Origin of the sequence: Mannheimia sp. USDA-ARS-USMARC-1261 (genome assembly GCF_000521605.1) — a bacterium.
Taxonomy (GTDB): domain Bacteria; phylum Pseudomonadota; class Gammaproteobacteria; order Enterobacterales; family Pasteurellaceae; genus Mannheimia; species Mannheimia indoligenes.
On sequence record NZ_CP006942.1, the window covers coordinates 1,614,105 to 1,729,447 of the forward strand.

The following is a 115,343-nucleotide window of genomic DNA, read 5'->3' on the forward strand; positions in this document are numbered from 1 at the left end:
AAGCCTTCTTAGTGCGTGAGCTTACCTCTCGCCGCCCATTAATTCCACATAACTGGACACCAAGCCCTGAAACCAAAGAGGTACTAGATACTTGTAAAATCGTCGCAGAGCAACCTAAAGGCGTAATTTCTGCTTATGTAATTTCAATGGCTCGTGAAGCCTCAGACGTTCTAGCGGTGCATTTATTGCTCAAAGAAGCCGGTTGCAAATTCACTATTCCTGTTGCACCACTATTTGAAACTCTCGGCGATTTAGATCACAGTGAAAAAGTGATGACCGATTTATTTAATATCGGCTGGTATCGTGGCATTATCAATAATTACCAGATGATTATGATTGGTTATTCCGATTCTGCCAAAGACGCAGGAATGTTAGCCGCCGGCTGGGCACAATATCGAGCTCAAGAAGCGTTAGTCAATTTATGTGAAAAATACAATATTGAACTTACCCTGTTTCACGGGCGTGGAGGGACTATCGGACGTGGCGGAGCTCCGGCTCACGCTGCTTTACTCTCACAACCTCCTCGTTCACTGAAAAATGGTTTACGAGTAACCGAGCAAGGCGAAATGATCCGCTTTAAATTAGGATTACCGGCTGTGGCAGTAGAAAGTTTAGAGCTTTACGCTAGTGCGATTTTAGAAGCGAATATTTTCCCTCCACCAGAGCCGAAACAAGAGTGGCGAGATGTATTAGCAAAAGGCTCGGAAATTTCCTGCCAAATTTACCGTGATATGGTACGTGGTGAAGCTGATTTCGTACCATATTTCAGAGCAGCAACGCCAGAGCAAGAGCTTTCTCGCTTACCTCTTGGCTCACGCCCGGCAAAACGCAATCCGAAAGGTGGCGTTGAGAGCTTAAGAGCTATCCCGTGGATTTTCGCTTGGATGCAAAACCGCCTAATGCTCCCTGCTTGGTTAGGTGCGGGGCAAGCATTGCAGCAACTCATTGACGAAGGCGATGAAAAACTATTAAAAGAGATGTGTAATGAATGGCCTTTCTTCTCAACACGTATTGGAATGCTTGAGATGGTATTTAGTAAAGCCGACGTTTGGTTGGCGGAATATTACGATCAACGTTTAGTTGATCCAAACTTGCACCGTTTAGGCAAAGCACTACGCACGCAATTACAAGCCGATCTCAAAACCGTACTCGCCCTTGCTCACGACGGTCAATTAATGGCAGATTTACCTTGGGTTGCAGAATCTATCGCTCTGCGTAACGTGTACACAGATCCGCTTAACTTACTACAGGTGGAATTATTGCACCGCATTCGTAGTCAAAGCGAAAATGTTGATCCTGAACTTGAGCAAGCCCTGATGATTACCATCACAGGTATCGCAGCCGGTATGCGAAATACAGGCTAATTATGCGATAAGCGGTCCGATTTAGTCAAAAATTAGCAAAATTTGGTATAGTGGACAAAATTGAGTCTGTAAATTAGGTTAAAACCTTGTAATATAAGGCTTTAACCTACTTTTTATAAAAATGCCTAAAAAATTGCATTTTCTGCTCATCTTTTAATCTCAAAAAATACGGTAAAATTAACGGTATCCAACGCTATAAATGCCTTGATTGTAACCGTAACTTTGTCGCATCTAAGCGACTTAATTCCGAAGAAATTTGGTTTAAGTACAGTTCTCAAAAACAAACGATTCAACAACTTGCTTTTGAATACCAATGTTCTGAACGGACGATTAGAAGGCATCTCGAAAAAGCGACAAAAGCCGAGCAAAAATCTCTTCCTCAAACAGTAAATATCGTGATGGATACCACTCACTTTAAACAACGTTTTGCTGTACTTATCCTAATGGATTCCTTATCTTTAAAGCCGATTTATTTTCACTTTATTTCTGCGGAGAAAAATCAATATTATTTTGACGCTATCTCAGCGTTAATTGAAAAAGGAATTAACATTCAATCAATTACCTGTGATGGAAGAAGAGGATTATTAAATGCTTACCCCAATATTCCTACCCAAATGTGCCACTTCCATCAAATCGGGCGAGGTATTTTTTATTTAACAAAATCACCAAAATCAGAGGCAGGAAAAGAGCTACTATCGCTTTATTACTCACTTAAATTTCAAACACAAGAGACACTTACTCTAGCCCTATCTGTATGGTTAAATAAACATAAAGGTTATTTCAATGAACATTCTGCAACCAACCCAAAACGATTTAAACATAAGCGATTACGGAGTGCTTATTGGGGTTTAAAACGTAGCATAAACTATCTATTTACCTATCAAGCGTATCCCGAGTTAAACATTGCACATACAACCAACTTGGTGGAGTCATTTTTTAGACAAATGAAAGTCAAATTAGTGCCACATCAAGGACTAACTGATGAACATAAGATGATGTTTATAAAGGATTTTGTTTGCCAAAAGAGTTGAAAATAAAGCCATAGCAGACTCAAAAATGTCCACTATGGCTAGTTCATTGGGAAATCAGACTCAATTTTGTCCACTATCCCCAAAATTCTAAATAAATTAGACCGCTTGTAATTGAGTATAAAAAAGCGAGAACAATGTTCTCGCTTTTTTTTAATTGATACCGTAAGGTTCAGTATAAGGAATAATGCCTCGTTTTAACATTCTCGATACGCCATTGCTATAACTTGTGCCAAAACGTAACTCAAAGTTAATCCCGAATTTATTATCGTAGTAAAAATCGTTAATCGTATCAGGCGAACCGACAGGCGTTGAAACTAAGCGGCGAGCCACATAGACATTCGCTGCCCAACAACAAGTGTTGTAGTTCAGAGAAAGCTGCCCTTCAACCGGTTTCTTCAAAGCAATATCATGATAATAACTCGTCATTATCGATACTTTATCCGTCAATTCCCAACCTAATACTCCACCAATTTGCTTGATAGATTGACCATATCTATTCGTATTTAAGTTTTGATTGATATAATCTTTACTTGCATAACGATAGTTAAGCTGAATCAATTTGTCTGATTGCGGTTTATATTGCAATGACATATTCGCTAAAGAAGTTTGATTTAAGCGAGTGTCATATTGATAACTACCGTGCCAGTTCCACTTTTTATGGAATTTCCAGTTAGATTCTGCCGCCCACGAAGAAGAACGTTTAGCAGTGCTATTATCCGATGTATCATCAATTTTTGATGGGCTTAAATAATAGGTTTGACCTAAACTAAAGTTGAATACCTCTTCGCCCGTTTCATTGTTAAAGAAGCGAGTTGTTCCACCGGCTGTAATTAAATTTGCTGAAGCAATTCTATCTAAACCACTATAACGGCGGTCGTTAAATAGTGAGAAGTAATCATTTTGCAATAGTGCCGAATCATAACCTAAACTCACACTTTTCTGGCGTTTAGAACCAATATCGCTTTGATTTTTGTATGGACGATAAATATATTGCAATCTCGGCTCAATCGTTTGATTAAAACCGGAGAATAGCTGTTTATCTGATGCTAAAACCGTTTTGAAATCTAACTTAATTTGAGGCAATACTCGGCTTACGCTTTTCTTGATCTCTTCCGTACTTTCACTTCCTTTACTTTGCAAATAATGAGTTGCATATAACTTAGTTTCTAAATTCAAACTACCGTAGCGGTTTGCAAATGGGAAGTTCAACGTTGGCTCAGCGTGGAAACGCCACGCTTTTGGCATTAGTTTACTATCATTTTCAAAACGAGCAGCTTGAGCGAAGAATTTGAAATCGCCACCTTTAATTAAATCGTTTTTGTAGTAATTAAAGTCAATTTGTGGGAGTACACGGTAAGGTCCGATATCCAATTCATCGAAGGTTTGGAATTTTTTACCTGAAATCGAAATATTGTAATTCGGTTGATAGTAACCTAATCTAAAATTTTGTGTTGCGTAGCCGTCTGTACTGTTACCATAGTTTGAATCAAAATCAGAGAAATAGCGTCTATCGCTAACTTTGGTGTAATCCACCGAGAAACGCCAATCGGTTAAGAAACTCATTGCGTGTCGCCAGTGGAGCAAATAACGTTTACGATCATCATTTTCCGGTTGATATTCACTGAGACGATCTTTCGCCATATACTCTGTTGCCACCAAGCCTTGACCGATTTTAGTTAGATAACGAAACTCCGGACTAACTTGCCAGCCACGACGGGAATAGTAAGTTGGTGTGATTGTCGCATCCATATTCGGTGCAATATTCCAGTAAAATGGTTGAGAGTAAGTCCAACCATTTTTGCTTGAACGCTCAAAACTTGGAATAAGTAACCCAGTGCGACGACGATCGCCTATAGGAAATTGTAAATAAGGTGAGTAGAAAACAGGTACACCTAAGACTTTGAAACGAGCGTGCCACATTTCAGCATACTCGTCATCAACGTGTTGGATCATCTCATTCGCGTCAATTTGCCAAGAATTGTCATCGGGTAAACAAAAAGTGAAGCTGGCATTTTTAAGCGTACGTTTGCTATCCCCAAATTCACCATACTCTGCTGTACCTCGCCCTTGTCTGCCGACTAATTGATAGTTAGCATTACTTAAGTTGGCATCTTTGGAAAGCAGATTAATAGTAGCATCAGCTCCAGTGGCTTGAATCAAATTGTCTTGATAGTTAAAGTTGCCTTGCAAATATGCCATTCGGGCATTTTCGCCGTCTTGTTCCACTCGAACCTGATCAGCCACAATTGAACGATTGCCTTGTTTAATAGTCACATCACCCGTGTAAGTTGCATCACGAGGCTGATTAATCACCGCACTGTCAGACTCAATGGTAACAGGCATTCTGAGCTGTTCGCCTTCTACTACCTCACCTTGAAATTGAGGTACACCAAGCAAGCATTGTTGCTTTAGATCAGCTACTGCATAATTACTATAACAAGCTGCCATCACAGCAAGAGAAAGTAAGCTATAACGCTGTTTCATTATTTTTCCTTTCTGAATTGGGAACAAGCAGTTGAATTTGAACGTTTTTTTGCAAATCCGATTATTTTATATTTTGCAAAAAATCTTAAAAAAATAACCGCTTGTTCTACTAGATAATACGGGAAAACTGCTGTCTTCTCGCTAATTGTCTTGAATATACATCAAAACATAAGCAAATATTACGGATTAACAAACGTCCACGCGGTAACACCACAATGCCATCATCGTTAATCGTTAATAATTCATCTTCCGCTAACGGCTCTAATAAAGTCAGATCTTCAGCAAAATAGGCTTTAAAATCAATACCGTATTGCTTTTCAATAGTTGCAAAATCTAATTTGAAATTACAAATCAAGGCTTTAATCACATCACGGCGAATACAGTCATCTTGGGTAAGTGCAATACCTTTATGTAAAGCAATGCCACTTTCTTCCACATCAGCATAATATTGCTGTAACTCTTTGCGATTTTGAGCGTAAGTATCGCCCAGTAAGCTGATTGCTGAAACGCCCATACCTAACAAATCGCACTCTTCTTGTGTTGTATAGCCTTGAAAGTTACGGTGTAAAATCCCTTTTTCTTGGGCAACCGCAAGTTCATCATCAGGTTTGGCAAAGTGATCCATACCGATAAATTTATAACCGTTTTCGCCTAAGAATTCGATCGATTTTTGTAAGATCGTAAGCTTTGTTTCCGGTGCCGGCAGTAGCTCTTCTTTGATTTTAACCTGTGCTGCAAAACGACTTGGCAAGTGTGCGTAATTAAACACACTCATACGATCCGGATTTAATTCTACCACACGTTGTAACGTGTACATAAAGCTCTCAACATTTTGTTTCGGTAAGCCGTAAATTAAGTCTACATTGGTTGAAACAAAACCAAGTTCTTTTGCACGCTTCATTAACGCAAAAATAAACTCTTCATCTTGCTCACGGTTTACTAAGCGTTGCACTTCTTTGTCGAAATCTTGAATCCCCATACTAATTCGGTTAAAACCGATAGCTTTTAGGTGATCTAACATATCTAGTTCAATTTCACGCGGATCCATCTCGATACTGATTTCAGCATCTTCGCTAATTTCAAAATGAGTACGCAACATTTGCATCAAACGTGCAGATTGATCTTCATCTAAATAAGTTGGAGTACCACCGCCCCAGTGAATTTGCGTAACCAAGCGATTTGTAAATAGCGGTGCTCGGGTTTTAATTTCACGCTCTAAATAATCTAAATATATTTCAACTTTATGGCGATGGCGGGTAATCACTTTATTACAGCCACAGAAATAGCACAGTTTATGACAAAACGGAATATGTACATAAAGCGAAAGCGGACGCTCAGGATAACGAGCAGCCGCTGCAATAAAATCATCATTAGTATAATTTTCGTTAAACTCTAATGCCGTTGGGTAAGAGGTGTAACGAGGACCTGAATGGTTATATTTTTGAATAAGGGCTAAATCCCAAATAATTTCCGACATTAGACTGCCTTTCTCATTTCTTCAATATCTTTTAATAATTGCTCGCACTCGATTTTAATCTCGGCTTCAAGCTCAGCTTCTTTTGCCTCACGTTCTAAATCAAGTTTCATTCGTTCATTGCGTTTTAAATTTTTACGTTCATCTAAAATCGGCATATTTTCCACCACTTCATATAACGCCCACATCGCATTATAGTGGCTTAATTTTTTACCCAATACATCTAACAGAGGCTTTAAACGTAAAACGCCTTCGGAAAGATCGCATTGTTCAGAAATCATTGCTCTGGTAATCACGTCAATGCTTTCTAAAATACGTAGATAGCGGGCTTTTTGTGATTGTTTAGCTTCTTCAATCAACTCTTGCTCACGTCTTTTTTGTAAACGGACTTTAAGCATTAAATGGATTGCATAACCAGCCATTGAAATCAGAATAAGTATAGCTAGTACAATCAGGAATATTTTTAGCATCATAATTTGCTATCCGTTAGCGGAATTTATTAATATCCATTGTTTCAAATTGGCGTAATAACGCATCACCGTTATCACCGTCTTCATCTTCAAATTCAATGCCAAGTTCCGTCATTAATTCATCAATGCGGTCTAAACATTCATTCATAAATTTCTGATCTTCAAGCGATAACGTTTTGCCTGCTTCTAAATCATCTAATAGCTGATTTAAGCATTCATTATTTTCTAATTGCTCTAACTCTTGCTCAGGTGAAAGCGTTGGTTTTACAGGTTCAACCGGAACAGGCTTAATCGTACGCCCTTTTTCCGGTTGATTAACAAATTCCACCATTAACGGCACTTTTTTACGGCTACCGATACGTGGATCTTTTACTTCTTTCTCAACCGCTTTTTTCTGCTCTGCCGGATCAGCATTACGAGAACCAGTCGGTAAACCTTTATGCTTGCGTTTACGCTTTTCCTCACGAGCTTGAGCATCTAACTCATAACGGGTTAATTTACGATTTTTACCACCACCTAATTTAGGGGTTGGTTGCTTTGGTTTATCTGTTTTTCTTGCCGGCATAATATCAGTAATGCGGCGTGTTTTTTTCGTACGACTCATAATTGTTTCATCATCTAGTTTTAATAAAACGCTATTCTACAAGGAATTACCTTGCCTTAATAGCGTTGATTTCAATTAATGGTAAGTTTGCATAAAGTGCCGATAGGCTTTCAGAAATTTTTCAAAATCATCTAAGCCACAAAACGCAATACTCTCTTCATTGTAAAATTGAAAACCTTCTTCCATTTCTTCTTCGTCAAAAGCCGCATCTAAGTTATTCGCTTTTGCCATCACCTCATCATAATCAAAATAAATACTGTATTCACGTCCTTCAAATACGCATTCATAATGATTTGGGAAAGCCGCTCTGCACTTTTCAATTTCAGCAAAAATGGTTTCCAACTCTTTCGGATTACCTGTAATTTCAGTATTCAACCAACGGGCAAATGCCTCGTGATCCATCGAACATTTTGCCACAATCCCGTGAATACTATGCGTAAATTGATATTCCATACCTATTCTCCTTTGAATTGGTCTGTTTGGTTGGCTATTATAGCCTAACAAGCGGTTGTTTTTTGGAAAAATTTTACCATTTAGTTCAATAATGATTGCCACATTTTTCTCACAAACTCCCTCTCTTCCACAAATTCTGCTGCCTCAACTACACTTTCTTTGCGGAGTAAGTTTAAATGGTGAATTTTGTTGCGAAGTGATGTGTAGCAATGTTTGAGCTGCTCGCTCTCTTGTAGACTTAAAATGCCGCATTCCACCGCACTGTCGAAAATCCGCACGTTATCAGACCATACCGCCATTTGTGGATTTTCATTACTGTGAGCCAGCACCAAATATTGAGCAATAAATTCAATATCAGTAATGCCGCCCTGATCGGTTTTGATATGGAATTTGTCTTGCGAATGGGAACTTAGGTGCTGATACATTTTCTCCCGCATTTCGCAAATTTCTTGGCGTAATTGACCGCTTGTGCGAGGTAATGCCAAGGTAGATTGACGGATGCGTTCAAACTCTTGCTTTAAATACTCTGCCCCAAACACACATCTTGCCCGCACAAGGGCTTGACTTTCCCACGTCCAAGCTTCATTTTGTTGGTAGTGTTCATAGGCATTAAAGGTGCTGACTAAAAGCCCTGCTTCACCGGACGGGCGAAGTCGCATATCCACTTCATATAACACGCCGGCACTGGTGTTAAGGTTAAAAATCGAGTTAATTTTTTGAGCAAGTTTTAAGTAAAACTGATGGCTTGAAATTTCCTTTTTACCGCCAATCGTTTGGCTATCTTCTGGAGCATTATGCAAAAAAACCAGATCAAGGTCTGAATTATAGCCTAGTTCAATCCCACCTAATTTTCCATAGCCAATAACCGCAAAGCCTTTTTCATCAGACTCTAAATGTTCAGGTGTACCGAAACGCCGGCTAACCTGCTTCCACGCCATATTCACTACCGCATTGATAATGGCTTGTGCTAAGTAAGTAAGGTGATCGCTGATCTTCATAACGGGCAGCCCCCCCAAAATATCAGCAGCCGATATACGTAAAATTTGGGTTTGTTTAAACTGACGTAAACCATCAATCAAGGCTTCTTCATCTTCTTCTGGAATGCGGATTAAATAATCCTGTAAGGTAGATTGATACTGCTCAAGCTCTAGCACTTCGGTTAAGCCGTTGTATCTTATCAGTTCATCAAGCAACATTGGGTAGCGAGCAATTTGCTCGGCAATCATTACCGATTTGCTACAGAGTGTTAATAGCTGTGGCAAGATCTGTTCACGCTCCACCATCAATTCCAGATAGGTTGTACGGGTTGTGATTTTATCTACGATGTTGAGCAAACGAGGTAAAAGTAATAAATAATCTTCACGCTCAAAAATGCTGTCTGCGATTTTCGGCATTAAATTGCGAAGCACTTCTCGCCCTCTTACTCCAATCGGGCGTTTTACCCAATCTTGGAAAGTCGTAGAAAAATGGTGGAAAATCGTCTCATAATCGCTTTCTGCGACTCGGGGATAATTTTTTAATATGGCAGACAAATCTTCTAATGAGATGTTGTAATTCAGAATATCTTTCCATTCAGCTAATTTTTCATTTAGTGGAGAGGCTTCATCTTCATTTTCTTCCTCACCAATCAATTCATTAAAAATGTGGCGAACCTCATTTTGGTGGCAACTTAACACCGCTAAAAATCCTGCCCAATCGCTAAATGAGTGTTCTATAAAAATGCTATCTTCGCTATTTAAGGCTTGCTGCCAATAGCTCCGACAAGCAAAAATAAGACGAGCTTGATCATCAAGATCTGTCGGTAAAGTTTGCGTTTGTTTATCATCAATCGCTTGTAGTACATTCTCCACTTGACGATAAAAAATATAGGCATTATGCAGTTTTTCTACCTGTGATTGCGTTAATAAATTCAGCTCACTCAAGCTAGGGAGTACTTTTAACAGGCTGCGTTCCTGTAAAATTTTATCTCGCCCGCCACGAATCATCTGGAAAGTTTGTACAATAAATTCTACTTCCCGAATACCACCGGCACCAAGTTTGATGTTATCCGTTAAACTACGACGAACCACCTCACGGCTGATTTTTTGCTTCATTTCACGTAGAGATTGGATTGCAGAAAAATCCAAATAACGACGATAAACAAAAGGTCGTAACATCTGTTTTAAGTAGCGATGATTGATGTTTTGACTCTCTTCGCCCAAAATTTTGGCTTTAATCATCGCATAACGTTCCCAATCACGCCCTTGCTCTTGGTAGTAATCCTCCATTGCGGCAAAACTGAATACTAACGCTCCGCTGTCGCCAAAAGGACGAAGCCGCATATCAGTACGGTATACAAAGCCATCAGCGGTAATATCATCAAGAGCTTTAATTAAACGCTGACCGAGTCGGGTAAAAAATTTGCTGTTTTCAATCGGCTTACGTCCCCCCACTGTTTCGCCGGCATCAGGGTAAGTAAAGATGAGATCAATATCAGATGAAAAATTTAGCTCTCCTCCACCAAGTTTCCCCATTCCTAAAATCAGCATTTCTTGCCTTTCCCCCAAGCTATTCATTGGCGTACCATATTCTTCACAACACTTTTTAAATAGCCAATCTCTTGCGGTTAAAATCAGACTTTCAGCTAAGTCTGATAAGCGTTGAAATACAAATTCAACTGTAGCAAGTTTGTTTGATTGCAAAAAGCTCAATCGAGCTAATTCACGATGGCGAAATTGTCGCAATGCTCTGCTAAGTTGTTCCTCATTTTCAATCGTTGCTAAAAGCTCATTTAAACGAGTGGCATAATTACCACACTCCTCTACTGTTGGAGGAAAATGAACCCATTGCTCCAGTAAATCAGGATGTTTCTGCAAGGTTTGTTTGACTAAATTAGACATTGCCATCGCCACAACAAGCGGTTGAATTTGCTCAGAATTTTGCAAATCGGCTGGTAAATTAAGTTGGGATTGGGAAATTAGAGTGGTAAGCATAAATTTAGGCTCAAAATTGGGAATGGATTGGTATTGCACACTTTATCCATTCCCCTCTTTGCTAAAGAGGGGAGAAAAAATTAAAACACTTTCTTAAACGGCTTAACAATCACATCGCCATATACACCTGCATCAACATAAGGGTCTTGGCTTGCCCATTGTTGAGCCTCTTCAAGAGAGTTAAATTCAGCAATAACCGTCGAACCTGTTACGCCTGTGCCATCTTCCGTTGGGTTAGGACCGGCAATTAATAAACGCTCTTCAGCCTGCAATTTCTCTAAACGAGCTAAATGTGCAGGACGTACTTCTAAACGTTTTTCCAACGTGTTCGGATTATCTTGTGCAAAAATGACGTAATACATACTATTCTCCTTGTTCAGTAGTAGTTGGGGTAATTAATGATAAAGCTTCATCTAATTCCGGATTATTCTCTCTTGGCACAGCTCGAGGTTTACCTTCTTTATCAGTAGCAACATAAGTAAATAACGCTTCTGTTACCAGAAAACGTTCACGCGTGCCTTCATAAACCTGCTTGATAAACACTTCAACTTTTACTTGCATTGAAGAACGACCAACGTGCATCAATTTGCCGTAGCAACACACCACATCGCCGACAGAGATTGGTCTGTGGAAAATCATTTTATCTACTGTTACCGTAACAACTCTGCCTTTCGCAAGTTCTTTCGCTAAAATTGCACCGCCTAAGTCCATCTGCGACATAATCCAACCACCAAAAATATCACCATTAGCATTGGTGTCTGATGGCATTGCAAGCGTTCTTAAAATCAGTTTCCCTTCAGGATCTTTTTCATAAGGTTCATTTTTCATCTTGTTTTTCCTGTTTTTCAGCCTCTTTTAGGTAAGGGTAAAGTACAAAACCCGTTATAACTGTTGCAACCAATGTTAATCCGATAATGCCAAAGGATTTAAAATCAACCCAAACATCTTCGGATAAATATTGGCTAATATAAATATTGAGTAACATACAAATAATAAAGAAAATAGCCCAACCGAAGTTGATTTTATTCCACACTTGCTCCGGCAAATTAATTTCCTTACCGAGTAATTTTTTAATTAACGGTGCTTTAAACACAAATTGGCTTACTAATAGCACGAGAGCGAAAAGTGAATAAACGATGGTAACTTTCCATTGTAAATATTTCACTTCATTAAAATAAGCACTGAGCAAACCAAAAAAGACCACTGCTCCGCTCATAATAAGTTGTTGCTTTTCAATTTTACCGTAAAGCACTTTTAAGACTATCATTTGTGCGATCGTTGCCACAACTAACACAATTGATGCCATTTGAATGCCGTCCATTTTGTAAAAGACAAAAAACAGAATCAGCGGAATAAATTCAAGTAATTGTTTCATTTAATCTCCTATTAATTTGCCGGCATTTGGCGATAAACTTGATAAAAGCGGAAACTAAAAATTGCCATAAATACATTAATTACCGCACTGAAAACAACGGTAATTAGTGCCCCGACAAAATCATTACCAAAAACCACCAATAATCGAGATAGCATTCCCGGTAATAAATAAGAGATCACACAAAATAAAATTAATGGCAACATTTTTCCACGCGACAATTGGAAGGTAAATTTAATACTTTCTGATAAGGTTTTCTGTGGTTTTTCTAATAAATAAGCATAAATAACGATCGACAATTTAATGAAAAAATAAAAACCAACCACTAGCATAGGCAAAGCAATAATCACAGTTTCAGGCGATGCCATCGCAAAAGAAGCCCCCAACGAAAGAGGAAGTACCATAATAAATTGCAACATTAAAACAGGTAAAAAGTGTTTTAATGCTCCACCCGCATTTTGGAAAAAGTGCTGATAGTTGCCATTATTGATAGATTGAATGTTTAAAATCATCAATACTGTCATAAATAAATTGGCAATTCCTAATAAAACAGTTGGCATTAAAATAGCTAATAATTTTGAGCTATCAATTTGAATTTGTTGTGGCTGCTGATTTGCAACCATTTCCGGCGAAGTTGGCAATAATAAAATAAATACCAGCTGCACCACCACAATAGTCATTATCGCAAACAGTGTGAAAGATTGCTGATTACGCATAAAATTCCAACTTTGTTGTAATAAATCCACAAATTTAATTGGCATAAAATATCCTTCAAATAAGTTGTAAACACTTTGTTGTAAAGTATAGCAAGTGTTAACCCAAACTGCATTAACCTATTGTAGATTTTAGTAAGTTAGCTACAATAAAAGAAAAGATTGAAAGAGAAAAACTATGTTAAGCCTGTTTGAAGCGGGGCAACGCTATCTAAACACGTTGCCTAATCAGAAAAAATTGGCAAATTTTATGCCTGATTATCACATTATTCGCCTTGTTAAATTTTCTTCTAAAGTAATGCCTGCTTTTGCGTGCTTTGCTTTAGTATGGCAATACTTTTTTACCGATCCCACACAGTCTGTTGTAGCTAATTCTGTTATTACGGCTATTTTTGCGATCTCTATCCCTTTTCAAGGGCTTTATTGGCTGGGTAAGCGGGCAAAATCGCCACTTTCCTTATCATTGTTGGAATGGTATGAATCGCTCAGGCAAAAGCTAATTACCGCTCAAATCAAACTTGAAGAAGAACAAGCGGTGCCTTCTTTCCAAGATTTTGCAAATTTACTGAAATTAGCGGAAGAAACGTGGGGAAATGAATACTTCAATGAGCTTTAAAAGTCTAAAAGAAAAAAGCTCCACTCAAATAAGTGAGCGGAGCAAAACTTTTGTTCTAATTCTGGAGGTTTGAATTACTGTTTTATAAAAGGAGACAAATAAAACAAGAACAAAAGAAAATAAAAAATCTTTGGCTCCTCCTGCGGGACTCGAACCTGCGACATATGGATTAACAGTCCACCGTTCTACCGACTGAACTAAGGAGGAATTAACGATGTGCATAATAGGCTAAAACGTTTTAGCCGTCAAATAAAATAATGAACATTCGTTCATTATTTACATTTATTTACGCTCTTAGCATTGAAAATACTTAATTAGAGGTACAAACAGAGCAGTTTTTTTGCTTAGGCAGTGCCATTTCTCGTATTGAAAAATGTAAACCATCAATCATCAACAATTTTCCCGATAATATTTTGCCAATATTCAGCAACACTTTTATCGCTTCTAACGCTTGAAAACTACCAATGACACCAACAATTGGAGCAATTACGCCAGCTTCAACACAACTCAATGTGCCATCGCCAAATAAGCTACTCAAACACTGATAGCAAGGCTCATTATCTTGATAAGTAAATACACTAATTTGCCCCTCAAAACGGATTGCCGAGCCTGATACAAGCGGTCGCTTTTGGTTAAAACATTGCAAGTTCAGTTGATTACGAACAGTAACATTATCGGTACAATCTAGCACTAAATCTGTTTTAGCAATGAGTTCTGCCCACTGTTCATCGCTACATTTTTGGTTGATAACTTCAATTTGAATATTTGGATTAATCGCTGACAAACGAGCTTTTGCCGATTCAACTTTAGGCAACCCAATGGTTTCATCGGTATGCAAAATTTGACGTTGCAAATTAGAAAGTGAAACTGTATCAAAATCAACCAAAGTGAGATGCCCTACCCCGGCTGAAGCAAGATATTGCGAAGCCGCACAGCCTAAACCGCCCAAGCCAACAATTAAAATACGGCTCGATTTTAATTTTTCCTGCCCGTCAAAATCGACACTTTTGAGAATAATTTGGCGGTTATAACGAAGAGTTTCGTGATCAGTCAGTTCCATATTCTCCCTCAACTAACCGAGTAACGAATTAAACGGCTGAATCGTTACCTTTTCCCCAGCCTCTACATTGCCACGCTCTGCTTCAAGCACGATAAAACAGTTACTTTCATTAAAAGCACTAAAAATATGCGAACCTTGTGTACCAATAGGTCGAACTTCCAGCCCTCCTTGCTGATTAGCGTAGTAATAGCCACGTTGGAAATCTTGACGACCAACTGCTTTTTTCAATTTTTCGGCACTACAAGCGGTTAAATTTTGCGTAAGATTTGCAATTTTATCTGCTGATAAACCTGATAATTTCGCTAAAGCAGGCTGTACTAATTGGTAGAAGGTTACTAATGCGGAAACCGGATTTCCCGGTAAACCAAAGAACCACGCCTTTTCCAATTTACCAAATGCGAAAGGTTTGCCCGGTTTCATTGCAATTTTCCAGAAGCCGATTTCGCCTAATTTCTCCAATACTGTTTTAGTAAAATCTGCCTCGCCGACCGATACTCCACCGCTAGTAATCACCACATCAGCTTTTTCTTGTGCATCAATGAAAGTTTGTTCAAATAAGGTTTCATCATCTGGCAAAATACCGTAATCTAAAATCTCACAGTTGAGTTTTTCCAGCATTAAACGTACTGCAAAACGGTTGGTATCGTAAATTTTCCCTTCACTCAAAGGCTCTCCAACCGATGTTAATTCATCGCCAGTAGATAAAATCGCTACTTTTAATTTTGCAAAAACAGGCACAGAGGCAATGCCGAGTGAAGCTAACAATGGCAAACTTGCAACATTCAATAGCGAACCTTTTTTCAATACTAATGCACCTTGCTTGACATCATCCCCAATACGACGAATGTTACTACCTAATTTTGGAATATTGTTAAAAGTTACAGAACCATCTGCATTTAAAGTGGTTTCCTCTTGCATTACAACGGCATCAACACCTTTTGGCATTAAGGCTCCCGTCATAATACGCACACATTCGCCTGCTTGGAGTTCGCCACTAAACGGATTACCTGCAAAGGCTTTTCCTGCTACCTTTAAGGTTAAATTTTGCTCTAAATCTGCAATGCGTACTGCATAACCGTCCATTGCTGAATTATCAAAATTAGGCACATTAATAGGCGAGGAAATATCTTCCGCCAACACTCGGTTTGCACATTCATTTAATGGTAAATATTCAATCATTGTTGGAGCAGGCAAACGAGAAAGCATATTCTCTAATGCATCTGCAAGAGGTAAAAGAGCCATAAATTTATTCTATTCCTATTCAAAAATCAGCTAACTTGCACGAAGAAATCACGCACACCAATAAGCAAATTATTCACTGCAATTGCCGCTAAAATTAATCCCATCACACGGCTAATAATTGCCGCCCCTGCATTACCAATTAAATGCTGAATTCTATTTGCAGCTAACAATAATAAATAAGTAATTGCTAAAACAAGCACCATAATGCTAGCGGTAATAAATTGATCGCTAATACTAAAACGGTGATTATCGGTTAATAGTACGATTGCCATCATCGCCCCCGGAGAAGCAATAGAAGGAACAGCTAACGGATAAACCGCTAATTCATTTAAATTACTGCTCATTCTGATTTCTTGATCCGGCTTACTTTCGCCAAAAATCATCGTTAAAGCAAATAATAAAAGCACTAAGCCACCTGCAGCTTGGAAAGCCGGTAGAGGAATTTGCATTGACTCCAATAAAATCTGCCCACCGATTAAGAAGAAAATTAAGATTCCCCCTGCAATGAGTACCGCATTTAACGCAATTTTGCGACGTGCTTCGATCGGCAAACCAATCGTTTTCGCCAAATAAACAGGAACAGATCCAACCGGGTCAATAACCGCCCAAAGAACCACAAATTGCACCGCTAATGAATCAAACATATTTTCTCTCCCTGTTATTTTGAATTTGGAAAAATTCTAACATAAAACGACCGCTTGTAGAGCGATGAGCTATAAATAACTCAGTGGTAATGCTACTAAATTTTCACTTAAATAAAGTTTAGTCGGATATTGGTTAATTATCACTCCCTGCCCGAGCGTCCATTCAGGCGAAAGCGGACTTAATAAATCAAAACTTTTCGCCATTTTTTTATTTGGGCTTGCAGTAACTTTAATTTCCACCGGATAAAGTGTGCGGTTATATTCGATAATTAAATCAATCTCTTTTTGATTAGTATCCCGATAAAAATAAAGAGGTGGTTCAATGCCTTGATTATTAAAGGATTTAATTACTTGGCTTACGACAAAAGTTTCAAAAAACTGACCGCTTTTCGCCCCACTCGAAATAGTTTCAGGGGTAAGCCATTTAGTTAAGTACGCCATTAACCCCGTATCTAAAAAATAGACTTTTGGGGTTTTTATAGCCCGTTTCAAATGGTTGTTATGATAAGGCTGCAACAAATAAATAATGCCCGAAGTTTGTAAAATTGCTACCCAACGTTTAATCGTTTCATTCGATACACCAACCTCTTGGGCGATATTGCTGTAATTCAGCAGCTCGCCACTACGAGAGGCAATCGACACCATAAAACGGGTAAAATCTGTCGTGCTGGCAATATTGGTTAATTGGCGAACATCTCGCTCAATATAAGTGGCGACATAAGAACGGTAATAAATTTCCCAGTCGGTTTCTTGGGCATACAACCGTGGCATATCGCCTTTGTGAATAAGCTGCCAAATATTTTCCGGCTGTTTTAATTCTTGCTCACGGGCGAGCAAATAATCACTGTTTGGCACAAAAGGCTGATTAAAACTCACCCCTAGAATTTCACGTAAGGAAAGCCCTTGCAATTTTAAAATCGCTATCCGCCCGGCAAGGGTCTCGCTCACATTTTGCATTAACTCAAATGCCTGTGAACCTGACAGCAAAAATAAACCGTTTTGCTGTTTTCGGTCAATTTCTAGTTTTAACAAAGAGAAAATTTCAGGCACATACTGCACCTCGTCTAAAATCAACTTCCCCTGATGATTTAAGAAAAACAGCCGAGACTCATCTTTTGCTTGTTGCAATAGCATAGGATCATCAAAAGTAATATATTGATAATCTTGCCCGATATGTTGTAGCAGTGTTGATTTGCCTACCTGCCTTGCCCCTGTTACCAAAATCGCCGGAAATTGTTTAACTAAACGTGTTACTAATGATTGCATTTGGCGAGAGATCATTTACCCTCCTGAAATAAAATTAAGTTTGATTTAACATAGCATATTGAATTGAACTTAATTAATAATGAATTTTTAGTTTAATTCAATATAACATAGTTAATTAAACTTAACAACAAACCAAAATTAAGTTTAATTCAACATTATATATTGAATTAAACTTAATTTTCATCTCAAACAATTTTGATTGTATTAAAATTTACTATGCTAAAATATGCAAAATTTTTAACAAAACAGACCGCTTGTAATGATATTTTTTACAGATTTAATTTTAAAACGAGGACATTCCGTCCTGATTGAAAACAGCTCCGCCACCATTCATACGGGGCAGAAGGTAGGTTTGGTGGGTAAAAACGGGTGTGGAAAATCCTCTCTTTTTGCCTTACTTAAAAATGAGCTACAGCCTGAAGGCGGCGATGTTTCACTCCCAAAAAATTGGGCAATTTCGTGGGTAAATCAAGAAACACCTGCGTTAGATATTTCCTCTCTTGATTATGTGATTCAAGGTGATAGAGAATACACAAAATTAATAGCAGAGCTTGATGAAGCGAATGCAAAAAATGACGGCAATCGCATTGCCACTATCCACTCCCATCTCGACACCATTGATGCGTGGACAATTCAAGCCAGAGCTTCTACCTTGCTCAACGGCTTAGGCTTTAGCACCGAGCAATTACAACTGCCTGTGAAATCTTTCTCGGGCGGTTGGCGTATGCGTTTAAATCTCGCTCAAGCGTTGATTTGCCGTTCCGATTTATTGCTACTCGATGAACCAACCAACCACTTAGATTTAGATGCCGTGATTTGGCTCGAACGCTGGCTCACTAACTATCGTGGTACGTTATTACTGATTTCCCACGACCGTGATTTTCTTGATCCGATTATCGACCGAGTGATTCACATCGAACACCAAAAACTCAATGAATACACAGGCAATTACACCTCGTTTGAAATTCAGCGAGCAACTAAAATCGCACAACAAAATGCCGCTTATCAGCAACAACAACGAAAAGTTGCTCATTTACAGAGCTTTATTGACCGTTTCAAAGCCAAAGCGACCAAAGCCAAACAGGCTCAAAGCCGTATTAAAGCATTGGAAAAAATGGAACTTATCGCCCCTGCGTACGCAGATTCACCGTTTGAATTTGAATTCCGCCCACCACTTGCCTTACCAAGCCCATTGCTGATGATGGAAAAAGTGAGTGCAGGTTACGCAGATAAAACCGTGCTGGAATCGGTGAAATTGAATTTAGTGCCCGGCTCTCGAATTGGTTTGCTTGGCAGAAATGGGGCGGGTAAATCCACGCTGATTAAATTACTGGCGGGCGAAATTCTTCCCCAAAATGGTGATGTACAACTGGCAAAAGGCGTTCAACTTGGCTATTTCGCCCAACACCAAGTGGATACCTTGCGTTTTGATGAAAGCCCACTTTGGCATTTGCAGAAAATCGCACCGGAAAAAACTGAACAAGAATTGCGTAACTACTTGGGCGGCTTTGATTTTAAAGGCGATAAAGTCGTGCAAGCGGTACAATCCTTTTCGGGCGGTGAAAAAGCCCGTTTAGTTCTTGCCTTAATTGTGTGGCAACGCCCTAATCTTCTGCTATTGGACGAACCGACTAACCATTTAGATTTAGAAATGCGACAAGCTCTTGTTGATGCTCTGACGTATTATGAAGGATCGCTGGTAGTGGTTTCGCACGACCGCCACTTGCTCCGCAGCACTGTGAACGAATTTTACTTGGTACACAATCACAAAGTGGAAGAATTTAAAGGCGATTTAGACGATTATCAAAAATGGTTGAACGAGCAAAATGCCTTAGCGAATGAGCCGAAATCGGTACTTGCAAAAAATTCGGAAAATGCAACCGCTTGTGAGCCGACAGCCAATGAAAACAGTGCGGCAAACCGCAAAGAGCAAAAGCGTTTAGAAGCCGAACTCCGCCAACAAACCGCCCCGCTGCGTAAAAAAATCACGCAGTTGGAAAAAGAATTGGAAAAAGCCTCTGAAAAACTGAATAAGCTAGAAGAAATGCTTGGCGATAGCCAGCTCTACGAGGCAGAAAATAAAGCCAAACTCACCGAAACTCTTGCTCAACAAGTTGATACTAAAAAACAGGTGGAGGAAATTGAAATGCAGTGGTTGGAGGCACAGGAAGAGTTGGAAGGGATGTTGGCAGACTAATGTTTTCCCTTTTACATTATAACTGGGTTAGGTAGACTAACCCAGCACACGGACAAATAGAATTATCTTGAATTAGCTTCCTTTAATAATTTTTCAATTTCATCAGCTTTCTCAATGGTCATATCCATATATTTATAGCTTGATGAAATTCCAGCCAAAGATCCGCCTTCATATTCCATAGCTGCCGCTTTCACACTTAAGTCTTTATATTTAATCCAAGCTCTTTGAGCTTCTTTAAATGCTTTGGAATGATTAGGGGAAAGGGTTTTCAGATACTGATTATAAACTTTATTTAAACGCTTCTCCTGACGGTTAGTTTCCTCAGAAATGCAATTTGCCAGATCTACGTTATTAGATTCATTACTTCTACATTTAATAAATGTCGAAGAATAATTAACTTCTGCCGTAGCCATAGCTGGCAACATAATAAGTAGGGCATATTTTTTCATAAAATCTCCTTAAAGTCGTGATTAAAACTTTTTGGATTTTACAATTGTTTTTTTTTTGCACAATATGCTATTTTTATACCCACCTAAATTTAGGTAAATTAGCTAAACAAAAAGGCATTGAACCACAAACTCAATGCCTTTATTTTCAATGCAAGCTCTCTATACTCTCGGCTTGGTTTCAGCCAAAATACTGTATTTATTATTCATTTCTGCCGCCCAAGCGGTTAAATTTGGGTGATTTTTTGCAAGATCATAGCCGATTTTTTCTAAGCGGAACGCCCACCAGTCAATTAATGCAACTGCGGTTAATGTGCCTAAATTAAGCTCCATACCAAATTCTTGTATGGCTTCTTCTAAGTGTTGGAAAGTGCGGATATTTCTTTCCATTAATTGTTCGTGGCGACTTACCCACCATTCATTTTCGGGGCGAACCATTTTTTCTTGGATAATGGTGTGCATTGTGTTTTCCATTATACCGTCTGCCAAATTATGCAAGGCTAATACCGCCCAGCGTGGTTTGCCCTCTTTTGGCAGTAAAGGCGTATTATTGCCTTTTTGGTCGAGATACTCGCTGATGAGCAAACTACCGAATAACCAGCGTCCGCAATTACGTTGTAAAGCCGGAATACGCCCTAGCGGATTGTCTTGGTTGTGTGGTGAGTTTGGATCCATTGCGGCAGTTACCCGCAACATTTCCACTTTGTCATCAAGATGGTGATGTTTAATAACCGCAAGGGCTTTTCGAGCAAAAGGGCTTGTTGTTGAGTACCAAAGTTTCATACTGTTCTCCGTTTCTTTTTAGTAACATAAATTAGCAAATTTTTTGCCAAAAATGACCGCTTGTAGGCTCTGCTTGAACACAGATATGCTCATTTTCATATTCAAATTCAAGCTGGTAGGCGTGTAAATAAACCCTATCCGCCTCTGTGCCTGAATAAAGTTTATCGCCTAAAATCGGGCTACCTAAACTTTTCATTGCCACTCTTAGTTGGTGGGTTTTACCTGTTTTCGGTTGCAAAATAAAATGGCGAAGTGATGGCTCAAGCGAATTAGAGTTAAATTGTGTTACCGCTGGGTTCTCTTTACTGTGGCATAATTTCCAAGCTCCATTACGGCTTTTTTCCATATCACCCACAATTTTCCCCTGCTTTTTCTTCGGTTTTTTATCGCTCAACGCCCAATAGGTTTTCTGAATTTTATGTTGTTCAAACAGATGATAAAACTTCGCTGCTGCTTCTTTATTTAACGCTAAAATTAACAAGCCGGAGGTGATTTTATCCAACCGATGAACCAACCACACCTGCTCAACATTCAACTGGCGAGCTACCATTTCTGTTAAGCCGATTTCCGCTTCGTCTTTATGCACACTTAAACCATCAGGCTTATTGATAATAATAAAATCGGGGTGCTGATAACAAATAGGCAATGTTAAGGTCATTTTGCTATAATCTCATTTATTTTTAACTATTTTAGCAAGGAATTACGATGGCTGTTACCATTTATTTAGTTCGACACGGCAGAACCGTTTGGAATATTGAAGGTAGATTGCAAGGCTCTGGCGACTCAGCCCTTGTGGAAGAAGGCATTATTGGGGCAAAGAAAACTGGCATTGCGTTAAAAGATGTGCCTTTTACCGCTGCTTATTCCAGTATGCAAAAACGGGCTCAAGATACCGCAAACTACATTTTAGCGGAAAATAAATTGAGTAATATCCCTCACTTTCATCATAAAGGGCTGAACGAATTTGATTTCGGTAGTTGGGAGGGAATGAAATCCCTTGATTTACAAGAGAATGAAGAATATTGGGTAATGAAACGCACGCCGGCTGAATATCTCGCTAAAACAAACGGTGGCGAGCGGTTCGAACAACTTTATCAACGTGCTACCCAAGCGTTTAATCAAATTGCTCAACTTCATCAAAATGATGGCAAAGTGTTGATTGTTTCACACGGAATGACCTTAACTCTGCTTACCGCTGTGTTAAAAGGCATTGCGTGGCAAGATTTTCGTAATGAAGAAAAACATAGTTTTATCATTAACACAGCGATTACCAAAGTGGAAGTGGATAATGGCAAAGTAACGGTCTTAGAGTTTAATAATATCGACCATTTGGATAATATTCCAACAAGCCAATATAAACGATAATGTTAAGGGCGGAACATTGTCCGCCCTACAATTTCTAATCAGAAAATACTTTTTCTTTTGTTTCCGTTTTAGCAAACACTGTATTTTTCACTGACGTTAATAACTCTTGGCGAATAGCGGAAATTCTTGGTCGCTCATTAGCTTGAAAAGCAACTGGGCGACAAAATTCCATTGCTTTGATGCCAAGCCTTGCAGTGAGTAAACCCACGCCAATACCTTGTGCAGCACGGAGCGACAGTTTTGCCGTGAGGTTTTGCGAGAAGAAATCCATTCCTACATCGGTAGCGATTTCCGTTGCTCCGGCAAATACCATATTTTTTAACACCATTTTGAATAGTTTTAAGCGGCTGATGTAACCCAATTCCATTCCGTAGGCTTTGGTAATTTTATTCACTAAGGCAATATTTCTTGCTGCCATTAGTAATACATCAACGACGGCAAGTGGACTGACAGCCACAATAACCGCATTTTCTGCCGCATTACGGGAAATCATCTGCTTAACTTGTTTATCAATCGGCTTGAGTACATTTTCGCTGAAAAGATATAGCACCTCTTTGGCATTATAAGCCTCATTAAGCTGGCTTTTCCAACGTTGTTCGGCTTGAGCAATGGTCGGTAAATGATTGAGGTTATTTGCAATATCTTCACAAAATTTGACCGCTTGTTCGCCATCATTTGAGGGAAGTTGTTCCAATAAAAGCTGCTGACTGACTTGTTGATTTTTCTGATGATTACGCAGATAAACCAATTTACGCCATTCAGAGACAATCACGCCCACACCGAACAAGCTAATAATAAAAAAGACTATTGAGAAAGCAAAATAGATCCACTCTTTTTGTTGGAAAGTATCGATTAACCATTGAATACTTTGAGCAATCACCGCCACGCCAAATAAGGCAAGCGTTGCAAGCAACACTCGAACCCAAAAGCGAGAAGGTTTTAGGCTTTCTTCAATAATCAGTTCTGCCTCAACAGCTTTAGCTTCTTCCTCAATAATTGAATTTTCAAGATCAAACTCTTGTTTAGGCTCAAAATACTCGGTTATTTTTAGCTCTTCTTCATTAAAAATTTGTTTACTCATTTAGCCCACCGCCTTTTCAATATGTGCTTTTAGACCATCATAGCCGTGTTCAGTTTTCAAAATATCAAATAATTCGACTGCTTGTGGATATTCTTTATCCAAATAGCGTAACCATTGCTTTATACGGGCGACGTGGTAAAAACCTGTGTCAAACTGATTTTCCATCTGAACATACTTAAACAATAGTTGCAAAACCTCACTCCACGCCATTTTTAGCTCGTTATATTTCACAACCTTGCTCAAATTTGGCGTATTTAATGCCCCTCTGCCAATCATCAAAGTATTGCAAGCGGTCATTTCTTGGCAATTTTTTGCAGATTCAAAATCCCAAATTTCGCCATTGGCAATAACAGGAATAGTTAAACGCTTTTGAATCTCACCAATCGCTTGCCAGTTAATACGTTCGGCACGATAGCCATCCGATTTTGTTCGCCCGTGTACAGTTATTTCATTCGCTCCGCCTTGCTGAACCGCATCGGCAATTTCAAAACATTGCTCGGCAGAATCCCAGCCCAAACGCACTTTTACAGACACAATCTGTTCATTTGGCACAGCTTCTCGCATTGCTTTTGTCGCTCGGTAAATTAAATCAGGATCTTTAAGTAGCGATGCCCCTCCATTACTACCATTTACCGTTTTAGATGGGCAACCACAGTTGAGATCTACTCCGTGCGAGCCCAGCTCAATCGCAAGTGATGCATTTTCAGCCAACCACTGGGGGTGTTGCCCTAAAATCTGCACTCGCACTGGCGTGCCGGAATCCGTTAATCCGCCTTGATAAAGCTCCGGTGCTAAACGATAAAAAGCTTTTTTCGGTAATTTTTGATCCACAACCCGCACAAATTCAGAAATACAGAGATCGTATTCATTCACAGAGGTTAAAAGGTTACGAACGAAAGGATCTAACACCCCCTGCATTGGGGCGAGAATAACTTTTGGAATTGAGTTCATTAGTTAAAATAAAATGACAAGCGGTTGAATTTTATAAAAATTTTGCAAAAAATGTGTACATTCAACCGCTTGAAAGTTAAAAATGTCTATCGTGAATACGCAAATCAGGGCGAGTAATCACATAAATTATCAGAGCGGTAATTGCCCCTAAGGTATCGGCTAACATATCTTTTTGAGCATCCCAAATATCGCCTTGCGAGCCTAAAAATTCAATACCTGCATTGCCACCTTCTATCACCGCATATTGCCACTCAATAATTTCATAGGCTGCCGCCACCGACATTATAAAAAATAGCGAGAAAAAGAGGGCAACGCCAAAGGTACATTTACGTTTACGCAATAACCATTCTGCCATTGGGTAGCTATAAAAACCGATAATATAATGTGCCACACGGTCAAAATGGTTACGTTCTTCCCCTAAAAATTGTGTTAGAAATTGATTCGCCCAATCAAACGGCACATTGGCAAAAGTATATTTTGCCCCAATTAAATGCATAATTAACCAAAGCGACATTAGAAAATAAGCTAAGCCGCTAAACTGAAATTTTGGGTAAGTGATAATCAGCAAGCCGAATACGACAAAAATGGGGGCAACTTCCGCATACCATACCGCTCTATCTGTTGGATTAAAACCAGACCAAACAGCAATAACGGTAATAACTATAGCTAAAAACAGCGGAATGATATGCGAACGTGAATCCATTATTTCCATCCTTTTACTTTGCAGATGAGATCATAGGCGGATTGAATTTGTTGGGCTTTTTCTTTCGCTAATTCCATCATTTCATCAGGTAAACCTTTTGCTGCTAATTTATCCGGGTGATGTTCGTTCATTAGCTTGCGGTAAGCTCGCTTAACCGTATTTTGATCGTCTTGTGCCGTTACACCTAACACAGTATAAGCCGCTTCAATACTCGGTTTTGCCGGCTGTTGATAACCATATCCACCACCTTGAGAACTGTAGCCACTTTGCGACTGCTGATGATAGCTTCCACCTTGTTGGTAATAGCCCCCGGTGCGGAATTGTTGAGCTGCCATAATCATCGCGATCATTTGCTCAAATTGGAAACGAGACATTCCCATTGTTTCTGCAATCGTAAAGAGAATTTGTTGTTCGTTTGCATCCAATTCGCCATCTTGCAACGCCGCTTGCATTTGTACTTCAACAAAGAAACGCAGTAAATCGGTTCTTGCACCACAGGCTTCACGAAACTCTTGAATAACTTGACGCAATGGGAAATTAGGCTCTTTACCTAAAGTGAAAGCCTCTTGAGCCAATTGTTGAGCTGCACCGTCTAATTTTAGGCGAGCCATTAATGCACGGGCTAATTCAATATCGGCTTCGGTTACACGACCTTTGGCTTTCGCAATATGTCCTAAGACTGCAAAGGTAGTTTGAGTGAAAAGCGATTGGCGAGTAAGGTTTTTACCAAAAGTACTTGAGCGTACTGTGCCTAAGGCATAGAGTTTTTTATCTGCCAAATGCCCAATAAATGCCCCTAATAGCCCACCAAATAGACCGTGAAAAATTTGGTAACCCAAAATAAAGCCAATTATTTTTCCAATAAATTGCATTTTTTATCCTTTTCGTAAACTAAGTGGTGCTATTCTAACAAAATTTATGGCAAAGATTAATGATTTCACTTTGCTTGCTTTTTCGTTAAAACGAACATAAACCAACTTGCTATAAAAATAATTGCATAACCTAGCCAGCTCCACACATCAGGGTATTGCTCAAAAAGTAGTGCTCCTAAAACCGCACTAAAGATTACTGATGCGTAGCTATAGATTGAGATATCTTTAGCAGCTGCGTATTTATATGCTGTAGTTACACAAAACTGTCCAACTGCTGACGCGATGCCCGCTAGAATTAAGTACACTAATTGCATAGAAGTCAGTGGTACATAATCAATGGCGACAAAAGGTAATAATATCAAGGTCGAGAACGCAGAAAAAAAGAAAACAATGGTATTTGGCGATTCTAATTTTTCTGTTTTTGACAATAATCTCAAACATAAGTAGGCAATCGCGGCAAAAACAGAGCCAATAATACCAATTAAATAAGGGATAAATTGAATATCAAATGCAGGTTTAATAATAAAAAGTGCACCAATAAAGGCAACAATACATAAGAGCCACTGTGCTATAGAAGCTTTTTCTTTCAAAAAGATAGCAGATAGAATAATCAAAATAAAAGAAGTTAGCTTGCCAATCATATCTACATCACTTAATACGAGATGATCTATGATATAAACACCAACTAAAATACCGATTAGACCAGTAACCGAACGACAAAGTAACAAAAGCCGATTTTCTTTATGCCCGAAGAATAATTGACGATTTTTCCAAACAATATAGCCGCTTATTAATGCCGTAATACTATTACGGAAAATGGCTTTTTCAGCTACAGGCAATTCACCAGATAAGCGAAGAAATACTGCCATAGTAGCAAAGCTTAATGCCAATAAAAGTACACAAAATATAGCTTTAAATAACGGAGATAAGGCATTCCAGAAATTCATAATATAGATATTTAAAAAAAGAAAGCCCTGATTATTCAGGGCTTCATTTTAGAATCAACTAAGAATTAGTATTCTAATACTGCACGACGGTTTTTCGCGTAGTCAGATTCAGAATGACCTAATACAGCTGGTTTCTCTTCACCGTAAGAAACAGTTGAAGTATTGTTAGCACCTTTAGCTGCTAAGTAACCTTTAACTGCATCTGCACGACGTTGACCTAATGCGATGTTGTACTCTGGAGTACCACGCTCATCCGCGTGACCAGCAATAGTTACGTTACCTTGAGTTTTAGCTAATAATTGAGCGTGAGCGTCTAATAATTGACGGTATTCACCTTCAACTGCATAGCTATCAAAACCAAAGTATACTGTGTTGTATTGTGCTTTTAATTGCTCAGCTGTTAAACCACCGAATTCGCCTGCTGCATTCGCTGCTGCGTTTGCATTTGCGTTTGCTGCTGCATCATCAGATGAGCTGCTACATGCTGCTAATGCGAAAGCTGGTACTGCTACCATTAAAACTTTAGCAAATTTTTTCATTTGTTGCTCCTAATTAGAGAAATATTATTATTTAGTTAAGTATGGGGACCACGCAGGGAATTTATAATGTCCGCCTGCTCCCGGCAAATTAGCTTTAAAACGCCCATCTGCGGATACCAATTGTAGCACTTTACTCGTACCTTTGGTAGAGCTATAAATAACCATAATGCCATTTGGTGAAATACTTGGACTTTCGTCTAAGAAAGTTGAACTCAGTACTTCCGTGCCACCTGAAGCGAGATCGCGTTTCACAACTCTATCACCGGCAATCATGATTAGATTCTTACCATCAGATGATACTTTAGCATTGTAGCTACCACTACCCCCCATTGGGCTTGCACCGCCACCTGATGAACTCATTCTATACACTTGTGGAGAACCGGCACGGTCAGAAGTGAAGTAGATTGTACTCCCGTCTGGAGACCAGCTCGGCTCAGTATTATTTCCTGCATTTGCAGTTAATTTGCTTGGTGTTCCACCGTTGCTACCCACCACATAAATATTTAACTCACCATCTTGGTTAGAAGCAAATGCAATACGAGAACCGTCTGGTGAGAATGCCGGTGCACCGTTATGCCCTTTTAATGCAGCTACAACACGGCGAGAACCTGAACGGATATCGTGCACAACAACCTGTGCTTTTTTGTTCTCAAAGGTAACATAGGCTAATTTGCTACCATCCGGAGACCATTCTGGAGACATTAATGGCTCTTTACTTGTTGTAATAGTGAAAGCGTTGAAGCCATCATAATCCGATACACGTAATTCATAAGATGATACGCCACGTTGTACTACATAAGCAATTTTCGTTCTAAATGCACCACGAATTTGAGTTAATTTTTCAAATACTTGATCACTTACTGTGTGAGCACCTTGACGGATTTGTGCTGCTGGCACAATGAATGAGCCTTGAGCAATTACACCACCTGCAGTCCCTGAAGTCCCTAGCGTATCAATTAATTGATAAGCTACGTTATAACCGCCGCCAGTGCTACTTACTTGTCCTACAACAATATTATCAATCCCAATAGCACTCCATTGATCTGCTACTACTTCTCCAGCAGAACCCGGTTGTGCAGGCATTTGAGAACGTTCAAGCGGTGTAAATTTACCACTATTTCGCAAATCGTCAGAAATAATCTGTGCCACATCAGCAGGCACGCCACTTGCTTTAAACGGCACAACCGCAATCGGTTGAGCCATACTTACACCTTCATCAATAGAAATTCGAACATCAGAATCTGCCATCACTTGGCTTGTAACCAATGTAGAAACTATCGCTATTACACTCGATATACGAGAGAATAATTTCATTTTTAACCCTCTAAAGTTATTTAACTTTTAAACTAAAATCAAGCGTTGGAGATTTAAACATATTATAGACTGCATCTGATGGTGCAGGCGGCACTTTTCTGGTTGCCACAATTGCACTTACCGCTGCATCACACACTGCTTTATCGCCACTAACTACTTGATAATTAGTAATTGTACCATCTCGACTTAAGAAAATCTTAACATCGCATTGTTTTCCTGCAAAGCTTGGATCAACACGATATTTAGATTGAATTAATTTCTTAATTCGCTGACCGTATGCATTACCATCGACATTCGCACCTTGACCAAGACCACTTGTACCGCCTGATCCTTGAGAACCCGATGAGTTTTTATTACCGCCTTTGCTTGAACCACCGCCAATGTCGCCACCATCTAGGAAATCGTCAAGTGCTTTGTTATTCTTCGCTTGAGCAGCTTTTGCTTCAGCAGCGGCTTTTGCTTTAGCCTCTTTCTCTGCTTTTTCTTTAGCTTCTTTTTCAGCTTTTGCTTTGGCTTCTTTTTCTGCTTTTTCTTTAGCTTCTTTTTCGGCTTTCGCTTTAGCCTCTTTCTCAGCTTTTTCCTTAGCTTCTTTCTCTGCTTTTTCCTTAGCTTCTTTCTCTGCTTTTTCCTTAGCTTGTTTCTCTTTTAGCTCTTTCTGCTCTTGTAATTTCTTTTCAGCTTCAGCTTTTTTTTGTTGCTCAAGTTTCTTCTCTTGGGCTTCTTTCGCTTTTCTTTCTTCTTCAGCTTGTTTAGCAGCAGCTTCCAAACGCTTAGCTTCTGCATCTGCTTTTAATTTTGCTGCTTCAGCTGCTTTTTTACGTGTAGCCTCTTCGGCTGCTTGTTGCTTTTTAATTTCTTCTTGTTTCGCTTGCTCTTGCTTTTGCTGTTCTTGAAGTTTTTGCTGCTCTTGCAACTTTTGCTGACGTTGCTTTTCTTGAATTGCCGCTAATTCAGCTTTCTTTTGTTGCTCAATTTCTTCCGGAGTTGGCTTTTCTTCCGCTTCTTCAACAGTTTCTTCAGGCTCTTCTCTAGGCTCTACCGTTGGCTTAGCTGGTTTAGAGCCCTTTTTCTCCGCCATCAATTGCCCATATTCCGCCGCCACTTGCCCGGTATCAACCATTACGGCTTCGAAGCTGTCGCTATCACCGCCACTACCTCCAGCCGCTGCTAATTCCGTTTTGGTGAAAAGAGACCCAAGCAATAATAATCCAATCAATAATATATGTAATAAGATCGAAATAATAACTGCAAGCTCTAGTCTATCTTGTTGAGATTTCACACGTTATCCTTGCTGATTATTTGCCTTCAGTCATTAAACCCACTGATTTAACCCCTGCATCTTTAAGTAATGTGATACCTTTCATAATTTCTTCATAAGGTACAACTTTATCACCGGCAACTAAAAATAATGTATTATTATCTTTTTGAAATTGCTCTCCGGCATAAGCGATCACTTCTGCTTCAGAAATATTATCTTGCCCATTACTTTGCACATAGTTACCATCAATTTTTAATTTATATGCCCCCACACCCGCCACTTCTAAAATAACAGGCGTTTTATCTTCATTTGATACAGATTGACTATGTGTATCTTCAGGTAAATTAACTTCCACACTTTGACTGATAATAGGTGCTGTTGCCATAAAAATAAGCAATAGTACTAACAATACGTCTAGGAATGGAACAATATTAATTTCCGATTTAATGTCATTACGTTTTACACGACGAATCGACATATTTCCCTCTTTTAAGATGCTTTTGCATCTATCATTAATTTATATAACGTAACACTTTTAGCTACGCATTATTACTTTACAAGCGGTCGATTTTTTTACTGAATTTTGCAAATTTTTATCAAAAAGAGACCGCTTGATACTATCTTTTTGAAAAGGCTTGACGATGTAATAAGGTCGTAAATTCATCAATGAAATTCACATAACCTTGTTCTACTTTACCTAAACGTAAGTTTAAACGGTTATATGCCATAACTGCTGGAATTGCCGCAAATAGACCAATCGCGGTTGCAATTAATGCTTCTGCAATACCCGGTGCAACAGATTGTAAGGTTGCTTGTTTAACTGCACTTAACCCCATAAATGAGTGCATAATTCCCCATACTGTACCAAATAAGCCAATATATGGGCTAATTGAACCTACTGTGCCTAAAAACGGGATGTAGTTTTCTAGGCTTTCCATTTCACGGTTTAACGCCAAATTCATTGCACGAGTTGAACCTTGAATGATAGATTCAGGTGCATCAGGATTTGCTTGTTGTAAGCGGTTAAATTCTTTAAATCCAACATAGAAAATTTGTTCTGAGCCTGTTAAAGCATCACGACGGTTTTCTAAACCTTGATGTAAGCGGTTTAAATCTTCGCCAGACCAAAAACGATCTTCAAACGTCAATGAGTCTTTTCTCGCTTTTGTTAATACCTTACTACGCTGGATAATAACCGCCCAAGATAAAATTGAAAATACAACAAGGATCAACATTACGATCTTGACCACAATACTTGCTTCTAAAAACAACGATAGAAGGCTAAATTCAGTTTGCATTAATAAAACTCCGAATAGTTTTTAAATAGAAAAATTAATTTTTTGTAATGCTTGACGAATATCATCAGGAATTGCAACAGGTTTCATTTTAACGAGATCAACACTGGCAACTGTTACAGTTGCCTCACTTAAGCAGATATCTTGTTTCCACAAGGTTTGCTTAAACACCAAAGTAGCTTTTTTAAACTCTGAAATGGTTGTTTCTACGTTTAATAAATCATCTAAACGTGCAGGTAGCTTATAGTCTATCTCAATTTTTTTCACGACAAAAGCGAGAGATTTTGCAAAAAGTGCCTGCTGAGAAAAATTGTATTGCCTTAAAAATTCCGTTCTAGCTCGCTCGAAAAAATTAAGATAGTTAGCGTGATAAACTACCCCACCAGCATCAGTATCTTCGTAATAAACCCGAATCGGAAAATGCATACTTTTTCCTCTTTCTTCAAAATGAAAAAACGCCCAAAATTTAGGCGGAAAATTGATTGCTATTGTAGAGATAGACAAATCGTTGTGCAAGTATATTTTGAGTTTAATCGTAAAAATATTTTTTACCTATCAAAAACAAATAGAGGCATTAAAAATGCCTCTATTTCATTAATAAAATACATAAAGATGGAATGACAATAAGATAACCTACTATCGGTAAAAAAATTGCTTTCCAAATCGTTGAACGAATTTCAAATCCAACCCCGTGTATCCACAAAATTGCCATACCATAAAAGATGAGCATCACTAAATACGGTGTTTTTCCTCCAAAAGTAAGAGCAAAAGCGGTCGAATTTAGTAAAATTATTGCAAATAATGCGGTGGCTAAAATAAAAGAAAGGGCTTTTAACAAGCCCTTTGCTGTTAAGTTATAAAGAGTATTAATCATTACTCGTCAAACTTACCTGTTTTTTCAATGCTGATGGTGATTACTGTTGCAAAGAAAATTGCAAGCATTACACCTAACACCCAAGTTACATAAAACATAATGCACTCTCCTATTAGTAAGCTGATTTATTGTGTTCTAAGTAACTCGCATCTAAGCGACCATACATTTTGATGTATGACCAAATAGTATAGCCTAATACTGTTGGAACGAAGATACACGCTACTACTAACATTACTGTTAATGTTGTTTGACTTGCGGTTGCATCCCACATCGTTAAACTCATATTAGGATGAGTAATTGATGGCATTACAAATGGGAACATTGAAACTGCCGCCGTTGTAATTACCCCAACAATCATAATAGATGATGAGAAGAACGCAAAGCCGGAACGATTTGCTCTTGATGCAACGATAGTAAGCAATGCACCAATTACCGCTAATGCCGGAATGATCCATAATACAGGCATTGCCGCATAATTTCTGAACCAAGCACCTGTTTCAACTGCTACTGTTTTATTAGTAAATACAGATTGTGCATTGTGATCAATTTGGCTTGTTACTACAAAACCATCTTTGAAATATAACCATACACCTGCAAGAACAAAAGCAACTAATACAACTGCTGCTGTAACTTGTGCTACTTTTCTTGAATTATTATGGAGCTCATCTGTGGTTTTCATTTGTAACCAAGTTGCACCCTGTGTTGTTAGCATCATTAAACTAATCACACCACATAATAATGCAAATGGATTTAATAAACCAAAGAATGTACCTGTGTATTGTGATTGGTTAATGCTGTTAAATTCAAATGGTACACCTTGTAATAAGTTACCAAATGCAACACCGAATACTAATGATGGTACAAATCCACCGATTAATAGTCCCCAGTCCCAAGCATTACGCCATTTCGGACTATCAATTTTGGCACGATACTCAAAACCAACAGGGCGGAAAAATAACGCTGCTAATACGAGCACCATTGCAATATAGAAACCTGAGAACGAGGTTGCATATACTGTAGGCCACGCTGCAAATAATGCACCGCCAGCGGTTAATAACCACACTTGGTTACCATCCCAGTGAGGAGCAACTGTGTTGATCATAATACGGCGTTCAACATTACTCTTACCAATCACAGGTAAAAGGTTTAATACGCCCATAGTAAAGCCATCAGTAATGGCGAAACCAATTAATAATACTATGATTAAAATCCACCAAATAAAGCGGAGAAATTCATAATCGAGCATTTTTAACTCCTATTATTTAGCTGATTGTTCAAAGTAGTAACGACCTGTTTTTAATGCACTTGGTCCAAGTCGTCCGTATTTAAACATTAAGTACATTTCTATGATTAAGAACAGTGTATATAAACCACATAACAAGCCGATCGTAAACCATAAATCGCCTGTTGTTAATGCAGAGTTTGCTACACCAACAGGTAACATCTCATAGATAGCCCACGGCTGACGACCATACTCAGCTAAGAACCAACCAGATTCAATTGCGATCCACGGTAATGGGATACCACATAATAACGTTCTTAATAGGAAACGACTTTGCCCTACTCTACCACGCATATTTTGAACAAACGCAGCAATGATCAATACCAACATAATCACACCTGAAAGCATCATCACACGGAATGCCCAGAAAGTAGGACCTACATTTGGAATAGTATTATCCGCTGCTTTTTGGATTTGCTCTTCTGTTGCATCAACTACATTGTCTGTATATTGTTTTAACAATAAGCCAAAACCTAAATCTTTTTGCACTGCTTTAAAGGCTTCTTTATCTGCTTCTGTATAGTTACCAGAACGTAATTTTTCTAGTAAACCGTAAGCAACAATACCGTTACGAACACGTTGTTCATTGATTACACGGATATCTTTTAAGCCTGTAATTTCAGTATCTAAAGAACGCGTTGCAATAATACCGGCGGCATAAGGAATATGAATTGAGAATTCATTTTTCATTTCTGCTGTATTTGGAATAACAAATGCATTCCACGCAGCCGGAGCAGGTTGAGTTTCAAATTCACCTTCCATTGCAGCTAATTTTGTTGGCTGAGCTTTACCGATTTCATAACCGGACTCATCGCCCATAATTAATACTGCAATGATCGATAATAAACCAAAACTTGCACCTACAGAGAATGAACGTTTAGCAAATCCTAAATCACGACCTTTTAAGATGTAGTATGCACTAATACCTAATACGAAAATAGAACCACAAACATAACCTGCTGTTACAGTATGTAAAAATTTAGATTGCGTAACCGGATTTAGTAACAATTCAGAGAAGCTTGAAAGTTCCATACGCATTGTTTCAAAGTTAAACTCTGAAGCAACCGGATTTTGCATCCAACCATTAGCTACTAAAATCCACAATGCAGATAAGTTAGAACCAAATGCAACACAGTAAGTCGTTAATAAGTGTTTAGCTTTTGATAAACGTTCCCAACCAAAGAAGAACAAGCCCACAAATGTAGATTCTAAGAAGAATGCCATTAAGCCTTCAATCGCTAATGGAGCACCAAAGATATCACCTACATAATGAGAGTAATATGACCAGTTCATACCAAACTGGAATTCCATTGTAATACCAGTTGTTACACCTAGAGCAAAGTTAATACCAAATAACTTACCCCAGAATTTAGTCATATCTTTATATACTTCTTTACCCGTAGTTACATAAAGTGTTTCCATCACAACAAGTACGAAAGAAAGACCTAATGTAAGCGGTACGAATAAGAAGTGATAGAGTGCAGTTAAAGCAAACTGCAAACGTGAGAGTTCAACTACGTCTAACATCTCAAACCTCTTATTTATTAATATAATAATTTGACAAATAGATTACCGAAAAGTAATCGCCCACAAATTTTCACTCAATTCTAACAATAACCCAAATTGGTTAAATTTATAATAAAGTGTCGGAAAGTATTCTACCTGTAAATAACCAATTAAAAAATAGTAATTTTGTTATATTCGTCACAAAATTGGTTTATTTATGTAATAAATTCTATATAACCCACTAAATAACTAGGTTATAACAAACAAATTTATAACAAATAATTTACCATTTTAATATATGGATCTTTTGGCAAAAAAGATCCACTTAATAGATGACTTTTATTTAAACTTCTGCTAGTATCGGCTGGCTTTATATTTAATAATAAGCAAAACATTGAATTTATTAACACTTAATGTGTGGAGAACGCATGCTTAAAAGAATTTTAGGAGTTACACTTTGTGCAGTACTGGTTTCCGCTACTGCAATTGCGAATGTGAAAACTTCATCACTTACAGTTGCAAAACCTACTTTAAGTAAAACATTACCAACTGAATGTGAGAAAATGTTTAACACCGCAAATAAATTAGTTTCTGATGCAGAAAAACAGCCGGGTACTCATACTCAATTGGTTAAAATGAAAAATAAACTTTCTTCAACAAAGCAACAGATCCTTAAAATGGATACTGTTTTACAACAAAAAAGTTGTGAGAAAGGTTTAACCGCATTAAATAACCTAAGGCAAAAACATCAATAAGAAAAAGCCAAGCTAGAATAGCTTGGTTTTTTATTACAAACTTTTCTACAAAAATGACCGCTTGTAGTTCTAATAAATAAAATAAAAGCTACTGAGTTTGATCTGCACCCCAAAAGTTGGACTAAACCACCAACTGATTAAGGTGCAGATTTTTTATAACTAAATACAACCAATCTTTCAAACAACAAGTGATCGAATTTTATCTTCAAAACGGGAAAAATCGATCGCTCCCCCGTCAGCATTTTCAGCTTGCCAGAACAACATTAGAGCGTTGGATTCACCAATATAATCGTAATGGTCTCAATGGGTTAGCTGTTTTAGGTAAAAAGCGGATTTACTCACCCGAATTTAAATTATCCGTTGTACAAGCGGTCAAAAACGGACAATTTTCTGCAAGAAACGCTTGCTTTCATTTTGGGATTGCCAATTCAGGTATCATCAGTCAATGGTTGCAAGCTTTTGATAAACAGGGTATAAACGGTTTATTTCCCAAACTCAAAGGTCGTCCGACAATGAAACCGAAATACCCGAAAATGCCACCCCCACCCCAAACCGAAAAAGAACGCTTGCGTTATCGCATTTTAGAATTGGAAGCGGAGGTCGCTATCCTAAAAAAGTTGCAGGAACTCAACCAAGAAAAAATGCGGAAAAGGCAGGTCTCGTAAAAAGGTTGCGAAATCACTTTCCGCTTGAAATGCTATTGCCACTTATCGGTTTAAAACGCAGCACTTATTTTTATCATCTTGCCGATAAAGTGGATAAAAATGCTATGATTGAGCAAAAAATTGCTGAGATTTATCACGAAAATAAGGGGAATTACGGTTATCGCCGTATCACGTTAATGCTGAGAAAAATTTGGACGATTAACCACAAAAAAGTCCAAGCGATAATGCAAAAATTGGGTTTGAAGGGAAAATGCAAACGCCGGAAATATCGCTCGTATCAAGGGGAAGTGGGTAAGATTGCGGACAATCTGTTGGGACGCAATTTCCAAACCACCAAGCCAAATGAGAAATGGGTTACCGATATCACGGAATTTAAATGTGCGAAAGGCAAGCTCTATTTATCGCCAATTAAGGATTTATTCAATGGTGAAATTATCGCCTATGATTTAGCAGAAAGTCCCAATTTTGAGCAGATTAGCCGAATGATGAGCCAAGCTGTCGCAAGGCTTAACGGTGCAAAACCGATACTGCATTCTGACCAAAGTTGGCAATACCAGATGGCAGGTTTTAGGGAAATTTGTCGAAAAAACGGCATTACGCCAAGTAGGTCAAGAAAGGGAAACTGCTTGGATAATGGGGCGATGGAAAGTTTTTTCGGGCGGCTCAAAACGGAATGTTATTTTGGCAAGCGGTTTGATACCTTTGCCGAGCTTGAGCAGACGATTCACGACTACATTCATTACTACAACAATGAGCGTATTCAAGTGAAACTAAAAGGACTCAGCCCTGTGGAATACAGAACTCAGTCCTTGAATTAAATGAGTCTAACTTTTTGGGGTCAGATCACTTAGGAATCTCTTTTTTATTTCTACATTGAAGAATAAAAAAATCCCCAAACAAAAATGTTTGGGGATAACCTAAAAAAATAAAAAAGTATTTCTACTTTTACTTAACCAAGGAAATATCTATGAAAACAGTAAGGAATCTTTCATTATGATGGCGGTGAGAGAGGGATTCGAACCCTCGATACAGTTTCCCATATACACGCTTTCCAGGCGTGCTCCTTCAACCACTCGGACATCTCACCAAATCAACAAAAAGATAGTATAAATATAGCAATATTACGACTTTATTTCAAGTATTTTCTTCACAAAATAAATTAAATCAAATTTTGAACGGATTACTGCCCAATACCTAAACAATTTGGCGATTTTGGCACAATTCCACCAATTTCAGCCCACTCACTTTGTGTGTATAAATGGAGAGCCAATGCGTGAACGCCATTTTCCAATTCTTCCGCCAAACAAGCGTAAACTGCCTGATGACGGGCAACGGCTCTTTTCCCTTCAAATTTGTCAGATACCAATGTCAGTTTAAAATGGGATTCAGCCCCCCTACCAGAACTGTGCATATAGCTTTCATTTTCAATATTCAACACAATTGGCGAAAATTCGTTGTTTATTTTATTAATAATTGTTTGTTCTACTAACATTTTTATTCTCTTTCATTGAAAATTAAGGCTAAATAATACTATACTAGTGAAAATTTTTCTCATAATTTATTAAACAGAAGGATTTATTATGAAATTATCTAAAAAAACCTTAGTTTTAGCGACAACCTTTGCAGCAGCTTTATTAGCAGGTTGTCAAAGCCAATCAAATACTTTAACTTTTGCAACACCAACCCCAACTGCGGTATTTAACACCAACAATCAAACTGCTGCGGTAAATGTGATGACACAAGATTTACGCACCTCACGCGAAATTGCAAGCTACACTAAAAACGGTGAATTAATTCGTTTAACCGCTGTGCCGGAAGTGGCTGCAATGTTCCAACAAGCAGTACAGCAAGACCTTAACGCAAAAGGCTTCCAAATTGTGCAAGGTGCAGCAAATGCAAATGTTACTGTGAATATTCGTAAATTCTTCGCAACAGTTGAGCAAGGCAATTTACGCTATAAAGCTGATGCACAAGTTGGTGTTGAAGTTACTGTTCAAGGTTCAAGAGGCAACTTCAGCAAAAACTTCAACGCAACACGTGGTTATGAAGGAGCATTTGGTGCAAACAACGATGAAATCAAAAAAGTGCTAGACCAAGCCTATTCTGATGTTGTTAAAGCAATTTATAACGATAACGAAATCGCAGCAGCAATTCATCAATTCAAGTAATTGATATTGAATTCATCTTACAAGCGGTTAAATTTGCTCAGTTTTTTGCAAAAAATTGAAAAAATTTAACCGCTTGTTGTTTTCTATTTTGTGATGTTGCTCGAAAAATCAGAGAAATTTGCTTGATTAAACGATTAGTAAAGTCCAAAATGTAGAAATCTTGAAAGGAGGAAAATATGAACAATCCTTATCATAATGTTAGCGAAGAATATCTTGAGTATCTCGCTAAAAAAATACAGCAAGGCAAGGAAGATATTAAAAATGGTCGAGTTTACTCACCTAAAGAGGTAAGAGCAAAAGTCATTGCAGCCGCTTTTATGGGTGCTGAGAATGCCAAAAAAGTCGCATAATATCCATTATACGCAAGAAGCCTTAACGGATTTAGAGAATATTGCTATTTCTGTTAGTGAATTTACTGGCTATGCCAGTAGTGGCATTCGGTTACTAGAAGAATTGGAAAATAGTATTAGTAATTTAGCAATTTTTCCGACTATGGGCGTAAAAGGTGTAATACCTGATACGAGAGAACTATACTACAATGGCTATAGAATAGTATATGAAGTGAATGCGAACGAAATTTCCATTATTACTATTTTGCATTGTTCAAGACTTTATCCTTAATAAATTTTTACTTAAGATAAGGCAGATAATCTAAGCTGATTAATCTGCCTTTGATGTATTTTAAATAGATATAAAATGAGAATCCCAAGAATTTACCACCCAGAACTATTAGCTAATCAGCAAAGTTGTATTTTAAGTGAAGATGCATTTAATCACGTTGGGCGTGTGCTACGAATGAAAGAAGGCGAGCAGATTATTTTGTTTGATGGCTCGAACCATATTTTTCACGCCACATTACAAGCGGTCGAAAAACGCCAAATTATTGCAAAAATTGATTCAAGTGAATTAGACGATAGAGAGTCTAATTTGCCTATTCATTTAGGGCAAGTGATCTCCAGAGGAGATAGAATGGAATTTACCATTCAAAAATCAGTGGAATTGGGTGTAAAAATTATTACCCCACTTTGGTCTGAGCGTTGCGGCGTAAAGCTCAATGATGAACGACAAGATAAAAAACTACAACAATGGCAAAAAATTGCGATTGCTGCGTGCGAGCAATGCGGACGAAATGAAATTCCTGAAATTCGCCCGATTATGAAGCTCACCGATTGGTGCAAAGAGCAAGATGAAATGCTAAAACTTAACCTGCATCCAAGAGCCAAATATACCATTCGTGAACTGCCAAATGTACCAAGTGCAGGAGTACGCTTATTAATTGGCTCAGAAGGCGGATTATCGGCAGAAGAAGTTGCGATGACAGAAAGCGAAGGCTTTACCGAAGTATTGTTAGGCAAACGAGTATTACGCACAGAAACTGCCTCACTTGCCGCCATTACTGCCCTACAAGTGTGTTTTGGAGATATTTAATGCTAGAAAATTTACAAGGCAAATTTCTGATTGCCACCCCAGAAATGGACGATGATTATTTTGAACGTACCGTTATCTATATTTGTGAGCATAATCAGCAAGGGGCGATGGGGGTTGTAATTAACACGCCAACTGATCTTTCTGTACTTGAATTGCTTACCCGTATGGATTTCCAAATGGCAAAGCAGCGTGATTATAATAAAGATCAAATGGTGCTCAGCGGAGGACCGGTTAATCAAGACAGGGGCTTTATCATTCACACCAAAACAGAAAATGATTTTATTCACACTTATCCGATCACGGATAGAATCACACTCACAACTTCAGGCGATGTGTTAGACTCTTTCGGTACTCCCGAATCGCCGGAAAAATTTATTGTTTGCTTAGGCTGCTCAACGTGGCGAACCAACCAACTGGAGCAAGAAATTGCACAAAATTATTGGATTGTGTCTGAAGCAAATGAAAAAACATTATTTGAAACCGGCTATTTAGATCGCTGGGCAGAAGCCTATGAAATGATGGGGCTTTCAGGTATACCAGCCAGAGCAGGGAGAGCTTAATGTCCGAAACCGTTATTGCCTTCGATTTCGGCACAAATAGCATTGGTTGTGCTGTTGGTCAAAGTATTACCGGCACGGCTCAAGGCTTGAATTCATTTAAAGCCCGAGACGGTATTCCAAAATGGGAAGAAATTGGTAAACTGTTGCAAGAATGGAAGCCCGATATTTTAGTTGTCGGCTTACCATTAAATATGGACGGAACAGAACAGCCTTTAACCCAAAGAGCCCGAAAATTCGCTAACCGCTTAAACGGACGTTTTAATTTGCCTGTTGAGTTACAAGATGAACGTTTAACCACCGTTGAAGCCAAAGCGGAAATTTTTTCTCGTGGTGGCTACAAAGCATTAAAAAAGGATAAAGTGGACTCCATTTCCGCTTGTTTAATTTTAGAAAGCTGGTTTGAAAATCGGTAATTTGCAAAAAATTAACGATTTTCGACCGCTTGTAAAAGGATATTTATGATACTTTCATCTAGCCGTAGTTTAGTTTCTATCGCTGCAATCATTATTATTTTAGCCGGTATTAAATTGTCTAGTGAGATTGTAGTGCCATTTCTACTCGCACTTTTCATTGCGATTATTTGCTCGCCAATGATTAATTTTATGACGAAGCGGAAAATTCCGCTATGGTTAGCAATTACACTCTTGCTGATAGTGATTCTGTTAGGTTTTACCTTTTTTGCAGGCATTATTAATAGCTCATTGCAAGAGTTTACCGGCTCAATACCGCAATATAAAACGCAGCTCTCAACCAGAGTTCGTGCCCTTTTGGAATTTGCACAGCAGTGGAATTTACCAATTCATATTTCACAGGAAGAACTGATGAGCAAATTTGACCCAAGCTCCATTATGAATTTTGTCAGTTCGCTATTGGTGGGGCTTTCCGGTACATTATCAAATATTTTTGTGGTCTTTTTAATCGTCATTTTTATGCTAATGGAAATGCCTGTAGCGAAATATAAACTGGCTTTAGCATTGAGTGAAGATGATGATTTACGCAATGAAAAAGAGTACATTAACCAAGTATTAGAAGGCGTAATCGGTTATTTAGGCGTAAAAACCTTTGTTAGTCTTCTTACCGGTATTTTTGTATGGATTTTATTAACATCGTTAGATGTCCAATACGCTATTTTATGGGCAATGTTTAGCTTCTTACTTAACTATGTTCCAAATATCGGTTCAATTTTGGCAGGCATTCCTATTGTTATTCAAGCCCTCATATTAAATGGCTTTTCAATCGGGCTAGGAACATTAATCGGTATGGTTGCCATTAATATGGTTATCGGTAATGCCTTAGAGCCTCGTTTAATGGGTAAAAAGCTAGGACTTTCAACTCTAGTGGTATTCCTTTCACTTCTGTTTTGGGGCTGGTTGCTCGGAGCGGTGGGAATGTTGCTTTCTGTTCCTTTAACAATGGCGTGTAAAGTAGCGTTAGAATCAAATAAAGACACAAGAAAATATGCCGTATTATTCAGTGATTTAGAAGAAGTGCCAAGAGGCAAAAAATATCACTAAATAACTTGACGAGCGAAAAAGAGTTGCTAGAATTTGGCAACTCTTTTTTATTTCACAAACTGAAATAAATCAGATTGTTCGGATGAAGGTAGCTGGAGAGAAATGAATTAACATTTCACCGACGAGGTAAACTCTTTCAGGTGCAACTAAGTTGCGAGGACTGTTACTGGACGAACCCTTGGAGAGAGCTGATGAAAAATCAGCCGCCGAAGGCGAAAATGCAGCAATGTGTGAAACGCTCAGGCAAAAGGACAGGGGAGAAAAGTTATACAATACAAGCGGTTGTTTTTTGCTGATTTTTTGCTGATTTTTTGCAAAAAATTTCCGTTTTTTAACCGCTTGTTCTAGCATTCCTTTTCTTTCCTTGTAAGTTATTTTTACGAGGAACATTTAATGTCAATCGACACCATTCTTAATCAAATCAATAGTTTTATTTGGGGTCCGCCGCTTCTGATTTTAATTTCAGGCGTGGGGATTTATCTCACTCTTGCCTTAAAAGGCATTCAATTAAGCCAACTTGGGCGAGCGTTCGTTTATATGTTCAAACCTGAAAAAGGGAAAGGGCAATCGGGAGACATCTCAGCTTTTGCCGCCCTTGCTACTGCCCTTGCAGCGACTATCGGTACAGGGAATATTGTTGGCGTTGCCACCGCAATTCATTCGGGCGGACCAGGTGCATTATTTTGGATGTGGCTCATCGCCCTATTCGGTATGGCAACTAAATACGCCGAAGGCTTGCTTGCGATTAAATATCGTACTAAAGATAAAGCAGGCTTTGTTGCCGGCGGACCAATGTACTATATCGAATTAGGTATGGGTAAAAAATGGCGTTGGCTCGCTAAAGCCTTTGCTTTTTTCGGAGTATTAGTGGCGTTACTCGGTATTGGCACTTTCCCACAAGTAAATGGGATTACGCACGCCTTAGAAAGTACCTTCGATGTGCCAATTCTCTTTAGTGCTATTATTTTAACGCTGATTGTAACTGCAATTATTCTTGGCGGTGTAAAACGTATTTCTAAAATTGCAACCATTGTTGTGCCGTTTATGGCTATCGCTTATGTTGTTGCTTCACTGTGTGTGATTATTCTCAACGCCGAAAAAGTACCACAAGCTATCGCTACTATTGTTCACGCTGCCTTTAATCCGCAAGCAGCATTAGGTGGAGCATTTGGTTTTACGGTAATGCAAGCCATTCAGCTGGGTGTAGCACGCGGTATTTTCTCGAATGAATCAGGCTTAGGCTCAGCCCCGATTGCCGCCGCTGCTGCTCAAACCAAAGAACCTGTGAGACAGGGCTTAATTTCAATGACAGGCACATTTTTAGATACTATCATTGTTTGTACAATGACAGGCTTGGTTATTATTATTTCAGGTGCTTGGACAGGTGATATTAAAGGTGCAGCTCTCACTACCACTGCCTTTACTCAAGGCTTAGACAGCTCATTTGGTGCAATTATTGTAACAGTTGGCTTAGTTTTCTTCGCATTCACCACTATTTTAGGCTGGTGTTATTATGGTGAACGTTGTTTTGTCTATTTAACACGTGGACGAACCCAATACATCAAGCTCTATCGCATTTTATTTATTGCGTTAATTGCCGCTGCCCCATTTTTACAACTCAATACTATCTGGACAATTGCCGATATTGTAAACGGTTTAATGGCATTCCCAAATCTCATTGCAATTATTGCTTTACGCAAAGTAATTATTAGCGAAACCAAAGATTTCTTTGCTCGCCTTAAAAAAGGCGAAACAGAATAAAAACTGATAGAATATAGGGCAATTTAGCCCTATATTTTTATTTATGAAATTTTTATACACCTTTATTTTTTACCTATTGTTTTCAATTAGTTATGCAAATGAGCGACAAATCAATTGCAAAGTGGTGGGAATTAGCGATGGCGACACCCTAAGTTGCTTAGTAAACAAAGCACCGCTCAAAGTGAGATTGATACATATTGATGCACCTGAACAATCCCAGCCTTATGGAAATAGAGCTAAACAAGCTCTGGCTCAGTTAGTATTTAAACAAAACATTACTGCCGTGATTTCAGGCTACGATCGCTATCAACGCTTACTTGCTACCCTCTATTTAAACGGTAAAAACATCAACTTAGCCTTAGTAGAAAACGGTATGGCGTGGGCTTATACCACAAAGCGAGAGTACATTGAGGCACAAAATCAAGCAAAACACGCCAAAATCGGCTTATGGCAGGACAAATTCCCCATCAATCCAAGCCAATGGCGAAAAGAGCATACATCAGCCTTACCACAAGCGGTCAAAAAACCGGGAAATATTGCAAATCCACCACAAGCAATTAACTGCAAAATTAAATTAAGCTGCAACCAAATCGGCAATTACGAACAAGCAAAACACTACTTCCAACAATGCGGTTGGAAAGCGTTAGATGGTAATAATGACGGCATTCCGTGTAATAAACTGTATCGGAAAGCTCAGCAAAATAGATATTAATTTAACATTCATTCAAAGAAATAATTCTATCTGCTGATTGAATTGTAGATTGTCTATGAGCAATAATAATCCTTGTTATATTCATTTGTGAAATCGCTTGATTAACAAACTTCTCATTTTCTTCATATAAATGGCTGGTTGCTTCGTCTATCAAGAGAATTTTAGGCTTTTTATATAAAGCTCTAGCAATAAATAATCGTTGTCTTTGTCCGCCGACTTTTCGAAATATTTACTTCATCGTCGCTGGAATGCCCTACTTTTAATCATTTCTCATAATGCTTTACTAAATCAGCATAGTCATTCCTCGTTTTTTCAATTTCAACTAAATAAGCCTGCTTATCTTGATAAATTTTTTGACTGATATGCAATAGCTTCTTGTCTAAACACATAACTAAGCTTCCTATATAAATCCACATATAGATTCATATACAGCTTAATATTAATTAACATTTAATTATATAAAAATAACGAATATATCATTGCTATTCTTTTCTAAAAAAATACCAAATAAATAAAACACAAAAAAACATTACATCATAAACAATCTCACTAAAACCAAATGGTAGCAATGGATAAATAAAATTAGAAACCATAAAATAAATAAAACCAATAAAAACCACCATTAAAATACTCATAACAACACCTCACTATAAAAAACAATCATACTTCCTATACTGAATTCCATTTCAAACGAAAACAAAATAACAACTTCATTATAATAGCCACATAAAATAACAATACATCCTCTATATACTGACTTACTGATTTAAATCATATAGACCAAAATCCCCATTTTTATTAATGTTTTCATTCTATCCAGTGCATCTGGAATTTGCTTCTCTATACTTTTAATAAAGGTATCAAATACAGGATCAAAACTCAATTTACCTACTACCAAACCAGCAAAAATTGGCATACCAAGAATTGGTATATTTGTTCTCTTTATATGTAATGAATTCCGGACTACTACAAGCTAAGAGTAATATAGATAAGATTACACTATGTCTACTAACAATATTCGTATTCACTATACTTTCATTTTTAATGTTCATTTCATAGTCTCCCCATTTCTTCTAACATTCTTCCTATACATAAGAAAAGAGTTCACAATCATAAATAAAGCAATCAATACGAAAATCATAAAAAAGCCCACCATAGCTAAATCGCTAGGAACGTCAGAAAGGTCAAACTGTGCTATGATATAGTTCAAAGCTAGAGAGAACAGATAATAGAATAATATGATTTTCAAATAATTGAGTAAGTTATTTTTCATCTACAATACCTCAACTCAGAAAAAACGCATCTACAAAATAACATTCATTCTCATTTAAGGCAAATTATATGCGTAACCAACAATTTCGTACCTATTTTCCCTTTTTCACCCAAGCTGACGGTTGGACTTATTTAGACTCCGCCGCTACAACGCTAAAACCTGATGTTTTGATTCAAGCAACCAGCGAATTTTACGCCTCTGCCGGTTCGGTACATCGCAGTCAGTACGATTTGCCGCAAACCGAGCAATATGAGCTGGCTCGTGATTTGGTAATGAAACGTTTTAATGTGGAAGCCCGTGAAGCAGTGATTTGGACGAGCGGCACAACTCAAAGCATTAATACTGTGGCTTATGGCTTGGAGCATCAAATTGCAGAAGGTGATGAAATTGTGATTTCAGTAGCGGAACATCACGCTAATTTTATTCCTTGGCAACAGTTGGCACAGCGTACAGGAGCGAAACTCGTGGTGTTGCCACTTAATGATAAGTATGAAATTGAGCTTGAAACCCTTAAAAATGCGTTATCGGAAAAAACCAAAATTGTTGCATTTAATTTAGTTTCTAACGTAACAGGAGTTCGCCAGCCAGCGGAACAAATAATCCCGCTTATCCGCCAATCTTGCTCTGCTAAAATTGTGTTAGATATTGCTCAAGCTGTATGTTGTGAGCAAGTGGATGTGCAAAAACTTGATGCCGATTTCTACACTTTTTCCGCCCATAAAATGTATGGTCCAAACGGAGTGGGCGTGCTGACCGGTAAATTGCAAAGTTTGGAGCAAATTCGACCGCTTGTATTCGGTGGCAAAATGCTGAAAAACGTTACTGAAAGTGAACTAACTGTAGCAGATTTGCCTTACCGGTTGGAAGCAGGCACGCCAAATATTGTAGGTATTATTGGTTTTGGACAAGTTTTGGCTTGGTTAGAGAAATGGAATTTTACAGAACTTAATCAACAACTTTATACGTTAGCAGAATACACCCGCAAGCGGTTAAATTCTTATCAACATTTGCAAATTATCGGACAACAAAATACACCGACTATTAGTTTTGTGGTTAAAGATCAACACCCTGCCGATATTGCCGCTTTTTTGACCCAGAGTAAAATCGCTATTCGACACGGCGAACATTGTGCTAAGCCTTATTTGCGTTATTTGCAAGAAAGCGGCACACTTCGCCTTTCGTTGGCTCATTACAATACAAAAGAGGATATTGAGCATTTTTTCAACGCCTTAAATTTTGCACTCGAAATTTTGCAAGAAAGCTAAGCTAAATCAAAAAATACATATTTTTTAGTAGAACGAAAAGGCTGAATATTGTAATCTTTACACTAGTTTCTATTTTAAATTTAATTTATCAAAAAGGTGTTTTTAGATGAGTAAAAAAATCAAGAAAATTGCGATTTTAACCAGCGGTGGCGATGCACCGGGTATGAATGCCGCTATTCGTGGTGTGGTGCGTGCAGCATTAAATGAAGGATTAGCAGTTTGTGGCGTTCAAGATGGTTATTCAGGGCTTTATCACGATAAAGTGATTCCACTAGACAGACGCTCTGTATCAGAAACTATCAATCGTGGCGGTACATTCTTAGGTTCAGCACGCTTTCCTGAATTCAAACGCCCTGAAGTACGTAAAAAATGCGTAGAAACATTAAAAAAATATGATATTGATGCGTTAGTTGTTATTGGTGGCGATGGCTCTTATATGGGAGCGAAGTTATTAACTGAGGAATTTGGTTATCCGTGTATCGGTATTCCGGGCACGATTGATAATGATATCGTAGGTACTGATTATACTATCGGCTATCAAACTGCGTTAGAAACCGCTTTAGAAGCAATTGACCGTTTACGTGATACATCAAGTTCTCACCAACGTATTTCTATTGTTGAAATAATGGGTCGCCATTGTGGTGATTTAACCATTAGTGCAGCCTTAGCCGGCGGTTGTGAATATGTGATCGTGCCGGAAAAAGGACTAGACAAAGAATCTTTAATGAATAGTATTTCTGATGGTTTCCAAAAAGGTAAACGCCATTCTATCATTGCAATTACTGAGTTAATGACTGATGTTCACGAATTAGCAAAAGAGATTGAAGAGCGTTTCGGACACGAAACTCGTGCAACTGTGTTAGGTCATACCCAACGTGGTGGTGCACCTTGTGCATTTGACCGTATTTTAGCCTCTCGTATGGGCGTTTATGCGGTGGAATTATTATTACAAGGTTTTGGCGGACACTGTGTCGGTATTCAAAACGAGCAGTTAGTTCATCACGATATTATTGATGCAATTAATAATATGCGTCGTCCGTTTAAAGAAGAATTATACGAGACCTCTAGAAAATTATTCTAGGATTTCTTAAAATTTAAAGGCGACTAAAATAGTCGCCTTTTTATTTTCACCTAATAAGGAAATCGAATGTTCAAAGAAAAACCCGTTATTTCCAACCAACACGGTGCATTAGCAATGGCAATGCTGCCTTTTCTTTATGCGGTCATCACAAGTGGATTTACACCTTTGCATATTTTCTTTGGGCTTTCTTGGCTATTCCTCTATCTTTTCTCTTACCCTTTTCTCTCTTTATTTAGCAAAAAACCAACCGAACGTAATAAAAAATGGGCAAAAATTTACTTCGCTTTAAGTTTACTCTTTGCTTTGCCTGTTATTTATAATGTGCCTGCTATTTTGCAATTTTTAGTGATAATTCTACCGCTTGGATTAATTCAAATTTACTTTGCCAAACAAAAAGATGAACGGAATTTGTGGAATGATATTGCAGGCATTTTAACTTTTGGGGTAATGGGAATAGCCGCTTATTATATTGTTACAAAACAATATAATATTGAGATACTACTCCACCCTACGCTGTTTTTTATTGCCACAACGTTCTATGTAAAAAGTATGGTGAGAGAACGTAAAAACCCTGTATATATGGAGCTCAGCATCGCAACACACCTACTATTAACTCTTATTTATTGTTTGAGTTCAATGCAAGCGGTCTTTTTTGCCTATTTAATTGCAACTGCTCGTGCGATTATTGTGCCGAGTTTAGGCTTGAATGTAAAACAGATCGGAATGTTGGAATTTCCCGTTATTCTGTTTTTTTTGATTGCGTTGGTTTTATGATTTTTCTATAACAAAAAAACTCTGAGCTTTGATCTGCCCCCCAAAAGTTGGACTAAACAACCAACAGATTAAGGTGCAGATTTTTTATGACTAAATACAACCAATCTTTTAAACAACAAGTGATCGAGTTTTATCTTCAAAATGGGAAAAATCGTTCATTCACCTGTCAGCATTTTCAGCTGGAGAAAAGCACATTACGACTTTGGATTAACCAATATCATTATTATGGTTCCAATGGGTTAGCCGTACTCGGTACTAAACAAACCTATTCCCCTGAATTTAAATTATCGGTCGTACAAGCGGTCAAAAACGGACAATTTTCTGCAAGACGGGCGGCGTTATATTTTGGGATACCTAATCACAGTATGGTAATTCAATGGTTGAAAGCCTTTGATAAACAAGGTATAAACGGCTTATTTCCCAAACCGAAAGGTCGTCCGTCAATGAAACCTAAATACCCGAAAATGCCGCCCCCGCCGAAAACCGAAGAAGAACGCTTGCGTTACCGTATTTTGGAGCTGGAAGCGGAGAATGCTATCCTAAAAAAGTTGCAGGCACTCAACCAAGCAAAAATGCGGAAAAAGCCAGTATCGTAAAAGCATTGCGAGTAGCGTTTCCGCTTGAAATCCTGTTGCAACTTGTCGGCTTGAAACGCAGTACGTTCTTTTATCACTTGCCTGAGAAAGACGATAAAAATGCGGCAATCAAGCAGGAAATTGCCGCTATATTTCACAAAAATCACGGAAACTACGGCTATCGCCGCATTACGCTGGTGTTGAAAAAAACCAAGAAAATCAACCACAAAAAAGTGCAATCGATAATGCAGGCGTTGGAATTGAAAGGAAAATGTCCGCGTAGAAAATACCGTTCTTACCAAGGTGAAGTGGGTAAAATCGCCGATAATCTGTTGCAACGGAATTTCCACTCAACTGCGCCCAATGAAAAGTGGGTAACGGATATTACTGAGTTCAAATACCCTGAAGGTAAGCTCTATCTTTCACCGATTAAAGATTTATTTAACGATGAAATCATTGCTTACGACTTGGCAGGAAGCCCGAATTTTGAACAGATTACCCAAATGATGACACAAGCTATCGCAAGGCTTGACGGGGCGAAACCGATTTTGCATTCCGACCAAGGTTGGCAGTATCAAATGGCGGAATTTAGGACAATCTTGCGGAAAAATGGCATCACGCAAAGTATGTCGAGAAAAGGAAACTGCTTGGATAATGGGGCGATGGAGAGCTTTTTCGGGAGGTTAAAAACGGAGTGTTATTTAGGCAGACAGTTTGAGACGCTTACAGAGCTTGAAAAAACGATTCATGATTACATTCATTACTACAATAATGAGCGTATTCAAGTGAAGCTAAAAGGACTGAGCCCTGTGGAGTACAGAACTCAGTCCTTGAATTAGAGCAGTCTAACTTTTTGGGGTCAGATCACTTATCAGAGGTTTTTTAATTATTCTTATTGTGCTGCTTTCTGGATTTGATCACCAGCTTTCTCAACATCCTTGCCTACGCCATCAACAGTGTTACACGCTGTTAAGAAAGTTGCACTTGCTAAAATTGCTAATACTAATTTTTTCATAAAACGCTCCTTATTTTTGTGTTTGTTATGAAAACAATTTCAATATAACAACTCTAAACTACAAATGCAATACTTCAAATTAATAATCTAGTTCATCTTTATAAAGCTCGTAATCCGCTTTTAATGCTTGAATGAGTTCCACAAAATCTTCCGGTAATGGAGCGTACCATTCCATCAATTCCCCTGTAATCGGGTGTTCTAAGCGTAGCATAATAGCGTGTAATGCTTGGCGTTGAAAACTGCGTAAAACAGATAAAAATTCCTCACTTGCTCCTTTTGGTGGGCGAGGTCTGCCACCATAAAGTTGATCACCCAATAACGGGTGAGCAATATGTGCCATATGCACGCGAATTTGGTGAGTACGCCCGGTTTCCAAACGTAAACGTAAGCGAGTGTAGTTACGGAAACGCTCCATAATACGATAATGGGTTACTGCCGGTTTTCCCATCGGGTGAACCGCCATTGCAGTACGCTTAGTCGGGTGGCGAGCCATTGGTTCATCAACTTTACCACCTTGAGTCATAATGCCGCTTGCGACTGCTTCATACTCACGCGTAATACGGCGTTTTTGTAATGCTGTTACTAGGTGAGTTTGGGCTGGAATATTTTTCGCTACCACCATTAAGCCTGTTGTATCTTTATCTAAACGATGCACAATGCCGGCTCGTGGGACTTCTGCAATCGGCGGATAATAATGCAACAACGCATTTAATACCGTACCATCAGGGTTGCCGGCTCCGGGGTGAACCACTAAATCTTTTGGTTTATTGATAACAATAATATCGTCATCTTCATACACAATATTGAGCGGAATATCTTGCGGTTCAAAACGAATTTCTTCTTCGATTTCAGCAGTAATTTCCACCGTTTCGCCACCAAATACTTTTTCTCGTGCTTTATTGATGATATTGCCGTTCACTTTTACTAAATCGCTTTCAATCCACACTTTAATGCGTGAACGTGAATAATCCGGAAAAAGTTGTGCCAGTGCTTGATCTAAGCGAGCACCTAATAGGTCAGCAGTAATTTCTGCGGTTAAAATCTTTTTTTGAGTAGTCATTAAAATATAAATCCTAATTAGTCATTTGCTTACTTGCGTGATGTTATATAAAATAGTGAGATGAACTTCATAAGTTATTCTTAGTCTGAGGTATTGTACATTAACTTTTGGTCTCAGACACTTTTTATAGGTAAAACATATGCGTAAATTTAAAACTCTTGCCACATTAGCATTAGCAGGGCTTGTTGTAGGTTGTTCAAGTTCTAATAAAGACATCGAAGAATCAAACGTTCAAGATCTTTATAGCAAAGGGCAAACCTATTTACAAGACGGCGATTATAACTCTGCTATTCGTTATTTAGAGGGAGTGAGTGCTAAAGGTGGTCAATATTCAGGTCTTGGTGAACAAACCCAATTAAGTTTAATTTATGCACAATATAAAGTAGGCGAATATTATAAAGCATTAGATGCTGCAGAACGTTTCGCCCGTTCTTATCCAAATGCAGCCAATATGGATTATGTATTCTACCTAGCCGGTCTTTCAAATGCACGCTTAGGTGATAATTTTATCCAAGATTTATTTAAAGTAAATCGTGCTTCTCGTGCAGTGGATAATGTGCGTAACGCTTACGGTAACTTCCAAACTATCGTTCAGCACTATCCACAAAGCCAATATGCTCAAGATGCTCAAAATTGGATGAACTATTTATTCAACCGTTTATCCGAACACGAATTATCGATCGTAAAATTCTATGATAAACGTAATGCGTACGTTGCAGTAGTAAATCGCGTAGAAGAAATGTTGCGTTTCTATCCAAATACCGAAGCAACTAAAAATGCCCTTCCTTATCTGAAAGAAGCATTTAAACAAATGGGTATTCAAGATTCAGAGCAAAAAACCGAACTATTAATTAAAGAATACGAAAATAAAACCTTACCAAACCCGGCAAAACCGGAATATGGTGAACAATTCTAATTAAATATACCAGAATATTAGGGGCGGTTTCGCCCCTTTTGGCTTTATAACTTATTAGCTCATTAGGAAATTATGCGAATTTTAGGTATTGAAACCTCTTGCGATGAAACCGGCGTTGCCATTTATGATGAAGAAAAAGGCTTAGTAGCAAATCAGCTCTACAGCCAAATTGATATGCACGCTGATTATGGCGGTGTTGTACCGGAGCTTGCTTCTCGAGATCATATCCGCAAAACGCTCCCACTCATCCAAGAAGCCCTAAAAGAAGCTAACCTTCAGCCTTCAGATATTGATGGTATTGCTTATACTGCAGGTCCGGGCTTGGTTGGAGCATTATTAGTAGGCTCAACCATTGCCCGCTCTTTGGCATATGCTTGGAATGTGCCGGCTCTTGGAGTACACCATATGGAAGGGCATCTACTTGCTCCAATGTTGGAAGAAAACGCTCCCGAATTTCCATTTGTGGCGTTATTAATTTCGGGTGGGCATACTCAATTAGTGAAAGTCGATGGTGTCGGCAAATACGAATTAATGGGCGAATCGATTGATGATGCAGCAGGCGAAGCCTTTGACAAAACCGGGAAATTATTAGGTTTAGATTACCCGGCAGGGGTTGCGATGTCAAAACTTGCCGAATCTGGCACACCAAATCGTTTTAAATTCCCACGCCCGATGACCGACCGACCGGGCTTAGATTTCAGCTTTTCCGGCTTAAAAACTTTTGCTGCAAATACCATTAAAGCCAACGCAAACGAAAATGGCGAAATTGACGAGCAAACTCGTTGCGATATTGCTCACGCGTTCCAACAAGCGGTAGTGGATACTATTTTAATTAAGTGCAAACGGGCATTAGAACAAACAGGCTATAAACGGCTAGTGATGGCAGGCGGTGTAAGTGCCAACAAGCAATTACGTGCCGATGTTGCCGAAATGATGCAAAAACTCAAAGGCGAAGTATTTTACCCTCGCCCGCAATTTTGTACCGACAACGGTGCGATGATTGCCTACACAGGTTTTTTACGTTTAAAAAACGGCGAACACAGCGATTTAAGTATTAGCGTAAAACCTCGCTGGGCGATGACCGAACTACCGCCAATTAAATAGCATTGCAAGCGGTCAAATTTCTTGGTAATTTTGCAAAAATATCTCTTTCAAACAACAACATATTTTAAGGATAAAAAATGAACACAGCACAATTCCACCAATCTGTTGAACAAGTATGGCAGCAAATTGAAGAAAAAATTGATGACGAAGGTTTATCGGTTGATACCGAAATTCAAGGTGCAGTTTGCACTTTAACCTTTGATGACGAATCACAAATCATTATTAACAAACAAGAAGCGATGTTAGAACTATGGCTTGCCAGCAAATTAGGTGGCATTCATTTTAAAAACATTGATGGAGAGTGGGTTACAGATGAAGGTCGCACCTTCTGGCAACATTTAGAAGAAGCCTTTGCTCGACACGGTGAAAGCATTTCTTTCTAATTGTTTGTAAGGGCGTACTGAAGTGCGTCCTTTTATAATTTATATTTGTAAAATTTTTCCTCAAATAAACCGCTTGCGGAGGCACATATTGCTTCCCCACATATAAAAATAATGAATACCACCGCAATTTCTGTTTTAAATAATGTTTTTGGCTATCAAAAATTCCGAGACGGGCAAGAAGAAGTCATTTCTGCCGTGTTGGAAAATCGTGATTGCCTTGTAATTATGACAACAGGCGGTGGAAAATCCCTTTGCTATCAAGTACCGGCTCTATGTTTGGACGGCATAACGCTCGTTATTTCGCCACTGATTTCATTAATGAAAGATCAAGTAGATCAGCTCATTACCAATGGTATTGAAGCTGCCTATTTAAACTCTACTCAAACACTCGAAGAACAACAGATTGTAGAGCAAAAAGCCTTATCAGGTAAATTAAAATTACTTTATCTTTCCCCTGAGAAAGTGATGACACAAGGCTTTTTCCATTTTATCTCACTCTGTAAAATTAGTTTTATTGCAGTAGATGAAGCCCATTGTGTTTCCCAATGGGGACACGATTTCCGCCCTGAATACACTCTACTTGGTGGCTTGCGAAATACGTTTCCTAACGTGCCGTTAATGGCACTAACCGCCACGGCAGACCCAACAACACGAGCGGATATTCTTCACCATTTACGTCTAAATAATCCACATATTTATTTAGGTAGTTTTGATCGCCCGAATATTCGCTATACGGTACAAGAAAAATTTAAGCCACTTGAGCAGTTGCTGAAATTCATCAATAAACAACAGGGAAAAAGTGGAATTATTTATTGCAATAGCCGTAAAAAAGTGGAAGAAATTACTGAAAAATTAGCTTCCAGAAATATTAGCGTGCTGGGCTATCACGCAGGAATGAGTTTTGAACAACGAGAATTTGTACAAAATGCATTTCAGCGAGATGACATTCAAATTGTGGTGGCAACAATTGCTTTTGGAATGGGGATCAACAAATCAAACGTCCGTTTTGTTGTACACTTCGATCTTCCCCGTTCTATCGAATCTTATTACCAAGAAACAGGACGTGCCGGACGAGATGATCTTCCTTCGGAAGCAATACTTTTCTACGATCCAAGCGATTATGGCTGGCTACAAAAAATCCTCTTAGAAGAGCCAAAAAGCGAACAAAGAGACATCAAACAGCACAAGTTACACGCTATCGGCGAATTTGCGGAATCACAAACTTGCCGCCGCTTAGTTTTACTCAATTACTTTGGCGAACATAAACAAGAAGATTGCAAAAACTGCGATATTTGCTTAGATCCGCCACAAAAATATGATGGCTTACTCGATGCTCAAAAAGTGATGTCGGTTATTTATCGAACAGGGCAGATTTTCGGTCAGCACCACATTATTGCTGTACTTCGTGGAATGAATAACTTAAAAATTCGTGAACACAATCACGATCAACTTTCAGTTTACGGTATTGGGAAAGAACAGAGCCAGCATTATTGGCAGAATGTGGTAAGGCAACTCATTCATTTAGGACTGATTTATCAAAATATAGCTAATCATTCAGCTCTTCAATTAACCGAAAGTGCAAGACCTTTTTTGCGTGGTGAGAAATCGTTACAATTAGCATTGCCACGCTTGGGTATTTCCGCCACAGCATTTGTGCAAAAACAAGCAAGCCATCGTTATGATAAAGACCTATTCGCTCGTCTTCGCTTCTTGCGTAAACAGATTGCCGATAAGGAAAATATTCCGCCTTATATTGTATTTAATGATGCCACGCTACAAGAAATGGCGGAATTCCTGCCGACTTCAAAAGTGGAAATGCTCGAAATAAACGGTGTCGGTGAGCGAAAATTTGAACGATTTGGTCAAGCATTTATGACATTAATCAAAGAACATCAAAATAACCGAAAATAGGGAGCTAAATAAGGGTTTATTATTGCATAAGCATTGAAAATCCTATAGAATCCGAACGTTTATCTGTTTTTTATAAAATAAAACGGACACTATAAAAATACTTAACCGCTTTCAAGCGGTCTTATTTAACCAAAAATTTACTAGAAGGAATAAGGCTATTAAACCTGTAAAACGTGTTCAAACAAACCGTGCACACCGTATTAATGAAGAAATTCGTGGTGTGAAAGAAGTTCGCTTAACTGATGAAAATGGCGAACAACTTGGTATTGTATCAATTCAAGAAGCATTAACAAAAGCTGAAGAAGCTGAATTAGACTTAGTAGAAATCAGTCCAAATGCTGAACCGCCTGTTTGTCGTATTATGAACTACGGTAAGTTCATCTATGAAAAAGAAAAAGCGGCAAAAGAGCAAAAGAAAAAGCAAAAAGTGGTACAAGTGAAGGAAATTAAATTCCGTCCGGGTACAGATGATGGCGATTACCAAGTCAAATTGCGTAGCATTCTTCGCTTCTTAGAAGATGGCGATAAAGTAAAAATTACGGTTCGCTTCCGCGGGCGTGAAATGGCTCACCAAGAGATCGGTATGGACGTTTTAGAACGTGTGAAAGCAGATACTGCTGAGATTGCAGCTGTTGAATCTGCTCCGGGCAAATTGGAAGGTCGCCAAGTTGTGATGGTTATCGCACCGAAGAAAAAATAATTCACTTGCAAAAAGCGAGCTTATTCTGTAAAATTCGCTCGTTTTTCGTAAAGAGAAACAAAAGCAGACAGGCACACTCAGCAGCCTGAGCTGCTTTTTTAGATTGCGGTGAAAGCCGTAAAGTAGCGTAATCAGTGCAACCAAGTAACTCATAAGAGTTCGCCTGATTATTCATTTAAACCAAAAACAATGCGGAGTTTTTTAACAATGCCTAAAATTAAAACAGTACGTGGTGCTGCTAAGCGTTTCAAAAAAACAGCTTCTGGCGGTTTCAAACGTAAACAATCTCACTTACGTCATATTTTGACTAAGAAAACCACTAAACGTAAACGTCACTTACGTCATAAATCAATGGTAGCGAAAGCAGACCAAGTTTTAGTAGTAGCGTGTTTACCATACGCATAAGCCTAAGGCTGCGTTAAAAACACAAACGTACGAATAGTAATTCTTAGGGGCGAGAAGTCGTCCATAAATCAAAATAGACAATTTAGGAGATTAAATAATGGCTCGTGTAAAACGTGGTGTTATTGCAAGAGCACGCCATAAGAAAGTTCTTAAGGCTGCTAAAGGTTATTATGGTGCGCGTTCACGTGTTTATCGCGTTGCGTTCCAAGCTGTAATTAAAGCTGGTCAATATGCTTACCGTGACCGTCGTCAACGTAAACGTCAATTCCGTCAATTATGGATTGCTCGTATCAACGCTGCAGCACGTCAAAACGGTTTATCTTACAGCAAATTCATCAACGGCTTGAAAAAAGCATCTGTTGAAATCGATCGTAAGATTTTAGCTGACATCGCTGTATTCGACAAAGTAGCATTCGCCGCTTTAGTTGAAAAAGCAAAATCTGCTCTTTAATTTTAAAGAATAGAGATGAGGACGCCTAGTGCGTCCTTTTTTATTTTATCGATAAAAATGACAAATCTTTAAGATAAAAATAGAAAACAAGCGGTCTAAATTAACAAATTTTTTGCAAATATAAGGAAATGATATGAAAAAAATTATGCTACTCGTTTCATCAATCGTCATTACTGCTTGTTCAACTCCAGCACAACAAAGCACTGTGCCAATGGATATGCAAGCCGTTCACGATTATCAACAACGAATATTAACTAAACAAACTGTGGATAAAAATGCTCAACCAAACAATGAAGCACTAAACCAAAGTGATAGACGCTCAAAAAGTACAATTTATCCAATTCGCCCTGTAATTTACCCAAGTATTGATGTGGGCTATCATCACGGCTGGCATCACAGGTATTGGTAATTTTCAAAATAAAAGGGCTATTTAATAGCCCTTGTTGTTATAAGCTGATATCTAGCTGATCATAGGCTCTACGAGCCTTTTCCAATGCTTTATCGGTGTTTTCATCACGAGCTAAAATCACTCCCAAACGGCGGTGTCCATTCACTTCGCCTTTGCCGAATAAACGAATGTTGGTGCCGATTTCTGCCAGCACATTTTCCAAGCCGCCGAAACGCACGTTATCCGATTTGCCTTCCACCACAATCGCTTTTGATGCCGCCGGGCTGATGCGGTGAATTTCCGGAATTGGTAAACCTAAAATCGCACGGGCGTGTAGAGCAAACTGCGAAAGCTCTTGCGATGCCATTGTGACCATTCCAGTATCGTGTGGGCGTGGCGAGACTTCATTAAAGATAATCTCATCGCCACACACAAACAGTTCCACACCGAAAATGCCCCGTCCGCCAAGTGCTGTAGTAATTTTTTCTGCAGTTTCTTGTGCACGTTTCAAGGCAATTTCCGACATTACTTGTGGCTGCCACGATTCACGGTAGTCGCCGTCAATTTGAATATGTCCGATTGGGGCTAGAAATGATGTGCCGTGAATATGGCGAACGGTAAGCAGGGTAATTTCATAATCAAATTTGATAAAGCCTTCGACAATCACTCGCCCACCGCCGGCACGACCTCCCTCTTGCGAATAGTCCCACGCTTTTTGAATATCTGCTTCGGATTTAATCACCGACTGACCGTGCCCAGACGACGACATAATCGGTTTTACCACGCACGGAATGCCAATTTCACTAATCGCCTGTTGGAATTGCTCAAAATTATCCACAAAACGGTAAGGCGAGGTTTTCAGCCCCAATTCTTCCGCCGCCAAACGACGAATACCCTCACGGTTCATTGTTAATTTGGTTGCTTTTGCTGTCGGCACAACATTGTAGCCCTCGCTTTCCAATTCAACAAGTGTATCAGTTGCAATCGCTTCCACTTCCGGCACGATAAAATCCGGTTTCTCTTTTTCAACCAAGGCACGCAACGCTGTCCCGTCTAACATTGAAATGGTATAAGCACGGTGTGCCACTTGCTGTGCCGGTGCGTTTTCGTAGCGATCCACCGCAATCACTTCCACGCCCAAGCGTTGCAGTTCGATCACCACTTCTTTGCCTAATTCGCCTGAACCCAGCATCATTACCCTAATCGCACTTTGTCTTAAAGGTGTACCAATTGTTGTCATATTTCCTCCCCAAAAATCAAAAGCAAACGTTTGCATTCGTAAATTATACTTAAAATTATCTCAGATAGATAGAATGAGAGATGTAATTATTTCATCGACAATATTGTAAAATCTTTATAAAAAATGACCACTTGTAGACATAAAATCGCTAGTCAATTTGATGCAAAATCGCTATACTTTATCGCCCTAAAATTTAGGGAAAATATCTTCTTTCTTAGAAGTGAATAAAAGCATTGCCACAGTTTGTGGTGTAACAATACAATAGAGGTTTTCAATGTCAGCTCCAAATTCAGGAACTAACCCGGCTCCGCTCGGTTTATGCGGCTTTGCACTTACGACTTTTTTATTAAGTTTAATTAATAATGGCACATTTAGTGGCGAAAACGTTGGTTTAGTATTAGCAATGGGCTTTGCCTTCGGCGGTACTGCACAGATGATCGCAGGTATGTTTGAATTTGCTAAAGGTAACACCTTCGGCTTTACGGCTTTCACCAGCTACGGTGCATTCTGGTGGTCTTTTGCATTATTTAAAGTGTTCTTTGCTTCAACTGTATCTCCGGAGTTTATCGGCTGGTATTTAGTGGCTTGGGGAACATTCACATTTATGATGTTCATCGGTACTTTAACCAAACCACGTGCGTTACAAGCGATTTTCTTAAGCTTAACTATTACGTTCTACTTATTAGCAGCGGGCGATTTCACCCACAACAGTAGTATCACGCATATCGGTGGTAACTTTGGTTTATTAACGGCATTCTTAGCGTTCTACTTAGCAGCGGCAGATATTATCAACGAAAGCTTTGGCAGAACGGTTTTACCAATCGGTGAGCCTAAATAATTTAAGTAATAACAAAAGGCTGAATGTGATGAACATTCAGCCTTTTTATTTGCAAAATAGGTGAGAAAAACAACCGCTTGTTAGCTTTCTTTCTCTACTTTTTCACGTTCGACTTTTTCTACATCAACTTTTGCCATCGCTCCTTGAATGGTTTGTTGCACTTCAATAGAAATCAAACTTCTTAGTAATGCCTCAGTTTCTTGCACTTTTTCGGTAACTAAATTATCGCCACCATCAAAGTAGCCTTGTTCTTTCAAACTATTAGTAAATGTTGAAAAAATGGCTTTATCAAAGAATTCGGGAGCATTAATACCGTGTAGTACCGACAAACGCTGTGCTACTGAACTACTCTCTTTTTCTAATGCAATGCGACTAATATCCGGTTGTTCAAGCAATAAACTTAAACTGATGTAGTAACGCTGTAAAATCTCACGCACGCCAGCCGAATGAAGTTGTAATGTACGAATATGCAGACGGTTAATCATCAACATATCACTTTCATTTTTAATGATGCCTTGACGAACAAACTCATTGATGATGGCTTCAACCTGTTCTGCTACTTCTTCTTGCTTAAAGTGTAAAAATAACTCTGCTTGCAAGAACGGATAAATTTGATTAACCGATTGAATAACCAAATCTTTTGAAATCGCCTCGTGATGTAACACAAAGCTTGCTACCAGTGAAGGCAATACAAATAGATGTTGTACATTATTGCGATAGTAAGTCATCAATACTGCTGCTTCACGCTCTAAACGAACTAATTCGCCGAAATTGTCTTTCTCAATGGTTACTCCGGAACGAGGTAATTGAATAACGTGCTCAAGCATTTCAGCTGCACTTTCTTCCGGCAGAGTCATATCTTTAGAATAAAGCACATTACGGAATAGTTGAACATAGCTCTCAAGTTGCTCAATAAGCTGTTCACGAGATAAAGCTCTCTGGCGTGAAGCCAATAATGCCGAACCGACTAAATTCTTGGCATTTACCGCTGCCGCTTTATTGATATTTACCATCACTTGATGAGAGATTTGATCTACTGCTTCATTCAACCATTTAGGGCGAGTATCTTCAGTTTGCTCCTTCCATTCAGGGAAATATTGATTTAGATAATTGTTTACCTGAATCGGCTCGCCAAAATTCACATAGCCTTGACCTAAATTTTTCAGTTTTTTAAGTACGCGTAATACTAAACCTGCATTTTCTTTCTCTTTTGCCGCCCCTCGCAGCTCTTTGGCATAAGTATCCACTTCCAGAACGTGTTCATAGCCAATATATACCGGCACAATGCTTAATGGACGATTTAAGCCACGTTGAAGTGCTTGTAAAGTCATCGACATCATACCTGTTTTAGGCTGTAACAAACGCCCTGTGCGAGAACGTCCACCTTCGATAAAATACTCCACCGAATAGCCACGATAGAATAACTCCGCCAAATATTCACGGAAAATAGTGGAATATAAACGGTTTCCTTTAAAAGTACGGCGAATGAAAAAAGCTCCCCAACTACGGAAAATCGGACCTGCCGGCCAGAAATTCAAGTTGATCCCTGCTGCAATATGCGGTGGTACAACACCGTGATGATAAAGCAGATAAGATAAAAGCAAATAGTCCATATGGCTACGGTGGCACGGCACGTACACAATTTCGTGCCCTTCTAAGGCAAGTTTTCTGACGCGATCTGAATTTTGCACATTAATGCCTTGATATAACTTGTTCCAAAGCCAACTCAGTACACGATCGGCAATACGCAAACTATCGTGTTTTACATCAGCCGCAATCTCATTAATGATTTTTTCCGCTTCTTTACGTGCTTTTTCAGGCGAAGATTTTTTCGCTTCTTCTGCAATTGCAGCTTGAATTACCTCTGAATTAAGAATTTTATTGAACATCGCTTCACGATTAGGCAAACGAGGTCCCATTGCAGAATAACGTAATTTAGCAAAGTGCATTTTCGCCACTCGAGCAATTTTTTGTGCAATTTTTTCATCTGCACCGTGTTCTGTTACCATATAACGTAGCGACACAGCTGGTGAGAAGCGGACAAAATTATCACGCCCGAACCAAACCATTGACATAAAACGCTGAAATGAAGTTAAAACTTGCAAATGACGGGCATCTTCTTTACCCGGAGCTCGTCCCCATAACACTGAAACAGGCACAAGCTGAACATCTAGCTCCGTTTTTTCACGATGTAAATCTAAATAGCGATAAAAAATAGACTCGGTCTCACTTTTTGCCCCTTTTGATTTAAAAAAGCGTCTGCCCTCATCTAAAAATACGAAGCGAGGTAAAGCGTGCCCATCAATAACATTATCTTGCAATGGGTCAGGCAAGTTTAGTGCCAAACAGTTTTTTTGCAAAATCAGTAAATCCGTTTGTGAAGTATAAGGCAACACATAAACGATAGGCTGCTCTAAGTTCAGATCTAGTTCGTTTACGGGATCAGTTGGAATAGCACGGGATTTTACCAAAAGTGAAAGTGGTAAATTGAGAAAAGCACGATAGAAATTTAATAAGCCAGACATATTAATACCCTTTAGAATTGTTATTTTTGGAGGTCTAACCTCTGATTCACTTCATTCTACCATAGTTTTTTCTATAATTTTGTGAAATTATTAGTTACAAAATAAAAAATACTGTATATACTATCAATATTTTCTGTATATAAAGACAGTGAGGTTCAACCCAGATGCGTAAACATTTAACTGCTCGTCAGCAAGAAATTTTTGATTTTGTAAAAAATCATATCGAAACAACAGGTATGCCACCAACTCGTGTAGAAATTGCACGAGAAATCGGTTTTAAATCACCCAATGCCGCAGAGGAACATCTAAAAGCCTTAGCCCGTAAAGGTTATATTGAAATGCTTTCCGGCACATCTCGCGGTATTCGCATTCTCGTTGAGGACGAAAACGAAGCTGCCAATGATGAAGATGAAGGCTTACCATTAATCGGCAAAGTAGCTGCCGGCACACCGATTTTAGCAGTAGAGCACGTTGAAAATCATTATCCTGTTAATGGGGCTATGTTTAATCCGACTGCTGATTATTTACTCAAAGTAAACGGTAATTCAATGGAGAAAATCGGTATTTTAGACGGTGATTTATTAGCTGTTCATAAAACCAATACCGCTCGTAACGGTCAAGTTGTTGTTGCTCGAGTGAATGATGAAGTAACAGTGAAACGATTAGAAAAAAAGGGCGACTTAATTTATTTACACCCTGAAAATGATGAGTTAAAGCCAATTGTGGTTAATCCAAGCCAAGAATATATTGAGATTGAAGGCATTGCGGTTGGCGTTATTCGTAGTAATGCGTGGATGTAAATTGGCAGGGTAATATTTTTCGCCCTATCAATGATGCCAATTGCAAAAAATCATTAAAAAACGACCGCTTGTTTATTAATTCTCTATGAATGATTATTCTCTTACCGGTGTTCCTCAAACTGAACAAGAACTGTTAGCCAAAGCACAATGGCTAGCAGGTTTTAGCTTAGGTGAAATTGCTGAAATGCTGAATATTCCGGTTCCTCCCGATCTCAAACGAGACAAGGGCTGGGTGGGAACACTTATAGAAACTGCACTTGGGGCAAAGGCGGGGAGCAAAGCAGAGCAAGATTTTTCGCATTTAGGTATTGAGCTTAAAACTATTCCTATTAATCACAAAGGCTTACCGTTAGAAACTACGTTTGTAAGCCTTGCTCCTCTCACTCAAAACAACGGTATTACTTGGGAAAGTTCACACGTTAAGCATAAACTTTCTCGTGTATTATGGATTCCTGTCGAAGGCGAACGTACTATTCCACTTTATCAACGTCATATCGGACAAGCGATTTTATGGTCGCCTACACTTGAACAAGAATTCCAATTAAAACGTGATTGGGAAGAGTTGATGGAAATGATTGTGTTCGGCAAACTCCACGCAATTAACGCCAAGCACGGTGAAGTCTTACAACTTAGACCCAAAGGTAGAAACAATCGCTCTGTAACCTCTGCAATCAATGCTTGTGGCGAGCGAGTTCAATCACTGCCTTTAGGCTTTTATTTACGCAAACAATTCACGGCAGAAATTTTACAAAACTTTTTATATTCCCCCCTTTAATTTTGCCTCTATTCTCTATAAGATGTCGCCTTTCTTTGTATAGAAAAAAAGCAATTCCCTATTTTTTAAAAGGACATTTTATGTTTGATTGGATGACAAATCCTGAAGCTTGGGTAGCTCTCGTTACGCTCACCGGGCTTGAAATTGTACTTGGTATCGATAACATCATTGTTATCAGTATTTTAGTTTCCCGCTTGCCGATTGAGCAACGCCAATCAGCTCGAATTATCGGTTTGGCTTTAGCAATGGGAACACGTATTTTATTGCTTCTTTCACTTGCGTGGATGATGAAATTAGTTACCCCTCTTTTCTATATTGCAGGTAATGCTATTTCAGGTAGAGACTTAATTTTACTTATCGGTGGTCTTTTCCTTATTGTAAAAAGTTTGATGGAGCTAAAAGAATCTATTTCGGCTAATTCACACGAGGAAGAAACAACCTCACTCAAAAAGACCGGCTTTTTGATGATACTGACACAAATCGCTATTTTTGATGTTATTTTCTCACTTGATTCGGTAATTACTGCTGTAGCAATGGCTGATGACATTCCCGTAATGGTTATTGCAATTATGATCGCAGTTGGTGTGATGATGTTAGCAGCAAAAGCGATTGGCGACTTTGTTGATAATAACCCAACGATTAAAAATCTTGCTTTAGCATTCTTGATTTTAATTGGCGTAGTGTTAGTCGGCGAAGCCTTTGATATCCACATTCCAAAAGCGGCTGTTTATACCGCAATGGGCTTCTCTGTTATAGTTGAAATGCTCAATATCAAAATGCGTCGTAACCAAATAAAAGTGCAACAAATATAATTACTGATCAATTCGTTAGCCCTTGATGAAAATCAAGGGCTTTTTAATGTACAATACAAGCGGTTTTATTTATCCGATTTTTTACAAATTATGCTACTTATTGATATTAAAGACAAAGAACTCTCTCAAGAAGAAGTAGAAATGCTAGAGCACCCATTGGTCTCTGGCTTAATTCTCTTCACTCGTAATTTTTATGATAAAGAACAAATTCAAGCTCTCGTAAAAGATATTCGCCAACGTGTGAAAAAGCCTTTATTGATCACCGTCGATCAAGAAGGTGGGCGTGTACAACGTTTCCGTGAAGGTTTTACAAAACTGCCGGCGATGCAATCTTTTAATCAATTGGCTCAAACCCCAGAGCAAGCAACGCAATTAGCAAAAGAAACAGGCTGGTTAATGGCAGCTGAAATATTCGCTCTAGACATTGATTTAAGTTTTGCTCCTGTGTTGGATTTAGGACACGACTGCAAAGCAATTGGCGACCGTTCATTCGGGCAAGATCCAAATACTATTTTACCTATTGCCGAAGCCTTTATTGACGGAATGTTAGAAATGGGAATGGCAACCACAGGCAAACATTTTCCCGGACACGGACACGTTTTAGCTGATTCACATTTAGAAACTCCGTTTGATGATCGTCCGAAAGCCGAAATTTTCAGCCACGATATCCTGCCGTTTAAACAATTGATCAGCAAAGGTAAACTCTCTGCGATTATGCCGGCTCACGTAGTTTACACCCAATGCGACAGCCAACCGGCAAGTGGCTCAGCTTACTGGCTGAAAGAAATTTTACGCAAGCAACTCAATTTCAATGGTGTGATTTTCTCTGATGATTTAGGAATGAAAGGGGCTGGCTTTATGGGGAATTTTGTGGAACGTTCTGAAAAAGCGATCCAAGCCGGTTGCGATTTATTACTTCTTTGTAATGAACCTGAGGGTGTGGTACAGGTGTTAGACGGCTTGCAATACCAGCCAACTCAAGCTCAAAAAGAACGTCATCTATCATTAATGAAACGTCGAACCGTAACTTGGCGTGAATTAGAAAACAGCACACGTTATCAACAAGCCCAAGCTAAGCTGACAGCTCTACAAAATAACTGGCTAGAGTGGAAAGAAGCCAATGCTTAATCAGCCTAATCAACTTAGTTGCTTACACTTTGAGCGTGGCGATTGTACCTCTTGCCAATGGCTTGAGCAGTCTTATCAGAACCAATTAACAGAGAAAGAAGCCGACCTCAAGCGGTTAATTTTTCCTTTTATTTTGCAAAATGAAACCGAAATCTTACCGCTTGTTCGCTCGCCGATTTCCCGGTTTCGCAATAAAGCGAAAATGGTGGTCTCCGGTAGTGTGGAACGCCCGATTCTCGGCATTTTAAAAGATCAAAATGATGCACAAAGTGGTGTAGATTTAACTGATTGTTCTCTCTATCCGCCTTCGTTTTCGGCTCTTTTTCCGATTTTAAAAGATTTTATCGCCCGAGCCGGTTTAGTACCTTATAACATTGCCAAGAAAAAAGGCGAGCTGAAATATATTCTGATTACCGAAAGCCAATTCAATCAATCGCTGATGATCCGTTTTGTGGTAAGAAGTGAAACAAAGCGAGCGTTAGTCGAAAGAGAGTTACCTCACTTAGTAGAAAAACTACCAAAAAATTCGGTCGTTAGCCTCAACATTCAACCACAACACGCAGCCGTCTTGGAAGGTGAAACCGAGATATTCCTAACAGAGCATAAAGTCATTGAAGAACATTTTAACGGTATTCCGTTATTTATTCGTCCGCAAGGCTTTTTCCAAACCAACCCTTTTGTTGCAAGCCAACTTTATTTGACTGCTCGACAGTGGATTGAAAACTTACCGATACAAAAATGTTGGGATCTGTTCTGCGGTGTCGGTGGCTTTGGGTTACATTGTGCCAAAGCATTGCAAGACAAAGGTGTTGATGTGGAATTAACGGGCATTGAAATTTCGGCTTCGGCTATTGCCAGTGCAACAAAATCAGCCCAAAGATTAGGTTTAGAAAAGGTAACATTTGCCTCACTGGACTCCGCCCAATTTGCATTAAATGAAGCAGGCTCAACACCTGATTTAGTGATTGTGAACCCACCTCGACGTGGTATTGGCAAACCTTTAGCGGAATTTTTAAATGATTTAGGCTCTCCTTATTTGATCTATTCAAGTTGCAACGCTCAATCTATGGCTAAAGATTTTGCAGCCTTAACCAATTATGAATTAAACAAAGTGCAGTTGTTTGATATGTTCCCTCACACTTCACATTATGAAACACTGACTTTTTTAATCAAAAAATAAGCATACAAGCGGGCAAATTTTTGCCGTTTTTTGCAAAAATTGCTATAATCTTGAGCGAATATAGTCTTAGATCAAATTAGTGGTAAATTCTCAACTCTCATCACAGTTTTTCCAAGACAAAAGCGTAAAATCGTTTTACTATATACCTATTCTTTTTTTCTATTAACTCTCAAATTAGAGGAACTCAACAATGGCTAAAATTGTTAAAGTAATCGGTCGTGAAATTATCGACTCTCGTGGTAACCCAACCGTAGAAGCTGAAGTTCACTTAGAAGGTGGCTTCGTAGGTTTAGCAGCTGCTCCATCAGGTGCATCAACAGGTTCACGCGAAGCGTTAGAATTACGTGATGGCGATAAAGGTCGTTTCTTAGGTAAAGGCGTATTAAAAGCGGTTTCAGCAGTAAACAACGAAATTGCTAAAGCAATTGAAGGTAAAGAAGGTACAGCACAAGCTGAAATCGACCAAATTATGATCGATTTAGACGGTACAGATAACAAATCTAAATTTGGTGCAAACGCAATCTTAGCAGTATCTTTAGCAACCGCTAAAGCTGCAGCGGCATCTAAAGGTTTACCGCTTTATGCTTACATCGCTGAATTAAACGGTACTCCGGGCGTTTACTCTATGCCGTTACCAATGATGAACATCATCAACGGTGGTGAGCACGCAGACAACAACGTTGATATTCAAGAATTTATGATTCAACCTGTGGGTGCTTCAACATTAAAAGAAGCATTACGCATTGGTGCTGAAGTATTCCACAACTTAGCGAAAGTATTAAAATCTAAAGGTTTAAATACCGCAGTAGGTGATGAAGGTGGCTTCGCTCCTAACTTAGCCTCTAACGCAGACGCATTAGCGTGTATCAAAGAAGCGGTAGAAAAAGCAGGTTATGTATTAGGTAAAGATGTTACTTTAGCGATGGACTGTGCATCTTCTGAGTTCTACGACAAAGAACGTAATGTGTACGATATGAAAGGCGAAGGTAAAACCTTCACTTCACAAGAGTTCACTCACTACTTAGAAGGCTTATGCAAAGAGTATCCAATTGTGTCTATCGAAGATGGTCAAGATGAATCTGACTGGGAAGGTTTCGCATACCAAACTAAAGTATTAGGCGACAAAGTACAATTAGTAGGCGACGATTTATTCGTAACTAATACTAAAATCCTTAAAAACGGTATCGAAAAAGGTATTGCAAACTCTATCTTAATCAAATTCAACCAAATCGGTTCATTAACTGAAACATTAGCTGCAATCAAAATGGCTAAAGACGCAGGTTACACCGCAGTTATCTCTCACCGTTCAGGCGAAACTGAAGATGCAACGATTGCAGATTTAGCGGTTGGTACAGCAGCAGGTCAAATCAAAACCGGTTCTATGAGCCGTTCAGATCGTGTTGCGAAATACAACCAATTAATCCGTATCGAAGAAGCGTTAGAGCGTGCTGGTACACCGGCTCCGTTCAATGGTCGTAAAGAGATTAAAGGTCAAGCGTAATTGCTGATATGAAATCGCAAATGCCACTGAGAAATCGGTGGCATTTTTCTATATAAGGATAACTTAATGCTCTACTCTGTTTTAACCGATCATATTCTACTTAACGAGCCTTACCGCAATGGGGCACATTCTACTCAGCACGAACATTTAGTCGTGATGTTTGAAATTGATGACGAAACAGGCTATTTTTATGCGATGGATTTACACCAAACCGAGCAACCTGTGGTCGATAGTCTGTTTGTATTTAGCGTCAGTGATATTGAGCAAAACTCACTACACGAGCCACGCCGTTTGGAAATTTGTTGGGACGAAAGCGGTTATCAAGCCTTTTTACTCATTAACGGCTACCCACACGCCGTATTTGATTTTCGCCAATTTGTCGGCTACAACCGCACCAAATTCCCTCACCCCGAATTGGGCAGTATGTGGGTGCATAAGGAAACTACTAATGAATTAGTGGAGAAATGGTTGGGCTAAATGTTTTATTTAGTATTTAGGCGTGCAACGCACGCCTCTATTCTTCGTGATTAAGACAAAATCTCTTTAAACACGCCAATTCCTTTCACACCTAATGCCGTTGCTAAACCTACAAAGTCAGCCCCAACGGCTTTCATTCGCTCAAAGCCTGCTTTATCATTTACACCACCCACACCAATAATTTGCAGTGATTTCAATGCCGGTTCTTGATCAAGCATTTGACGTAGTGTGTAAACATTTCCAAGAGAAAGGGCGTGAATTGCAGTTCCCGCCATTCCTCCTACACCTGTACCCACTTCTGAGTTTAATACCGATTTATCACCTTGCATTAACAATGATGAGCCAAGCGTATTCGTTGAAGTAATAAAGGCAATTGGTAAATTTTTACCATTTTCGACCGCTTGTAATAACCCTTTAATCAATTCATCATACTGATTTTGGTAAGTAAACGGCGGAATTTTGATGCCGATTGGCAGAGCATTTTCCCCCTGATTAAGTTTCTCCAGCGTTGTTTGTAGTGCTTTTAAATACGGCAGAAGTTCCTCTGCGGAATACGCTGGCGACACTTTACCCGGAATATTCGGGCAAGAAATATTAATTTCCATTGCCAATGGCATTTTCACTTCATTTTGTAACGCACAAATCTGCTCGTAGCAATCTCCCACTTCCTCAGGTGAGCCAAATACAGAAATGATAAACGGTTTACTGCTATTTGAGCTTAATTCATCAGAAATTGTACGAACAAAACCTTTGGTTACAATTAAATTATTCGGACTAAGCCCAATGGTATTGAGGCTGGAAGTTTGCATAGCAGTTGCATTTTGTACATTTACACCGGCAACTTGTTGAGCAGTAGAATCAAATAAAACATATTGATTGTTCGCCCAATCGTGTGGGTATGGCTCTAACATTGAAGTACGCGTAGTAACAGCCCCCGTGTATTCACACGCATAGAGTTCACGCAGGTTGTCGAGCTCAGAGCACCAAGGGCAAGGCGTATTAAGAAGAGGAGGATTGAACGTTAATTTTTGCATAGATTATTCCTTATTTTAGAATTTGTAACAAAAAGGACGCATTAGCGTCCTTTCCGATTAGTGAGTTACGTTTTTTTCTTTTGGTAATACGATATTTAACACAATCGCCACTAAAGCACATAAGCTGATTCCCTTCAAAGAGAACTCGCCGATGTTGATTAACATACCACCAATCCCGAATGTCATTACAACAGAAGCAATACAAAGATTGCGTGGGATACTTAAATCAACTTTAGCTTTGATTAAGGTATTGATACCCACAACGGCTACTGCACCGAATAGCAACATCATAATACCGCCCATCACGAAAGTCGGGATCGTTGCAAGGAATGCCCCAATTTTTCCGCAGAATGAGAAGGCAATTGCCCAACACGCAGCCCAAGTCATAATTTTCGGATTGAAGTTTTTGGTTAGCATTACCGCACCAGTTACTTCTGAATAAGTCGTATTTGGTGGACCACCTAATGCCGCTGCCGCAGAAGTTGCCAAACCATCTCCTAAAAGTGTACGGTGTAAGCCAGGTTTTTTCATAAAATCTTTGCCAGCTACTTGGCTGATAGCCATTATATCGCCTAAATGCTCAACTGCAGGAGCAAGAGCAATTGGTAGTAAGTAAAGAATAGCATCTAATTTGAATTCAGGTGCAGAAACATTCGGTAAGCTAAACCAAGGAGCTTCAATCACTTTGGTAAAATCCACCAATCCCATAAAGATAGATAAAATATAGCCTACCGTTAAACCGGCTAAAATTGGTACTAATTTCAATAAACCCTTAGCAAAAACAGCCACAATAAGGGTAGTTACCAACGTTGTCATTGAAACAACAATTGCAGTGTTATATGGAATGTTTGCTGATTTACCTGTTGCCATATCTACTGCCACAGGAGCAAGCCCCAAACCGATTACCATAATCACAGGACCAATCACAATTGGTGGAAAATATCTATGTAAGATTTCAACGCCTTTTGCTTTCACTAAAGCAGATAATGCGATATAAATGAAACCTGAGCATAGCAACGCTCCCATTGTTACAGGAATACCCCATTGTTGGACACCGAATTGGATTGGAGCAATAAAAGCGAAAGAAGATGCGAGGAAAACAGGGACTTGACGTTTAGTACAAACTTGGAAAATTAGAGTGCCGACACCGGCAGTAAGAAGGGCAACATTAGGATCTAAACCGGTAATTAGCGGAACTAATACCAATGCCCCAAATGCAACAAACAACATTTGCAAGCCGATAAACGCCTGTTTTGGCGTATTCATATTTTCTGTGGTCATTTTTTACTCTCTTTGTGTGATGACGATGTAACTCTTGCAGTTACTCAGATGAAAGCATACAAAACATCTTAGCAAACGATTACGGCAATCGGTTGCCAATTTTAGGTAAAATTTTTTTGCCGATTTTACGGCAAACAAAATTTCTAGGGCTTCCACTAAAAGGAAAGCCTTGAATTTTCATTCAAGGCTTAGGATTGATTTTTAAACGGCAAAATAATATAGCGTTCTTGCAACAATGTCAAATAGAAAATTTAAGATTTTGTACTTTTACCACCCTAATGCTCGATTAGCTATAAAATCCCTAGCCGTTTTCGAGTGTGAAACGACGAATAGCCCTAAGTTCCGCATAACTTGCATAGGCAACATTCCGCAAGAAAAGACAGAAATTAAACCGCTTGTTGCATTGATAATACGACTTTGATCTTGCACTCTCTCTTTTTCAAACTCGACTAACAACGAAAAGTCGCCAATATCTTTGCCCTGATTAAAGGCTTCTGCTACTCGCTTTGCCAATGCGTACAAATCTCTCAATCCTAAGTTAAATCCCTGACCTGCTACCGGGTGAAGCATCTGTGCTGCGTTACCGACAATAGCCAATCGGTGATGAATATGACTTTCTGCTTTTTGCAAAATCAGCGGATAAACAAACCGCTTGCTGACACGCAAAAACTGCCCTAATTTCCAACCAAATTGATGTTGTAATCGGCTTAAAAATTCATTATCTGACAGCTGCACCAATTCATCTGCATTTTTCACACACCAAACCAACGACATCATATTGCCACCTAACGGCAGTAAAGCAAAAGGCCCTTGTTCGGTAAAATACTCAAAGGCTTGATATTGATGCCATTTATTCAGCTCTACATTAGCGATAATGGCTGATTGTTTATAATCTCGAACTTGTACAGTTTCTATTCCACATTGTTTAGCAATTTGAGACTGAATACCATCAGCCGCCACAAGTAAAGAACAGCTCAGCTTCTCGCCATTTTTTAGCGTCAGTTCACAACATTGCTGTGAGCGTTTAATTGACTTAACTTCATTCGGACAGAAAACGTGAATATTCGGCTGTTTTTCAATACAAGCGGTTAAATTTTTGCCTAATTTTGCAAGCTCGACCACCGCCCCCAGTTGGAGAACATTCTGCTCTGCCGCTTTTAATGTGGTTTTGCCGAAATGCCCTTTATCCGCTACTTGAATTTGTTGAATTGGGGTGGCAATAGCTTGAATCATCTCGCCCAAATTCTCGCCTGCAAGCGGTAGAATTTGGCTCATTTTTTGCAAACTGCCTTCGGCTAAGGCAATACTACGAGCATCAAAACCGCCTTGTTGTTCATAGTTGGGCAACGATTTTTCAACTATCGCAATCGAGATTTTGTGCTGACAAAAACTGCTTAACGCCAACGCCAACACCGAGCCGCTTACCGCTCCGCCTACAATCACCACATCAAATTGCTGCATTTTGCCTCCACTCAAACGCATTTAGTAACGAGAGCGGATAACGCTCGCCGTTCAAATAATCTTTCAGTGATTGCACCACCAGTGGGCTACGTTCACATTGCCCCTTCTGCTGAATATAGTGGTTAAATTCCTCAAACGTGAGCCACATTGCTTGGGTAATATCCGCATCCTGCGGCTTTGGTTCGAGCCAATCTTCAAGCTCTACCGCAAACAGAAAACGCAAATAGTCCGTTTTAGAGCGTGGGGCTTGCCATTGATAAATTTTTACAAGGCTTGCCATTTCCGCCCGAATACCGGTTTCTTCAAACAACTCTCGGCTTGCCCCTTCAAGCAACGTTTCATTTGCTTCTAAATGTCCTGCCGGTTGATTAAGTGTTCGTTTACCATATTCAATCTCTTCAACGAACAAAAACTTGCCCTTGCAATGTACCACACAAGCCATTGTTACATTTGGTTTAAACATCAAATTACCTCAATAAGTGGTTTTCCCTCTTCCATTTCAAGCAATTTACCAACGTGGTATAGTGATACATTTGCTTGATTTGCAATTTGTTGGATTTTTTCGACCGCTTGTGGCAGCACCGCCACCAATAAACCGCCTGAGGTTTGTGGATCGCATAAAATCGCTTTTTGCTCGTCCGTCATCGCTGAAATTAAATGCCCGTAGCTGTCAAAGTTACGATTCGTACCACCCGGCACTGCCCCTAAGGCGATATACTCTTTCGTGCCGTCTAGGGTTTGAATATCGGCAAAATGTACTTCCGCACGCACATTCGAGCCTTGGCACACTTCGCTTAAATGCCCCAACAGCCCAAATCCTGTTACATCAGTCATTGCCGTTACTTCATCAAGTTCGGAAAATTCAGCCCCAATTAAGTTGATTTGGCACATCACTTCACTTGCCAAATTCTGATGTTCCGGCTTGAGCAAGCCTTTTTTCTCGGCAGTGGTTAAAACCCCAATCCCTAACGGCTTGGTTAAAAACAGTTCACAGCCGGCAACTGCCGAAGCGTTACGTTTAACACGCTCGGTCGGCACAATGCCTGTAACGGCTAAACCAAAAATCGGCTCAGGCGAGTCAATAGAATGTCCGCCAGCCAACGCAATACCGGCTTGCTGACAGGCAAAACGCCCGCCTTCCACAATTTGCTGAGCCACTTCTGCCGGCAATTTATTTACAGGAAAGCCAAGAATAGCAATCGCCATAATCGGCTTGCCACCCATTGCGTAAATATCGCTAATGGCATTAGCAGAGGCAATCCGCCCAAAGTCAAACGGGTCGTCCACAATCGGCATAAAGAAATCCGTTGTGCTGATAATAGCCTGCCCATTGCCTAGATCGTAGGCCGCCGCATCGTCCGCCGTTTCATTACCCACGAGCAAATTCGGGTCGATAAATTTATCTAATTGCGTTTGTAAAATTGTCCCTAACACCTTAGGAGAAATCTTACAACCTCAACCCGCCCCGTGGCTGAACTGGGTTAATCTAATCGGTTCAGACATCTCGCCTCCATAATGAATTAAAATTATGCTTATTGTACGCTAACCAGCGGTCAATTTTGGGAAATTTTTTGCAAAATTTCACGAAAAAGCGCCCGCTTACTTTCCTTACAGCACCCATTTTTCCAAATTCGTTTCCACTTTAGGTTTTAGCCATAATTCCGCTTCCAACGCATTAATCCAATCCGCACAATGTTCAAAGGGAGCAAACCGATGTCGGCGAGCCACTGCCGCAAAATCGCCTAAGGTGAGATTCTCCCAATAATTAAAACGGGAAAGCTCTTGCTCACTCAACTCAGGCAGCCCCAATTTTGTCGCTTGGCTGATAGCCGCATTTTTACGTTGTTCTACATTTAAATAGCCAAAATGAAGTTTGAGATCAAAACGGCGTAATGCGGCTGGGTCAAGATTATCCATCAAGTTAGTTGAGACAATCAGCAAGCCTTCAAATTTTTCGATTTGCGTCAGCATCTCATTGACTTGGCTATGCTCCCAGCTGCGTTGTCCGCTTTCACGAGCAAACAGAAAGGTATCGACTTCATCGAAAATCAGCACCATATTGTTCTCTTTCGCTGTTCGGAAGGCTTCGGCAATCTGGTGTTCGGTTCCCCCCACAAGTGGGCTCAATAAATCCGAGCCTTGTCGAACCAATGCTTGCAAGCCCATTTCCTGTGCCAGCCAATTTGCCCACGCGGTTTTGCCGGTTCCCGGCGGGCCATAGCAACAAATTCGCCCACGTTTGGTACGTTTTAGCCCCTCGCTGATTTTGTGCATATTTTCCGCACAATTTACCCAATCTAAATTGTAGGCAATTTTGCTTTCAACAAGCGGTTCAATTTTGCGGAAACTTTGCGAAACCAGCGTTTGATTAAACATTCCCAACGCTTTTTCGGCAAACTCTGCTTGGTTTTCGATGGGGAGGCAGTTCATCACATTAAAAGTGCGAGTTAATACCGCCGGCGATAAATCGGCATTTTGGGCGAAATGGTGGATATAGTCGGGCGAGAGTTTTTCACCGACCAATGCACTAATCAAACTTTCTTTATGCTTATTCGGCAACATCGGCATTTCAAACACCATATCAAAGCGGCGGAGATAGGCGTTGTCAATGCAATCGACTGAATTTGAAATCCAAATCATCGGGACATTATTATTTTCTAAAAAATGATTTACCCACGCCTTTTTAGATTGTGCTTCTGAACGAGCTGAAAATGAACCTGCAAAAACATCTTCAATTTCATCAAAAATAATCAGTGCATTTCGATCAGCTAGTAAAGTTTGTGCTAACACACAGCTATTTAAACGATTTTTGGCAGAAACGGCTTCGCCGGCTTCATCTTCAAAACTTAAAGTATAGGCTGCTGTATTTAATTCATTTGCCAATAATGTCGCAAGTTCTGTTTTCCCTCTTCCGGGCTTGCCGTAAATCAATAGATTCACACCTTTTTGTTGAGTATTTAAGGCTTGTGATAAGTAGGCTTTCATCATTGCAACGTTTTCTTGAATATACTCAAAATGAAAAAGTGATAATTTAGGCGATTCAGCAATTTTTAAACATTGTTTTAATAGGGATTCTTGATCTAATGGTTCAATAATAAACTCATTAAAATCAAGCGTATTTCCCCACTCTAAAAAGCCCTCTAAATCAGTATTATGTCGGGATTGTTCGATTAAACCATAACGTTTTAATTTCTGACTTTTAGATAAAGCACACTTCACTTCTTGCTCGTCTAAATCAAGCAATTTAGCAATAAATTTCATTGATGATGACGAATTAAATTGCCCTAAATATTCAAGACCATTTTCTAACATTTCTTCCGCTTTAATATGTGTAACTAGCGTAAAAATCGCTTTTTCTGTGGCATTTAGATCAATATATTCCGCTAATTTTTGGATATTTCGGTAGGCGATATCTAATTCAGGCGAAGGATATAACTCAACATTTTTAATCGCTTGATACCGAGCTTTCAATAGAGACTTAACAATTTCATTACTCTCTTCATTATCCCACTCAGACTTTAGACCTAATGAATAAGCTAATCTATCGTCTGCCCAACCTCGAAGATTTAAGAATTTATTAAAACCATTATGCTCACACATAATTTCTAACACGATTTTTTCACTATAAAGAGAAAAAGTTGAAGGGTTTAATTGATAGTTACTCATAAAACATTCCTTTTGCTGATTTCACATCAGTAATTTTACTTATTAATACGACAAAGTGTGTCGCATAAATCGTGCGTTTTATGGTATTTTGATCGGACGAGAGGATTATAACGATGGAAAATAAAAAAGCAAGCGGTCAATTTTCGCAAAAAATTTGCAAATTCTAACCGCTTATGACTTAACCCCCTCCCCTTTGGCGGTACTTACGCCAAAAGGGGAAGAAAGATTATTTACTTCCCTAATAAAGGAAATGAATTTAGAGACTTGCCAAAATCTCCTCCACAAACTGCGGTACAATCTCTGTGGCTTTACCATAGCGAGCTTCTTTAAACGCCGTTTTGACCTTACTCGGCTCTAAATTGAGTTCAATCGTATGCGATTTCCAGCGGTTTGCTTTTTCCACAAAGCCGGCGGCAGGATACACATTGCCTGAAGTGCCGATGGAAACGAAAATATCGCAATCGTAAATCGCCTCATCAATTTCTAGCATTTGGAAAGGAATTTCACCAAACCAGACAATATGCGGACGCAGCCGTGCCGGTTGAACGCAACAACTACAATGGCTCTCATCCTCCACATCGCCCAGCCATTCATACACCGTCCCCTTATTAGGACAACGAACTTTCAGCAATTCGCCGTGCATATGAATCACATTCTTAGATCCCGCACGTTCGTGCAAGTTATCGACATTTTGCGTCACAATCAGCAGATTTTCTCCAAGTTTTTCTTCCAATTTTGCCAACGCCAAATGGGCGGCATTGGGTTGTACTTCGGGGTCAAACAGCTTACGGCGGCGTTCGTTGTAAAAACGTTGGACTAATCCCCGATCCCGTTTATATCCTTCGGGCGTGGCGACATCTTCCACCCTATGATTTTCCCACAAGCCCTCCTCGGCTCGGAATGTGCAAATGCCTGACTCAGCTGAAATACCCGCACCGGTTAAAACAACAATTCTCGGTAATTTTTCCATTTTAATTCTCCTTACTCTTTACACTCTCATTATTTAAAAAATCTTGATAGCTCCATTTTTCAATGGAGAAATACGCTTCCATAGTCTGTTCCGGGTCAATTTCAGCGGTATTGAGTGTATGATCGAACATCGCATATTGATATGAATTATCACCGCCGGTTCCCCAAATAATTTTCTTTAAGGTCAGCTGGCGATAAATCGGAACTAATAGTGGCACAAGCAAACTTTCACAGAATAAGGTTTTAGGATCATCAAATCGGATTTGATTTATCCAACCGAGATCATAAAACTTACCGTTTTCTTTGCACATTAAACAATCAACACTTATCGGCATATCAAAAAAACTCTCGCCATTTTCTAAGGTAAATTGATAGTAATAACTACCTTCAAAATGGGTATTGGAATGCTTGATAAATTGTAAACTTAAATGTTTATCCCATAACTTTGATGTAATAATGATTCTGTTACCTTTGTATTCCACTATCGGTTGCTGTTTTTGTACCTCTGGCAAGGCGATAAAACCATTAATGACCCATTGAGTGAAATCCGCTTTCATTAAAATTTCTCCGAATAACCAAACCGCTGTTCTGCCATTTCGAGCATTGCCTGTAAATTTTGGCAAAAGAGTTTGGTATGCTGTAAAAACTTTTCCGGCTCATCGTAAAAACGATTTCCAATCGTCATCTGCATGACGTCGCCGGCTCGGAAAAAAGTGAGATGCTTCATATCTTCTATTTCTTCATTTTGTAACAGTGCCAACGTGCCGATATTTGAGAATGTCATTACATCTTCATCTCGTTCCACAATCGCATTACCACAAAGATAAGCGTTGCCACCGATATTGGTATCAAACTTCACTTCGGTATTGCCTTCCACTTTTGCATCACCACAAATATCTGAATCATAAATTTTAGCATTGCCGTAAATTTCAGCATTATCGCTAATACAACCACCATAAATAATCGCATTACTATACACCAAGCAATTATCACTCAACCGACCACCACGCATTTCTGCATTATCCCGTAAATAGATATGCCCTTTATCTATTCCACTAATATCTCCACCACAAAATATTGCATTATCAGAAAGAGAAAGTTGAGTGTATATTACCTCTGCATCACCATATATTTTCGTATTCCCCTCCATAGTTAAAGCTGCTTTACAAATATGGGCGTTACCATAAACTTTTGCTTGCCCTGAAATATCGGATTCATATGTTTTAATATGATCATCAAGCAGCCAAACACGTCCAAATACACGGCTATTCTCCCTCACTTTACAAATACAATTAATGAACGCATCGTTTTCTACTTTTGCATTATCAAACACATAAACATTCGGTGTAATCCAGCAATTTCCTTGCTGTGAAAGATTACTTTCTTTCTCAATATAGCCACCTAAATCACCTTTTTTAACTCTCAATACCCAATGTTCTCGCTTAACTTCAAAATCTTTTAAAGCTTCAATTTGATAAAGTGTTTTTCCGTTATATTCCACGGTATTTTCTGTTAAACGATATTTCATTAGAAACCTCCTAAAATACGGGATCTAGCCACTTCAACAGCAGTTTCATACTCTGAATATGCCTTTAACGCATTTCGGATTTGTTCCGCAGAAAAAGCCTGATTGTTATAACGAATTTCAAACCCATCTTCTGTTTTATATGCGGTTAAATACTCTATGAAATCGGAAAACATTTTTGTTTGTAGAAAATCATTTTGAGATTGAATAAAGGCATTACTACCTAAATTAGCACCATCATTGATCACGATATTTTCACCAATAATCCGAGTGTTACCGAAAAAATCATTCCTGCCGCTAATTTCCGCCCCACAAATTTTGACATTATCTTTAATCCGAACATTGCTACCGGCAATTACCGTATCACCCCAAATTTCCGCATTTCCTTTTATATGGCAAGTTCCCCCAATTTGAGCATTGCCATAAATTTTAACCTGCTCTGAAATCCGTATATCTCCTCGGGGCGACACACCAATATGGGCATTTCCAAAAATCTTAACGGAACCGGAAATCTCCGTCTCTTTGCTTGCAACAACCGCATTTTCATAAATTTCGACATCGCCTGAGATATTGCCCTTCACCGAAACTTCGGCATTACCATAAATTTTGACATTACCACCGATACTCCCTCTTCTGACCCGTGCATTTCCATATAACTGAGCCTGTTCATATAACCGAGTAATGCCACCCAAATAACCATTTTCAGAAACACAAGCCTGATCCCAAACTTCCGCACTATTCGCCACCCAGCAATTTCCTTCGTGAGAAAGATTATGCTCACCACTAATAAAACCACCTAAATCGCCTTCTTTAACTTCTGTGCCATTGCTGGTTGTAAAAGTCTTTAAGGCTTTGATTTGATACAGTTTTTGCTCCTCATCACCACGTTCACTTTCTATTAGACAGTATTTTTTCATTTGCCACTCCTGTTTTATTGGATACCTCTATTTTATGTAACAGTGCGATATTTTGTGTCGCAAAGAAGATGTTTATTCGATATTATTTTGCAGAAATAAACAAAAATAACGCCCTTTAAAACAGGCTAATCGGGAGAGTTAAAAGTCGGAGAAAGGTAAAAAAAGCGGTGAAATTTTGCAGAGTTTTTGCAAAATTGCACCGCTTGTATTTGCATGATATGGGCTAATTAATATCTAGTTTTGATTGAATAATTTGTATCATCTCTTTTTGGCGAGATTGAATTCTCTCATCAGTCCATTCATCAAAATCAGCCAATCTTCTTGTCAATTCAAAAGACGAAACCTTATTATCAAATTTTCCTTTATAAACATCCTTTTTATCTAAGAAATTACTATTACTTGCTTGTATATTTTTAGAACCTTTTAATAAGGTTAAATTACCTAATGAATTTAATACTTTATTAGCTTGTTCATCTGTGAAATAATTGACCCAATTCAGATTAGGTAAATTCCATTCCTGAGGTAGAATATGTTCAACATGTAAATCTCTTGATATTTCAATAAAACTGACACTATCAACATAATTATACTCTAATAAGATTAAGATTGGTTTAGCCCATTTTTTATAATATATATTATCCCCATTCAGATAATCAAAGTAGTGATTATATTTTCTCAGATTATCAAGAACAATATCTTTTATAACTTCAATATTCTCTTTATTTTTTACAGCCCTAAGTACTTTAAATGATGTTTGTTTCACCCTATTTGCTGTACCGTCAGCAATCCAACTCTGGTAATAATATTTTACCAAGAGACTTTTCAATTCATTAAAATAAGGATAATTAACTTTTTTAGCTGTCGCAAGAACAGATTTCCAATAAGTTGACTGTTCTAAATACTTTAACATACAAATTTCAGGATCGGTTGTATTTCTATTTATCTCTGTAATTTCTTTAAGTAAATAATTAATTTCCATTATAATATCTAAACTACTTTTATCATATAGATATTCTCTCTTAAAGCTACTATCTGCTTCATCCATTTTAATGACTCGATTAGAAAGTAACTTATCAAATTCATTATTCAATGCAGACTGTGCTTTCCCTCCTGTTAAATAATGGAAATAAATATCGAATAAATTACTCATTGACTCATTTGTATCTTTACAAATATCTTCTACACGATCCCACTCACGAGAAAACACAGACATATCTTCTTCATTATCTGACATTCTTTCAAATAATTTGGCTTTTATAATATCAGTAGATGTTAAGTTTAACCCTCTATCATTAATAATACTAAACAATCTAATAGCAAAATTTAAATTACTGCAAGTAATCTTTATTATTACTACTTTTTCTAATAAAAACTCCACAAAAGATGAAATACTATCTATATAATACTCACTATCTTTTTTATTTATAGATTCCTCAATAAGATTTTTAATTACAAAAGCATTTTCTATAAATTGATTTTCATTTTTATACCTATTATCTGTAAAATCAATGCTCTTTTGTATCTTTTGAGAGAAATATCCTTTGTCATTTTCTTTAGGTGAAAGAATTAATTTATTCTCCTCTTCCCCTCTGCTATTATCAATGATGCATTCCCTAACTCTTTTATCCAGCCAATCAGGAAGCTCTAAATTCATATCTCTTAATGCACAAAAAAGGATCGTTAACGTAGTTAATCTTTGCTGACCATCAACAACATCATAGAAAAGTTTATTATTTTTCTTAGATTTTTGAACTAATACTATTGACCCTAAAAAATAGTTTTCTTCATCATTACTAGATTCATCTTCTAATGAACTATTATATGAATCAATAAGATCATACCAAAGCTGCTCCACTTGATCTTTTTTCCAAGAATAAGGACGTTGATAACTTGGAATATGGTACTCAGACTTCCCAAAAATTTCTTCTAAGGGCTGGACTTCTGGATTAAAGTTGAAATTACTCATAAAATTTCTCTCTTAAAAATGGTTAAAAATTGCCTAATTTTCACATAATCAAAGCAAGCAAGCAAGCAAGCAAGCAAGCAAGCAAGCAAGCAAAATTATTTTAACCTTTTGATTTTAATACGAAATATCTTCTCTTCCTAAAATCTCATCAATCTTCTTCAACGCCTCTAACCCGCCCATTTCCAAACTCAAAAAGTGCATTTTCGGTACGCCGGCATCTATCGGGTTAATGCGGATTAAGCCGCCTTTTTTCTGTTTGGCGGTGCGTTCGGAAAAATTGCGGACTGTTGGTACGGCTTTTCCTGCACCGATTTCAATCACCACAGGGCGTTGGGGTTTGCGTAGCCATTCATCAAGTAGGGCTTGTTTGCCGAGTTGGAAGCCCTCCGCATAGCTCCAATCGTTGAACATCAGTACATTTTGGCGAGCCAAGCCGCCGCAATCAGGGCAATGTGGTGCATCATTTAATACGGTGCAGTTTTCATCATCGGTAATCGGTTGATAATTGTATGACCACCAAGATTTGCTTTGGCAATTTGCCACGCATTGCAAGCGGTCTAATGTGCCGTGACATTCGTAAATGCGAGCCTCTGAAAAGCCAGCTTTGCGGAAATGCCCATCCACATTGCTGGTAAATACAAAATAGCCGTGTGGCTTGCTTTCTGCCCAGCGTTTGAGAATTGCATAGCCTTCGTGTGGTTCGGCTTGGCGATATTGGTTTAAGCGGTGGGCGAAAAACCATTTTGCTAGTTCGGTATGTTGTTGATAGGCAAGCGGTGTCGCCAGCTCCATAAAATGCAAATTAAATTTTTTGAGCGGTGGATAGGCGTTCCAAAGCCCGCCGACGCTGCGGAAATCAGGCAATCCGCTATCCACCGATATTCCCGCCCCTGCGGTAATTAAAATGCCGTCTGCTTGGCGGATAAGGCCGGCGGCGTAAGTTAGATCGTTTTTCATTATTCTCTCCTTGTTTTTTTATGATTTTACTCAATCAACACGACAATTTATGTCGTATAAATTACAACATATCAAAAATCACTACTGAAAAATCATCCGTTTTTCTCACAAATCGTTGGAGAAAATGCAACCGCACATCGTTGTCCTGACTTTGTTGCCAAAGAAAGTTCAGTCTTCCTTGTGAAATTCTGTCGTGTAATCCATCACTACAAAGTAATAAACTCTCGCCTTTTTCAAGCTGAAATTAAGTTGTATGGATACGAAAATCATCTGCCTCAAAATCAGCAACAAGGCAATCAGTCAAGCCGTTGTAGATTGAAGCGTACTGTGTATGTTCATCAGCCAAACCTTGTCGCTTCATTTCTGTCAGCATCGTGTGATCGATACTTAGCTGCTGCCACTCCCCATTTACCGTAATTTTATAAGCTCGGCTGTCGCCCACATTTAGAATTTTGCCTTTACCATTAGCGTGCAATTCACAACCAACAAAGGTGCTGCTTATACCAAAATGAGAAGTTGCATATTTTTCACAAAGTGCAAATTGCGTGGCTCGCAACCAGCTTGAATTTAGTGCTTGGCATTTACTCAACTGCTCCATTAAGAAGCGGCTGGCAAGTTGAGAGTGATGACTATGTGAAACGCCGTCCGCTACACCGAAAATCACATTTTCTCTATCCAAAATATCACTTTCGGCATTTTTCAGTTGCCATTGATAAACCGCTTTGCCGTTAAAAAGTGTGTCTTGGTTTTTCTTGTGCTTGTTGCCGACTTGTTGGCAGAAGGTGAGTTGAAAAGGCATTAGCGTCTCCTGTTTTATGAAAATTGCTCTGCAATACAGGCGAATAGGTGAAATTAAAAGTCGGAAAAATACTAATTTTTCGGTGAATATCACAAAATTAGCCCGAAATCCGTATTTGTTTTGTGGTAAGGTATGGCTCAAATAAAGGAGAACCTTATGCAAGATTTATCCACACCAACCAGTGCCAACATTCTGTTCTATTCCGCCCAACAAGATGCGCAAATTGAAGTGCAATACTTAGATGAAACCTTTTGGCTGACACAAAAAAGTATGGCGGAATTGTTTGGAGTTGAAGTACCGGCGATATCGAAACACCTCGATAATATTTATAGTTCCGGAGAACTTGTTCAAAATGCAACCATTTCCAAAATGGAAATAGTTCGCCAAGAAGGCTCCCGAATGGTGAAACGAAAAGTCGATTTTTATAACCTCGATGCCATTATCGCTGTCGGCTACCGTGTGAATAGCCGAGAGGCAACCCAGTTCCGCATTTGGGCGACCAATACTTTGCGTGAATTTATCATCAAGGGTTTTGTGATTGACGAACAACGTTTAAAACAGGGCAATCAGTTTGGGCAAGATTATTTCGAGCAACTGGTTGAGAAAATTCGGGAAATTAGGGCATCTGAACGCCGTTTTTACGAGAAAATTACTGATTTATATGCTTTATCTTCCGATTACGATCCGAAATCATTACTAACCCGACAATTTTTTGCCAGCGTGCAAAATAAATTGCATTGGGCAATTACAGGACAAACTGCCGCAGAGATGATTTATCACAAGGCTGACAGCCAAGTACCTAATATGGGGCTGACCAGTTGGCGAAATGCCCCTGACGGTAAAATTTTAAAAAGCGATGTTTCTGTGGCTAAAAACTATTTGGAAGAGGCTCATATCAGCGAACTTAATCGCTTGGTCTCTGCCTATTTAGATTTGGCAGAAAACCGTGCCAGACGGCAAATTCTGATGAATATGGCTGAATGGGAAACGTTTTTAAATAATTTCTTGATGCTTTCTAACTACCCGATTTTGCAAGATAGCGGCAAAATCAGTGCTGAAATGGCAAAAATTAAAGCCGAAACGGAATATGAGAAATTCCGTGTTATTCAAGATAAAACCTTTAAAAGTGATTTTAATCGTTTTTTGGAAGAAACCACCCATATTCAAAACTAATACAAGCGGTATATTTTGCATTATTTTTTGCAAAACATACCGCTTACTTTATCTAAACACTCTCTTTTTCTATATCCCAAATATCTTCGCCAAACTTGCGTAGCCACCATTTGAGCATCTCGTTATCAGCAACAGTGGTTTGGAAACGGTAATGTGCTTCCGATTCTTCAAGGATTTTTTGATCTTTACTGATCGGTGTCTCTGTTAAATGGAAGCCTGCATCTCTACTAATTGAGAAAGTCAAACGGACTTTTTCTCCGCTACCAAAACCGAGATGGCCGTCATTTTGATAGGCTTTCAGATCAAAATCTTTCGGGCGTTCAAAGGTAAAAGTGGATATTTCTGCTTTGCGAATACGATGCAGAGCAAGCAGCCGATTATCTTCAAATCCTTCATAACGACAGACCAGATAAATACTTGCCCCTTGTTGAGCAATCGCCAAAGGCATAACAGTTGCCGAGTGCTTTTTACCAAATTGGTTTTGATATTCAATTTTCAGAAAGCGGTTTTGAAACAGAGCTTGGCTAACGGCGGAAAAAATCTCATCTTTGATTTTTGCCGGCACGAGTGGCAAGCTGGTTGGTGTCGAACAGACTTTATTTAGCCATTGATATTCGGGCTTGTCTTTACTGCCTGATACCATTTTATCTGCCTGCTCAAAAAAGGGTTTCATGGATGCCATTAAATTTGCCGGAAGGAGGTATTTTAACTGCTGTTCTGCCAATTTCAGCAAAAGCGATTGTTGTTCATTGAGAATCGGCAAAGCCAACCCTTCCGAGCGAAGTTTCCAGCTATATCCGTAGGGCTTACTTCTTTCATCACATTCAATATCAAAATGCTCACACAGCACTTTTAGCGTGCGTTGAATGCTTCTTAAATCTCGCTCAAAGCCTGCATCCAGTATCTGTTGATGTAAGGTTTTCGCATCAATTTTCTGCGGTAGCTTGAGAATACGACGTAAAATTTCTAATTGCAGTAGTGTTGCATCAATATCACTAGGTCTTTTTGCCATAATGTTCTCCATAAAAATATGCTGGAATTATAGCAAGAACAAGCGGTAAAATTTGGGAAATTTTTTGCAAAAAATTCTGAAAATTTGACCGCTTGCGGTATAATCACGCCCTATTTTGCGAGCCCAAAACTGAAAAAAGGAAGAAATAATGTTTGAATTAAACCCAATTAAAAACCAACTTGCTGATTTATCTCAACGAACTGAGGTAATTCGGGGGTATCTTTGACTTTGAGCATAAAGTCGAGCGTTTAGAAGAAGTAAATGCCGAGCTGGAACAACCGGATGTGTGGAATAAGCCGGAAAAAGCCCAAGCCCTCGGTAAAGAAAGAGCGATGTTGGAGCAAATCGTCAATACTATTCGCCAGTTAGAGCAAGGGATTGAAGATGTGGAAGGTTTGATTGAATTGGCGGTGGAAGCCGAAGATCAAGACACATTCAACGAAGCCCAACTTGAGGCCGATGAATTAGAGAAAAAACTGGCAGACTTGGAATTTAAGCGAATGTTCAGCGGCCCGCACGACAGTGCCGACTGCTATTTGGATCTACAAGCCGGCTCAGGTGGAACAGAAGCCCAAGACTGGACGGAAATGTTGCTGCGAATGTACTTACGTTGGGCGGAAAGCAAAGGCTTTAAAGCGGAATTGATGGAGGCCTCGGACGGTGATGTGGCAGGGATTAAATCCGCCACGGTAAAAATTTCCGGCGAATATGCCTACGGTTGGTTTAGAACCGAAACCGGTATTCACCGCTTGGTGCGTAAAAGCCCGTTTGATGCGAACAACGGCCGCCATACTTCGTTCTCGGCTGCCTTCGTTTACCCTGAAGTCGATGACGATATTGATATTGAGATCAATCCGGCTGATTTGCGTATTGATGTGTATCGTGCATCGGGTGCGGGTGGTCAGCACGTTAATAAAACCGAGTCGGCGGTGCGTATCACCCATATGCCGAGCGGGATTGTGGTGCAGTGTCAGAACGGGCGTTCGCAACATCAAAATAAAGATCAAGCGATGAAACAGCTTAAAGCAAAACTCTATGAGTTGGAAATGAGCAAGAAAAATGCCGAGAAACAGGCGATGGAAGATAACAAATCCGACATCGGCTGGGGCAGTCAGATCCGCTCTTATGTGTTGGACGACTCTCGCATTAAAGACCACCGCACCGGTGTGGAACATCGCACTACGCAACAAGTGTTAGACGGCGATTTGGATAAATTTGTCGAGGCGAGTTTGAAAGCAGGGCTTTAATTTACAAATTTTCGAGTAAAAATAACCGCTTATATTCCTCCTATTTAAGGAGGAATATCATCTCAGGTAATCAAATGAATATTTTCGACTCTCTTCAATTTAGCATTAGCGTAACATTACCCACTATTTTATTAATGTTATTTGGGATTTTTCTACGCAAGCGAAAATTCATTGATGATGCCTTTTGCAATATGGCGTCAAAGGTGGTGTTTAACTTTACGCTACCGCCAATGATTTTCTTCAATATGCTAAAAAGCCCGTTGGATTTCTCAAGCCAAATTACCTTAATTTCCACCGGTGTGGGAGGGTCGATATTAATTTATTTATGGGCGGAATGGTGGGCGGCACGCCACATTGAAAACAGGCGTTATCGCTGTATTTTCACGCAAGGGACATTTCGTACAAATGCCGCAATTTTAGGCATTGCTTTAATCCTCAATGCCTATGGTGATAAAGCATTAGCGGCTGCTTCGGTCTATATTTCCTGCTTAGTGATTACCTTTAATGTGCTGGCAGTGATTACGCTAACTTCGTCATTGAGCGAGAAAAAAATCAATGTGGGTAGATTGCTCCTTTCGATTTTGAAAAATCCATTGATTTTAGCCGTAATTGCAGGCTTAATTTTTAACTATTTTAAATTAGCTGCTTCAATTCCCAAACCGCTTGAATCCGCTGGCAAATTAATGGCAAGCTTAACACTCCCACTCGCTTTAATTTGTACAGGAGCAAGCATTAATTTCAAACAATTGAAGCAATTTAATCAAGGAACAGAAAGTACCATTAATAAAATCGTGCTGTTTTCTGCTTCCATTCGGTTAATTTTCGCCCCTATTTTCTTTCTCCTGCTCGGTAAATTTGTATTTAAACTGCCACCGATGGAACTCGGCATAGCCTTTGTTGCTGCCTCTGCTCCTGTGGCAGCAGCTACTTATGCAATGACGAGAAGCTACGGTGGAGATGGTGAAGCCGCAGCAAATTTAATCGGCATCACTACTCTTGGCTCAATGTTCAGTGCCAGCATCGGGCTATTTTTATTAAGACAACTAGGCTGGGTTTAGCCTCTCATTTAAGGAATGCTCTTGGAATATCGTTACTACATCACCACCGCCATTGTGGTTGTGGTACTACAACTATTTTTATATAGCTTTGCAAAAACAATCGGCTGGTTGTTTAATTTGTCGGCAAGAAGCCAAAAAATCACTCACCTTATTACATTTTTAGCCATTAACACAATGGTTATTTTGCACGTTACTCGCACATTTACCCTATTTCGGGTAATGGCATTTGTATTGGTACTTTTGCTATTTGCATTTTTTGTGAGTTTTTTGACCGCTTGCATTTACAAACTAACCAAAGGAAATCCTTCCGTTAATCGTAGCTTGAAAGTCATCTACCCTTTTGCCTTCTTAGGCTTAATCGGGCTTGGCTTTTACAATGCCTATGTGCCAACGGTAGTTCATTATTCCATTAAAATAGATAAACCGTTAGACAAACCACTCCGCATTGGTATGGCAAGCGATCTCCATTTAGGAAAATTATTTGGGGCTAAACAACTTGACCAACTGGCAGAGATTTTTAATCAAGAAAAAGTCGATTTGATTTTGCTACCCGGCGATATTATGGACGATAACCTCGAATTTTATCGCTCAGAAAATATGCAAAACTCATTTTCTAAACTCAAAGCACCATTAGGCGTTTATGCCACACTAGGCAATCACGATTTCTTTGGGGCTCAGGAAAGTATTGCACAGGCTATTCGTAACGCCGGCATTACTGTTTTATGGGATCAAGCGGTCGAAATTAATGGAAAATTTGCAATTGTTGGGCGTAATGATGATTTAGTCAAAAATCGCCCTTCTGCCGAGCAATTATTGCAATCAGTAAATACCAAATTGCCTGTGTTCTTGCTCGACCACCGCCCAACTGAAATTGAAAAACACGCCAAATTACCGATTGATATTCAAGTTTCAGGGCACGCTCACAAAGGGCAAGTTTTCCCTGCCAGTATTATTACCAAAATAATATATAGACTGCATTACGGCTATGAAAAAATCGGGTTGGGGCATTATTTTGTAACCTCAGGCTACGGTTTCTGGGGTGTCCCGATGCGGTTAGGCTCGCAATCTGAAGTGATGATTATTGATGTGGAAGGGAAAGATTTTTAATCATAGGGTGAAACTTGCCCGCTATTGCGATATAAATTGAAATAATTAGTAGGGCAAGCCACTAACATCAACAAACATCACCACAAAAACAAGCTGACAAAAATGGAGAACTGCTTGCAAAATTTTCCGCAAATCTGACCGCTTGACATCATTATTTTGTGATCTATATCACAGTCATTTTTCCTCACTTTCGCTATACTTTTCATATAGTTAATTTCGAGGAGTTTTATATGAGCGAGTTTGTCCTCAACGATCATCCACACCGCCGTTTTAATCCGCTGAAAAATCAGTGGATTTTAGTTTCTCCGCATCGGGCAAAACGTCCGTGGCAGGGGCAACAAGAAGAAGTCGTGCAAGACGATAAGCCGAGCTACGATCCAACTTGCTATCTCTGCCCCGGCAATAAACGCATCACCGGTGAACAAAACCCGAATTATACCAAGCCGTTTGTGTTTAAAAATGACTTCTCTGCTCTGTTGCCTGACACGCCGGCTCCAGAGGCAAATGACGATCCACTGTTCCAAATCTCACACACACAAGGTGAAAGCCGTGTGATTTGCTTTTCGCCCGATCACAGCAAAACTTTACCACAACTCTCGGTTGATGAAATTACCGATGTAGTAACAGTTTGGCAAGAACAGGCAAATGAGCTGAAAGAACGTTATCAATGGGTACAAATTTTTGAAAATAAAGGCTCGACAATGGGCTGCTCTAACCCTCACCCACACGGGCAAATTTGGGCGAGTAATTTTCAGCCGAATGAAATCACCATTGAAGATGAATGCCAAGCCAATTATTTTGAGAAATATGGCTCACTACTTTTATTAGATTACGCTAAGCGTGAATTAGATAAAAAAGAGCGAATTGTAGTAGAAACGGAAGATTGGCTTGCCGTTGTACCTTACTGGGCGAGCTGGCCGTTTGAAACATTGTTACTGCCGAAAGCGAAGCAATTTAAGTCGATTACCGATCTGAACGAAGCGGAAAAAGCTGATTTAGCCTTAGCATTAAAAAAACTCACGACTCGCTACGATAACTTATTTAACATTAGCTTCCCTTATTCAATGGGTTTCCACTTTGCTCCGTTTAACGGCAAAGAAAATACACATTGGCAACTGCACGCCCATTTTTATCCGCCGTTGTTGCGTTCTGCTACCGTACGTAAATTTATGGTCGGCTATGAAATGATGGCAGAAACCCAGCGTGATTTAACCCCGGAACAAGCGGCAGAACGTTTAAATGCGGTAAGTGATACTGAACACTATAAAGATAAGAAACCACAAATCGAAAAATAAGGAATTTGAATGAAACCACAAGAAATTGCTATTCAAAAATTTGAAGAACATTTTGGTTATAAAGCAGAACGCACGGTATTTGCTCCGGGCAGAGTGAATATTATTGGCGAACACACTGATTATAACGACGGATTTGTTATGCCTTGTGCGATTAATTACGGCACGGCGGTAAGCTTTGCTAAACGTGATGATAACAAATGGCGAGTGTTCGCCCTTGATATTAACGAACAAGATGAATTTGACCTAAGCCAACCAATTGAGCCAAGTGAACACAAATGGGCGAACTATGTGCGTGGTGTGGTGAAATTTGTGCAAGTAAAATGCCCTGATTTCAAACAAGGGGCTGATTTAGTGATTACCAGCGATGTACCTATGTCATCAGGTTTAAGTTCTTCCGCAGCTCTTGAGGTATCAATTGGTAAAACAGCTCAATTGTTGGGAGATTTGCCGCTTTCTCATACTCAAATCGCATTAATTGGACAAGAAGCAGAGAATAAATTTGTCGGCTGTAATTGCGGAAATATGGATCAACTCACCTCTGCTTTAGGACAAAAAGATCATTTTTTAATGATTGACTGCCGTAGCCTTGAGATTAGTCCAACGCCTGAACCACAAGGTTATTCAATCGCCATTATTAACTCCAATGTGAAGCACGACTTAGTAACGGGTGAATACAACAGCCGCCGTGAACAATGCGAATTTGCCGCTCACTTCTTCGGTAAAGCAAAATTGCGTGATGTAAGTGCAGAGCAATTTATTGAACGAGCCGCAGAACTGCGTGATGCTAATGAACTTGCCTATAAACGTGCAAAACATATCATCAGCGAAAATCAGCGTGTGCTAGAAGCCGCAGAAGCCTTAAAAGCGAATAATATGGTTAAATTGGGCGAATTAATGGCAGCTTCGCACGACTCTATGCGTGATGATTTTGAGATTACCTGTCCTGAAGTCGATTGCTTGGCTGAAATCGCCCAACAAGCAATCGGTAAAAATGGCGGAGCAAGAATGACAGGCGGTGGCTTTGGAGGTTGTGTAGTATGCTTAGTGCCAAATGATAAAGTGGAAGATCTTCGCCAAGCCGTTGCTGAACATTATGAAAAGCAAACAGGCATTAAAGAAACCTTCCATTTATGTACGGCTTGTGATGGAGTGCGTGAGGTCTAAAATCTCCCGACCTAGCACAAGCCGTGCTAGGTTAAATTATCCTAGCTCCTTCGGAGCTGAAAAATAAGAGCCACAGCGTGGCTCAGATTTCTAATCCCATACGGCTCGTATGGGGCAAAGAGGTATATTATGAACCTATTCACCATCGAAAACTCATTTTTAAAAATTACCTTGTCAGATCTAGGGGCCACTTGGCTCTCTTGTGTAGTAAAAATGCCTAGTGAAGAGCGTGAAGTATTAGTAACCACTTCTGCAAAAGATTGGCAAAAACAGACCGCTTTCTTTGGGGCAAGCATTGGGCGTTACTCCAACCGCATTGCCAATGCGGAATATTCACTTAACGGCAAAACCTATCGGCTTGCCAAAAATAATGGCAATCATAATTTGCACGGCGGCACGCTCGGCGGTGATAAAGTAGTTTGGAAGATGGAAAGCCAGAGCGAACAAGCGGTCAAATTTAGTTATATTTTTGCAGATAATGAGGAAGGCTTTGGTGGTGAAGTGAGAGCCTTTGTAGAATATCGTTTAACCGATAATGAACTGCAAATCAGCTTTGATGCAACAACAAATCAAGATACACCACTTTGTTTAACCAACCACGCTTATTTTAATCTGCAAGGTTCAGAAAATATCTTAGATCACAAGTTGATGATTAATTCTGAGGCGTATTTGCCGGTGGATTCAAGCGGTATTCCGAATGCTCCGCTTAAAAAGGTGGAAGGCACAGGTTTTGACTTCCGCACGGCTAAAAAAATCGGGCAAGACTTATTAGCTGATGACGACCAAAAAGCGGTAAAAGGTTACGATCACGCCTTTCATCTTACAAAAAATAGTGAAAATCTGACCGCTTGTTTAGCTGTGAAAGATTTAAAAATGGAACTCCGCACCTCAATGCCTGCCTTGCAGGTTTATACTGGCAACTGGCTAAAAGGGCAACCGAATTTGACTAATGGCGAATATGGAGATTATGCAGGCGTGGCGTTAGAGCCAGAGTTTTTCCCAAATTCCGTGAATCAACCTGAATTATTACAATTTGGCGGCATAACCAAAGCCGGAGAAAATTATCATCATACGATAAGTTATCGGTTTATAATTTGAGAAAAAATAGGCAGGTAAAACCTGCCTATCATTATTTACTGCATTAACGTTTTAACTAAGCTTATCACTTCTTCAATCTGTTTTGACGAAAGAGCTCCTTCAGTTGCAAATCTAACTTTGCCCGATTTATCCAATACCGCAATAAAACTCTCTTTTTCTTTTAGATTCCACGCTTTTCTAACATTGCCTTGTTGATCTAACACGACTTGGCTACGTGGATTTTCTAATTTACCGTCTTCAACATTATTTTTCACAAAAAGTCCTGTTCCCACAATCGCATCGTCCGCATTTACAATGGTTAATGTTTGATATTTTGTAGGATCAAAGGCTGCATTTTTTAATGCGTTAATTAATGCGTCATTTTTACTCTTTACTGAACTTCTTGCTGCAAAATGAAGCACTACTCGCACTTTTCCGGCAACGGCTGATGAATTCCAACTTTTATAAGCAATTTTGCCTGATTGAATCACTAATTCGCCATCTTTTGCCACCGAAACGGCTGGTAAAGATTGATTTAATTTTACATTATGAGCAAAACTCATATTTGCAAAAAATAGTCCAAAAATAACCGCTAGTTTTCCGACTTTTCTCATTTTTTCTCCTCGTTTTTATAAAAACCGACATAACTCTGTAAACAAAAGAAACGATTTTACCCAAATTTTTGTTTAAAAGAAAAGCATTCGATGAATTTTTCTACTCGTTAATTCATTGAATTTGTGGTATTTTAACAGGCGTTTTTATAACATCAATTTTTTATACCACTTAACACAATTTAAGGAGTTTTTATGCAACAAGGTGGCGGAATGGAAATGATCTTTATTCTGATTGTTTTCGGTGCAATTTTTTATTTTATGATTTATCGTCCACAGGCAAAACGCCAAAAACAACAACGTGAATTACTGGCAAGCCTCGCAAAAGGCGAAGAAGTATTAACCAGTGGTGGTTTAATCGGTAAAATTACAAAAGTAACCGCAGATAATGATAACATCGTTATCGCATTAAACGACACAACTGAAGTAACCATTAAGCGTGATTTCGTGGTTGCTGTATTACCTAAAGGCTCATTAAGATCTCTTTAATGCCTCTAATCAAACCTTAACATTTGGGGATTTATTGTGTTAAACCGTTTCCCTCTATGGAAGAATTTAATGGTGATCTTCGTGATCGCCATTGGTGCTTTATATGCCCTTCCAAATTTATATGGCGATGATCCGTCTGTACAAATTTCCGGTACTCGTGGACAACAAGCCACACCAGAAACCCTTACTCAAGTTCAATCTACGCTTTCATCAATGAACATTCAGCCAAAATCAGCCGTGTTAGAAAATGGTTCGATCTTGGTTCGTTTAGAAAGTGCTGAACAACAACTTCCAGCCAAAGAAAAAATCTCTGAAGCATTGGGTAATAACTATTCTGTTGCATTAAACCTTGCACCGGCAACACCAAAATGGCTCTCAGATATTGGCGGAAGCCCGATGAAACGAGGCTTAGACTTGCTTGGTGGTGTTCGTTTCTTAATGGAAGTGGATATGAACACCGCTCTTGCTAAACAGCAAGATACCTTACAAGACAGCTTGCGTAATGATTTCCGCAAAGAAAAACTGCAATATAAAGCGGTCAAAAAAGGTGAAAATTTTGCAACTGAGATTGAGTTTGTTGATAACGAAACAGCTGAAAATGCGGTTCGTTTAATTCGCCGCTCTCACCCAACGCTTGATATTTTAGTTAAAGATAATAACGTAACTTTAACCCCGTCAGAGCAAGCTCTTTCTGATTCTCGTAGTATGGCAATTGAGCAAAATCTTTCAATTTTGCGTAAGCGTGTAGAAGAACTAGGCGTTTCAGAACCAACCATTCAGCGTCAAGGTGCTGACCGCATTGTTGTGGAATTACCGGGCGTGCAAGATACTGCTCGTGCAAAAGAACTTTTAGGAGCAACTGCAACCCTTGAGTTCCGTTTAGTAAATACAGAAGCAAATTTAGCTTCTGCAGCTAAAGGGATTGTACCAGCCGATTCTGAAGTACAAAACACACGTGATGGTGAACCAGTTGTATTACGTCGTAAGCCGTCTTTAGGTGGCGAGCATATTATTGATGCGACCGCCGGTAAAGATGATCGCGGCTTACCGCAAGTAAGTATCAAATTAGATACTGAAGGTGGCGATATGATGGGCGAAATTACTAAAATGGCAATTAAAAAGCCAATGGCAACCCTTTATACCGAATTTAAAGATTCAGGTCGTAAAGATGCAAACGGCAAAGTCATTCTTGAAAAACACCAAGAAGTAATTAACGTAGCAACTATCCAAACCCGTTTAGGCAACCAATTCCAAATCACAGGTATTAACTCACCGGCTGAAGCTCAAAATCTTGCTGTTTTACTACGTTCAGGTGCATTAATTGCTCCAATCGTGATTGTGGAAGAACGTACTATCGGGGCATCGCTTGGTGCAGATAATGTTAAACAAGGTATGGAAGCAAGTATGTTAGGCTTAGGCTTAACCATTTTATTCTGTTTAGCATTTTATAAAATGTTTGGGGTATTTGCCTCTATAGCATTGGTTGCTAATATGATTTTAACCATCGGCTTAATGTCATTAATTGGGGCAACACTTACAATGCCGGGTATTGCGGGTATTGTACTGGCAGTGGGTATGTCGGTAGATGCGAACGTGTTGATCTATGAGCGTATTAAAGAAGAAATTCGTAACGGTCGCTCTATTCAACAAGCTATTCACGAAGGCTATAGTGGTGCATTCTCAAGTATTTTTGACTCGAACCTCACCACCATTTTAACCTCTCTTGTGCTGTATGCGGTAGGAACAGGTCCGGTAAAAGGCTTTGCAGTAACGCTTGCTTTAGGGGTAATTATTTCTATGTTTACAGCAATTACAGGTACTCGAATGCTGGTAAACTGGGTTTATGGTGGCAAACGCGTGAAGAAACTTTGGATTTAAGGTGGAATAAATGGCTATTGAAAATGTAAAACAAGATGTAGCAGACATTAAACTGCCTTATAAATTAATTCCGTTTATGAAATACCGCTTCATCGGTTTCATTTTTTCGATGATTGTGTCTGCATTATGTATTTTCACAATTGTAACGAAAGGATTTAACTGGGGCTTGGATTTCACAGGCGGTACGGTAATTGAAACCCAATTCTCTCAACCAGCAGATTTGTCAAAACTGCGTAGCGAGCTTGAAAATAGCGGCTATGGTAGTGCTTTAGTGCAAACAACAGGCAGTCAAAAAGATTTAATGATCCGCTTGTCTGCTAATGCCGGCGATATGAGCGTGGGAAATAAAGTGATGGAGATGATCCATCAAAAATTAGATCCAAATGCAACGATTAAAAGTATTGAGTTCGTTGGACCTAACGTAGGTGAGGAGCTTACACAAGGAGCAATTTATGCCACCCTTGCCACACTTGCGATGTTACTTATTTATGTAGGTACACGATTTGAATGGCGTTTAGCGGTAGGTGGTATTGTTGCTTTATTCCACGACGTATTGGTTACACTTGGGGTATTCTCTTTCTTACAGATCGAGCTAGATCTCACATTTGTGGCGGCGATTTTATCGGTAGTGGGTTACTCACTAAACGACTCAATTGTTGTGTTTGACCGTGTGCGAGAAAACTTCTCAAAAATTCGCCGTCTAAGTTCAATCGAAGTAGTGGATATTTCATTAAGCCAAACGCTTTCTCGTACTTTAATGACCTCTGTTACCACCCTCTTTGTGGTATTAGCCCTATTCTATTTAGGTGGTCCAACACTTCATAGCTTCTCGCTTGCATTATTGATTGGTATTGCTTTTGGTACTTATTCATCAATTTATATTGCAATCGGTGTAGCACTACAACTTGGCTTGAAACGTGAACATATGGTTCAGCCTAAAGTTGAAAAAGAAGGTGCAGATCAAGAAGCCTTTATTGATTACTGATTAACGGTAAGACAAAAGCAGGATTTATTCCTGCTTTTCTTTTTTTACTTACGCAAACGTTTGCCAATTAATTTAAATTTCTGTAGAATTCGCCCACAAAATTTCCCATTTTATTTTTTCTTTGAGGTTTTTATGTCCTTATTTAAATTTGAAGAACGTGGTTCAAACGTTCGTCAAGAAGTGATCGCAGGTTTAACTACATTTCTCGCAATGGTTTATTCTGTGATTGTTGTGCCTGGAATGTTAAGCCAAGCAGGCTTTCCTGCGGAATCCGTATTTATTGCTACCTGTTTAGTTTCAGGTTTAGGTTCAATTTTAATTGGCTTATGGGCAAACGCACCAATGGCAATTGGTTGTGCAATTTCTCTAACTGCTTTTACCGCCTTTAGCTTAGTGCTTGGGCAACAAGTTTCTGTTCCTGTTGCCCTAGGGGCAATTTTCTTAATGGGTGTGGTGTTTACCATTATTTCTGCAACAGGTATCCGCACTTGGATTTTGCGTAATTTACCAAGCAGCATTGCACACGGTGCCTGTATCGGTATCGGTTTATTCCTACTCATTATTGCAGCAACTAACGTTAAATTAGTCGTAAATAGTGGTATGGATATCCCGGTAAAATTAGGCGATTTTACCTCATTCCCCGTATTAATGTCTTTAATTGGTTTAGCCGCTATTATTGGTTTAGAAAAGCTAAAAATAAAAGGTAGTATTTTATGGGTAATCATCGCAATTACCATTGTTGGGCTAATTTTTGATCCTAACGTAAAATACGCAGGCTTTTTCAAAATGCCAAGCTTTGGAGAAAATTCACTGTTTTTAAGTCTTGATATTATGGGGGCATTAAATACAGCCATTTTGCCTGTAGTATTTGCCTTAGTGATGACTGCAATTTTTGATGCAACAGGCACAATTCGTGCTGTAGCAGGTCAAGCTAATTTATTAGATAAAGACGGTCAGATTATTAATGGTGATAAAGCCTTAACCTCCGACTCTTTCGGCTCAATTCTATCAGGCTTATTCGGCACCGCCCCCGCAGCAGTTTATATTGAATCAGCAGCAGGTACAGCCGTTGGCGGTAAAACCGGTTTAACGGCGGTAGTGGTGGGTATCGGCTTCTTATTTATGCTGTTCTTCCAACCCCTTGCATTCTTAGTACCAAGCTATGCTACTGCCCCTGCGTTAATGTATGTGGGATTATTGATGTTAAGCAATGTTTCAAGATTAGATTTTAGTGATTTCGTTGGTGCAATGGCAGGTCTTGTATGTGCGGTATTTATTGTACTAACCGCAAACATCGTAACCGGTATTATGTTAGGTTTCGCAACACTCGTGATTGGTCGCTTAATTTCAGGCGAAGCAAGCAAGTTAAACTTAGGTACAGTTATTATTGCTATTATTTTAGTAGCATTCTATGCCTTTGGTTTGGCTATCTAATTTGCAAAAAATAGATGCAAAAAGACCGCTCGTAAACATTTTTTATCTGGCCATAAACTGACAGTTCATAAATTAACTTAAATATAGAGCTCTGTACTGTACAGAGCTCTATTTTTTTAAGCTTAGTTTATTCATTCTATAATAACGAATATATTTGTATAACGCTGTTCCAAATCAACAATGTAGAAAATTGACAACAATAAAAAATCTGCACCTTAATCAGTTGGTTTAATTGTTCAACTTTTGGGGTGCAGATCAAGCGGTCAAATTTGCTAAAAACTTTGCAAATTATAATACGTTCACGCAGTTTAAGTCTTCGAAAGATTGCTCTAAGCGTTTAGACATAGACTCTTCCATTTTGCGTAACCAAACACGTGGGTCGTAGTATTTTTTGTTTGGTGCATCAGGGCCGGTTGGGTTACCTAATTGACCTTGTAAGTATGCTTCATTTGCTTTGTAGAATTGAAGGATACCGTCCCACGCTGCCCATTGGGTATCAGTGTCGATGTTCATTTTGATTGCACCGTAGCTGATCGCTTCACGGATTTCTTCACGAGAAGAACCTGAACCACCGTGGAAAACGAAGTCTAATGATTTCGCCGGTAAGCCACGCTCTTTAGATACGAACTCTTGTGAAGCTCCTAAAATAGACGGTTTTAATTTTACATTACCCGGTTTGTAAACACCGTGTACGTTACCAAATGCCGCCGCGATAGTGAAACGTGGGCTAATTGGGCTTAATTGGTCGTAAACGTATAATACTTCAGACGGTTGAGTGTAAAGTTTAGATTCATCTACATCTGAGTTATCAACGCCGTCTTCTTCACCACCAGTTACACCGATTTCAATTTCAAGGGTCATACCGATTTTGTCCATACGAGCAAGATACTCACGGCAGATTTCCATATTTTCTTCGATTGGCTCTTCAGATAAATCGATCATATGTGATGAGAATAATGGACGACCTGTTTCTGCAAAGTGTTTTTCGCCCGCTTCTAGTAAGCCGTCAATCCAAGGAAGTAAGTTTTTCGCAGCGTGGTCTGTATGAAGAATAACAGGCACACCGTATTCAACCGCTAATTGATGAACGTGTTTTGCACCTGCAATCGCACCTAATACATCTGGGCGAGCACCTGAAGTTGGCTTGATGCCTTTACCTGCGTAGAATTGTGCACCACCGTTTGAGAATTGTACGATTACCGGTGATTTAACACGAGCTGCTGTTTCTAGTACTGCATTTACAGAGTCAGAACCTACACAGTTTACTGCAGGAATCGCGAAGTTGTGTTCTTTAGCGTAAGCGAAAACTTTTTGTACGTCGTCGCCTGTTACTACGCCCGGTTTTACGATGTTTAATAATGACATTTTTTGCTTCCTTTGTATGAAATGTGCAAATGCACATTGTTAAAATACGCGGTCAAATTTGCAATATTTCATTGAAATTTGACCGCTTGTAATCAATTAACCGTTTGCACGTTTCTCTAAAATTTCCACTGCCGGTAATACTTTACCTTCAACGAATTCTAAGAACGCACCGCCACCGGTTGAAATGTAAGAAATTTTATCTTTGATGCCGAATAAATCAATAGCCGCTAATGTATCACCACCGCCTGCGATAGAGAATGCACCATTTGCAGTTGCTTCAGCAATCGCATTTGAAATGATTTCAGTACCTTTGCGGAAGTTAGGGAATTCAAACACGCCTACCGGACCATTCCAAAGAATCGTTTTTGAATTGCGGATAATTTCAGCTAATTGCTCGGCTGATTTATCACCGATATCGAAAATAGATTCGTCTGCTTGTACTTCGTTCACCGCTTTTTCAGTTGCCGGTGCAGTTTCAGAGAATTCGGTGCCTACACGCACATCAACAGGCACAGGAATGTTCGTTACTTGTGCTAAGCGTTTTGCTTCAGGGATTAAATCTTCTTCGTATAATGATTTACCTACTGCGTTACCTTCTGCTGCAATAAAGGTATTTGCGATACCGCCACCCACGATTAATTGGTCAGCGATTTTTGATAAGCTGTCTAAAACCGTTAATTTAGTAGAAACTTTTGAACCACCTACGATTGCCAACATTGGACGTTGTGGTTCTTTTAATGCTTTGCCTAACGCATCTAATTCCGCTGCTAATAACGGACCTGCACAAGCTACAGGGGCATATTCTGCTACACCATAAGTTGAACCTTCTGCACGGTGAGCCGTACCGAAAGCATCCATTACAAATACATCACAAAGTGCGGCGTATTTTTTCGCTAATTCAGGATCGTTTTTCTTTTCACCTTTGTTGATACGCACGTTTTCAAGCACAACAATTTCGTTTTCTTTTACATCAACGCCGTCTAAGTAATCACGCACTAAACGAACCGGAACACCTAAGTCTGAAGCATTTAAGTAATCTACCACAGGTTGTAACGAATTTTCTTCTTCAAATACACCTTCAGTCGGGCGACCTAAGTGAGAAGTTACCATTACTTTAGCCCCTTTTTGTAAGGCTAATTTTAACGTTGGAATAGTTGCCACAATACGAGCATCCGATGTTACTTTACCATCTTTTACCGGCACGTTAAGGTCAGCACGAATAAATAAGCGTTTACCTGCTAAATCAAGGTCAGTCATTTTAATAACAGACATAGTTTGTTCCTCTTTTGATTAGAATTTAAAAAGTGATAACAACTTGATTATATCAGCTTCTAATCATTTTGAGCTAACCTAGATCAAATAAAGTGATAATTTTTATAAATTTTCTGAAAATATTTCTATTTAACAATTTTTTAACCTTTTTTAAATAAAAAGTTCTGGTATAGTGAAAAAACCTTCGATTTAAGATAACAAAATGATTAGGAGTTTATATGTCTAGCACAGCTAAAAATCCTTTAAGAGGGTTAATTATACTTGCTGTTGATATTGTGATTTTCTTTCTATTACTGCAATATCTTCCTTTCAGTGAACAAGAAAATAGAGGCTTAGCCCTGCTTGTTTTTATTGGTATTCTTTGGCTTACTGAAGCCTTCAATATTACCGTAACTGCCTTGATGGTGCCGATATTTGCTATCGGGCTTAACGTACTACCCACCAAAGCCGCTTTTGCTCCATTCTCAGAACCAATTATTTTTATGTTCTTCGGAGGGTTTGTGATTGCAGCGGTGTTAAATATCCAAAAAATCGATCTTTGGATTGCTAATCACGTTATCCGCTTAGCCAAAGGTAATTTAAAACGTACCGTTATTTATCTATTTGCGGTAACCGCTCTACTCTCCCTCTTTATTAATAATACCGCTGTAGCCGCAATGATGTTGCCACTCACACTTGGTATTCTACACAAAGTAGATCTTAAAACTAACCGTAACCTTTATGTTTTCGTATTACTAGGAATTGCCTTTAGCTCCAGTATCGGCGGTATTGGCACACTAGTTGGCTCTGCACCAAATGCGTTATTGGCTTCTCAGATTAAAATCTCATTCTCTGAGTGGCTACCATACGGTATGCCGGTTGCAATTTTGCTGATGATTGCAATGGTTATCAGCTTACTCGTTATGCTAAAGCCAAACTTTAACGTGCCGTTTGATGTTGAAATTGAAGATTCGAAACTCAATGGGAAACAACTTGCTACTCTCATCATTTTTATCATTACTGCAATTTTATTGACTTTTAGTAGCTATATTGAGCCTTTTATCCGCAATGCCTTAATGTTAAAAGAATCAATTAAAAATTTTGATGCAGTAATTGCAATGGTCGCAGTTGTCGCACTTTGTATTTGTAACACCGCTACTTGGTCTGAAATTCAAGGACGTACCGAATGGGGAGTGTTAATGCTATTTGGTGGCGGATTAGTATTAAGTATTGTGTTACGAGAAACAGGTGCGAGTAAGATTCTAGCAGATACTATCGTTAATTATATCGGTACGAAGCATTGGCTGATTATGACCTTAGTAATGACAGGCTTCATTGTATTTTTAACTGAGTTTACTTCAAATACCGCAAGTGCAGCCTTGATGTTACCAATCTTTATTACGATTGCAAATTCGCTCGGTTTACCGCCAATTTCGTTAGCGGCAATCATTGCTTGTGGTGCTTCTTGTGCCTTTATGTTGCCTATTGCAACCCCTCCAAATGCAATTGTATTTGCAACAGGTTACATCAAGCAAAGCGAGATGGTAAAAGTCGGTCTTATACTAAATATTTTCTGTGTAACCATTATTGGTTGCTTGTCTTATTTCTTCTGGATGACTTGGCATTAATAGCAAAAAATTATGCTTTTTTAACCGCTTGTAAAAGTAAAAAGCTGTTTGAATACGCATTCAAACAGCTTTATTTATATGTTTCACTCTACAGTGAATTAAAGAAAATCACTAAAATAATCACAGGGATCACAAAGCGAACGTAATTAAACCAAATATTAGTCAATGTTTTACCCGCTCCAAGCTCTTCTTTTGCTTCATCTTTTAATACAAAACCGACAAAAATAGCACTACCTAATGCGGTTAAAATGAAGAGAATATTTCCGCTGATATAATCGAAGGCATCAAAAATGCTTTTGCCCATAATTTGCACATCTTTTAGCACATTATCACTTAATGCTGACGGGATATTGCCTAGTATAAAAATGGTTGCTAAGGTAATAAAAATTGCTTTCTTACGGCTGATATTTGCTTTTTCTTGAAGAGCAGTAATAATCACTTCATAAATTGTTAATGAGGTGGTTAAAGCCGCAACAACCAACAAAGCAAAGAAAATAATCGCAAAAATCGTACCGCCCCACATATTTGAGAAAACAATCGGCAAACTTTGGAAAACTAATGTCGGACCAGAGTTCGGTGCAACACCAAAGCTGAATAGCGATGGGAAGATCATAAAACCGGCAAGAACCGCAATAATCGTATTCATCACGCCCGTAATAGTCGCCGTTTTAACGAGGTTTTCATTTTTATCTAAATAGCTTGAAAGCGTAATTAACACACCAAACCCTAGACTTAATGCAAAGAACACCTGCCCTAATACAAACACAAAAAGTTTTGGCGTGATTTTAGAGAAATCAGGCATCAGATAAAATTTAATTCCCTCAACCGCTCCCGGTAAAGTTACATTGCGGATAACCATTACCAGTAAAAACACAAATAGAATCGGCATCAAGTATTTAACTGAACGCTCAATACCATCAACGATTCCTTTCACTAAAATAAAATAATTTACCAGCACAAAAATAGCAGTATAAGTAATAATAATCACCGGACTATTAAAAATGCTTTGTTGGAAAAATTGATAAGTGGTTTCTACCGTAACAGGCGTTGAGAGGTCAAGGTTGCCCGTAATTAGGCTACCAATATAATTGAGTACCCAACCACCGAGCACCATATAATATGCCAGAATACCAAATGCACCAAGTAACCCCATATAGCCTAGTATTTTCCAAGCAGGGGAGATTTTCTTACCATTTGCCGAACCACCGAAGGCATCAACGGCATTCACTCGCATTCTTCTGCCAATCACATTTTCGACTAAAATCATTGGAATGCCGATCACAATCATTGCAATGCAGAATAGGAATACATAAGCACCGCCACCGTTTTCCCCCACTAAATATGGGAAACGCCACGTCGCTCCAAACCCTACAGTTGCTCCTGCAACAGTCATAATATATGCCAATCTGCTAGACCACGATTGACGCTCTTCATTTTGATTTGCCATTTGATACTCCATAGGCATAAAAATAAAAAATAACGATTAAATAATAAACACAAGCGGTGAAATTTTTAAAAAAATTTGCAAATGATTAGGAAAATAACGCAAATAGTTCGCCGACTTTAATTCGGGAATCCGCTTTCTGCCCAATTGAACGCTGCACTTGCACTGATGTAATTTGAGCCGATTGATAAATCAGCCGAGTAAAATCAGTGTCGTGATTTGAAATTAATACAGGAATGCCCTGCTCTTTCATCTCTAGGGCAAGATTTGCCAAGCGAGCTTGCTGTAACAAACTAAATCCCCCTCCTGCGTATTGAGTAAAGTTAGTCTCTTGCAATAACGGGGCATAAGGAGGATCGCAATAGATAACACAATCTATCGCACTATTTTTTACCAGCTCAAACACCTGTTCAAAATCCGCACAAACAAAAGTCGCTTTTTGAGCTTTTTCTGCAAAAAACCGCAACTCATTTTCAGGGAAATAATGGGTTTTATAACGCCCAAACGGCACATTATAACCTTTTTTCTGGTTATAACGACATAACCCGTTATAACCAAAACGATTTAAATAGAGAAAAATAACCGAACGGCGAAAAATATCTTTTGAACGATTAAATTCCTCACGGCGTGCTTTATAAAAGGTTTCAGTATTCGCTTTTGGGTGTAGAAAAAGCAATTTTGTTTGAGCGATATAATGCTCAACATCTGCTTTTACCGTATTGAAAAGATTAATTAAATCAGGGTTAATATCGGCAAGGATATAGTGTTCAAAGTCAGTATTCAGAAACACCGAACCCGCACCGACAAAAGGCTCAACTAGACAAGCCTTTTTCGGCAAATGGGTTTGAATATCTGAAATAAGGCGATATTTACCGCCCGCCCATTTTAAAAAGGCTCGGTGTTTAGAATGACTCATTTAAATTTTTAACGCTGGGTAAAACGTTCTATAGATGCCAGCACTTGTTCTTCAGTTGCTCTTGCTGAGACATAAGCTTGACCAAGTGATTTCAGTAAAATCAAACGTAATTGCCCACCTAATACTTTTTTATCTCGCCACATATACGGCAAGTATTCCAAAGGCTCCATACCATTCGGCGAAATAGTAGGTAGGTTTGCTCTCGCCAGTAATTTTTCTAAACGAGCTACATCTTCCACATTCAAATCACCTAAAATGTGCGACAAAGCAGCCGCTTCAAGCATACCAACCGCAACAGCTTCACCGTGTAGCCATACGCCATAGCCCATACGAGCTTCAATTGCGTGTCCAAAAGTATGCCCTAAATTAAGCAACGTACGATCGCCTTTTTCCGTTTCATCACGGGCAACAACATCTGCTTTTAATTGGCAACAACGTTGAATGCAATATTCCAGCTCATCTTGTTTAAGAGAAACTAAATCATCAATATGCTTTTCAAGCCATTCAAAAAAAGCAATATCAAAAATCGCTCCGTATTTGATTACTTCTGCCAAGCCGGCACTCACTTCTCTTTTTGGTAAAGTCGCAAGCGTGTTGGTATCCACAATAACAGAAATAGGCTGATAAAAAGCCCCAATCATATTTTTGCCAAGCGGGTGATTAACTGCGGTTTTACCACCAACGGAAGAATCCACCTGTGCCAATAACGTAGTTGGGATTTGGATAAAACGAATACCACGTTGGTAAGAAGCGGCGGCATAACCTGCCACATCGCCAATTACACCGCCCCCTAAAGCAATTAAGGTGCTATCACGATTATGATTTTTTTCTAATAACGCAGTAAAAATCAAATTTAACGAATCCAGATTTTTATGCTCTTCGCCATCAGGAATTAGCACCGAATCTACTTGGCAACCTAATTCAGTCAAAGTACGGGTAACAGTTTCGAGATAATGAAAGGCAACGGTTGGATTGGATACAATCATCACTTTATCGCCTGCTTTTAACGGCGAATAGCTTGCAGCCTGAGCAAGTATTCCCTCTCCAATAATAATCGGATAGCGGCGTTCTTTTAATTCCACATTAACCTGTAACATATCTCGCTCCTTAGCTTAATTTAGGTTTCCTATGCGACTAAATTATCCATCATATCAATGATTTGATTTGCAACCACTTTTGCACTTTGTTCATCAGTATGGATAGTGATATCCGCAATTTCTTCATAAAGCGGATTGCGGATTTTCGCTAATTCTTCTAATGTTTTACGTGGATCTTCTGTTTGTAACAGAGGGCGTTTTTTATCACGTTGCGTACGCTCAAATTGCTTATCTACCGTTGTTTCTAAGTAGATCACGATACCACGAGCCGATAATACATTGCGGTTATCTTTTGACAAAATAGAGCCACCGCCCGTTGAAAGCACAATACCGTGATTTTGCGTTAATTCGTTCAGGATACGCTCTTCACGCTTGCGAAAACCCGCTTCACCTTCAACATCAAAGATCCAATCAATATCTGCACCGGCTCTTTCTTCAATCACGCTGTCGGAATCCAAAAATTCCATTCCTAATGTTTGAGCCAGTTGGCGACCAATTGTGCTCTTTCCAGCCCCCATCGGTCCAATTAGAAAAATATTACGTTTTTCAGCCATTATTTCTTCTTCTATTATTAAAATTTATAAACATTTGATTTGTGAAATTAAAAGAAAAAATGACCGCTTGTTCTACAAGCGGTCTGATTTCTTATAAAAATTGCAATAAAATCCGTTTATTGACTAAAGATATATAAATAACTCACAAATCGCCCAAAATAAAATTGGTCGTTATTATCGCAAGAAATGCCCCTATTTTTCAACTTTTAAGAGCATATTCCTCACAATTTTTAGAATAACTCTCCACTTTGCAATACTCCCGGCGGTGGAAGCCCTAACCGGGTGGGAGCTTGATTTGGAGATTGTTCCGTATATCCTCTCTCTATAATATAGCGTTTTGTTGGTTCAGTTCCTTTAATGAAGAACTCTTTACGCCCATCGCCCAAGAAACCGCTGTTTGGATCGATTTGTACCTCAACGATATTTTTAGGCACAACTTGCTTTTCAACTTGCTTATCTGCTAATGCAACTTTCATATAATTTATCCAAGCAGGTAAAGCAGTACTTGAGCCCGTTGCTCCTTTACCTAGCCCTTTTTTATTATCATCAAATCCAACATAAACAACAGTCGAAATATCTGCACCAAAGCCGGCATACCAAGTTGCTTTGGAATTATTCGTTGTACCGGTTTTACCACCTACATCAGCACGCTTAATCGTATTTAACATCTTATAACTCGTACCTCGCCAGCCATATTCAGGCTCTCCGGTAACCGCTGTTGCTAACGCACTACGCATTAAAAATGCTAATTCATTACTGATAACGTGTGGTGCATAACGTAGCCCTTTAACATGATGAGAAGATTCCGCCATTAAGCTTGGTGAACCCTTTTCTACGTTATTTTCCGGTAATTCTGTTTCAATTTCATCCGTTTCTTCAACAACTTCTTCATTATTAGAGGTGGTTGCAGTTGTTGTACCAACCTGTGTTTCATCGTGAATTTTAACAGAGTCAAAATATTTAGGCTCAGGATAAATAACCGGATTATCACAAACAGAACAAGCTACTACAGGGTTTGCTTGGTATAGTTCGTAACCTTGAGCATCAATAATGCGATCAATAATATATGGCTCAATTAAGTAACCTCCATTATTAAATACAGCATAAGCACGAGCCATTTCTAATGGTGTGAATGAAGCTGCACCTAAGGCTAAAGATTCTGTTGCCACATATTGGTTACGGTTAAATCCGAAACGTTGTAAATAATCGGCAGTATAATCAATACCAGCCATTTGTAGCACACGAATTGCCACCATATTTCTGGATTTACCTAAAGCAACCCTTGCTCGAGTTGGACCACCATAAACCCCATCAGCATTTTTCGGCTTCCACTCTTTTTGCCCTGGCTTTTTAATTACAATTGGACCATCACTAATAGTAGTTGAAAGACTTAATCCCTTATTCATTGCCGCTGCATAAATAAAAGGTTTAATTGCAGAGCCAACCTGTACTACCGATTGTGTCGCACGATTAAAACGACTTTGCTCAAAGCTAAATCCCCCTACAATAGCTTCAATCGCCCCATTTTCACTATTAATAGAGACTAACCCTGAATTCACTTCAGGAATTTGTCCTAAAGCCCAATCTTTACTTTTATTTTGCCTTACCCAAATTTGCTCACCTACTTTTAAGCCTTTAGGAGCAAAAGAAGCATTAACACGCTTTAATATAGAAGCTTCTCCGTTTGCTAACAAAATCGTATATTTTGATTTGTCTGCTTGCATTACTACCGCAGGTGTAAAAGGCTCTGATTTTGGTAATTTACTTAAATGGTCGATAATTTTTTCATCATCCCAAGCATCATTTCCTGCCCATAATTTTTCAGCTCCACGCCAACCACGTCTGCGATCATAATCAATCAAATTTTCACGCAATGCATCTTGTGCAGCTTTTTGGTCTGCAGAAAGTACCGTTGCATAGACTTTTAAACCTTTGTTATAAGCAATATTTTCACCATAACGTTTTACAATTTCTTGGCGAACCATCTCTGTAACATAATCGGCTCTAAATTCTAAGCTTGCACCATAGTAATTAGCCACAATTGGCTCAACTTTTGCTTTTTCGTACTCTTCTTGAGTAATATCCTTAGTTTCAAGCATCCTTCCCAAAACTACATTACGGCGATCTTCTGCTCGTTTTACCGAATAGAGTGGGTTCATCGTTGATGGTGCTTTTGGAAGCCCCGCAATAATCGCAATTTCCGAAAGGGTTAAATCGTTTAATGCTTTATTAAAATAGGTTTTTGCCGCTGCAGCTACACCGTGTGAGCGATACCCCAAATAAATTTTGTTTAAATAAAGCTCTAAAATTTCATTTTTCGTCAGAACTTGTTCAATTTCTAACGCTAAGATAGCTTCTTTAGCTTTACGCTCAATACTACGCTCAGGTGTTAAGAAAAAGTTTTTTGCTAATTGCTGAGTAATAGTACTTGCCCCTTGTGTATCGCCCTGACTGGTACGCCACAATGCCCGCATAATCCCTTTAGGGTCAATTCCTTTATGCTCATAAAAGCGAGCATCTTCCGTTGCTAAAATTGCTTTTATCAGCATTGGGGGAACATCTTCAAGTTTAACCGGAATACGGCGTTCTTCGCCCACCTCACCAATCAATTTACCGTCTAAGGTAAAAATCTGCATTGGTTGTTGTAGCTCAACATTTTTAAGCGTTGCAACATCAGGTAAGTCAGACTTGATATGCATATAAAGTAAACCGCCAATTACTCCACCTAAAATTAACAGTGAAAGTAAAGCACTAAATATTATTTTTGCGATCCGCATCGAAAAAATCTCTTTTGGTTAATGACGAAATGTAAATTTAAAGCCAATATTAAGTTGCTAAGTATAAGCGAAAACGCCCATTTAGCCTAACTAAATTGCTATAAATTTTACTTATTGAACTTATTATGAAATTACTTAAACCATCAGTGAAAAAGCCTCTATCGCCCATAGTTTTAGGCTTAAGTGAAGATGAGCAATATTATTGCTTAGTCAAAAATCAAGCTGAAAAATTCAGTACTTTTTGGCAAAAAAAGAGTGAAGGGTTAGAAATGGATATTCAAAAGATCATCGCAAAAGAAACAGTGAATGAACCTTTTACCCTTGTTCGCACTATTCCTTACCAATATATCTGGCGAAAAACAATTTTTATCTCTAAAAAACTTGATGAAATCCAATTACATCAGCAAGTTATCCAAATTTTAAAAAATGAGCAGCCACTTGCAATTGAATTACTCAATTTTGATTATCAACGATTGCCGAGTAGTAATACTAATCTTGATAAAATAACAATTTATGCATTAAACAAAAACTATGCCGAAAGTTTAAACCAATTTAACAATATATTAGATTGCGAGCTACATTGTTATATTCGAGGTATTTTTCATTTAAATCCTCAACTTGATAATAACTTTCCCTGTTTTTCTTTTAAGCAAAAAATAGTTCAATTTACGGAAAGTGAATTACTATTTCCTCAAATTGAACCTAAAGATTGCACTCATTTAGCTAATATTATGATTACCGATATTAATATACCATCTGATGAAGCAAAGCAACTTTATTTTCTCGCACTCGGAGCAAGTTTATGGAATGGCAAGGCATTGATTTAAGTGATAATAGAAAAAGTAAATGGGTATTTACTCACTATAAAAGCATTAAAAATATCGCTTATACTTTTTTATTAATGAGCCTTATTAGCTTCTATTTACTCTTTTATATTATTCATAAAAATAATGAAATTAAGTCTCTTACACAGCAATTAGAAAAACTGCAAACAGATACCTTTGATTTTGAAAACAAAATTTCACTTCTTCAAAATGGAAATAATATTACTTTACCTTTTGCTGAGAATAAGAAAACCGAACAATTATTTACAATAATTAAGAATATGCCTTTAAAAAATGGAGGCATAGATACAATACAGTTATATCAAGAAAAAGATCTTTATTTAATAATAGGGGGTAATTTAAGTATAGAGGAAGATTTCAAAAAGCTAGAGCAATATTTATATCAAAAAGAATTTATTGAGACCAAAACAGAGCAAGTAAGTGTTAATCATAAAAATGAAATATCTTTTACATTCAGCATAAAACATAAAGGAAACTAAGATGATTTTAATTAAAAATAAGCTAGAAAATTTATATTTAAATCCGAATAGCACTATCTTCAAAGTGGTTAATTTCATTAGAAAAAACCAAAAAACAATACAAACTTTTATTTTCTTCACTCTTATTATTTTACCTATACTTTATATAATCAAAATTCACTTAGATATTAATCAGTTCTTAGAAAAGATAGGCAATCAAAATGTAAACCTTACTCATCAGAAAAATTTATACAACCAATTATTTGATAAGGTTAAATCTAAAAAAACAGAAAATAACTTAACAAATATTAATACTACAATACAAAAAATAGCCCAGAAACATCATCTTAATATTGATAATCTAAATTGGAATTTAGAACAAGGTAAAAGCATTGAATTAAAAATAACTGCTGATAGCCATTCATTGTTTAATTTTATTAACGATCTTAACAAAATTGAATATTTAAAATATCACTTGCTTACTTTAACTAAATCTGCAGAAGATAGAAAAGTAGAACTCACTACTACATTAGTGGTTTTAGCCAATAAGGAATAATATGCGTAACTATTTTTTCTCTTTTTTATTCATTAGTTTTAATGCTATGGCTGTCGATCCATTTTTTGGTGAACAGCCTCAGATGAAAAATGAACAGAATACTGTTGAAGTTCTACCTGAAATTGCAAAAAATTCGGAAAATTTAACCGCTTGCAAGACTTTGGAGCATAAAAAATCTCTCAATTTACTTACTGAATTTGAGAAATTAAAACTTATTGGCTTAGTTAAAATTAATGAACATTCTACAGCCTTGTTTATCGATGAAAAAGAACAATTACTTGATTTCAAGGAAAACCAGTTCATTCAAAATCAAGAAATTGAGATAAAAAACATTAATTTAAAATCACTCACTTATATTAATTGGAAACTCACAAAAGATTGTCATTTTCCGTATGAGATCACCATAAAACTATAGAGGTTAGTATGTTCAGAGTTTTTCTTTATTTATTATTTAGCTCTTCACTAGCGTTGGCTGATACTATTTCTCTTGCAGTAAAAAATGTACCAACTTCACATCTGCTTACTTATTTATCCGAAGAAACAGGGAAAAATATAGTATTAGAGGATGATATTCAAACTAAATCTACATTAAGATTAGAAAACAAATCTATTGAAGAGATATTTAAAACACTCAGCAAAGTGAATAAATTATCGCTCACTTATGAAGGTGATATTGTTTATATTAATAAGAAAGAAGAAAAAATAGCTGATTTGAATACAATACCTATTACCCATTTGCAAAATAACGGACAAAATCCACCGCTTGTAACCACTCCAAAGTTGATGACTAAAACGATAAAGCTCAATTATGCGAAAGCCTCAGAAGTGATTGAATCTTTAACTAAAGGTAGTGGTACGTTTTTATCTGAGAATGGCTATATCCATTTTGATGAGCGAAGTAATAGCTTAATTATTAAAGATAGTGCGAAATCACTGCAAAATATTGAGCGATTAGTCAAAAAACTAGACCAACCTACCGAACAAATTGCGATTGAAGCTCGCATTGTTACTATCAGTAGCGAACATTTGCAAGAACTAGGAGTGCGTTGGGGAATGTTTTCCAGAGGAGCTGATCACTATAAATTTGGCGGGCGACTTGAAGGTAATGGATTAAGTAATGTAGCTAATAATCTCAATGTGAATTTCCCTGTTACGAATGGAGCTTCCGCCGTTTTACAAGTGGCTTCCATTAATAGCCGTGTGCTAGATTTGGAACTTAGTGCATTAGAGCAGGAAAACAGTGTGGAAATTATTGCCAGTCCTCGTCTTTTAACCACGAATAAAAAACCTGCAAGCATCAAGCAAGGTACAGAAATTCCTTATGTAATGTATAACACCAAATCAGAAGCAACCGATGTCGAATTTAAAGAAGCAGTGTTAGGATTGGAAGTTGTTCCTCATCTTTCTACTCAAAATCAAATTTTGCTGGATTTAGTCGTAACCCAAAACTCGCCGAACTCTCAATCCGGCAGTAGCGGTTTAATTACTATTGATAAGCAAGAACTCAACACACAAGTTTTTGCTAAACACGGGGAAACTATTGTATTAGGTGGAATTTTTCAACATTTAGCCCAAAAAGGGGAAGATAAAGTGCCTGTTTTAGGTTCAATTCCCTTTATTAAGCGTTTATTCAGCCAAACTAGAGATAAAATCAGCAAACGAGAACTCGTCATTTTCGTTACTCCTTACATTCTTCAATCAAACGAAAAAGTAAGCAGTACGAAAAAATCAAAATAGCGTAGATAAACGCAAGCAAAAATAGGGGAAGTGTGCTAGAATCAGCCGTCATTTTTTGTGTTATAGAATTAGAGGTTTTATGAAAGTTTCCCCACGTCGCCGTGCAAGAGAGTGTGCGGTTCAAGCCATTTATTCTTGGTATATCTCCAAAAATACGGTTGAAGAAGTGGAATTAGCATTTATTGCCGATCAAGATATGAAAGGCGTGGATATGCCTTATTTCCGCAAACTTTTTCGTGGCGTTGTAGATAATGTTGAAGCCATTGATGAAGCATTACGCCCTTATTTAGATCGAGCTGAAGACGATATCGATCCTATCGAGCGTTCTATTCTTCGCTTATCAGGCTATGAACTAAAATTTGAAAATGATGTGCCTTTCCGTGTTGTAATAAATGAAGGTATTGAAGTCGCAAAAGTGTTTGGTTCTGATGACAGCCACAAATACATCAACGGTATTTTAGATAAACTGGCTCCGGCACTCGGTAAGAAATAAAATATTCCCCAATTTTGTATGAAATTGGGGATTTTGTTGATCATAAGGTTTAAGGATATTTTATGGGTGAATTTGATATTATCGAACGTTATTTCAATGCCTCTCAACGTCCGGCTCGCAGAGATGTTGTGCTGGCTATTGGCGATGATTGTGCAGTTACCTCACTGAAACCAAATCAACAACTTGCTATTACAACAGATACATTAGTTTGTGGTGCTCACTTTCTTCCCACTATTTCACCTGCTGATTTGGCATATAAAAGTGTGGCGGTAAACTTAAGCGATCTCGCCTCAATGGGAGCTGAGCCTGCTTGGATCTCCTTAGCTTTAACCTTACCTGAAATCGATCACGATTGGTTGGCTGAGTTTAGCGAATATTTCTTTGATATTTTAGACCACTACAATGTTGATCTCATTGGTGGCGATACTACCAAAGGGCATTTATCCTTAACCATTACCGCACAAGGTATTGTGCCTCAAGATAAAGGACTATTCCGCCACAATGCCAAAGTAGGCGATTGGATTTATGTTTCTGGCACACTGGGCGATAGTGCCGCCGGTTTGCAATTACTGCTTAACCGGAAAACCGATGATATAAGTTGGAATAAAGATGAAAGCTATCTTATTCAACGCCATTTACGTCCAACACCCCGTGTATTGCTTGGCTTAACGATTGCGACTATTGCTAATGCTGCTATTGATATTTCAGACGGTTTACTTTCTGATTTAGGGCATATTTTAAAACGCAGTAACTGCGGTGCGGTCTTAAATCTTGATGATTTACCACTTTCTGAATCTCTACTAAACTGCTATTCAAAAGAAGATGCCGAACATTTTGCATTAAGTGGCGGGGAAGATTACGAGCTTTGTTTTACCGTTCATAACGATAATAAACACAAACTAGAAAAAGCCCTCGCCAACATTGGCGTAAGCTATACTTGTATCGGGCAAATTCGCTCTGCCAAAGAAGGCTTAACCGTACTACGCAATAATGAAATCGTGACATTGCCTACTCAAAGAGGCTTCGACCATTTTAAAAAATAACAATAATGAAACCAATTAATCTTAAAAATCCAATTCATTTTTTAGCAGTAGGCTTTGGTTCCGGTTTACTAAGACCTGCCCCCGGTACTTGGGGAAGCCTAGTAGGTTTAATAGTTGCTATTATTTTATGGACAGCAACCCAGTCCAGTATTTTTTTTGCGATTCTTACCCTAATTAGCTTTATTTCAGGGTGCTATATCTGCAACAAAACCAGCCAAGATCTGAATGTTCACGATGATGGGCGAATTGTTTGGGACGAAATCGTTGCCATCTTTTTAATGTTTACTTATCTACCTGAATATAATTTATTAGGTTATGTATTAGCTTTTATCAGCTTCCGCATTTTTGATATTCTCAAACCATTCCCAATCCGCTATTTTGACGAAAAATTAGAAAGTGGTTTAGGCATTATGTTTGATGATATTCTTGCAGCCATTTTTGCTCTTATTTCACTTCATCTTTTGTACTATTTTATTTAAACATTATGCTGACAATTTTATTTATCCACTTAGCCGGGCTAATAACTCCCGGTCCCGATTTCTTTTATGTAGTAAGACAATCCGCAAGCCACTCAATTAAAAAAGGCATTTTAGCGGCAATCGGTATTTCTATTGGCATTATTTTTTGGGCAAGTTTCGCTATTTTCGGGCTGGCTTGGTTAAGCAAAAGTATGGGTGAAATTTTCCAATATAGTGTTATGTTAATTGGTGGTTGCTACCTTGTATATATCGGCTCAAAAATGGTAAGAGTAACTGA

119 protein-coding genes, 2 tRNA genes and 1 riboswitch (2 of these 122 cut by a window edge) are annotated in these 115,343 nt (G+C 38.8%); of the genes, 57 read left to right on the forward strand and 64 right to left on the reverse strand.

The genetic code is table 11. The features are described 5' to 3' along the window. Window positions 1–1,364, forward strand: partial view of a phosphoenolpyruvate carboxylase gene (gene ppc, locus X781_RS07695; protein WP_025236310.1) — the 3' portion only. Its footprint begins 1,276 nt before the window's first position; the window shows 1,364 of its 2,640 coding nt (coding positions 1,277–2,640); the start codon falls outside the window, past its left edge; it ends in the stop codon at window positions 1,362–1,364. Between the two features lie 137 nt (window positions 1,365–1,501). Beyond that, on the forward strand, window positions 1,502–2,395 hold the full coding sequence (locus tag X781_RS07700) for an IS256 family transposase, variant Zn-binding type (protein WP_442914790.1): 894 nt from the start codon (window positions 1,502–1,504) through the stop codon (window positions 2,393–2,395). A 150-nt stretch (window positions 2,396–2,545) separates the two neighbouring features. Here the strand turns inward: X781_RS07700 and lptD are convergent, their stop codons facing one another. From lptD to X781_RS07750, 10 genes are all read right to left on the reverse strand, one after another. Further along, window positions 2,546–4,879 (reverse strand): LPS assembly protein LptD, encoded by a 2,334-nt coding sequence (gene lptD, locus X781_RS07705; RefSeq protein WP_025236311.1) that lies wholly within the window; start codon window positions 4,877–4,879, stop codon window positions 2,546–2,548. A gap of 109 nt (window positions 4,880–4,988) precedes the next feature. Beyond that, window positions 4,989–6,356 (reverse strand): oxygen-independent coproporphyrinogen III oxidase, encoded by a 1,368-nt coding sequence (gene hemN / locus X781_RS07710; protein ID WP_025236312.1) that lies wholly within the window; start codon window positions 6,354–6,356, stop codon window positions 4,989–4,991. Then, window positions 6,356–6,823: a DUF2489 domain-containing protein gene (locus X781_RS07715; RefSeq protein ID WP_025236313.1), complete on the reverse strand. Its 468-nt coding sequence runs from the start codon at window positions 6,821–6,823 to the stop codon at window positions 6,356–6,358. The genes hemN and X781_RS07715 overlap by 1 nt, the downstream gene beginning before the upstream one ends. A 16-nt stretch (window positions 6,824–6,839) precedes the next feature. Beyond that, window positions 6,840–7,427, reverse strand: a complete 588-nt coding sequence (gene yihI / locus X781_RS07720) for a Der GTPase-activating protein YihI (RefSeq protein WP_025236314.1) — start codon at window positions 7,425–7,427, stop codon at window positions 6,840–6,842. A gap of 75 nt (window positions 7,428–7,502) precedes the next feature. Continuing rightward, a complete protein-coding gene (locus X781_RS07725; protein ID WP_025236315.1) occupies window positions 7,503–7,880 on the reverse strand; it encodes a YacL family protein in 378 nt (125 codons plus the stop codon). Between the two features lie 80 nt (window positions 7,881–7,960). Further along, window positions 7,961–10,852, reverse strand: coding sequence for a bifunctional [glutamate--ammonia ligase]-adenylyl-L-tyrosine phosphorylase/[glutamate--ammonia-ligase] adenylyltransferase (gene glnE, locus X781_RS07730; RefSeq protein ID WP_025236316.1), 2,892 nt, complete (start codon window positions 10,850–10,852; stop codon window positions 7,961–7,963). Between the two features lie 80 nt (window positions 10,853–10,932). Next, window positions 10,933–11,214: a YciI family protein gene (locus tag X781_RS07735; RefSeq protein WP_025236317.1), complete on the reverse strand. Its 282-nt coding sequence runs from the start codon at window positions 11,212–11,214 to the stop codon at window positions 10,933–10,935. A gap of 1 nt (window position 11,215) precedes the next feature. Next, the gene (gene yciA, locus X781_RS07740; RefSeq protein ID WP_025236318.1) at window positions 11,216–11,680 is read right to left on the reverse strand and encodes an acyl-CoA thioester hydrolase YciA; all 465 of its coding nucleotides are present in this window, start codon (window positions 11,678–11,680) and stop codon (window positions 11,216–11,218) included. Next, window positions 11,670–12,227, reverse strand: a complete 558-nt coding sequence (locus X781_RS07745; RefSeq protein ID WP_025236319.1) for a septation protein A — start codon at window positions 12,225–12,227, stop codon at window positions 11,670–11,672. The genes yciA and X781_RS07745 overlap by 11 nt, the downstream gene beginning before the upstream one ends. Window positions 12,228–12,238: 11 nt before the next feature. After that, on the reverse strand, window positions 12,239–12,985 hold the full coding sequence (locus tag X781_RS07750) for a hypothetical protein (protein WP_025236320.1): 747 nt from the start codon (window positions 12,983–12,985) through the stop codon (window positions 12,239–12,241). 130 nt (window positions 12,986–13,115) lie between these two features. Here X781_RS07750 and yfbV point away from each other — a divergent pair, with 130 nt between their 5' ends. Continuing rightward, a complete protein-coding gene (yfbV, locus tag X781_RS07755) occupies window positions 13,116–13,553 on the forward strand; it encodes a terminus macrodomain insulation protein YfbV (protein WP_025236321.1) in 438 nt (145 codons plus the stop codon). A 131-nt stretch (window positions 13,554–13,684) separates the two neighbouring features. Here yfbV and X781_RS07760 read toward each other — a convergent pair. The 5 genes from X781_RS07760 to X781_RS07780 form a co-directional block, all read right to left on the reverse strand. After that, window positions 13,685–13,760 (reverse strand) — tRNA-Asn (locus tag X781_RS07760). A gap of 103 nt (window positions 13,761–13,863) precedes the next feature. After that, window positions 13,864–14,613 carry a molybdopterin-synthase adenylyltransferase MoeB gene (moeB, locus tag X781_RS07765; RefSeq protein WP_025236322.1) on the reverse strand — a complete coding sequence of 250 codons (750 nt, stop codon included), beginning with the start codon at window positions 14,611–14,613 and terminating at the stop codon, window positions 13,864–13,866. Between the two features lie 12 nt (window positions 14,614–14,625). After that, on the reverse strand, window positions 14,626–15,855 hold the full coding sequence (gene moeA, locus X781_RS07770; protein WP_025236323.1) for a molybdopterin molybdotransferase MoeA: 1,230 nt from the start codon (window positions 15,853–15,855) through the stop codon (window positions 14,626–14,628). A 26-nt stretch (window positions 15,856–15,881) separates the two neighbouring features. Further along, a complete protein-coding gene (locus tag X781_RS07775) occupies window positions 15,882–16,499 on the reverse strand; it encodes a MarC family protein (protein ID WP_025236324.1) in 618 nt (205 codons plus the stop codon). Window positions 16,500–16,568: 69 nt separating this feature from the next. Further along, a complete protein-coding gene (locus X781_RS07780) occupies window positions 16,569–17,780 on the reverse strand; it encodes an ATP-binding protein (RefSeq protein ID WP_025236325.1) in 1,212 nt (403 codons plus the stop codon). 244 nt (window positions 17,781–18,024) lie between these two features. Between X781_RS07780 and X781_RS07785 the strand changes: the two genes are divergently transcribed. After that, the gene (locus tag X781_RS07785) at window positions 18,025–19,962 is read left to right on the forward strand and encodes an ABC transporter ATP-binding protein (protein WP_025236326.1); all 1,938 of its coding nucleotides are present in this window, start codon (window positions 18,025–18,027) and stop codon (window positions 19,960–19,962) included. 62 nt (window positions 19,963–20,024) lie between these two features. Here the strand turns inward: X781_RS07785 and X781_RS07790 are convergent, their stop codons facing one another. The 3 genes from X781_RS07790 to X781_RS07800 all read right to left on the reverse strand — a co-directional run bounded on the left by X781_RS07790 (window position 20,025) and on the right by X781_RS07800 (window position 21,849). Further along, on the reverse strand, window positions 20,025–20,411 hold the full coding sequence (locus tag X781_RS07790) for a lysozyme inhibitor LprI family protein (RefSeq protein ID WP_025236327.1): 387 nt from the start codon (window positions 20,409–20,411) through the stop codon (window positions 20,025–20,027). A gap of 159 nt (window positions 20,412–20,570) precedes the next feature. Next, complete coding sequence (locus X781_RS07795) at window positions 20,571–21,191, reverse strand: glutathione S-transferase (RefSeq protein WP_025236328.1); 621 nt, start codon at window positions 21,189–21,191, stop codon at window positions 20,571–20,573. Between the two features lie 31 nt (window positions 21,192–21,222). Then, the gene (locus X781_RS07800) at window positions 21,223–21,849 is read right to left on the reverse strand and encodes a TIGR01621 family pseudouridine synthase (protein ID WP_038643984.1); all 627 of its coding nucleotides are present in this window, start codon (window positions 21,847–21,849) and stop codon (window positions 21,223–21,225) included. A gap of 47 nt (window positions 21,850–21,896) precedes the next feature. Between X781_RS07800 and X781_RS07805 the strand changes: the two genes are divergently transcribed. Beyond that, the gene (locus tag X781_RS07805; protein WP_025236329.1) at window positions 21,897–22,556 is read left to right on the forward strand and encodes a histidine phosphatase family protein; all 660 of its coding nucleotides are present in this window, start codon (window positions 21,897–21,899) and stop codon (window positions 22,554–22,556) included. 34 nt (window positions 22,557–22,590) lie between these two features. On the opposite strand, the gene X781_RS07810 is transcribed toward X781_RS07805, so the two are convergent. From X781_RS07810 to X781_RS07875, 15 genes are all read right to left on the reverse strand, one after another. Beyond that, the gene (locus X781_RS07810) at window positions 22,591–23,637 is read right to left on the reverse strand and encodes a TIGR01620 family protein (RefSeq protein WP_025236330.1); all 1,047 of its coding nucleotides are present in this window, start codon (window positions 23,635–23,637) and stop codon (window positions 22,591–22,593) included. Further along, window positions 23,638–24,588 carry a tRNA dihydrouridine(16) synthase DusC gene (gene dusC / locus X781_RS07815; protein ID WP_025236331.1) on the reverse strand — a complete coding sequence of 317 codons (951 nt, stop codon included), beginning with the start codon at window positions 24,586–24,588 and terminating at the stop codon, window positions 23,638–23,640. Window positions 24,589–24,664: 76 nt separating this feature from the next. Next, a complete protein-coding gene (locus tag X781_RS07820) occupies window positions 24,665–25,291 on the reverse strand; it encodes a DUF2238 domain-containing protein (RefSeq protein WP_025236332.1) in 627 nt (208 codons plus the stop codon). Then, window positions 25,291–26,163, reverse strand: coding sequence for a co-chaperone DjlA (djlA, locus tag X781_RS07825; RefSeq protein ID WP_025236333.1), 873 nt, complete (start codon window positions 26,161–26,163; stop codon window positions 25,291–25,293). The genes X781_RS07820 and djlA overlap by 1 nt, the downstream gene beginning before the upstream one ends. Window positions 26,164–26,228: 65 nt before the next feature. Beyond that, window positions 26,229–27,113: a DMT family transporter gene (locus X781_RS07830; protein ID WP_025236334.1), complete on the reverse strand. Its 885-nt coding sequence runs from the start codon at window positions 27,111–27,113 to the stop codon at window positions 26,229–26,231. Window positions 27,114–27,175: 62 nt separating this feature from the next. After that, complete coding sequence (locus X781_RS07835) at window positions 27,176–27,649, reverse strand: OmpA family protein (RefSeq protein WP_025236335.1); 474 nt, start codon at window positions 27,647–27,649, stop codon at window positions 27,176–27,178. Between the two features lie 27 nt (window positions 27,650–27,676). Continuing rightward, window positions 27,677–28,963 (reverse strand): Tol-Pal system beta propeller repeat protein TolB, encoded by a 1,287-nt coding sequence (tolB, locus tag X781_RS07840; protein ID WP_025236336.1) that lies wholly within the window; start codon window positions 28,961–28,963, stop codon window positions 27,677–27,679. Window positions 28,964–28,979: 16 nt separating this feature from the next. Beyond that, window positions 28,980–30,242, reverse strand: coding sequence for a cell envelope integrity protein TolA (gene tolA, locus X781_RS07845; RefSeq protein ID WP_025236337.1), 1,263 nt, complete (start codon window positions 30,240–30,242; stop codon window positions 28,980–28,982). Between the two features lie 16 nt (window positions 30,243–30,258). After that, window positions 30,259–30,699 carry a colicin uptake protein TolR gene (tolR, locus tag X781_RS07850; protein ID WP_025236338.1) on the reverse strand — a complete coding sequence of 147 codons (441 nt, stop codon included), beginning with the start codon at window positions 30,697–30,699 and terminating at the stop codon, window positions 30,259–30,261. Between the two features lie 139 nt (window positions 30,700–30,838). Continuing rightward, window positions 30,839–31,519 (reverse strand): protein TolQ, encoded by a 681-nt coding sequence (tolQ, locus tag X781_RS07855; protein WP_025236339.1) that lies wholly within the window; start codon window positions 31,517–31,519, stop codon window positions 30,839–30,841. Window positions 31,520–31,540: 21 nt separating this feature from the next. Further along, the gene (gene ybgC / locus X781_RS07860) at window positions 31,541–31,942 is read right to left on the reverse strand and encodes a tol-pal system-associated acyl-CoA thioesterase (RefSeq protein ID WP_025236340.1); all 402 of its coding nucleotides are present in this window, start codon (window positions 31,940–31,942) and stop codon (window positions 31,541–31,543) included. A 160-nt stretch (window positions 31,943–32,102) separates the two neighbouring features. Beyond that, on the reverse strand, window positions 32,103–32,390 hold the full coding sequence (ybgE, locus tag X781_RS07865) for a cyd operon protein YbgE (RefSeq protein WP_025236341.1): 288 nt from the start codon (window positions 32,388–32,390) through the stop codon (window positions 32,103–32,105). Further along, window positions 32,390–32,488: a cytochrome bd oxidase small subunit, CydX/CbdX family gene (locus X781_RS12050; protein ID WP_080686558.1), complete on the reverse strand. Its 99-nt coding sequence runs from the start codon at window positions 32,486–32,488 to the stop codon at window positions 32,390–32,392. Before X781_RS12050 ends, ybgE begins: the two co-directional genes overlap by 1 nt. 14 nt (window positions 32,489–32,502) lie before the next feature. Continuing rightward, entirely contained in the window at window positions 32,503–33,636 is a 1,134-nt protein-coding gene (cydB, locus tag X781_RS07870) for a cytochrome d ubiquinol oxidase subunit II (protein ID WP_025236342.1), read from the reverse strand. Window positions 33,637–33,648: 12 nt separating this feature from the next. Continuing rightward, window positions 33,649–35,199 carry a cytochrome ubiquinol oxidase subunit I gene (locus X781_RS07875; protein WP_025236343.1) on the reverse strand — a complete coding sequence of 517 codons (1,551 nt, stop codon included), beginning with the start codon at window positions 35,197–35,199 and terminating at the stop codon, window positions 33,649–33,651. A gap of 407 nt (window positions 35,200–35,606) precedes the next feature. On the opposite strand from X781_RS07875, the gene X781_RS07880 reads away from it, so the two are divergent. Both X781_RS07880 and X781_RS12055 read left to right on the forward strand, forming a co-directional pair. Continuing rightward, window positions 35,607–35,933 (forward strand): DUF5339 domain-containing protein, encoded by a 327-nt coding sequence (locus X781_RS07880; protein ID WP_025236344.1) that lies wholly within the window; start codon window positions 35,607–35,609, stop codon window positions 35,931–35,933. Between the two features lie 155 nt (window positions 35,934–36,088). Next, window positions 36,089–37,416 (forward strand): IS3 family transposase gene (locus X781_RS12055; protein WP_144084208.1). Its coding sequence is split into 2 segments (ribosomal slippage): window positions 36,089–36,542 and window positions 36,542–37,416, totalling 1,329 coding nucleotides; the frame shifts between segments, so codons are not numbered across the junction. Between the two features lie 179 nt (window positions 37,417–37,595). Here X781_RS12055 and X781_RS07895 read toward each other — a convergent pair. Together X781_RS07895 and X781_RS07900 are read right to left on the reverse strand one after the other, a co-directional pair. After that, window positions 37,596–37,685, reverse strand: a tRNA-Ser gene (locus X781_RS07895). 93 nt (window positions 37,686–37,778) lie between these two features. Next, window positions 37,779–38,090, reverse strand: a complete 312-nt coding sequence (locus X781_RS07900) for a BolA family protein (RefSeq protein ID WP_025236347.1) — start codon at window positions 38,088–38,090, stop codon at window positions 37,779–37,781. Between the two features lie 88 nt (window positions 38,091–38,178). Here X781_RS07900 and X781_RS07905 point away from each other — a divergent pair, with 88 nt between their 5' ends. From X781_RS07905 to X781_RS07945, 9 genes are all read left to right on the forward strand, one after another. After that, window positions 38,179–38,766: a YajG family lipoprotein gene (locus tag X781_RS07905; RefSeq protein ID WP_025236348.1), complete on the forward strand. Its 588-nt coding sequence runs from the start codon at window positions 38,179–38,181 to the stop codon at window positions 38,764–38,766. A gap of 176 nt (window positions 38,767–38,942) precedes the next feature. Further along, window positions 38,943–39,116, forward strand: a complete 174-nt coding sequence (locus X781_RS12415) for a hypothetical protein (protein WP_200865310.1) — start codon at window positions 38,943–38,945, stop codon at window positions 39,114–39,116. After that, window positions 39,097–39,387, forward strand: a complete 291-nt coding sequence (locus tag X781_RS07910) for a type II toxin-antitoxin system RelE/ParE family toxin (protein WP_025236349.1) — start codon at window positions 39,097–39,099, stop codon at window positions 39,385–39,387. The genes X781_RS12415 and X781_RS07910 overlap by 20 nt, the downstream gene beginning before the upstream one ends. A 75-nt stretch (window positions 39,388–39,462) precedes the next feature. Next, the gene (rsmE, locus tag X781_RS07915) at window positions 39,463–40,194 is read left to right on the forward strand and encodes a 16S rRNA (uracil(1498)-N(3))-methyltransferase (RefSeq protein ID WP_025236350.1); all 732 of its coding nucleotides are present in this window, start codon (window positions 39,463–39,465) and stop codon (window positions 40,192–40,194) included. Beyond that, window positions 40,194–40,754, forward strand: a complete 561-nt coding sequence (locus X781_RS07920; RefSeq protein WP_025236351.1) for a YqgE/AlgH family protein — start codon at window positions 40,194–40,196, stop codon at window positions 40,752–40,754. The genes rsmE and X781_RS07920 overlap by 1 nt, the downstream gene beginning before the upstream one ends. Next, a complete protein-coding gene (ruvX, locus tag X781_RS07925) occupies window positions 40,754–41,167 on the forward strand; it encodes a Holliday junction resolvase RuvX (protein ID WP_025236352.1) in 414 nt (137 codons plus the stop codon). Before X781_RS07920 ends, ruvX begins: the two co-directional genes overlap by 1 nt. Before the next feature lie 45 nt (window positions 41,168–41,212). Next, window positions 41,213–42,268, forward strand: a complete 1,056-nt coding sequence (locus tag X781_RS07930) for an AI-2E family transporter (protein ID WP_025236353.1) — start codon at window positions 41,213–41,215, stop codon at window positions 42,266–42,268. Window positions 42,269–42,436: 168 nt separating this feature from the next. Continuing rightward, window positions 42,437–42,533: riboswitch (glycine riboswitch) on the forward strand. Window positions 42,534–42,661: 128 nt separating this feature from the next. Continuing rightward, complete coding sequence (locus X781_RS07940) at window positions 42,662–44,029, forward strand: alanine/glycine:cation symporter family protein (protein WP_025236355.1); 1,368 nt, start codon at window positions 42,662–42,664, stop codon at window positions 44,027–44,029. Between the two features lie 43 nt (window positions 44,030–44,072). Further along, a complete protein-coding gene (locus X781_RS07945) occupies window positions 44,073–44,741 on the forward strand; it encodes a thermonuclease family protein (RefSeq protein WP_025236356.1) in 669 nt (222 codons plus the stop codon). A gap of 1 nt (window position 44,742) precedes the next feature. Here the strand turns inward: X781_RS07945 and X781_RS12635 are convergent, their stop codons facing one another. The 3 genes from X781_RS12635 to X781_RS12330 all read right to left on the reverse strand — a co-directional run bounded on the left by X781_RS12635 (window position 44,743) and on the right by X781_RS12330 (window position 45,657). Next, window positions 44,743–44,970, reverse strand: coding sequence for an ATP-binding cassette domain-containing protein (locus X781_RS12635; protein WP_081732110.1), 228 nt, complete (start codon window positions 44,968–44,970; stop codon window positions 44,743–44,745). 253 nt (window positions 44,971–45,223) lie between these two features. Beyond that, window positions 45,224–45,376 (reverse strand): hypothetical protein, encoded by a 153-nt coding sequence (locus X781_RS12325; RefSeq protein ID WP_158497213.1) that lies wholly within the window; start codon window positions 45,374–45,376, stop codon window positions 45,224–45,226. A gap of 131 nt (window positions 45,377–45,507) precedes the next feature. Next, window positions 45,508–45,657: a hypothetical protein gene (locus X781_RS12330; RefSeq protein ID WP_158497214.1), complete on the reverse strand. Its 150-nt coding sequence runs from the start codon at window positions 45,655–45,657 to the stop codon at window positions 45,508–45,510. Between the two features lie 425 nt (window positions 45,658–46,082). On the opposite strand from X781_RS12330, the gene X781_RS07955 reads away from it, so the two are divergent. The 4 genes from X781_RS07955 (at window position 46,083) to X781_RS12065 (ending at window position 50,548) form a co-directional block, all read left to right on the forward strand. Continuing rightward, complete coding sequence (locus X781_RS07955) at window positions 46,083–47,279, forward strand: aminotransferase class V-fold PLP-dependent enzyme (protein ID WP_025236358.1); 1,197 nt, start codon at window positions 46,083–46,085, stop codon at window positions 47,277–47,279. A 106-nt stretch (window positions 47,280–47,385) separates the two neighbouring features. Further along, a complete protein-coding gene (gene pfkA / locus X781_RS07960) occupies window positions 47,386–48,360 on the forward strand; it encodes a 6-phosphofructokinase (protein ID WP_025236359.1) in 975 nt (324 codons plus the stop codon). 66 nt (window positions 48,361–48,426) lie between these two features. Next, entirely contained in the window at window positions 48,427–49,134 is a 708-nt protein-coding gene (locus X781_RS07965) for a YwiC-like family protein (RefSeq protein ID WP_025236360.1), read from the forward strand. 86 nt (window positions 49,135–49,220) lie between these two features. After that, a protein-coding gene (locus X781_RS12065; protein ID WP_144084209.1) for an IS3 family transposase occupies window positions 49,221–50,548 on the forward strand; the annotation gives its coding sequence in 2 pieces (ribosomal slippage) (window positions 49,221–49,674 and window positions 49,674–50,548; 1,329 coding nt in all). Between the two features lie 53 nt (window positions 50,549–50,601). On the opposite strand, the gene X781_RS07980 is transcribed toward X781_RS12065, so the two are convergent. Both X781_RS07980 and rluD read right to left on the reverse strand, forming a co-directional pair. Further along, window positions 50,602–50,724: an entericidin A/B family lipoprotein gene (locus tag X781_RS07980; protein ID WP_038643990.1), complete on the reverse strand. Its 123-nt coding sequence runs from the start codon at window positions 50,722–50,724 to the stop codon at window positions 50,602–50,604. Between the two features lie 79 nt (window positions 50,725–50,803). Then, window positions 50,804–51,784, reverse strand: coding sequence for a 23S rRNA pseudouridine(1911/1915/1917) synthase RluD (gene rluD / locus X781_RS07985; protein WP_025236363.1), 981 nt, complete (start codon window positions 51,782–51,784; stop codon window positions 50,804–50,806). 139 nt (window positions 51,785–51,923) lie between these two features. Between rluD and X781_RS07990 the strand changes: the two genes are divergently transcribed. The 8 genes from X781_RS07990 (at window position 51,924) to X781_RS08025 (ending at window position 58,063) form a co-directional block, all read left to right on the forward strand. Further along, on the forward strand, window positions 51,924–52,700 hold the full coding sequence (locus X781_RS07990) for an outer membrane protein assembly factor BamD (RefSeq protein WP_025236364.1): 777 nt from the start codon (window positions 51,924–51,926) through the stop codon (window positions 52,698–52,700). Window positions 52,701–52,772: 72 nt separating this feature from the next. Then, complete coding sequence (gene tsaD / locus X781_RS07995; protein WP_025236365.1) at window positions 52,773–53,804, forward strand: tRNA (adenosine(37)-N6)-threonylcarbamoyltransferase complex transferase subunit TsaD; 1,032 nt, start codon at window positions 52,773–52,775, stop codon at window positions 53,802–53,804. Between the two features lie 77 nt (window positions 53,805–53,881). Next, a complete protein-coding gene (cyaY, locus tag X781_RS08000; protein WP_025236366.1) occupies window positions 53,882–54,187 on the forward strand; it encodes an iron donor protein CyaY in 306 nt (101 codons plus the stop codon). Window positions 54,188–54,298: 111 nt separating this feature from the next. Further along, window positions 54,299–56,098 carry a DNA helicase RecQ gene (recQ, locus tag X781_RS08005; RefSeq protein WP_038643992.1) on the forward strand — a complete coding sequence of 600 codons (1,800 nt, stop codon included), beginning with the start codon at window positions 54,299–54,301 and terminating at the stop codon, window positions 56,096–56,098. Between the two features lie 220 nt (window positions 56,099–56,318). After that, the gene (gene infC, locus X781_RS08010; RefSeq protein ID WP_025236368.1) at window positions 56,319–56,798 is read left to right on the forward strand and encodes a translation initiation factor IF-3; all 480 of its coding nucleotides are present in this window, start codon (window positions 56,319–56,321) and stop codon (window positions 56,796–56,798) included. 207 nt (window positions 56,799–57,005) lie between these two features. Then, on the forward strand, window positions 57,006–57,203 hold the full coding sequence (rpmI, locus tag X781_RS08015; protein ID WP_005596065.1) for a 50S ribosomal protein L35: 198 nt from the start codon (window positions 57,006–57,008) through the stop codon (window positions 57,201–57,203). A 97-nt stretch (window positions 57,204–57,300) separates the two neighbouring features. Next, entirely contained in the window at window positions 57,301–57,654 is a 354-nt protein-coding gene (rplT, locus tag X781_RS08020) for a 50S ribosomal protein L20 (RefSeq protein WP_005596075.1), read from the forward strand. A 133-nt stretch (window positions 57,655–57,787) separates the two neighbouring features. Further along, on the forward strand, window positions 57,788–58,063 hold the full coding sequence (locus tag X781_RS08025) for a hypothetical protein (RefSeq protein ID WP_025236369.1): 276 nt from the start codon (window positions 57,788–57,790) through the stop codon (window positions 58,061–58,063). A 37-nt stretch (window positions 58,064–58,100) separates the two neighbouring features. Here X781_RS08025 and purT read toward each other — a convergent pair whose 3' ends face one another. Continuing rightward, a complete protein-coding gene (purT, locus tag X781_RS08030) occupies window positions 58,101–59,282 on the reverse strand; it encodes a formate-dependent phosphoribosylglycinamide formyltransferase (protein ID WP_025236370.1) in 1,182 nt (393 codons plus the stop codon). Window positions 59,283–59,556: 274 nt separating this feature from the next. Here purT and X781_RS08035 point away from each other — a divergent pair, with 274 nt between their 5' ends. Continuing rightward, window positions 59,557–60,120, forward strand: coding sequence for an acetate uptake transporter (locus X781_RS08035; RefSeq protein ID WP_025236371.1), 564 nt, complete (start codon window positions 59,557–59,559; stop codon window positions 60,118–60,120). An 80-nt stretch (window positions 60,121–60,200) separates the two neighbouring features. On the opposite strand, the gene plsB is transcribed toward X781_RS08035, so the two are convergent. Next, window positions 60,201–62,645 carry a glycerol-3-phosphate 1-O-acyltransferase PlsB gene (gene plsB / locus X781_RS08040; RefSeq protein ID WP_025236372.1) on the reverse strand — a complete coding sequence of 815 codons (2,445 nt, stop codon included), beginning with the start codon at window positions 62,643–62,645 and terminating at the stop codon, window positions 60,201–60,203. Window positions 62,646–62,809: 164 nt separating this feature from the next. Here plsB and lexA point away from each other — a divergent pair, with 164 nt between their 5' ends. From lexA to X781_RS08075, 7 genes are all read left to right on the forward strand, one after another. Beyond that, window positions 62,810–63,445, forward strand: coding sequence for a transcriptional repressor LexA (gene lexA / locus X781_RS08045; RefSeq protein ID WP_025236373.1), 636 nt, complete (start codon window positions 62,810–62,812; stop codon window positions 63,443–63,445). An 85-nt stretch (window positions 63,446–63,530) separates the two neighbouring features. Beyond that, a complete protein-coding gene (mutH, locus tag X781_RS08050) occupies window positions 63,531–64,220 on the forward strand; it encodes a DNA mismatch repair endonuclease MutH (protein ID WP_025236374.1) in 690 nt (229 codons plus the stop codon). A gap of 80 nt (window positions 64,221–64,300) precedes the next feature. After that, window positions 64,301–65,032 carry a TerC family protein gene (locus X781_RS08055; RefSeq protein WP_025236375.1) on the forward strand — a complete coding sequence of 244 codons (732 nt, stop codon included), beginning with the start codon at window positions 64,301–64,303 and terminating at the stop codon, window positions 65,030–65,032. 90 nt (window positions 65,033–65,122) lie between these two features. Beyond that, window positions 65,123–66,160 (forward strand): beta-N-acetylhexosaminidase, encoded by a 1,038-nt coding sequence (gene nagZ / locus X781_RS08060; RefSeq protein ID WP_025236376.1) that lies wholly within the window; start codon window positions 65,123–65,125, stop codon window positions 66,158–66,160. Further along, window positions 66,153–67,340: a 23S rRNA (uracil(747)-C(5))-methyltransferase RlmC gene (gene rlmC / locus X781_RS08065; RefSeq protein ID WP_025236377.1), complete on the forward strand. Its 1,188-nt coding sequence runs from the start codon at window positions 66,153–66,155 to the stop codon at window positions 67,338–67,340. Before nagZ ends, rlmC begins: the two co-directional genes overlap by 8 nt. A 190-nt stretch (window positions 67,341–67,530) precedes the next feature. Further along, window positions 67,531–68,841 (forward strand): phosphopyruvate hydratase, encoded by a 1,311-nt coding sequence (gene eno, locus X781_RS08070; protein ID WP_025236378.1) that lies wholly within the window; start codon window positions 67,531–67,533, stop codon window positions 68,839–68,841. Between the two features lie 66 nt (window positions 68,842–68,907). Further along, on the forward strand, window positions 68,908–69,318 hold the full coding sequence (locus tag X781_RS08075) for a DUF2251 domain-containing protein (protein ID WP_025236379.1): 411 nt from the start codon (window positions 68,908–68,910) through the stop codon (window positions 69,316–69,318). Window positions 69,319–69,368: 50 nt separating this feature from the next. Here X781_RS08075 and X781_RS08080 read toward each other — a convergent pair whose 3' ends face one another. The 13 genes from X781_RS08080 to X781_RS08140 form a co-directional block, all read right to left on the reverse strand. Then, window positions 69,369–70,352, reverse strand: coding sequence for a dihydroorotate dehydrogenase (locus tag X781_RS08080; RefSeq protein ID WP_025236380.1), 984 nt, complete (start codon window positions 70,350–70,352; stop codon window positions 69,369–69,371). Window positions 70,353–70,409: 57 nt separating this feature from the next. Continuing rightward, complete coding sequence (locus tag X781_RS08085) at window positions 70,410–71,633, reverse strand: uracil-xanthine permease family protein (RefSeq protein ID WP_025236381.1); 1,224 nt, start codon at window positions 71,631–71,633, stop codon at window positions 70,410–70,412. Between the two features lie 267 nt (window positions 71,634–71,900). Next, a complete protein-coding gene (gene ubiH / locus X781_RS08090) occupies window positions 71,901–73,094 on the reverse strand; it encodes a 2-octaprenyl-6-methoxyphenyl hydroxylase (RefSeq protein ID WP_442914780.1) in 1,194 nt (397 codons plus the stop codon). Beyond that, window positions 73,081–73,557, reverse strand: a complete 477-nt coding sequence (locus X781_RS08095) for an NUDIX hydrolase (RefSeq protein WP_025236383.1) — start codon at window positions 73,555–73,557, stop codon at window positions 73,081–73,083. Before X781_RS08095 ends, ubiH begins: the two co-directional genes overlap by 14 nt. Then, window positions 73,557–74,597, reverse strand: coding sequence for a selenide, water dikinase SelD (selD, locus tag X781_RS08100; RefSeq protein ID WP_081732112.1), 1,041 nt, complete (start codon window positions 74,595–74,597; stop codon window positions 73,557–73,559). The genes X781_RS08095 and selD overlap by 1 nt, the downstream gene beginning before the upstream one ends. 105 nt (window positions 74,598–74,702) lie before the next feature. Then, window positions 74,703–76,760, reverse strand: coding sequence for an AAA family ATPase (locus X781_RS08105; RefSeq protein ID WP_025236385.1), 2,058 nt, complete (start codon window positions 76,758–76,760; stop codon window positions 74,703–74,705). Between the two features lie 256 nt (window positions 76,761–77,016). After that, window positions 77,017–77,730, reverse strand: a complete 714-nt coding sequence (gene cobB, locus X781_RS08110; protein ID WP_025236386.1) for a Sir2 family NAD+-dependent deacetylase — start codon at window positions 77,728–77,730, stop codon at window positions 77,017–77,019. 1 nt (window position 77,731) lies between these two features. Beyond that, entirely contained in the window at window positions 77,732–78,286 is a 555-nt protein-coding gene (locus X781_RS08115; RefSeq protein WP_025236387.1) for a hypothetical protein, read from the reverse strand. Further along, the gene (locus tag X781_RS08120; protein ID WP_025236388.1) at window positions 78,286–79,257 is read right to left on the reverse strand and encodes a hypothetical protein; all 972 of its coding nucleotides are present in this window, start codon (window positions 79,255–79,257) and stop codon (window positions 78,286–78,288) included. The genes X781_RS08115 and X781_RS08120 overlap by 1 nt, the downstream gene beginning before the upstream one ends. Then, window positions 79,257–80,171: a hypothetical protein gene (locus tag X781_RS12520; RefSeq protein WP_025236389.1), complete on the reverse strand. Its 915-nt coding sequence runs from the start codon at window positions 80,169–80,171 to the stop codon at window positions 79,257–79,259. Before X781_RS12520 ends, X781_RS08120 begins: the two co-directional genes overlap by 1 nt. Window positions 80,172–80,394: 223 nt before the next feature. Beyond that, window positions 80,395–82,137 (reverse strand): DUF262 domain-containing protein, encoded by a 1,743-nt coding sequence (locus X781_RS08130; RefSeq protein ID WP_025236390.1) that lies wholly within the window; start codon window positions 82,135–82,137, stop codon window positions 80,395–80,397. A 114-nt stretch (window positions 82,138–82,251) separates the two neighbouring features. Next, complete coding sequence (locus X781_RS08135; RefSeq protein ID WP_025236391.1) at window positions 82,252–83,094, reverse strand: SIR2 family NAD-dependent protein deacylase; 843 nt, start codon at window positions 83,092–83,094, stop codon at window positions 82,252–82,254. Window positions 83,095–83,338: 244 nt separating this feature from the next. Next, window positions 83,339–83,893, reverse strand: coding sequence for a PP2C family protein-serine/threonine phosphatase (locus tag X781_RS08140; protein WP_235068739.1), 555 nt, complete (start codon window positions 83,891–83,893; stop codon window positions 83,339–83,341). A 156-nt stretch (window positions 83,894–84,049) separates the two neighbouring features. Between X781_RS08140 and X781_RS08145 the strand changes: the two genes are divergently transcribed. After that, window positions 84,050–85,066 carry a virulence RhuM family protein gene (locus X781_RS08145; protein ID WP_025236392.1) on the forward strand — a complete coding sequence of 339 codons (1,017 nt, stop codon included), beginning with the start codon at window positions 84,050–84,052 and terminating at the stop codon, window positions 85,064–85,066. A gap of 52 nt (window positions 85,067–85,118) precedes the next feature. On the opposite strand, the gene X781_RS08150 is transcribed toward X781_RS08145, so the two are convergent. Beyond that, on the reverse strand, window positions 85,119–86,078 hold the full coding sequence (locus X781_RS08150) for a helix-turn-helix transcriptional regulator (protein WP_025236393.1): 960 nt from the start codon (window positions 86,076–86,078) through the stop codon (window positions 85,119–85,121). A gap of 148 nt (window positions 86,079–86,226) precedes the next feature. Between X781_RS08150 and prfB the strand changes: the two genes are divergently transcribed. From prfB to X781_RS08180, 6 genes are all read left to right on the forward strand, one after another. After that, window positions 86,227–87,325, forward strand: a protein-coding gene (gene prfB / locus X781_RS08155; protein WP_144084211.1) for a peptide chain release factor 2 whose coding sequence is annotated in 2 segments (ribosomal slippage) — window positions 86,227–86,301 and window positions 86,303–87,325 — 1,098 coding nt in all. Because the reading frame shifts where the segments join, the coding sequence is not laid out codon by codon here. A gap of 74 nt (window positions 87,326–87,399) precedes the next feature. After that, window positions 87,400–88,383, forward strand: a complete 984-nt coding sequence (locus tag X781_RS08160) for an AEC family transporter (RefSeq protein WP_038643997.1) — start codon at window positions 87,400–87,402, stop codon at window positions 88,381–88,383. Window positions 88,384–88,404: 21 nt separating this feature from the next. Next, a complete protein-coding gene (locus tag X781_RS08165; RefSeq protein ID WP_025236396.1) occupies window positions 88,405–89,490 on the forward strand; it encodes a metallophosphoesterase in 1,086 nt (361 codons plus the stop codon). 230 nt (window positions 89,491–89,720) lie between these two features. Next, a complete protein-coding gene (gene galT / locus X781_RS08170; protein WP_025236397.1) occupies window positions 89,721–90,785 on the forward strand; it encodes a galactose-1-phosphate uridylyltransferase in 1,065 nt (354 codons plus the stop codon). Window positions 90,786–90,794: 9 nt separating this feature from the next. Next, window positions 90,795–91,949: a galactokinase gene (gene galK, locus X781_RS08175; protein WP_025236398.1), complete on the forward strand. Its 1,155-nt coding sequence runs from the start codon at window positions 90,795–90,797 to the stop codon at window positions 91,947–91,949. Between the two features lie 129 nt (window positions 91,950–92,078). Next, window positions 92,079–93,047, forward strand: a complete 969-nt coding sequence (locus X781_RS08180) for a galactose-1-epimerase (RefSeq protein WP_025236399.1) — start codon at window positions 92,079–92,081, stop codon at window positions 93,045–93,047. Between the two features lie 35 nt (window positions 93,048–93,082). On the opposite strand, the gene X781_RS08185 is transcribed toward X781_RS08180, so the two are convergent. Further along, window positions 93,083–93,640: a YtfJ family protein gene (locus X781_RS08185; RefSeq protein WP_025236400.1), complete on the reverse strand. Its 558-nt coding sequence runs from the start codon at window positions 93,638–93,640 to the stop codon at window positions 93,083–93,085. A 192-nt stretch (window positions 93,641–93,832) separates the two neighbouring features. Between X781_RS08185 and yajC the strand changes: the two genes are divergently transcribed. From yajC to X781_RS08205, 4 genes are all read left to right on the forward strand, one after another. Beyond that, the gene (gene yajC, locus X781_RS08190) at window positions 93,833–94,126 is read left to right on the forward strand and encodes a preprotein translocase subunit YajC (protein ID WP_025236401.1); all 294 of its coding nucleotides are present in this window, start codon (window positions 93,833–93,835) and stop codon (window positions 94,124–94,126) included. 36 nt (window positions 94,127–94,162) lie between these two features. Further along, window positions 94,163–96,004: a protein translocase subunit SecD gene (gene secD, locus X781_RS08195; protein WP_081732114.1), complete on the forward strand. Its 1,842-nt coding sequence runs from the start codon at window positions 94,163–94,165 to the stop codon at window positions 96,002–96,004. 10 nt (window positions 96,005–96,014) lie between these two features. After that, the gene (gene secF, locus X781_RS08200; RefSeq protein ID WP_025236403.1) at window positions 96,015–96,989 is read left to right on the forward strand and encodes a protein translocase subunit SecF; all 975 of its coding nucleotides are present in this window, start codon (window positions 96,015–96,017) and stop codon (window positions 96,987–96,989) included. A 132-nt stretch (window positions 96,990–97,121) separates the two neighbouring features. Continuing rightward, a complete protein-coding gene (locus tag X781_RS08205) occupies window positions 97,122–98,423 on the forward strand; it encodes an NCS2 family permease (RefSeq protein WP_025236404.1) in 1,302 nt (433 codons plus the stop codon). A gap of 288 nt (window positions 98,424–98,711) precedes the next feature. On the opposite strand, the gene fbaA is transcribed toward X781_RS08205, so the two are convergent. After that, window positions 98,712–99,788, reverse strand: coding sequence for a class II fructose-bisphosphate aldolase (gene fbaA / locus X781_RS08210; protein WP_025216893.1), 1,077 nt, complete (start codon window positions 99,786–99,788; stop codon window positions 98,712–98,714). Window positions 99,789–99,884: 96 nt separating this feature from the next. Beyond that, window positions 99,885–101,060: a phosphoglycerate kinase gene (locus tag X781_RS08215; protein WP_025236405.1), complete on the reverse strand. Its 1,176-nt coding sequence runs from the start codon at window positions 101,058–101,060 to the stop codon at window positions 99,885–99,887. 218 nt (window positions 101,061–101,278) lie between these two features. Between X781_RS08215 and X781_RS08220 the strand changes: the two genes are divergently transcribed. After that, window positions 101,279–102,667 (forward strand): SLC13 family permease, encoded by a 1,389-nt coding sequence (locus X781_RS08220; protein WP_025236406.1) that lies wholly within the window; start codon window positions 101,279–101,281, stop codon window positions 102,665–102,667. 88 nt (window positions 102,668–102,755) lie between these two features. Here X781_RS08220 and X781_RS08225 read toward each other — a convergent pair whose 3' ends face one another. The 5 genes from X781_RS08225 to X781_RS08245 form a co-directional block, all read right to left on the reverse strand. Continuing rightward, window positions 102,756–104,114 carry a sodium-dependent transporter gene (locus X781_RS08225; protein ID WP_025236407.1) on the reverse strand — a complete coding sequence of 453 codons (1,359 nt, stop codon included), beginning with the start codon at window positions 104,112–104,114 and terminating at the stop codon, window positions 102,756–102,758. Between the two features lie 85 nt (window positions 104,115–104,199). Then, window positions 104,200–105,027, reverse strand: a complete 828-nt coding sequence (locus X781_RS08230) for a Dam family site-specific DNA-(adenine-N6)-methyltransferase (RefSeq protein ID WP_025236408.1) — start codon at window positions 105,025–105,027, stop codon at window positions 104,200–104,202. Between the two features lie 8 nt (window positions 105,028–105,035). Further along, window positions 105,036–106,124, reverse strand: coding sequence for a 3-dehydroquinate synthase (aroB, locus tag X781_RS08235; protein WP_025236409.1), 1,089 nt, complete (start codon window positions 106,122–106,124; stop codon window positions 105,036–105,038). A 29-nt stretch (window positions 106,125–106,153) separates the two neighbouring features. After that, a complete protein-coding gene (gene aroK, locus X781_RS08240; protein ID WP_025236410.1) occupies window positions 106,154–106,678 on the reverse strand; it encodes a shikimate kinase AroK in 525 nt (174 codons plus the stop codon). Window positions 106,679–106,908: 230 nt separating this feature from the next. Further along, entirely contained in the window at window positions 106,909–109,455 is a 2,547-nt protein-coding gene (locus X781_RS08245) for a penicillin-binding protein 1A (protein WP_025236411.1), read from the reverse strand. Window positions 109,456–109,580: 125 nt separating this feature from the next. Between X781_RS08245 and X781_RS08250 the strand changes: the two genes are divergently transcribed. The 9 genes from X781_RS08250 to X781_RS08290 all read left to right on the forward strand — a co-directional run. Continuing rightward, the gene (locus X781_RS08250; protein WP_025236412.1) at window positions 109,581–110,282 is read left to right on the forward strand and encodes a hypothetical protein; all 702 of its coding nucleotides are present in this window, start codon (window positions 109,581–109,583) and stop codon (window positions 110,280–110,282) included. Continuing rightward, window positions 110,258–110,779, forward strand: coding sequence for a hypothetical protein (locus X781_RS08255; protein WP_025236413.1), 522 nt, complete (start codon window positions 110,258–110,260; stop codon window positions 110,777–110,779). Before X781_RS08250 ends, X781_RS08255 begins: the two co-directional genes overlap by 25 nt. A gap of 1 nt (window position 110,780) precedes the next feature. Then, the gene (locus tag X781_RS08260) at window positions 110,781–111,314 is read left to right on the forward strand and encodes a hypothetical protein (protein ID WP_025236414.1); all 534 of its coding nucleotides are present in this window, start codon (window positions 110,781–110,783) and stop codon (window positions 111,312–111,314) included. A 1-nt stretch (window position 111,315) separates the two neighbouring features. Next, window positions 111,316–111,729: a hypothetical protein gene (locus X781_RS08265; protein ID WP_025236415.1), complete on the forward strand. Its 414-nt coding sequence runs from the start codon at window positions 111,316–111,318 to the stop codon at window positions 111,727–111,729. Between the two features lie 8 nt (window positions 111,730–111,737). Next, window positions 111,738–113,051 (forward strand): type IV pilus secretin PilQ, encoded by a 1,314-nt coding sequence (gene pilQ, locus X781_RS08270; protein WP_025236416.1) that lies wholly within the window; start codon window positions 111,738–111,740, stop codon window positions 113,049–113,051. A gap of 79 nt (window positions 113,052–113,130) precedes the next feature. Beyond that, a complete protein-coding gene (gene nusB, locus X781_RS08275) occupies window positions 113,131–113,544 on the forward strand; it encodes a transcription antitermination factor NusB (protein WP_025236417.1) in 414 nt (137 codons plus the stop codon). Window positions 113,545–113,606: 62 nt separating this feature from the next. Continuing rightward, window positions 113,607–114,587 (forward strand): thiamine-phosphate kinase, encoded by a 981-nt coding sequence (thiL, locus tag X781_RS08280; RefSeq protein WP_025236418.1) that lies wholly within the window; start codon window positions 113,607–113,609, stop codon window positions 114,585–114,587. 5 nt (window positions 114,588–114,592) lie between these two features. After that, window positions 114,593–115,066: a phosphatidylglycerophosphatase A family protein gene (locus X781_RS08285; RefSeq protein WP_025236419.1), complete on the forward strand. Its 474-nt coding sequence runs from the start codon at window positions 114,593–114,595 to the stop codon at window positions 115,064–115,066. A gap of 5 nt (window positions 115,067–115,071) precedes the next feature. After that, window positions 115,072–115,343 carry the 5' portion of a LysE family transporter gene (locus tag X781_RS08290; protein ID WP_025236420.1) on the forward strand. Its footprint extends 355 nt past the window's final position, so only the first 272 of its 627 coding nucleotides appear in the window; the start codon lies at window positions 115,072–115,074; its stop codon lies beyond the right edge, outside the window.

Excerpts from the sequence above, each read along its gene's own strand:
- lptD (WP_025236311.1), bottom strand. The coding sequence starts at position 4,879 with ATGAAACAGCGTTATAGCTTACTTTCTCTTGCTGTGATGGCAGCTTGT.
- hemN (WP_025236312.1), bottom strand. The coding sequence starts at position 6,356 with ATGTCGGAAATTATTTGGGATTTAGCCCTTATTCAAAAATATAACCAT.
- X781_RS07715 (WP_025236313.1), bottom strand. The coding sequence starts at position 6,823 with ATGCTAAAAATATTCCTGATTGTACTAGCTATACTTATTCTGATTTCA.
- yihI (WP_025236314.1), bottom strand. The coding sequence starts at position 7,427 with ATGAGTCGTACGAAAAAAACACGCCGCATTACTGATATTATGCCGGCA.
- X781_RS07725 (WP_025236315.1), bottom strand. The coding sequence starts at position 7,880 with ATGGAATATCAATTTACGCATAGTATTCACGGGATTGTGGCAAAATGT.
- glnE (WP_025236316.1), bottom strand. The coding sequence starts at position 10,852 with ATGCTTACCACTCTAATTTCCCAATCCCAACTTAATTTACCAGCCGAT.
- X781_RS07735 (WP_025236317.1), bottom strand. The coding sequence starts at position 11,214 with ATGTATTACGTCATTTTTGCACAAGATAATCCGAACACGTTGGAAAAA.
- yciA (WP_025236318.1), bottom strand. The coding sequence starts at position 11,680 with ATGAAAAATGAACCTTATGAAAAAGATCCTGAAGGGAAACTGATTTTA.
- X781_RS07745 (WP_025236319.1), bottom strand. The coding sequence starts at position 12,227 with ATGAAACAATTACTTGAATTTATTCCGCTGATTCTGTTTTTTGTCTTT.
- X781_RS07750 (WP_025236320.1), bottom strand. The coding sequence starts at position 12,985 with ATGCCAATTAAATTTGTGGATTTATTACAACAAAGTTGGAATTTTATG.
- yfbV (WP_025236321.1), top strand. The coding sequence starts at position 13,116 with ATGTTAAGCCTGTTTGAAGCGGGGCAACGCTATCTAAACACGTTGCCT.
- moeB (WP_025236322.1), bottom strand. The coding sequence starts at position 14,613 with ATGGAACTGACTGATCACGAAACTCTTCGTTATAACCGCCAAATTATT.
- moeA (WP_025236323.1), bottom strand. The coding sequence starts at position 15,855 with ATGGCTCTTTTACCTCTTGCAGATGCATTAGAGAATATGCTTTCTCGT.
- X781_RS07775 (WP_025236324.1), bottom strand. The coding sequence starts at position 16,499 with ATGTTTGATTCATTAGCGGTGCAATTTGTGGTTCTTTGGGCGGTTATT.
- X781_RS07780 (WP_025236325.1), bottom strand. The coding sequence starts at position 17,780 with ATGATCTCTCGCCAAATGCAATCATTAGTAACACGTTTAGTTAAACAA.
- X781_RS07785 (WP_025236326.1), top strand. The coding sequence starts at position 18,025 with ATGATATTTTTTACAGATTTAATTTTAAAACGAGGACATTCCGTCCTG.
- X781_RS07790 (WP_025236327.1), bottom strand. The coding sequence starts at position 20,411 with ATGAAAAAATATGCCCTACTTATTATGTTGCCAGCTATGGCTACGGCA.
- X781_RS07795 (WP_025236328.1), bottom strand. The coding sequence starts at position 21,191 with ATGAAACTTTGGTACTCAACAACAAGCCCTTTTGCTCGAAAAGCCCTT.
- X781_RS07800 (WP_038643984.1), bottom strand. The coding sequence starts at position 21,849 with ATGACCTTAACATTGCCTATTTGTTATCAGCACCCCGATTTTATTATT.
- X781_RS07805 (WP_025236329.1), top strand. The coding sequence starts at position 21,897 with ATGGCTGTTACCATTTATTTAGTTCGACACGGCAGAACCGTTTGGAAT.
- X781_RS07810 (WP_025236330.1), bottom strand. The coding sequence starts at position 23,637 with ATGAGTAAACAAATTTTTAATGAAGAAGAGCTAAAAATAACCGAGTAT.
- dusC (WP_025236331.1), bottom strand. The coding sequence starts at position 24,588 with ATGAACTCAATTCCAAAAGTTATTCTCGCCCCAATGCAGGGGGTGTTA.
- X781_RS07820 (WP_025236332.1), bottom strand. The coding sequence starts at position 25,291 with ATGGATTCACGTTCGCATATCATTCCGCTGTTTTTAGCTATAGTTATT.
- djlA (WP_025236333.1), bottom strand. The coding sequence starts at position 26,163 with ATGCAATTTATTGGAAAAATAATTGGCTTTATTTTGGGTTACCAAATT.
- X781_RS07835 (WP_025236335.1), bottom strand. The coding sequence starts at position 27,649 with ATGAAAAAATTTGCTAAAGTTTTAATGGTAGCAGTACCAGCTTTCGCA.
- tolB (WP_025236336.1), bottom strand. The coding sequence starts at position 28,963 with ATGAAATTATTCTCTCGTATATCGAGTGTAATAGCGATAGTTTCTACA.
- tolR (WP_025236338.1), bottom strand. The coding sequence starts at position 30,699 with ATGTCGATTCGTCGTGTAAAACGTAATGACATTAAATCGGAAATTAAT.
- tolQ (WP_025236339.1), bottom strand. The coding sequence starts at position 31,519 with ATGCAAACTGAATTTAGCCTTCTATCGTTGTTTTTAGAAGCAAGTATT.
- ybgC (WP_025236340.1), bottom strand. The coding sequence starts at position 31,942 with ATGCATTTTCCGATTCGGGTTTATTACGAAGATACTGATGCTGGTGGG.
- ybgE (WP_025236341.1), bottom strand. The coding sequence starts at position 32,390 with ATGATTAATACTCTTTATAACTTAACAGCAAAGGGCTTGTTAAAAGCC.
- X781_RS12050 (WP_080686558.1), bottom strand. The coding sequence starts at position 32,488 with ATGTTTTATGTAACTTGGGTGTTAGGTGTAATGCTTGCAATTTTCTTT.
- cydB (WP_025236342.1), bottom strand. The coding sequence starts at position 33,636 with ATGCTCGATTATGAATTTCTCCGCTTTATTTGGTGGATTTTAATCATA.
- X781_RS07875 (WP_025236343.1), bottom strand. The coding sequence starts at position 35,199 with ATGTTAGACGTAGTTGAACTCTCACGTTTGCAGTTTGCTTTAACTGCA.
- X781_RS07880 (WP_025236344.1), top strand. The coding sequence starts at position 35,607 with ATGCTTAAAAGAATTTTAGGAGTTACACTTTGTGCAGTACTGGTTTCC.
- X781_RS07900 (WP_025236347.1), bottom strand. The coding sequence starts at position 38,090 with ATGTTAGTAGAACAAACAATTATTAATAAAATAAACAACGAATTTTCG.
- X781_RS07905 (WP_025236348.1), top strand. The coding sequence starts at position 38,179 with ATGAAATTATCTAAAAAAACCTTAGTTTTAGCGACAACCTTTGCAGCA.
- X781_RS12415 (WP_200865310.1), top strand. The coding sequence starts at position 38,943 with ATGAACAATCCTTATCATAATGTTAGCGAAGAATATCTTGAGTATCTC.
- X781_RS07910 (WP_025236349.1), top strand. The coding sequence starts at position 39,097 with ATGCCAAAAAAGTCGCATAATATCCATTATACGCAAGAAGCCTTAACG.
- rsmE (WP_025236350.1), top strand. The coding sequence starts at position 39,463 with ATGAGAATCCCAAGAATTTACCACCCAGAACTATTAGCTAATCAGCAA.
- X781_RS07920 (WP_025236351.1), top strand. The coding sequence starts at position 40,194 with ATGCTAGAAAATTTACAAGGCAAATTTCTGATTGCCACCCCAGAAATG.
- ruvX (WP_025236352.1), top strand. The coding sequence starts at position 40,754 with ATGTCCGAAACCGTTATTGCCTTCGATTTCGGCACAAATAGCATTGGT.
- X781_RS07930 (WP_025236353.1), top strand. The coding sequence starts at position 41,213 with ATGATACTTTCATCTAGCCGTAGTTTAGTTTCTATCGCTGCAATCATT.
- X781_RS07940 (WP_025236355.1), top strand. The coding sequence starts at position 42,662 with ATGTCAATCGACACCATTCTTAATCAAATCAATAGTTTTATTTGGGGT.
- X781_RS07945 (WP_025236356.1), top strand. The coding sequence starts at position 44,073 with ATGAAATTTTTATACACCTTTATTTTTTACCTATTGTTTTCAATTAGT.
- X781_RS12325 (WP_158497213.1), bottom strand. The coding sequence starts at position 45,376 with ATGAGTATTTTAATGGTGGTTTTTATTGGTTTTATTTATTTTATGGTT.
- X781_RS12330 (WP_158497214.1), bottom strand. The coding sequence starts at position 45,657 with ATGCCAATTTTTGCTGGTTTGGTAGTAGGTAAATTGAGTTTTGATCCT.
- X781_RS07955 (WP_025236358.1), top strand. The coding sequence starts at position 46,083 with ATGCGTAACCAACAATTTCGTACCTATTTTCCCTTTTTCACCCAAGCT.
- pfkA (WP_025236359.1), top strand. The coding sequence starts at position 47,386 with ATGAGTAAAAAAATCAAGAAAATTGCGATTTTAACCAGCGGTGGCGAT.
- X781_RS07965 (WP_025236360.1), top strand. The coding sequence starts at position 48,427 with ATGTTCAAAGAAAAACCCGTTATTTCCAACCAACACGGTGCATTAGCA.
- X781_RS07980 (WP_038643990.1), bottom strand. The coding sequence starts at position 50,724 with ATGAAAAAATTAGTATTAGCAATTTTAGCAAGTGCAACTTTCTTAACA.
- rluD (WP_025236363.1), bottom strand. The coding sequence starts at position 51,784 with ATGACTACTCAAAAAAAGATTTTAACCGCAGAAATTACTGCTGACCTA.
- X781_RS07990 (WP_025236364.1), top strand. The coding sequence starts at position 51,924 with ATGCGTAAATTTAAAACTCTTGCCACATTAGCATTAGCAGGGCTTGTT.
- tsaD (WP_025236365.1), top strand. The coding sequence starts at position 52,773 with ATGCGAATTTTAGGTATTGAAACCTCTTGCGATGAAACCGGCGTTGCC.
- cyaY (WP_025236366.1), top strand. The coding sequence starts at position 53,882 with ATGAACACAGCACAATTCCACCAATCTGTTGAACAAGTATGGCAGCAA.
- recQ (WP_038643992.1), top strand. The coding sequence starts at position 54,299 with ATGAATACCACCGCAATTTCTGTTTTAAATAATGTTTTTGGCTATCAA.
- rpmI (WP_005596065.1), top strand. The coding sequence starts at position 57,006 with ATGCCTAAAATTAAAACAGTACGTGGTGCTGCTAAGCGTTTCAAAAAA.
- rplT (WP_005596075.1), top strand. The coding sequence starts at position 57,301 with ATGGCTCGTGTAAAACGTGGTGTTATTGCAAGAGCACGCCATAAGAAA.
- X781_RS08025 (WP_025236369.1), top strand. The coding sequence starts at position 57,788 with ATGAAAAAAATTATGCTACTCGTTTCATCAATCGTCATTACTGCTTGT.
- purT (WP_025236370.1), bottom strand. The coding sequence starts at position 59,282 with ATGACAACAATTGGTACACCTTTAAGACAAAGTGCGATTAGGGTAATG.
- X781_RS08035 (WP_025236371.1), top strand. The coding sequence starts at position 59,557 with ATGTCAGCTCCAAATTCAGGAACTAACCCGGCTCCGCTCGGTTTATGC.
- plsB (WP_025236372.1), bottom strand. The coding sequence starts at position 62,645 with ATGTCTGGCTTATTAAATTTCTATCGTGCTTTTCTCAATTTACCACTT.
- lexA (WP_025236373.1), top strand. The coding sequence starts at position 62,810 with ATGCGTAAACATTTAACTGCTCGTCAGCAAGAAATTTTTGATTTTGTA.
- mutH (WP_025236374.1), top strand. The coding sequence starts at position 63,531 with ATGAATGATTATTCTCTTACCGGTGTTCCTCAAACTGAACAAGAACTG.
- X781_RS08055 (WP_025236375.1), top strand. The coding sequence starts at position 64,301 with ATGTTTGATTGGATGACAAATCCTGAAGCTTGGGTAGCTCTCGTTACG.
- nagZ (WP_025236376.1), top strand. The coding sequence starts at position 65,123 with ATGCTACTTATTGATATTAAAGACAAAGAACTCTCTCAAGAAGAAGTA.
- rlmC (WP_025236377.1), top strand. The coding sequence starts at position 66,153 with ATGCTTAATCAGCCTAATCAACTTAGTTGCTTACACTTTGAGCGTGGC.
- eno (WP_025236378.1), top strand. The coding sequence starts at position 67,531 with ATGGCTAAAATTGTTAAAGTAATCGGTCGTGAAATTATCGACTCTCGT.
- X781_RS08075 (WP_025236379.1), top strand. The coding sequence starts at position 68,908 with ATGCTCTACTCTGTTTTAACCGATCATATTCTACTTAACGAGCCTTAC.
- X781_RS08080 (WP_025236380.1), bottom strand. The coding sequence starts at position 70,352 with ATGCAAAAATTAACGTTCAATCCTCCTCTTCTTAATACGCCTTGCCCT.
- X781_RS08085 (WP_025236381.1), bottom strand. The coding sequence starts at position 71,633 with ATGACCACAGAAAATATGAATACGCCAAAACAGGCGTTTATCGGCTTG.
- ubiH (WP_442914780.1), bottom strand. The coding sequence starts at position 73,094 with ATGCAGCAATTTGATGTGGTGATTGTAGGCGGAGCGGTAAGCGGCTCG.
- X781_RS08095 (WP_025236383.1), bottom strand. The coding sequence starts at position 73,557 with ATGTTTAAACCAAATGTAACAATGGCTTGTGTGGTACATTGCAAGGGC.
- X781_RS08105 (WP_025236385.1), bottom strand. The coding sequence starts at position 76,760 with ATGAGTAACTATCAATTAAACCCTTCAACTTTTTCTCTTTATAGTGAA.
- cobB (WP_025236386.1), bottom strand. The coding sequence starts at position 77,730 with ATGGAAAAATTACCGAGAATTGTTGTTTTAACCGGTGCGGGTATTTCA.
- X781_RS08115 (WP_025236387.1), bottom strand. The coding sequence starts at position 78,286 with ATGAAAGCGGATTTCACTCAATGGGTCATTAATGGTTTTATCGCCTTG.
- X781_RS08120 (WP_025236388.1), bottom strand. The coding sequence starts at position 79,257 with ATGAAATATCGTTTAACAGAAAATACCGTGGAATATAACGGAAAAACA.
- X781_RS12520 (WP_025236389.1), bottom strand. The coding sequence starts at position 80,171 with ATGAAAAAATACTGTCTAATAGAAAGTGAACGTGGTGATGAGGAGCAA.
- X781_RS08130 (WP_025236390.1), bottom strand. The coding sequence starts at position 82,137 with ATGAGTAATTTCAACTTTAATCCAGAAGTCCAGCCCTTAGAAGAAATT.
- X781_RS08135 (WP_025236391.1), bottom strand. The coding sequence starts at position 83,094 with ATGAAAAACGATCTAACTTACGCCGCCGGCCTTATCCGCCAAGCAGAC.
- X781_RS08140 (WP_235068739.1), bottom strand. The coding sequence starts at position 83,893 with ATGCCTTTTCAACTCACCTTCTGCCAACAAGTCGGCAACAAGCACAAG.
- X781_RS08145 (WP_025236392.1), top strand. The coding sequence starts at position 84,050 with ATGCAAGATTTATCCACACCAACCAGTGCCAACATTCTGTTCTATTCC.
- X781_RS08150 (WP_025236393.1), bottom strand. The coding sequence starts at position 86,078 with ATGGCAAAAAGACCTAGTGATATTGATGCAACACTACTGCAATTAGAA.
- X781_RS08160 (WP_038643997.1), top strand. The coding sequence starts at position 87,400 with ATGAATATTTTCGACTCTCTTCAATTTAGCATTAGCGTAACATTACCC.
- galT (WP_025236397.1), top strand. The coding sequence starts at position 89,721 with ATGAGCGAGTTTGTCCTCAACGATCATCCACACCGCCGTTTTAATCCG.
- galK (WP_025236398.1), top strand. The coding sequence starts at position 90,795 with ATGAAACCACAAGAAATTGCTATTCAAAAATTTGAAGAACATTTTGGT.
- X781_RS08180 (WP_025236399.1), top strand. The coding sequence starts at position 92,079 with ATGAACCTATTCACCATCGAAAACTCATTTTTAAAAATTACCTTGTCA.
- X781_RS08185 (WP_025236400.1), bottom strand. The coding sequence starts at position 93,640 with ATGAGAAAAGTCGGAAAACTAGCGGTTATTTTTGGACTATTTTTTGCA.
- yajC (WP_025236401.1), top strand. The coding sequence starts at position 93,833 with ATGCAACAAGGTGGCGGAATGGAAATGATCTTTATTCTGATTGTTTTC.
- secF (WP_025236403.1), top strand. The coding sequence starts at position 96,015 with ATGGCTATTGAAAATGTAAAACAAGATGTAGCAGACATTAAACTGCCT.
- X781_RS08205 (WP_025236404.1), top strand. The coding sequence starts at position 97,122 with ATGTCCTTATTTAAATTTGAAGAACGTGGTTCAAACGTTCGTCAAGAA.
- fbaA (WP_025216893.1), bottom strand. The coding sequence starts at position 99,788 with ATGTCATTATTAAACATCGTAAAACCGGGCGTAGTAACAGGCGACGAC.
- X781_RS08215 (WP_025236405.1), bottom strand. The coding sequence starts at position 101,060 with ATGTCTGTTATTAAAATGACTGACCTTGATTTAGCAGGTAAACGCTTA.
- X781_RS08220 (WP_025236406.1), top strand. The coding sequence starts at position 101,279 with ATGTCTAGCACAGCTAAAAATCCTTTAAGAGGGTTAATTATACTTGCT.
- X781_RS08225 (WP_025236407.1), bottom strand. The coding sequence starts at position 104,114 with ATGGCAAATCAAAATGAAGAGCGTCAATCGTGGTCTAGCAGATTGGCA.
- X781_RS08230 (WP_025236408.1), bottom strand. The coding sequence starts at position 105,027 with ATGAGTCATTCTAAACACCGAGCCTTTTTAAAATGGGCGGGCGGTAAA.
- aroB (WP_025236409.1), bottom strand. The coding sequence starts at position 106,124 with ATGTTACAGGTTAATGTGGAATTAAAAGAACGCCGCTATCCGATTATT.
- aroK (WP_025236410.1), bottom strand. The coding sequence starts at position 106,678 with ATGGCTGAAAAACGTAATATTTTTCTAATTGGACCGATGGGGGCTGGA.
- X781_RS08245 (WP_025236411.1), bottom strand. The coding sequence starts at position 109,455 with ATGCGGATCGCAAAAATAATATTTAGTGCTTTACTTTCACTGTTAATT.
- X781_RS08250 (WP_025236412.1), top strand. The coding sequence starts at position 109,581 with ATGAAATTACTTAAACCATCAGTGAAAAAGCCTCTATCGCCCATAGTT.
- X781_RS08255 (WP_025236413.1), top strand. The coding sequence starts at position 110,258 with ATGGAATGGCAAGGCATTGATTTAAGTGATAATAGAAAAAGTAAATGG.
- X781_RS08260 (WP_025236414.1), top strand. The coding sequence starts at position 110,781 with ATGATTTTAATTAAAAATAAGCTAGAAAATTTATATTTAAATCCGAAT.
- X781_RS08265 (WP_025236415.1), top strand. The coding sequence starts at position 111,316 with ATGCGTAACTATTTTTTCTCTTTTTTATTCATTAGTTTTAATGCTATG.
- pilQ (WP_025236416.1), top strand. The coding sequence starts at position 111,738 with ATGTTCAGAGTTTTTCTTTATTTATTATTTAGCTCTTCACTAGCGTTG.
- nusB (WP_025236417.1), top strand. The coding sequence starts at position 113,131 with ATGAAAGTTTCCCCACGTCGCCGTGCAAGAGAGTGTGCGGTTCAAGCC.
- thiL (WP_025236418.1), top strand. The coding sequence starts at position 113,607 with ATGGGTGAATTTGATATTATCGAACGTTATTTCAATGCCTCTCAACGT.
- X781_RS08285 (WP_025236419.1), top strand. The coding sequence starts at position 114,593 with ATGAAACCAATTAATCTTAAAAATCCAATTCATTTTTTAGCAGTAGGC.